The 114460-nt window shown below is 71.7% G+C and carries 102 protein-coding genes and 2 pseudogenes (2 of these 104 only partly in view); 54 read left to right on the top strand and 50 right to left on the bottom strand.

The window, feature by feature from the left end; all coding sequences use genetic code 11:
* Positions 1-91 carry the 5' portion of a carbohydrate ABC transporter permease gene (locus EJC51_RS05375; protein ID WP_126269957.1) on the bottom strand. The gene continues 863 nt to the left of window position 1, outside the view, so 91 of the gene's 954 nt are visible here — the first part of the coding sequence; its start codon is at positions 89-91; its stop codon lies beyond the left edge, outside the window.
* Complete coding sequence (locus EJC51_RS05370) at positions 88-1497, bottom strand: extracellular solute-binding protein (RefSeq protein ID WP_126269956.1); 1410 nt, start codon at positions 1495-1497, stop codon at positions 88-90. The genes EJC51_RS05375 and EJC51_RS05370 overlap by 4 nt, the downstream gene beginning before the upstream one ends.
* A gap of 147 nt (positions 1498-1644) precedes the next feature.
* Here EJC51_RS05370 and EJC51_RS05365 point away from each other — a divergent pair, with 147 nt between their 5' ends.
* The 3 genes from EJC51_RS05365 to EJC51_RS05355 are packed head-to-tail and all read left to right on the top strand — an operon-like array spanning position 1645 to position 4816.
* Positions 1645-3201 (top strand): glycoside hydrolase family 32 protein, encoded by a 1557-nt coding sequence (locus tag EJC51_RS05365; RefSeq protein ID WP_126269955.1) that lies wholly within the window; start codon positions 1645-1647, stop codon positions 3199-3201.
* A 20-nt stretch (positions 3202-3221) separates the two neighbouring features.
* Positions 3222-3818 (top strand): AAA family ATPase, encoded by a 597-nt coding sequence (locus EJC51_RS05360; protein ID WP_126269954.1) that lies wholly within the window; start codon positions 3222-3224, stop codon positions 3816-3818.
* Between the two features lie 20 nt (positions 3819-3838).
* Complete coding sequence (locus EJC51_RS05355) at positions 3839-4816, top strand: TauD/TfdA dioxygenase family protein (RefSeq protein WP_126269953.1); 978 nt, start codon at positions 3839-3841, stop codon at positions 4814-4816.
* A 1-nt stretch (position 4817) separates the two neighbouring features.
* On the opposite strand, the gene EJC51_RS05350 is transcribed toward EJC51_RS05355, so the two are convergent.
* The 4 genes from EJC51_RS05350 to EJC51_RS05335 all read right to left on the bottom strand — a co-directional run bounded on the left by EJC51_RS05350 (position 4818) and on the right by EJC51_RS05335 (position 9043).
* Entirely contained in the window at positions 4818-5846 is a 1029-nt protein-coding gene (locus tag EJC51_RS05350; RefSeq protein WP_126269952.1) for an LLM class flavin-dependent oxidoreductase, read from the bottom strand.
* Positions 5847-5917: 71 nt separating this feature from the next.
* Positions 5918-7420: a metallophosphoesterase family protein gene (locus EJC51_RS05345; protein ID WP_126269951.1), complete on the bottom strand. Its 1503-nt coding sequence runs from the start codon at positions 7418-7420 to the stop codon at positions 5918-5920.
* Positions 7421-7514: 94 nt separating this feature from the next.
* A complete protein-coding gene (locus EJC51_RS05340) occupies positions 7515-8408 on the bottom strand; it encodes an MHYT domain-containing protein (protein ID WP_126269950.1) in 894 nt (297 codons plus the stop codon).
* A 182-nt stretch (positions 8409-8590) separates the two neighbouring features.
* Positions 8591-9043, bottom strand: a complete 453-nt coding sequence (locus EJC51_RS05335; protein WP_126269949.1) for a hypothetical protein — start codon at positions 9041-9043, stop codon at positions 8591-8593.
* 92 nt (positions 9044-9135) lie between these two features.
* On the opposite strand from EJC51_RS05335, the gene EJC51_RS05330 reads away from it, so the two are divergent.
* On the top strand, positions 9136-9963 hold the full coding sequence (locus tag EJC51_RS05330) for an SDR family oxidoreductase (protein ID WP_126269948.1): 828 nt from the start codon (positions 9136-9138) through the stop codon (positions 9961-9963).
* 8 nt (positions 9964-9971) lie between these two features.
* Here the strand turns inward: EJC51_RS05330 and EJC51_RS05325 are convergent, their stop codons facing one another.
* The 5 genes from EJC51_RS05325 to EJC51_RS05305 all read right to left on the bottom strand — a co-directional run bounded on the left by EJC51_RS05325 (position 9972) and on the right by EJC51_RS05305 (position 13746).
* Positions 9972-10397, bottom strand: coding sequence for a VOC family protein (locus EJC51_RS05325; RefSeq protein ID WP_126269947.1), 426 nt, complete (start codon positions 10395-10397; stop codon positions 9972-9974).
* Between the two features lie 37 nt (positions 10398-10434).
* The gene (locus EJC51_RS05320; protein ID WP_126269946.1) at positions 10435-10839 is read right to left on the bottom strand and encodes a RidA family protein; all 405 of its coding nucleotides are present in this window, start codon (positions 10837-10839) and stop codon (positions 10435-10437) included.
* A 43-nt stretch (positions 10840-10882) separates the two neighbouring features.
* Complete coding sequence (locus tag EJC51_RS05315) at positions 10883-12082, bottom strand: glycoside hydrolase family 64 protein (protein ID WP_126269945.1); 1200 nt, start codon at positions 12080-12082, stop codon at positions 10883-10885.
* Between the two features lie 165 nt (positions 12083-12247).
* Complete coding sequence (locus EJC51_RS05310; RefSeq protein ID WP_126269944.1) at positions 12248-13003, bottom strand: dienelactone hydrolase family protein; 756 nt, start codon at positions 13001-13003, stop codon at positions 12248-12250.
* Positions 13004-13125: 122 nt separating this feature from the next.
* Entirely contained in the window at positions 13126-13746 is a 621-nt protein-coding gene (locus EJC51_RS05305) for an L-threonylcarbamoyladenylate synthase (protein WP_166682829.1), read from the bottom strand.
* A gap of 198 nt (positions 13747-13944) precedes the next feature.
* Here EJC51_RS05305 and EJC51_RS05300 point away from each other — a divergent pair, with 198 nt between their 5' ends.
* From EJC51_RS05300 to EJC51_RS05260, 9 genes and pseudogenes are all read left to right on the top strand, one after another.
* Positions 13945-15429, top strand: a complete 1485-nt coding sequence (locus EJC51_RS05300) for a helix-turn-helix domain-containing protein (RefSeq protein ID WP_126269943.1) — start codon at positions 13945-13947, stop codon at positions 15427-15429.
* Between the two features lie 309 nt (positions 15430-15738).
* Entirely contained in the window at positions 15739-17088 is a 1350-nt protein-coding gene (locus tag EJC51_RS05295) for a transaminase (RefSeq protein WP_126269942.1), read from the top strand.
* Between the two features lie 4 nt (positions 17089-17092).
* On the top strand, positions 17093-17533 hold the full coding sequence (locus EJC51_RS05290; RefSeq protein WP_126269941.1) for an Lrp/AsnC family transcriptional regulator: 441 nt from the start codon (positions 17093-17095) through the stop codon (positions 17531-17533).
* A gap of 82 nt (positions 17534-17615) precedes the next feature.
* Positions 17616-17852, top strand: coding sequence for a hypothetical protein (locus EJC51_RS05285; RefSeq protein WP_126269940.1), 237 nt, complete (start codon positions 17616-17618; stop codon positions 17850-17852).
* Between the two features lie 155 nt (positions 17853-18007).
* On the top strand, positions 18008-18787 hold the full coding sequence (locus tag EJC51_RS05280) for an alpha/beta fold hydrolase (protein ID WP_126269939.1): 780 nt from the start codon (positions 18008-18010) through the stop codon (positions 18785-18787).
* Positions 18788-18841: 54 nt separating this feature from the next.
* Positions 18842-19357: a hypothetical protein gene (locus EJC51_RS05275; protein WP_126269938.1), complete on the top strand. Its 516-nt coding sequence runs from the start codon at positions 18842-18844 to the stop codon at positions 19355-19357.
* Between the two features lie 218 nt (positions 19358-19575).
* Positions 19576-20277 (top strand): annotated as a pseudogene (locus tag EJC51_RS05270) (alkaline phosphatase family protein); the annotation flags it as partial.
* Between the two features lie 85 nt (positions 20278-20362).
* Positions 20363-20716 carry an ArsR/SmtB family transcription factor gene (locus EJC51_RS05265; protein ID WP_126269937.1) on the top strand — a complete coding sequence of 118 codons (354 nt, stop codon included), beginning with the start codon at positions 20363-20365 and terminating at the stop codon, positions 20714-20716.
* Positions 20709-21341, top strand: a complete 633-nt coding sequence (locus EJC51_RS05260) for an SRPBCC family protein (protein WP_126269936.1) — start codon at positions 20709-20711, stop codon at positions 21339-21341. Before EJC51_RS05265 ends, EJC51_RS05260 begins: the two co-directional genes overlap by 8 nt.
* Before the next feature lie 11 nt (positions 21342-21352).
* Here EJC51_RS05260 and EJC51_RS05255 read toward each other — a convergent pair whose 3' ends face one another.
* Both EJC51_RS05255 and EJC51_RS05250 read right to left on the bottom strand, forming a co-directional pair.
* Complete coding sequence (locus EJC51_RS05255; RefSeq protein ID WP_425276780.1) at positions 21353-21904, bottom strand: AMIN-like domain-containing (lipo)protein; 552 nt, start codon at positions 21902-21904, stop codon at positions 21353-21355.
* 121 nt (positions 21905-22025) lie between these two features.
* Positions 22026-22694 (bottom strand): lipoprotein, encoded by a 669-nt coding sequence (locus EJC51_RS05250; RefSeq protein ID WP_126269934.1) that lies wholly within the window; start codon positions 22692-22694, stop codon positions 22026-22028.
* A 108-nt stretch (positions 22695-22802) separates the two neighbouring features.
* Here EJC51_RS05250 and EJC51_RS05245 point away from each other — a divergent pair, with 108 nt between their 5' ends.
* Positions 22803-23477: a nucleotidyltransferase domain-containing protein gene (locus tag EJC51_RS05245; protein WP_126269933.1), complete on the top strand. Its 675-nt coding sequence runs from the start codon at positions 22803-22805 to the stop codon at positions 23475-23477.
* An 83-nt stretch (positions 23478-23560) separates the two neighbouring features.
* On the opposite strand, the gene EJC51_RS05240 is transcribed toward EJC51_RS05245, so the two are convergent.
* Complete coding sequence (locus EJC51_RS05240; protein ID WP_126269932.1) at positions 23561-27235, bottom strand: LamG-like jellyroll fold domain-containing protein; 3675 nt, start codon at positions 27233-27235, stop codon at positions 23561-23563.
* A 263-nt stretch (positions 27236-27498) separates the two neighbouring features.
* Between EJC51_RS05240 and EJC51_RS05235 the strand changes: the two genes are divergently transcribed.
* The 7 genes from EJC51_RS05235 to EJC51_RS05205 all read left to right on the top strand — a co-directional run bounded on the left by EJC51_RS05235 (position 27499) and on the right by EJC51_RS05205 (position 37174).
* On the top strand, positions 27499-28518 hold the full coding sequence (locus EJC51_RS05235) for a LacI family DNA-binding transcriptional regulator (RefSeq protein WP_126269931.1): 1020 nt from the start codon (positions 27499-27501) through the stop codon (positions 28516-28518).
* 152 nt (positions 28519-28670) lie between these two features.
* Positions 28671-29915: a sugar ABC transporter substrate-binding protein gene (locus EJC51_RS05230; protein ID WP_126269930.1), complete on the top strand. Its 1245-nt coding sequence runs from the start codon at positions 28671-28673 to the stop codon at positions 29913-29915.
* A 20-nt stretch (positions 29916-29935) separates the two neighbouring features.
* The gene (locus EJC51_RS05225) at positions 29936-30892 is read left to right on the top strand and encodes a carbohydrate ABC transporter permease (protein ID WP_126269929.1); all 957 of its coding nucleotides are present in this window, start codon (positions 29936-29938) and stop codon (positions 30890-30892) included.
* Positions 30889-31698, top strand: coding sequence for a carbohydrate ABC transporter permease (locus EJC51_RS05220; protein WP_126269928.1), 810 nt, complete (start codon positions 30889-30891; stop codon positions 31696-31698). Before EJC51_RS05225 ends, EJC51_RS05220 begins: the two co-directional genes overlap by 4 nt.
* Positions 31699-31760: 62 nt before the next feature.
* The gene (locus tag EJC51_RS05215; RefSeq protein WP_126269927.1) at positions 31761-33491 is read left to right on the top strand and encodes an amylo-alpha-1,6-glucosidase; all 1731 of its coding nucleotides are present in this window, start codon (positions 31761-31763) and stop codon (positions 33489-33491) included.
* Positions 33492-33563: 72 nt separating this feature from the next.
* Positions 33564-35405, top strand: coding sequence for an RICIN domain-containing protein (locus EJC51_RS05210; protein ID WP_244362503.1), 1842 nt, complete (start codon positions 33564-33566; stop codon positions 35403-35405).
* Positions 35406-35650: 245 nt separating this feature from the next.
* Positions 35651-37174 carry a methionine--tRNA ligase gene (locus EJC51_RS05205; protein WP_126269926.1) on the top strand — a complete coding sequence of 508 codons (1524 nt, stop codon included), beginning with the start codon at positions 35651-35653 and terminating at the stop codon, positions 37172-37174.
* Between the two features lie 18 nt (positions 37175-37192).
* On the opposite strand, the gene EJC51_RS05200 is transcribed toward EJC51_RS05205, so the two are convergent.
* The 4 genes from EJC51_RS05200 to EJC51_RS05185 form a co-directional block, all read right to left on the bottom strand.
* Positions 37193-37756, bottom strand: coding sequence for a hemerythrin domain-containing protein (locus EJC51_RS05200; protein WP_126269925.1), 564 nt, complete (start codon positions 37754-37756; stop codon positions 37193-37195).
* 119 nt (positions 37757-37875) lie between these two features.
* Positions 37876-39048 (bottom strand): alanine--tRNA ligase-related protein, encoded by a 1173-nt coding sequence (locus EJC51_RS05195; RefSeq protein WP_126269924.1) that lies wholly within the window; start codon positions 39046-39048, stop codon positions 37876-37878.
* Positions 39049-39233: 185 nt separating this feature from the next.
* Complete coding sequence (locus EJC51_RS05190) at positions 39234-39956, bottom strand: response regulator (RefSeq protein ID WP_126269923.1); 723 nt, start codon at positions 39954-39956, stop codon at positions 39234-39236.
* Complete coding sequence (locus EJC51_RS05185) at positions 39941-41251, bottom strand: sensor histidine kinase (RefSeq protein WP_126269922.1); 1311 nt, start codon at positions 41249-41251, stop codon at positions 39941-39943. Before EJC51_RS05185 ends, EJC51_RS05190 begins: the two co-directional genes overlap by 16 nt.
* A 222-nt stretch (positions 41252-41473) precedes the next feature.
* Between EJC51_RS05185 and EJC51_RS05180 the strand changes: the two genes are divergently transcribed.
* From EJC51_RS05180 to EJC51_RS05140, 9 genes are all read left to right on the top strand, one after another.
* Complete coding sequence (locus EJC51_RS05180; protein ID WP_126269921.1) at positions 41474-42166, top strand: ABC transporter ATP-binding protein; 693 nt, start codon at positions 41474-41476, stop codon at positions 42164-42166.
* Complete coding sequence (locus EJC51_RS05175; RefSeq protein WP_126269920.1) at positions 42163-44499, top strand: ABC transporter permease; 2337 nt, start codon at positions 42163-42165, stop codon at positions 44497-44499. Before EJC51_RS05180 ends, EJC51_RS05175 begins: the two co-directional genes overlap by 4 nt.
* 102 nt (positions 44500-44601) lie before the next feature.
* On the top strand, positions 44602-45306 hold the full coding sequence (locus tag EJC51_RS05170) for a hypothetical protein (protein WP_126269919.1): 705 nt from the start codon (positions 44602-44604) through the stop codon (positions 45304-45306).
* A 58-nt stretch (positions 45307-45364) separates the two neighbouring features.
* Entirely contained in the window at positions 45365-45817 is a 453-nt protein-coding gene (locus EJC51_RS05165; RefSeq protein WP_126269918.1) for a flavodoxin family protein, read from the top strand.
* Positions 45818-46180: 363 nt separating this feature from the next.
* On the top strand, positions 46181-47125 hold the full coding sequence (locus EJC51_RS05160) for an SGNH/GDSL hydrolase family protein (protein ID WP_126269917.1): 945 nt from the start codon (positions 46181-46183) through the stop codon (positions 47123-47125).
* Between the two features lie 173 nt (positions 47126-47298).
* A complete protein-coding gene (locus tag EJC51_RS05155; protein WP_166682828.1) occupies positions 47299-49494 on the top strand; it encodes an MMPL family transporter in 2196 nt (731 codons plus the stop codon).
* 232 nt (positions 49495-49726) lie between these two features.
* Positions 49727-50881, top strand: a complete 1155-nt coding sequence (locus tag EJC51_RS05150) for a sensor histidine kinase (protein WP_399585262.1) — start codon at positions 49727-49729, stop codon at positions 50879-50881.
* On the top strand, positions 50878-51558 hold the full coding sequence (locus EJC51_RS05145) for a response regulator transcription factor (protein WP_126269915.1): 681 nt from the start codon (positions 50878-50880) through the stop codon (positions 51556-51558). Before EJC51_RS05150 ends, EJC51_RS05145 begins: the two co-directional genes overlap by 4 nt.
* Before the next feature lie 32 nt (positions 51559-51590).
* Positions 51591-52232, top strand: coding sequence for a class I SAM-dependent methyltransferase (locus tag EJC51_RS05140; RefSeq protein WP_126269914.1), 642 nt, complete (start codon positions 51591-51593; stop codon positions 52230-52232).
* Positions 52233-52386: 154 nt separating this feature from the next.
* On the opposite strand, the gene EJC51_RS05135 is transcribed toward EJC51_RS05140, so the two are convergent.
* Complete coding sequence (locus EJC51_RS05135; protein WP_126269913.1) at positions 52387-53313, bottom strand: GNAT family N-acetyltransferase; 927 nt, start codon at positions 53311-53313, stop codon at positions 52387-52389.
* Positions 53314-53608: 295 nt separating this feature from the next.
* On the opposite strand from EJC51_RS05135, the gene EJC51_RS05130 reads away from it, so the two are divergent.
* Positions 53609-54730, top strand: a complete 1122-nt coding sequence (locus EJC51_RS05130) for a methyltransferase (protein WP_126269912.1) — start codon at positions 53609-53611, stop codon at positions 54728-54730.
* 3 nt (positions 54731-54733) lie between these two features.
* On the opposite strand, the gene EJC51_RS05125 is transcribed toward EJC51_RS05130, so the two are convergent.
* Positions 54734-55117 carry a tautomerase family protein gene (locus EJC51_RS05125; protein WP_126269911.1) on the bottom strand — a complete coding sequence of 128 codons (384 nt, stop codon included), beginning with the start codon at positions 55115-55117 and terminating at the stop codon, positions 54734-54736.
* A gap of 123 nt (positions 55118-55240) precedes the next feature.
* Between EJC51_RS05125 and EJC51_RS05120 the strand changes: the two genes are divergently transcribed.
* Positions 55241-55720 carry a MarR family winged helix-turn-helix transcriptional regulator gene (locus EJC51_RS05120; RefSeq protein ID WP_097259801.1) on the top strand — a complete coding sequence of 160 codons (480 nt, stop codon included), beginning with the start codon at positions 55241-55243 and terminating at the stop codon, positions 55718-55720.
* Between the two features lie 94 nt (positions 55721-55814).
* Positions 55815-57485 (top strand): tetratricopeptide repeat protein, encoded by a 1671-nt coding sequence (locus EJC51_RS05115; protein ID WP_126269910.1) that lies wholly within the window; start codon positions 55815-55817, stop codon positions 57483-57485.
* Positions 57486-57780: 295 nt separating this feature from the next.
* Here EJC51_RS05115 and EJC51_RS05110 read toward each other — a convergent pair whose 3' ends face one another.
* From EJC51_RS05110 to EJC51_RS05100, 3 genes are read right to left on the bottom strand one after another with little or no spacing between them, the layout of a single operon-like run.
* Positions 57781-58275, bottom strand: coding sequence for a hypothetical protein (locus EJC51_RS05110; protein ID WP_126269909.1), 495 nt, complete (start codon positions 58273-58275; stop codon positions 57781-57783).
* 3 nt (positions 58276-58278) lie between these two features.
* Complete coding sequence (locus EJC51_RS05105) at positions 58279-61245, bottom strand: CHAT domain-containing protein (RefSeq protein ID WP_126269908.1); 2967 nt, start codon at positions 61243-61245, stop codon at positions 58279-58281.
* A complete protein-coding gene (locus EJC51_RS05100) occupies positions 61242-62207 on the bottom strand; it encodes a tetratricopeptide repeat protein (RefSeq protein ID WP_126269907.1) in 966 nt (321 codons plus the stop codon). Before EJC51_RS05100 ends, EJC51_RS05105 begins: the two co-directional genes overlap by 4 nt.
* A gap of 553 nt (positions 62208-62760) precedes the next feature.
* Here EJC51_RS05100 and EJC51_RS05095 point away from each other — a divergent pair.
* From EJC51_RS05095 to EJC51_RS49530, 3 genes and pseudogenes are all read left to right on the top strand, one after another.
* Positions 62761-64383, top strand: a complete 1623-nt coding sequence (locus EJC51_RS05095; protein ID WP_126269906.1) for a cellulase family glycosylhydrolase — start codon at positions 62761-62763, stop codon at positions 64381-64383.
* A gap of 134 nt (positions 64384-64517) precedes the next feature.
* Complete coding sequence (locus tag EJC51_RS05090; protein WP_126269905.1) at positions 64518-65102, top strand: AAA family ATPase; 585 nt, start codon at positions 64518-64520, stop codon at positions 65100-65102.
* A 16-nt stretch (positions 65103-65118) separates the two neighbouring features.
* Positions 65119-65219: pseudogene (locus tag EJC51_RS49530) on the top strand (BlaI/MecI/CopY family transcriptional regulator); the annotation flags it as partial.
* A 65-nt stretch (positions 65220-65284) separates the two neighbouring features.
* On the opposite strand, the gene EJC51_RS05080 reads toward EJC51_RS49530, so the two are convergent.
* Positions 65285-66142, bottom strand: a complete 858-nt coding sequence (locus tag EJC51_RS05080; protein ID WP_126269904.1) for a fructosamine kinase family protein — start codon at positions 66140-66142, stop codon at positions 65285-65287.
* Positions 66143-66198: 56 nt separating this feature from the next.
* Positions 66199-67455 (bottom strand): MFS transporter, encoded by a 1257-nt coding sequence (locus EJC51_RS05075; protein WP_126269903.1) that lies wholly within the window; start codon positions 67453-67455, stop codon positions 66199-66201.
* An 80-nt stretch (positions 67456-67535) separates the two neighbouring features.
* Between EJC51_RS05075 and EJC51_RS05070 the strand changes: the two genes are divergently transcribed.
* A complete protein-coding gene (locus EJC51_RS05070; protein WP_126269902.1) occupies positions 67536-68141 on the top strand; it encodes a YciI family protein in 606 nt (201 codons plus the stop codon).
* A gap of 22 nt (positions 68142-68163) precedes the next feature.
* Here EJC51_RS05070 and EJC51_RS05065 read toward each other — a convergent pair whose 3' ends face one another.
* The 3 genes from EJC51_RS05065 to EJC51_RS05055 all read right to left on the bottom strand — a co-directional run bounded on the left by EJC51_RS05065 (position 68164) and on the right by EJC51_RS05055 (position 71415).
* The gene (locus EJC51_RS05065; RefSeq protein ID WP_126269901.1) at positions 68164-69963 is read right to left on the bottom strand and encodes a SpoIIE family protein phosphatase; all 1800 of its coding nucleotides are present in this window, start codon (positions 69961-69963) and stop codon (positions 68164-68166) included.
* Positions 69964-70015: 52 nt separating this feature from the next.
* On the bottom strand, positions 70016-70699 hold the full coding sequence (locus tag EJC51_RS05060) for a class I SAM-dependent DNA methyltransferase (protein WP_126269900.1): 684 nt from the start codon (positions 70697-70699) through the stop codon (positions 70016-70018).
* A 131-nt stretch (positions 70700-70830) separates the two neighbouring features.
* Entirely contained in the window at positions 70831-71415 is a 585-nt protein-coding gene (locus tag EJC51_RS05055; RefSeq protein WP_126269899.1) for an Rv1733c family protein, read from the bottom strand.
* A gap of 331 nt (positions 71416-71746) precedes the next feature.
* Between EJC51_RS05055 and EJC51_RS05050 the strand changes: the two genes are divergently transcribed.
* Positions 71747-72748: an Acg family FMN-binding oxidoreductase gene (locus EJC51_RS05050; RefSeq protein WP_126269898.1), complete on the top strand. Its 1002-nt coding sequence runs from the start codon at positions 71747-71749 to the stop codon at positions 72746-72748.
* Here EJC51_RS05050 and EJC51_RS05045 read toward each other — a convergent pair.
* Positions 72745-73137, bottom strand: coding sequence for an STAS domain-containing protein (locus EJC51_RS05045; protein ID WP_126269897.1), 393 nt, complete (start codon positions 73135-73137; stop codon positions 72745-72747). The genes EJC51_RS05050 and EJC51_RS05045 overlap by 4 nt on opposite strands.
* A 253-nt stretch (positions 73138-73390) precedes the next feature.
* Between EJC51_RS05045 and EJC51_RS05040 the strand changes: the two genes are divergently transcribed.
* A complete protein-coding gene (locus tag EJC51_RS05040; RefSeq protein WP_244362501.1) occupies positions 73391-74110 on the top strand; it encodes a helix-turn-helix domain-containing protein in 720 nt (239 codons plus the stop codon).
* Between the two features lie 142 nt (positions 74111-74252).
* Positions 74253-74879, top strand: coding sequence for a DoxX family membrane protein (locus EJC51_RS05035; protein ID WP_126269896.1), 627 nt, complete (start codon positions 74253-74255; stop codon positions 74877-74879).
* Between the two features lie 66 nt (positions 74880-74945).
* On the opposite strand, the gene EJC51_RS05030 is transcribed toward EJC51_RS05035, so the two are convergent.
* The gene (locus tag EJC51_RS05030; RefSeq protein WP_126269895.1) at positions 74946-75362 is read right to left on the bottom strand and encodes a pyridoxamine 5'-phosphate oxidase family protein; all 417 of its coding nucleotides are present in this window, start codon (positions 75360-75362) and stop codon (positions 74946-74948) included.
* 263 nt (positions 75363-75625) lie between these two features.
* On the opposite strand from EJC51_RS05030, the gene EJC51_RS05025 reads away from it, so the two are divergent.
* Positions 75626-76321, top strand: coding sequence for a response regulator (locus tag EJC51_RS05025; protein WP_126276822.1), 696 nt, complete (start codon positions 75626-75628; stop codon positions 76319-76321).
* A 121-nt stretch (positions 76322-76442) separates the two neighbouring features.
* Positions 76443-78167, top strand: a complete 1725-nt coding sequence (locus tag EJC51_RS05020) for a sensor histidine kinase (protein WP_126269894.1) — start codon at positions 76443-76445, stop codon at positions 78165-78167.
* A gap of 15 nt (positions 78168-78182) precedes the next feature.
* Here the strand turns inward: EJC51_RS05020 and EJC51_RS05015 are convergent, their stop codons facing one another.
* Complete coding sequence (locus EJC51_RS05015; protein ID WP_126269893.1) at positions 78183-80129, bottom strand: PAS domain S-box protein; 1947 nt, start codon at positions 80127-80129, stop codon at positions 78183-78185.
* A gap of 246 nt (positions 80130-80375) precedes the next feature.
* Entirely contained in the window at positions 80376-81560 is a 1185-nt protein-coding gene (locus tag EJC51_RS05010; protein WP_126269892.1) for a globin domain-containing protein, read from the bottom strand.
* 367 nt (positions 81561-81927) lie between these two features.
* On the opposite strand from EJC51_RS05010, the gene EJC51_RS05005 reads away from it, so the two are divergent.
* Both EJC51_RS05005 and EJC51_RS05000 read left to right on the top strand, forming a co-directional pair.
* Positions 81928-82302, top strand: a complete 375-nt coding sequence (locus EJC51_RS05005; protein WP_126269891.1) for a roadblock/LC7 domain-containing protein — start codon at positions 81928-81930, stop codon at positions 82300-82302.
* 200 nt (positions 82303-82502) lie between these two features.
* Complete coding sequence (locus tag EJC51_RS05000) at positions 82503-82865, top strand: ArsR/SmtB family transcription factor (protein WP_126269890.1); 363 nt, start codon at positions 82503-82505, stop codon at positions 82863-82865.
* A 10-nt stretch (positions 82866-82875) separates the two neighbouring features.
* On the opposite strand, the gene ppk2 is transcribed toward EJC51_RS05000, so the two are convergent.
* Together ppk2 and EJC51_RS04990 are read right to left on the bottom strand one after the other, a co-directional pair.
* Complete coding sequence (gene ppk2 / locus EJC51_RS04995) at positions 82876-83679, bottom strand: polyphosphate kinase 2 (protein ID WP_126269889.1); 804 nt, start codon at positions 83677-83679, stop codon at positions 82876-82878.
* A 107-nt stretch (positions 83680-83786) separates the two neighbouring features.
* Entirely contained in the window at positions 83787-84515 is a 729-nt protein-coding gene (locus EJC51_RS04990) for a carbonic anhydrase (RefSeq protein ID WP_244362499.1), read from the bottom strand.
* Positions 84516-84797: 282 nt separating this feature from the next.
* On the opposite strand from EJC51_RS04990, the gene EJC51_RS04985 reads away from it, so the two are divergent.
* Together EJC51_RS04985 and EJC51_RS04980 are read left to right on the top strand one after the other, a co-directional pair.
* Positions 84798-85457 carry a YceI family protein gene (locus EJC51_RS04985; protein ID WP_126269887.1) on the top strand — a complete coding sequence of 220 codons (660 nt, stop codon included), beginning with the start codon at positions 84798-84800 and terminating at the stop codon, positions 85455-85457.
* Between the two features lie 34 nt (positions 85458-85491).
* Positions 85492-86004, top strand: coding sequence for a GNAT family N-acetyltransferase (locus EJC51_RS04980; RefSeq protein WP_126269886.1), 513 nt, complete (start codon positions 85492-85494; stop codon positions 86002-86004).
* A gap of 6 nt (positions 86005-86010) precedes the next feature.
* On the opposite strand, the gene EJC51_RS04975 is transcribed toward EJC51_RS04980, so the two are convergent.
* The 3 genes from EJC51_RS04975 to EJC51_RS04965 form a co-directional block, all read right to left on the bottom strand.
* A complete protein-coding gene (locus EJC51_RS04975; RefSeq protein ID WP_126269885.1) occupies positions 86011-87147 on the bottom strand; it encodes an ARPP-2 domain-containing protein in 1137 nt (378 codons plus the stop codon).
* On the bottom strand, positions 87144-88595 hold the full coding sequence (locus EJC51_RS04970; RefSeq protein WP_126269884.1) for a hypothetical protein: 1452 nt from the start codon (positions 88593-88595) through the stop codon (positions 87144-87146). The genes EJC51_RS04975 and EJC51_RS04970 overlap by 4 nt, the downstream gene beginning before the upstream one ends.
* Positions 88596-88769: 174 nt before the next feature.
* A complete protein-coding gene (locus EJC51_RS04965) occupies positions 88770-89489 on the bottom strand; it encodes a DinB family protein (RefSeq protein WP_126269883.1) in 720 nt (239 codons plus the stop codon).
* A 164-nt stretch (positions 89490-89653) separates the two neighbouring features.
* Between EJC51_RS04965 and EJC51_RS04960 the strand changes: the two genes are divergently transcribed.
* From EJC51_RS04960 to EJC51_RS04940, 5 genes are all read left to right on the top strand, one after another.
* Positions 89654-90205 (top strand): heme-binding beta-barrel domain-containing protein, encoded by a 552-nt coding sequence (locus EJC51_RS04960; protein ID WP_126269882.1) that lies wholly within the window; start codon positions 89654-89656, stop codon positions 90203-90205.
* Between the two features lie 73 nt (positions 90206-90278).
* Entirely contained in the window at positions 90279-90731 is a 453-nt protein-coding gene (locus EJC51_RS04955; RefSeq protein ID WP_126269881.1) for an iron chaperone, read from the top strand.
* Between the two features lie 266 nt (positions 90732-90997).
* Entirely contained in the window at positions 90998-96190 is a 5193-nt protein-coding gene (locus tag EJC51_RS04950; RefSeq protein WP_126269880.1) for a family 43 glycosylhydrolase, read from the top strand.
* Positions 96191-96267: 77 nt separating this feature from the next.
* Positions 96268-96954, top strand: a complete 687-nt coding sequence (locus EJC51_RS04945) for a haloacid dehalogenase type II (protein ID WP_126269879.1) — start codon at positions 96268-96270, stop codon at positions 96952-96954.
* 41 nt (positions 96955-96995) lie between these two features.
* Positions 96996-98054, top strand: a complete 1059-nt coding sequence (locus EJC51_RS04940; protein ID WP_126269878.1) for a DmpA family aminopeptidase — start codon at positions 96996-96998, stop codon at positions 98052-98054.
* 6 nt (positions 98055-98060) lie between these two features.
* Here EJC51_RS04940 and EJC51_RS04935 read toward each other — a convergent pair whose 3' ends face one another.
* A complete protein-coding gene (locus tag EJC51_RS04935; RefSeq protein ID WP_126269877.1) occupies positions 98061-98630 on the bottom strand; it encodes a phosphoribosylanthranilate isomerase in 570 nt (189 codons plus the stop codon).
* 89 nt (positions 98631-98719) lie between these two features.
* Positions 98720-99403, bottom strand: coding sequence for a hypothetical protein (locus EJC51_RS04930; protein ID WP_166682826.1), 684 nt, complete (start codon positions 99401-99403; stop codon positions 98720-98722).
* Between the two features lie 37 nt (positions 99404-99440).
* Between EJC51_RS04930 and EJC51_RS48585 the strand changes: the two genes are divergently transcribed.
* Together EJC51_RS48585 and EJC51_RS04920 are read left to right on the top strand one after the other, a co-directional pair.
* A complete protein-coding gene (locus EJC51_RS48585; RefSeq protein WP_126269876.1) occupies positions 99441-99959 on the top strand; it encodes a CGNR zinc finger domain-containing protein in 519 nt (172 codons plus the stop codon).
* Positions 99960-100045: 86 nt separating this feature from the next.
* On the top strand, positions 100046-101341 hold the full coding sequence (locus EJC51_RS04920) for a hypothetical protein (RefSeq protein WP_126269875.1): 1296 nt from the start codon (positions 100046-100048) through the stop codon (positions 101339-101341).
* Positions 101342-101374: 33 nt separating this feature from the next.
* Here EJC51_RS04920 and EJC51_RS04915 read toward each other — a convergent pair whose 3' ends face one another.
* From EJC51_RS04915 to EJC51_RS04865, 11 genes are all read right to left on the bottom strand, one after another.
* Positions 101375-101908, bottom strand: coding sequence for a VOC family protein (locus EJC51_RS04915; protein ID WP_126269874.1), 534 nt, complete (start codon positions 101906-101908; stop codon positions 101375-101377).
* A 66-nt stretch (positions 101909-101974) separates the two neighbouring features.
* Positions 101975-103552: an ABC transporter ATP-binding protein gene (locus EJC51_RS04910; protein WP_126276820.1), complete on the bottom strand. Its 1578-nt coding sequence runs from the start codon at positions 103550-103552 to the stop codon at positions 101975-101977.
* Positions 103553-103620: 68 nt separating this feature from the next.
* Positions 103621-104442 (bottom strand): ABC transporter permease, encoded by an 822-nt coding sequence (locus tag EJC51_RS04905; RefSeq protein ID WP_126269873.1) that lies wholly within the window; start codon positions 104440-104442, stop codon positions 103621-103623.
* Entirely contained in the window at positions 104439-105392 is a 954-nt protein-coding gene (locus EJC51_RS04900) for an ABC transporter permease (RefSeq protein WP_126269872.1), read from the bottom strand. The genes EJC51_RS04905 and EJC51_RS04900 overlap by 4 nt, the downstream gene beginning before the upstream one ends.
* The gene (locus EJC51_RS04895) at positions 105389-106954 is read right to left on the bottom strand and encodes an ABC transporter substrate-binding protein (protein WP_126269871.1); all 1566 of its coding nucleotides are present in this window, start codon (positions 106952-106954) and stop codon (positions 105389-105391) included. The genes EJC51_RS04900 and EJC51_RS04895 overlap by 4 nt, the downstream gene beginning before the upstream one ends.
* 22 nt (positions 106955-106976) lie before the next feature.
* Positions 106977-107765: a class I SAM-dependent DNA methyltransferase gene (locus EJC51_RS04890; protein WP_126269870.1), complete on the bottom strand. Its 789-nt coding sequence runs from the start codon at positions 107763-107765 to the stop codon at positions 106977-106979.
* Positions 107766-107777: 12 nt separating this feature from the next.
* A complete protein-coding gene (locus tag EJC51_RS04885) occupies positions 107778-109019 on the bottom strand; it encodes an MFS transporter (RefSeq protein WP_126269869.1) in 1242 nt (413 codons plus the stop codon).
* Positions 109003-110052 carry a dipeptide epimerase gene (locus EJC51_RS04880; protein WP_126269868.1) on the bottom strand — a complete coding sequence of 350 codons (1050 nt, stop codon included), beginning with the start codon at positions 110050-110052 and terminating at the stop codon, positions 109003-109005. Before EJC51_RS04880 ends, EJC51_RS04885 begins: the two co-directional genes overlap by 17 nt.
* Complete coding sequence (locus EJC51_RS04875) at positions 110049-111125, bottom strand: PLP-dependent cysteine synthase family protein (RefSeq protein ID WP_126269867.1); 1077 nt, start codon at positions 111123-111125, stop codon at positions 110049-110051. Before EJC51_RS04875 ends, EJC51_RS04880 begins: the two co-directional genes overlap by 4 nt.
* Positions 111122-111955, bottom strand: a complete 834-nt coding sequence (locus EJC51_RS04870; RefSeq protein ID WP_126269866.1) for a Rossmann-like domain-containing protein — start codon at positions 111953-111955, stop codon at positions 111122-111124. Before EJC51_RS04870 ends, EJC51_RS04875 begins: the two co-directional genes overlap by 4 nt.
* Positions 111952-113208 (bottom strand): ATP-grasp domain-containing protein, encoded by a 1257-nt coding sequence (locus EJC51_RS04865; RefSeq protein ID WP_208870688.1) that lies wholly within the window; start codon positions 113206-113208, stop codon positions 111952-111954. The genes EJC51_RS04870 and EJC51_RS04865 overlap by 4 nt, the downstream gene beginning before the upstream one ends.
* Before the next feature lie 204 nt (positions 113209-113412).
* Here EJC51_RS04865 and EJC51_RS04860 point away from each other — a divergent pair, with 204 nt between their 5' ends.
* Positions 113413-114460 carry the 5' portion of an alpha/beta hydrolase gene (locus tag EJC51_RS04860; protein WP_244362497.1) on the top strand. Its footprint extends 440 nt past the window's final position, so the window shows 1048 of its 1488 coding nt (coding positions 1-1048); it begins with the start codon at positions 113413-113415; its stop codon lies off the right edge, out of view.

The raw sequence follows: 114460 nt of genomic DNA, 5'->3' as shown, positions 1-114460 counted from the left end.
TCCCGCGCTCGCGGGCGGACGGCCGGGTCGCGGGGGCGGCCTCGGGCACCTGCTGCTGCGGCCGTACGGCGGGTATCTGGGTGTTCGTCATACGTCACGCTCCATGGCCTTCTCCAGATCGGACTGCATCCGGCGCAGCGCGGGGGCCACCGAGCGCCGCGAGGCCAGGGCGGTCCCGGTGTGCTTGAGCAGCACCTGCTCGACCTCGGCGACCTGCGGCGGGGCGGGGATCGGCCCGGTGTCGGGGAACTTGTCGAGGGTGTCGTAGAAGACCTGCCAGTGGCTGGGGCCCATCTCGCGGTAGCGGTCGGCGGTGAGCATCGAGCGGCGGGCCGGGGTGGTCTGGTTGGTCTCGAAGAGCCGCATCAGGGTGTCCCTGCGGGATGCGAACTTGATGAACTCCCAGGCCTCGTCCTGGAGTTTCGAGGTGCGCAGCAGGGCGTAGCCGGCGGCGCCGAACTGCATGCGCTGGGTGCGCCAGCGCGGGAAGTACTGCACGTCGAAGCTGCCGTTCTTCATGCCCGCCAGGTTCAGGCCGCCCGCCCAGAAGCCGCCGGCCGGGGTCACGCCGACCCGGCCGGTGGAGAACACGCCGATGAGGTTCTGGCCGTTGCCGCCCTCGGGGCGGGTGCACAGGTCCTCCTGGATGAGGGAGGCCAGATAGTCGTACGCCTCCTCGACGCGTTCGTGGGTGGCCTGCGGGGTCGTCCACCGGTAACCGCCGCCGCGGCCCTGCCGGTCGGCGGCCGGGTAGAAGGAGTCCCACAGCCAGGAGCCGCCGGGCGCCTTGGACTCGCTCAGCAGGTTGGTGCCGTTGGCGAACAGCCACGGCACGACCCCGCCCCACAGCCGGTTGGTCCAGAAGTACGGCGTGAACTGCGAACCGCTGGACTTCTTCATGTCCCGCAGCAGCGTGGTGAAGTCGTCACGGGTCCAGTCGGCCGCCGGGAAGGACGCGCCCGCCCGCTTCAGGACCTGGTGGTTGAGGTAGATGTCGGCCGCGTTGAACTCGACGGGGAGCTGGTAGAGGCTGCCCTCGTACATCATCGACTCGACCAGCGAGGGGTGGACGTCGGCGAAGTACTCGCGCAGCTCGTCGGCGTCGCGCTTCACCCACTTGTCGAGGGCGACGCCGAGGCGCTGGGCGAACAGCTGGACGCCCTCGGTGGCGACGTACACGAGGTCGGGGGCGGTGCCCGCCGCGATCTGGGTGAGGATCTTGGCGAAGAAGTCGGACCAGTCGGTGGCCTGCACCGCGTTGATCCGCAGCTTGATGTCGGGGTGGACCTTCTTGAAACCCTCGGTGAGCGTGCGGATGGCCGCCGGGCCGTAGGCCGGGCCGAGGGTGGCGACGACTAGGGAACCGTCGTCGCGGCCGGGTATGTCGGCTCCGGTGAGCCGGTCCCAGCTCGCGGCGGTGCCGGCCAGCGCGGCGGCACCCGCGCCGTAGGCGCCGTACCGCAACAGCGAGCGGCGAGAGAAGTGCGAGTCGGTCATCCAACGGGCCTAACTCGTGTTAGTTCAGGGTTGATGCCCCAGATGATGGGAACCGCGCCACGCCCCTGTCAAGAGTCGTGACGGCTCCACCTTTAACGAGTTAGAAACCTTGACCTTTAACGTGTTAGGCCGCACAGTCCTGTGGCCATGAGACTTTCCAGCCTTTCCAGAAGAGCGCTCTTCGCGGGATCGGCGGCCGGCGCGGCCGGTGCGCTGCTGCCGGCGGCACCGGCCGCGGCGAAGCCCAAGGCGGCCGGGACCTGCGCCAGTTATCGCGCCGCCTACCACTTCACGGTCCCCGACCAGTGGAAGAACGACCCCCAGCGGCCGGTGTGGATCAACGGCGAGTACCACTACTACTACCTCTACAACCCGGACTACCTCACCGCCGGCACCGAGGCGGGCACCGCCTGGCGGCTGGCCACCAGCAGGGACCTGGTCTCCTTCACCGACCGGGGGATCGCCGTCCCGAAGGACACCACCGTCAACGGTGACGTCTGGTCCGGCTCGGCGGTCGTCGACACCGACAACACCGCGGGCTTCGGCGCCGGCGCGGTGGTCGTCCTGGTCACGATGTCGCCCGGCGGCGGCACCGACCACCAGGAGCAGTTCCTGTACTACTCCACCGACGGCGGCCGCACCTTCCGCGACCACGGCACCGCCCCGGTGCTCCCCAACCCCGGGGTACGCGACTTCCGCGACCCCAAGGTGATCCGCGACGAGGAACGCGGCCGCTGGGTGATGGCCCTCGCCGAGAACACCAAGGTCGGCTTCTACCACTCGGCGGACCTCAAGTCCTGGACGTACGCGGGCGGGTTCGTCAAGGACGGCATCGGCGTCCTGGAGTGCCCCGACCTGTTCCGCATCACGGCCTCGGACGGCACCGTGAAGTGGGTGCTGGGCGTCAGCGCCAACGGCAAGGGGGCCGGGCTGCCCAACACCTACGCCTACTGGACCGGGTCCTTCGACGGCACGACCTTCACCCCCGACGCGAACGACCCGCAGTGGCTCGACCACGGCTGGGACTGGTACGGGGCCGTCACCTTCGAGAAGCGGGGCGCGAACGGCACCCTCGACGCACGCGCCCGCTACGCGATCGGCTGGCTCAACAACTGGGACTACGCCAACACGACCCCCACCATCGACTGCGACGGCTTCAACGGAACGGACTCGATCGTCCGCGAGATCACCCTGAAGCGCGCCGCCTCCGGCACCTACCACCTGGCCTCGCGCCCGATCGCCGCCCTGGACGACCACGTCTCGCGCACGATCGACCTCGGCGACCTCCCGGTGTCCGGCACCCGCCTCCTCGACTACCGGGGCATCTCCTACGAGGTGACCACCGAGGTGACCTGGGAGTCGCTGACCGGCGCGGGCCTCCAGCTGCGCCGCTCCGCCGACGGGGGCCGGCACATCGACGCCGGTGTCTACGGTGACTACGCGTTCCTCAACCGCCGCAACACCGTCAACCCCGACACCTCCGGCAGGTGGCAGGAGAGCCACAGCCCCTTCGACCGCTCCGCCCGCACGGTCAAGCTGCGCATCCTGGTCGACCGGACGTCCGTCGAGATGTTCGTGGACGACGGGCGGTACGTGCACTCGTCGGAGGCCTTCCCGTATCTGGTCGACACCGGGCTCGCGCTGTTCACGATCGACGGGACGGCGGTGTTCCGGAACACGGTGATACGGGAGTTCACCGTGTGAGGTCCTCTAGGGTCGATGAGATGCGCGTACTGCTCATCGGAGGGACCTCCCACACCGGCAAGTCGACCGTGGCCCGGGCCGCCGCCGAGCGGCTCGGCTTCACGTACCGCCCGACGGATCTGCTGGCCCGCCATCCCGGCCGGCCCTGGCGGACACCGGACCGGGAGGTGCCGCCGCACGTCGCCGAGCACTACGGCACCCTCGGCGTCGACGAGCTGATCGACTCGGTGCTCGACCACTACGCCCGGCTGTGGCCGCGCATCGAGGAGATCGTCACCGAGCATGCCGAGGGTGAGGGACCGGGCCTGGTGCTCGAAGGCTCCGCGCTGTGGCCCAGCCGGGTCGCCGCGCTCGGCGCCCCGCACACCGAGGCCGTCTGGCTCACCGCGGACGAGGAGGCGCTGGCCGAGCGGATGCACGCGTCGGCGCGGTACGCGGAGGCGACGGAGGAGGAGCGCCGGCTCGTGGACCGGTTCCTCGCGCGTGCGAGGCGCTTCCAGGAGCTGGTGCGGGAGTCCGTCGACGCGGCCGGGCTGTGCCGGCTCGACACGACCGGGCGGTCCGTGACCGACCTGGTCGAGGAGATCCTCGGCAGGCGCTGTCGCCAGGGCCGGTGATCGCTGACACGATCTTCGCCATGACGACGAATGCGGACAGGGACCCGACGGCGGCGGAGGCGGCGCCCGGGATCGAGGTGAAACCGGTCGCCGGGCACATCGGCGCGGAGATCACGGGCGTCGACCTGGCCGGAGAGCTCGACGACACCGTGGTCGCCGCCATCCGTGCGGCCGTACTGCGGTGGAAGGTGGTGTTCTTCCGGGACCAGAAGCTGGATCACGCGGGGCATGTGGCGTTCGCCCGGCGGTTCGGCGCGCCGGTCGTGCTGCGCAAGCGGGGCAGCGCCTCGCCGCCCGACTTCCCCGAGGTCGAGACGACCGCCGACCGGCTGGAGCTGGGCGGGAAGTTCGGCATGGAGCACGACGAGTGGCTGCAACGCCGCCGGCACACGCTGCTGCGCGGCTGGCACTGCGACCACGGCGCCCGCATCGACCCGCCGGCCGCGACGATCCTGCGCGCCGAGACCGTCCCGCCCTACGGCGGCGACACCACCTGGTCCAACCTGGCCGCCGCCTACGCCGGACTCTCCGCGCCCGTGCGGGAGTTCGTGGACGGCCTGCGCGCCGAGCACCGGCTCGGCGTCGGCTACCAGCCCCGCCCCGGCGACGACGCCTACGTCCGCCACCTCCTGGACCACCAGGTCGCCACGCTGCATCCGCTGGTCCGCGTCCACCCGGAGACGGGGGAGCGGATCCTGTACGTCAACGGCTACTACGTCGAACAGCTCGCCGACGTCTCCCGGGCGGAGAGCCGGGCCCTGCTGGACATGCTGCTGGAGCAGGCGGTACGGCCCGAGTACACGGTCCGCTTCCGCTGGGAGCCCGGCAGTGTGGCGTTCTGGGACAACCGGGCCACCATCCACCTGGCGCCGAGCGACAACGCCCACCTCGGCCTTCCCCGGACCATGCACCGGGTGATGCTGGCCGGGGATGTGCCGGTGGGCGTGGACGGAAGGCCGTCGGAGCCGATCGTCGGGACCGAGGTGGGGCGGTGGTGAGTCAGCCGGCCGGCTGCCAGCCGAGCGCCGGGCCCAGGTGCGTCGCCATGTCGGTGAGGATCTGGACGTAGTCCTCGTGCTCGAAGGTGAACGGCAGCGCGAACGCGACCTCGTCGATCTCCCGGAACGCGGCGTGCGCGTGCAGCCGCTCGGCGATCTCCGCCGAGGTGCCGACGATGTCCGGCGCGAACATCAGCCGGGCCGGGCCCTGCGGTGACGCGGTGCGAGGCGTGCGCTTGGCGGCGAACTCCTCGTACTTCGCGCGCTGCGCGGGTGAGGCCGAGTCGGTGGGGATGACGACGAGCCCCTGGGAGACCCGGGCGGCGTCGCCGTCGGGGTGGGCGGCCCGGAAGGCGCGGATGTGGGACAGCTGGATCTCGGCGAAGTCCGTGGTCTCCTCGGGGTGTTCGGCCTTGACGACGCTGCTGGTGAGGAAGTTCATACCGTGCTCACCGGCCCAGCGCGCCGAGCCGAGGCTGCCGCCGCCGTACCAGAGACGGCTGCCGAGGCCGGGGGACTGCGGCTGCACCCGGTCCGAGAACACCTCGAAGCCCTCCACGCCGCTGAAGTCGGTCGCGGACTTGCCGCGCACGAAGTCCAGCAGCCGCCGGACGCGCTCGTAGGAGAAGTCCTCGGCGTCCGCCGTGTCCGGGTAGAGGGCGTCCTTGACCTGGTCGTAGTGCATCGGCGGCCCCACGCTCACCCCGGGGTTGACCCGGCCCCCGGACAGCAGGTCCACCGTCGCCAGGTCCTCGGCCAGCCGCAGCGGGTTCTCCCAGCCGAGCGGGATGACCGCGGTGCCCAGCTCGATGCGGCGGGTGCGCTGCGAGGCGGCGGCGAGGACGGCGACCGGGGACGAGATGCCGTACTGGAGGTGCCGGTGGCGCAGCCAGGCGCTGTCGAACCCGAGCCGTTCGCCCAGCTCGATGATCTCCAGGGTGGACTCGTGACCGCGGCGAGGGTCGGCCTCGTCGAACAGTCCGATGGTGAGGAAGCCCAGCTTGCGCAGGGGACGAGAGGTGGGCGGCACGGGCCCCTCCACGGGTCATGGATCAACGTCGTACGACTGTGCCAACTCGGGCTCGTCCCGTGATGTTCCCGTCAGGTCAGGGCGATGGTGACCTCGTCCTCGACCGGCGGGTCCAGCTCCTGGGCGAGGTTCCCGGTCGCGGCGTGGCAGCGCAGCGTGACGGAGTCCGGGGTGACGTCCAGGCGCAGGAAGCACTTGAAGAACGGCGGGCTGTAGGTGGCCGAGCTCGGCGAGAAGAGCTGGGTGTAGATCTTGCGCACGGGGAGCCGGAAGCGCTTGGCCTTGTCGGGGCGGCGGCCGGTGCCCAGCAACCCGGCGACCAGCCGGGTGCGCCGGGTGATGCGGACCTCGGGTCCCGGGGCGCGGCCCGGCCGGATCCGCAGTCGCTCGGCGACGACGGCCGCCGCCTCCGCGTCGGTGAGGGTGAAGAAGCGGCGCAGCCGCAGCCGGCGGCCGTAGAGCCTGCTGTAGAAGGCCAGGGAGTCGCCGCGCAGGGGATAGCAGCGGAAGGTGTCCTCGGTGACGCCCGCGATGTCGACCCGGGGGATGGTGTGGGTGGCGTGCATGAAGGCACCGCCGCCGCCCGAGACGACGTACTGGATGGTGCGGCCGTCCACGTCGACCGGGTAGCGCTGGTAGTTGTGGATGTCGCCGCCTATCGCCGCGACGTAGTGGTGCGCCGGGTCGCGGACGAGGTCGTCGACCGTGCCGCCGCCGTCGATGGGGCAGGGGTGGTGCTCGCCGTCCACGTACAGGGGCGAGCCGGTGACCAGGATCTTCGGGCGCGGTCCCTGGGACACCTCGCGCAGCCAGGCGCCCTGTTCGGCGTCGAGGGTGCCGAGCAGCCCGGTGTCGATGCCTATGATCCGCAGCGGGCCGGCGTCGATCGCCCAGTACGGGCCCGGCTGGACGGCCTGTTGGTCCGGGGCGGACCGCAACCTCCGTACCTCGTCGAGGCGTTGACCGTCGCTGTGGCTTGGGCGGTGCCAGAGCAGGGAGCGCAGCCAGGCGCGGGTCAGGGGGCGCGGGGCGGGTTCGGGGGTGAGCGGCGTGGCGTCGTCGCAGAAGACGCGCATGAACCCACCGAGGTCCTCGTACCAGTCGTGGTTGCCGGGTATCGCGTAGATGGGCGCGCGGTAGTCCTGGTACGGGCGGAAGAACTTGGTGCCGTAGTCGTCGGCGCTGCCGACGGGATAGATGACGTCACTCGCGAGGACCGTGAAACTGGTGTCCTGACCGACCCTCAAGAAGCCCGGTACGACGGCGTACTGGGGAGCGTCTCCCTCGCCGGTGTCGCCGATGACCATGAAGGAGAAGCGGTCCGGGTCGTCACGCCGGATCACCTTGTCCGCGGGGGCGCCGGCGGCGGCGCGCCGGGCGACCCAGCGGCTGCGGGTGCGGCCCGTGGGGTCGCCGAACCAGGAGGCCAGTACGCCGTTGCGGGCCGCCCACAGCATCCTGGGGTCGAGCCACGAGATCTTCTCGACCTGGGTCGGCATCAGGCGCTCGTAGGCGCCGCGTTCCGCGGCACCCCAGCCGGCGCCCTCGGCGGTATCGCGTGAGGAGTCAGACACCGGTGAACCGTAACAACGATCTAGGGGAGGCCGGTCGGCGGGGAGTCCTCGTGCCGGTGAACGGGCGCGGTGGCGGCTGCTGTTGGGGCCGGCGTCACCACTCGCCGGCGCGCTGCGGGGTGTCGTACGGGTGCTGGCGTGCCCGTGAGGGGCCGGCGGGGGTCTCGAAGAGCGAGCTGTGCGTCGGCGCGGGTGCCTCTTCGGCGGGCGGTGCGGCGGGCTCCCGGCGGGCGGTGGCGCGGTTCCAGTCGCCGTCGCCCAGCACCAGCAGCGGGTCGAACATCACGACCACACCGGCCAGCACGAGGAAGATGACCGGCCCCACCAGCATCGGCAGCAGCAGCGAGGACGCGGAGGCGCCGGCCCAGGAACCGCCCGTCGTGCCGTGCACATGGACGCTGACGGCGGCCATCGCCGTGTAGTGCATGCCCGAGACGGCCACGCCCATGACGAGACTGGCTCCGAGGCTCGTCAGGAAACCCCGGATGGTGACGGCGGCCCAGAGGGCCGCGGTGGCGGCGACGATCGCGATCAGGATGGAGAGGGCGACGGTGAACGCGGCATAGTTGATGGCGCCGTTGAGGCGCATGGCGTACATGCCCAGGTAGTGCATGGCCGCGACGCCGAGCCCGGTGACGATGCCCGCGAAGGCCAGGTTGGCGGTGCCGGCGCCGCGATAGCCGACGATGAACACGCCGACGCCGACCACGACGATCGCCACGGCGAGGCTGAGCAGGGTGAGGCCCGTGTCGTAGCGGATCCGGGTCTCCTCGACCTGGAAGCCGATCATCGCGATGAAGTGCATCGTCCAGATGCCACACCCGATCGAGGCGGCACCGAGCGCCAGCCAACCGGGCTTCCACGAGTCGGTGTTGAGCAGCGACCGCACGATGCAGCGCAGCCCCAGAGCCCCACCCAGACACGCCATCACATACGCCGCGACCGGCGTCACCGCGCCGTAGCGAAATCCGTCGACGGTGCCTTCCATACGCCAACTCCCCCCAGAGCCACCGCTAGTGGTGGGGCAAGGTCTACGCCGTAAGACCCACATAAAGCAAGCATTACCGGTAGTAACCATTTAACTCTGGACTATCACGTATTCACTTCGGTCACGCGGGGGGCGGTATTGAGCCATGAGCAACTCTCGCCGCAGCAAGCCAGGTCGAGAACTCAGTCGAACCAGACCACGAGCCGCACATGCTCCGCCCCGTGCACCCGGCCGAGGGCCCGCATCACGTCCCACACCGGCCCCCAGTGGGTGGTGGCGCCGGCGACGGCACGGCGGCTTTTCCCGCCCGATCTATCGGTCTCGTCCCAGTCGGCGGCCCGCAACTCGGCCCAGGTGATCCAGGTCGTTCCCCAGGCGGAAGCCGGCCCGCCCCAGCCGGCGAGCCTCTTCCGCAGTCCCTCGGAGGCGTCCTCGGGCAGGCCGCGTCCCTCGGCGAGCGGCCGGAACCCGAAGGAGTTGCGGACGCCGAAGAGGCAGGCGAGGGCGTCGTAGGCATTGCCGGTGTTGAGGAGATCGAGGTCGATCGCGGCCTGCCACACCGCGTCCTCGTCCTCCACGCCCCAGATGCGGGCCAGGGGCCTGCACTCGATCACGCCGGTGAATTCCGTGGTCATGGCGGCATTCTGTCGAGCGGCCGATGGGCGGGCGTCGTCATTTTCCGGGTCGGTGGGGTGTGAGGTGCGGTGCGGCCCTAACGTGGGCGATCATGAGGATCCTGATCGTCGGCGGCAGTGGCTTCCTGGGGTGCGAGGTGGCTCGGCAGGCGACGGCCGACGGACATGCCGTGACGGCGACCTTCGCGAGCCGTGCGGGGAGCCTGCCCGGGGTGCACTGGCTGCCGCTGGATCTGCGGCGGGCCGGTGAGATCGAGGCGGTGGTCGGGGCGGTGCGGCCGGATGTCGTCGTCAACGCGGCTTATCGCAAGGGTGACTGGGGCGTGACGGCGGACGGTGCGATCCGGCTGGCGATGGCGGTGGGAGCGTGCGGCTCCCGGTTGGTGCACGTGTCGAGTGACGCTGTGTTCTCCGGCTCCGACGTCCGCTACCACGAGTCCGCCACGCCGGATCCGGTCACACCGTACGGCGCCGCGAAGGCCGCCGCCGAGACGGCGATCCGGCTCCTCGCCCCCGACACGGTCATCGCCCGCACCTCACTCATCGTCGGCGACGGAGGCTCGCCGCACGAGGACTTCGTCCACGAGCTGGCCGAGGGGCGGCGCGAGGGCGTGCTGTTCACCGATGTCATCCGTTGCCCCGTCCATGTCGCCGACCTCGCGGCCGCGCTGTTGGAGCTGGCGGCCACCGACCACACGGGCGTGTGCCACCTGGGCGGCCCTGACGCCGTCAGCCGCCACGAGCTCGGCGTCCTGATCGCCGCGCGCGACGGACTGGACGCGGCGCGGCTGCCCGCCGGACGACGCGCCGACGTCAACATCCCCGGCGCGCTGGACGTCCGCCTGGACAGCGGACGCACGCAGCGCACCCTCCGGACGAGGCTGCGCGGGGCCTGTGAATTCCTGCGGCGCCCCGACTGAGGCCGCGCTCACACCACCGGTTCCCCGATGCCCAGCAGATTGCCCTCGCTGTCCCGGAACCACGCGGCGCGTTCCCCTCGGGCGCCCTTGCTCGGGTAGTTACCGTCGACGTCGGCGATCCCGTCCTTCGTCCGCAGACCCGGCACGTCGACCTCCTCGAACGTCACTCCCCGTGCCCGGAGTTGTGCGACGACCGTGTCGAGGTCGTCGACCTCCCAGCCCATCTGGGTGAACGTGCCGGGGGCGGCCCCCGTCGAGCTGAACACGGCGAACTCCGTCCCACCGCACCGGTACAGCAGCCCGCCGGGCCGCTCGTCGACCGGCTCCAGACCGAGCACCTCGGAGTAGAACCGCCGCGCCCGGTCCAGATCCCGCGCCGGCAACCGGGTGGCCACGCGGCCCCGGTCCAGAATGTTCCTGTCGTTCGCGTTCACCCCTCCACTGTGCGCCTTCACCCGCTCGGCGGCAGCTCTACGGCCGCACCGCCACCGCATCCACCTCGAACAGCATCCCCGGCAAGGCCAGCGAGGCCACGCCGCTCAGTGTCTGGGCCGGCAGCCGGTCACCGAACCGCGCGTGCAGCGCCTTGCCGAGGGTCTGGAGCTTGTCGAGGTCGTGGTCGACGATGAAGGTCCCGAGCCGGACCACATGCTCGTATCCCAGCCCCACCCCCTCCAGCGCAGCCCGCAGCCGGTCGAACGCCAGCTCCACCTGAGCCGCGAAGTCGCCCGCCACCGGAGCGCCGGTGGCGTCGGAGGCGTACTGCCCGCCGATGAAGACGACTTCGCCGGACGCCGACACCGCGTGGCTGTAGCCGAACGGTGTCGGGTCGTGGAGGGCGGGCGGGTTGGTGATGGTGCGGTGATCGTTCGTCATGTGCGTCTCAACGGCACGCACCGGCCCGGTCATTCCACCGGGCTCAGCTCAACGGGTCCAGGGTCAGATAGGCCTGGAGCGGGTTGCCGTCGTGCACCAGGGACTCGTGCTGCCCGACGTCGTCGAAGGCGAACGCGTACGCCTTGCCGTCCGCCATTTGGCTGTGGATGACCCGGGCGTAGTGGTTGGTCACCGGGTCCTGGTAGAAGCCCGCGGACGAGGTGTCCGGCTGGTTGGGGTTGGTGAGCAGGGTCGAGCGGTTGAAGCCCGCGCACAGGGTGCGGGAGATCGGGCCGCGGACGGCGTCGTTCGGGGCGTCGAGGAGCTTGTGGCAGCCGAAGACGCTGCTCGCGTCCGGCTTCTGGAAGCTGGTGACGACCGCGCCGGACGCGTTGGTGAAGTTCATGACGCCGCCGGAGACCCGGCCGTAGTACTTCGTGTTCGGCTGGTCGGAGAAGGGGGTCACCGTGAGGGTCGAGGTGGCGTACTTCTGCCAGACCCGGTTGATGTAGTCGTCGAGGACGGAGGCGGGCAGCGCTCCGGTCTCCAGACCGTAGGCGGGGGACAGGGCACGCAGCACCGTGCCGTCGGCGCGGGTCTGGACCAGGCCGCCCCAACCGCCCGACTGGGCGCGCAGGGCGCTGACGACGGCGTTGTAGCCACCGGACTTGAGACGTCCGGTGCTGACCGTGCTGCCGTCGGCGCGCTGGACGCCGACCGCGTACGGGGCGGAGAACATGTCGACCTGGGTGCTGTTGAGCCACAGCCCCGAGTCGTTGAGCGTGTACTCCGACCAGTTGAACAGGATGTTGCGGTTCGGGTCGCTCGGGTTCTGCACCGCCGGCTGCACGAGGCCGCCGGTGGTGAGGCGGAAGTCCAGCTTCTGGCCGTACGAGAAGTAGATGCGGCCGGAGAACTTGGGGATGCGGATCGTCTTCGACTGGCCCGCCGCCGGGCCGGCTATCGACGCGTCCGGTGCGGGGGTCGGCGGGTTGCCGCCCGCGGGCCAGGCGTGGAACGTGCCGGCCGCGTCCGCCCAACCCTGCTGGCCCGTGGCCAGGTTGGTGCCGAGGTTGTAGACGTAGACCGCGTCTCCGCGGCCGGAGTTGTTCGTCACCTTGAGCGGGATCGTGGCGGGTACCGCACCACTTGCCGTGGACGGCGAGCCGAGCGTGAGCAGCGTGCCGAGCAGAGCGGCCGATCCTGCTGCGGCGAGGAGTCGATGCCTGAGTCGTCCGAGCACTCTCCACCTCCGTGGGGGGAATAGGGGAGGGACGGGATTGGTCCGTACCTGTTCTGAGAGCGCTCTCAGGGTTGCGCTGCGACGCGGGCATGTCAATGAAGTCGACGGAATCGCCCGTTGGGGACGGTTGAGGGGTGGGGCGCCTGTGGGGCGCCCCGGAGTGCCTCAGAACGTCCGCTTCAGCAGGTCCAGCAGCGCCGCCCAGTGCCGCTCGGCACCCTCGCGGTGGTACGCCGAGGTGTCGGCCTGCGTGTACCCGTGGTGCGCGCCCGGGTAGACCTCGCTGCGGTGCCGTACGCCCGCCGCGGTCAGGGTGTCCTCCAGGAGCCGGATCTGCTCCGGCGGCATCGAGGCGTCCTCGTCGGCGTGCCCGAAGTACAACTCGGCGGTGACGTGCTTCGCGACCAGGTGCGGGCTGTCCGGGGCGTCGGTGGCGAGACGGCCGCCGTGGAACCCTGCCGCGGCCGCCACCCGGTCCGGGTAGGTGCCCGCGGTCAGCAGCACGAGCCGGGCGCCCATGCAGTAGCCGGTCAGCGCCACCGGGCCGTCCGCCACGAACGGGCTCCCGGCCAGCCAGTCCAGATACGCGCCGGCGTCCCGCATCGCGAGCTCGGGAGTGAGGGACTGCATGACCGGGCCGATCGCGTTCCACAGGTCGGGACGCGCGTCGGTGTCGATGAACTCCGGCAGGTCGAAGACGGGTGAACGGCCGTGCCGGTAGAAGACGTTGGGCACCAGGACCGTGTACCCCTCGCCGGCGAGCCGGTCGGCCATCGACCTCAGGTGCGGGCGCAGTCCGAAGGCGTCCTGGTAGAGCAGGACGCCGGGACGGGGAAGCCCGTCCTCGGGGTGGGCCAGATAGGCGTCGGCGACGCCGTCCGCGGTGGGGACGTCCACGGCGGTTCCCTGTACGGAGGTCATGGGGGGTGCCTCTCTGTGCATGTGACGGCGAGCAGCTCGCCGGTCCGGCGGGGTCGGACCGTGAATATCGTTTCACGCACCATGCAAGTGGCGTGCGAGGCCCCCCTCGCCCCGCGCTCTCCTCACTCGAACCGTGAGGTGTCGCCCGCTCCCCGCCGTACGATCTCCGCCTCGCCGCCGGAGAAGTCGATGACGGTCGTCGGCTCGGTGCCGCACTCGCCCGAGTCGACCACCGCGTCCAGCACATGGTCGAGGCGGTCCTTGATCTCCCAGCCCTGGGTCATCGGCTCGTCCTCGTCCGGCAGCAGCAGGGTGCTGGACAGCAGCGGCTCGCCGAGCTCGGCGAGCAGGGCCTGGGTGACCACATGGTCGGGGATGCGGACGCCGACCGTCTTCTTCTTCGGGTGCTGGAGCATGCGCGGCACCTCCCGGGTCGCCGGCAGGATGAAGGTGTAACTGCCCGGCGTCGAGGCCTTGATGGCCCGGAACACGTCGTTGTCCACCCGTACGAACTGGCCCAGCTGGGCGAAGTCCTGGCACACGAGGGTGAAGTGGTGCCGGTCGTCCAGCCGGCGGATCGTGCGGATCCGCTCGATGCCGTCCCGGCTGCCCAGCTTGCAGCCGAGCGCGTAACAGGAGTCCGTCGGATACGCGATGAGTGCCCCGGCCCGGATGCTGTCCGCGACCTGGGAGACGGTGCGCGGCTGCGGGTTGTCGGGGTGCACGTCGAAGTACTTCGCCATCTGCCGAGCTTATGCCGTACGAGGGCGTCGACCGCGCACGAGGACGGTGGCGGCGCAGCGTCGCCGGGTTCGGTCCCTCGCACCGGCGTTCGGCCCCTCGTACCGTCAAGCCGGACGGGGAGACCCTGGCCCGGGTCTGAGGTACGGTCCCGTGACCGGCAGGGCGAGGTCGACGCGAGGGACGAGGAGAAGGGCGACGTGGCGGGCAGTGAGAACGGCGTGCGGAGGGCGCACGCCGAGGTGTCGTGGGCTCAGGAACTGCTGGAGCAGCTGCGGCCCGCCGGGCGGGACGTCCGGCGGGTGGTGGACTGGCTCGCGGACGGCGTGCGGGGAACGGTCGTGCTCCAGGACGACACCGGGAACCTCCTCGCCGGCACCCCGATGCCGCTCGACGAGACCCTGGTCGCCGACCTCGTCACGGGCCGGATCGCCTCCGCCGCCTGGGAGGACGACGGACGTCACCAGCGCCTGGTCAGGGTGGGCCGGCCGCGCTCGGCGGCGGCGGGTGTGCTGGCGGTCTCCCGTGACGTCCCCTTCGACCGGCGGGCCGCCGACATGGTGACGCACACCGCCCAGGTCCTCGAACTCCTGCTCAGGGCCCGCGAGTCCACCGCCGCGGGACACCGGCTGCGACGCGCCACGGCCGACCTGCGGCTGGCGATCCTTCAGCTGCTCATGGTGGAGGACATCGTCTCGGCCCGCCGGGTGGCCGCCGGGCTGTGGCCGGGGCTGCTCGACACCGACTCGGCCTGCGTCTACGTCGTCGAGAGCACCGTCGAGGAACGCGACCGGCTGCTGGAGGAGTGCCTCCACGTGACCGCCGAGCAGGCCCTCGTCGTGGGCTGCCCGGCGATGGACCAGCACGTCATCGTCGTCACCCCCGGCGAGGTCGCCGCCCGTGAGCTGCGGACCGTGATCGACCGGCGCCCCGACGCCTTCCTCGGCGGCAGCGCACGGCAGAGCCTCGCCCGCACCGCCACCGCCTACGGACAGGCCGTCAGCGCCCTGGCGGTGGCCCGCTTCCGGCCGGACCACGCGGCGGTCTACGCCGAACGCACCCACCCCGAGCGCCTGATGGACCCCGAGCTCCTGCACGGGTGGGCGGCCCACCTGCTGCGCCCCCTCGACGCGCTGGCGCACCACACCCGGGCCGAACTCCTCGCCACCACCCGGCTCGGCCTGGAGTTCACCGCGGTGAACGCGGCCAAGGTCCTCGGCGTCAGCCGCAACACCGTGCGCGCCCGGATGGAGCGGGTCGAGGGTCTGCTCGGCGTGTCCTTCTCCGACCTCGCCGCCCGGGCCGTCGTCCATCTGGCGCTGAACACCCAGGTGGGCCTGGAGCTGGCGCCCGCCGTCCCCGCGGCGCAGCGAGCGGCGGCCGCCGGGCTGGGGGAGGTGCTGTCCGGACCCGCGCTGCGCACCTGGGCGCACGATCTGGTCGGACGCCTCGCCCCCGACGCCCGCGACCTGCGCCGCACCCTGCGCACCTGGATCGCCGCCGGCGGGAACTCCGAACGGACCGCGCAGGCGCTCGGCGTGCACGCGCAGACCGTGCGCGAACACGTGCGCAGCGCGGAACCCGTGTTGCAGCGTCAGCTTCTCGCGGGCGGCAGCGACCTGTACGAGGTGGTCCTCGCCCATCTCGCGACCGGCGACGTCCCGTCCCCCCGGCTCCCCGGATAGCCGAGCGCCGACGTTCGTAAGAAAGTGCGCTATTCGGACTCACCTGTGCACAGGTGAGTGCCTGGGGTGGCCCATCTGGCATGAACGCGATTCACAACCGCGCCGTCATTCACGTAAGTTCATCGAGCCGCAGGGGCACGACCGGAACGGGGGACCGGTCGCGCCCCTGTAGTCGTTTCCGGGTGCGCGCACGCGACGACGCTCGAATCGATCGTGCCGACGATCGAATCGGTTCTCAACTCTTGAGGTCGGTGCGTTTTCCGCCGTATGCTGCCGTCGATCAGCCGACACTCACCGCCCGGGGTAGCCATGGACCGCAGCCGCCTTCAGCACCTCCTGGCCCGCGAGAGGGCGGAGTCCGAGCGGCGCTGCCCGCGCTCCCGGGAGGCCTACGCGCGCGCCGGCCATCTCTTCGGGCGGGTCCCGATGACCTGGATGAACAAGACGGCCGGGCCCTTCCCCCGCTATCTGGACAGCGCCCGGGGCGCCCGGGTCACCGACATCGACGGCCATGAGTACGTCGACTTCTGCCTCGGCGACACCGGTGCCATGGCCGGACACTCGCCCGCCCCGGTGGCCGAAGCCGTCCAGCGCCGGTTCGCCGAACTCGGCGGGGCGACGGCGATGCTGCCCACCGAGGACGCCGAATGGGTCGGCGCCGAGCTGACCCGCCGCTTCGGGCTGGCCCGCTGGAGCTTCTCGCTCACCGCGACGGACGCCAACCGGTGGGCGATCCGGCTGGCCCGGGCCGTCACCGGCCGCCCGAAGATCCTCGTGAACAGCTACAGCTACCACGGCAGCGTCGACGAGTCCCTCATCGTCGTCGGACCCGACGGCGAAGGCACGGCCCGCCCCGGCAACGTGGGCGCACCGTGCGACGTCACGCTCACCAGCCGGGTCGCCGAGTTCAACGACCTGGAGCAGCTGGAGCGCGAACTCGCCCACGGCGACGTGGCCGCCGTCCTCATGGAGCCAGCCCTCACCAACATCGGCATCGTCCTGCCGGAGCCCGGATACCTGGCGGGCGTGCGGGAGCTGACCCGCCGTCACGGCACGCTGCTCATCAACGACGAGACGCACACCCTGTCCGCCGGACCCGGCGGCTGCACGGCCGCCTGGGACCTGGAGCCCGACCTCCTCACGGTCGGCAAGGCGATCGGCGGCGGCATCCCCGCCGGCGCCTACGGCCTGTCCGCCGAACTCGCCGACCGGCTGCTGGGCCGCGCCGACCTCGACCTCGTCGACATGGGCGGCGTCGGCGGCACCCTGGCCGGGAACGCCCTCTCGGTCGCCGCGATGCGCGCCACCCTCGAACACGTCCTCACCGACGACGCGTTCGCCCACATGACGAAGCTGTCCGAACGCTTCGAGGCGGGCGTCCGCGCGGGCATCGAAGCCCACGCCCTGCCCTGGTCGGTGAGCAGACTCGGCGCCCGCACCGAGTACCGGTTCGCCGCCCCCGCGCCCCGCACCGGCACCGAGTCCGCGGCGGCCGGCGACGAGGAGCTCGAGGACTTCCTCCACCTCCACCTCGCCAACCGCGGCATCCTCCTGACGCCCTTCCACAACATGGCGTTGATGTGCCCCGACACCACCGAGCGCGACGTCGACACCCACACCGAGGTGTTCGCCGCCGCCCTCGCCGAGCTGGCGGGCTGACGGCATGGACGAGATCGACCGGGCCATCCTGCGCGAACTGCAGAGCGACGGCCGTATCGCCTACGCCGACCTCGGCCCCAAGGTCGGGCTCTCGGCGTCCGCCGCCCGCCAGCGGCTGCAACGTCTGCTGGACTCCAAGGCCGTCCAGGTCGTCGGGGTCACGGATCCGATGGCCATGGGCGGACAGGCCATGGCCCTGCTCGGCATCGGCGTGGACGGCGACCCCCGTGCCGTCGCCGACGAACTCGCCGGCCGTGCCGAGGTCGTCTACTCGGTGCTCACCTCCGGTGGCTTCGACCTGTTCGTCGAGGTCGTCGCCCCGGGGCCGCGGGACCTGCTGGACTTCGTCAACGACGTCGTACGCGCCGTCGAGGGGGTCCGCGAGGTCCGCTCGTTCCCCTACTTCGGCATCCACACGCACCGGTTCCTGTGGGACGTCGGCTGACAGACCCGCTCGGAAGCCGATTGAGGCGCGCGGAACGGGTACCCGGCCGGTCCCGGAACGACAACCGCTGGAGGAGGCACTCATGACCAGCAGCACGGAGACCGGCGGCGTGACCGGAACGCCGGACAAGGACTACAACCTCATCTGGTACGTCGAGGCGTGCCTCAGCAACGCGCTGCGCCTGGAGTCGTACATCCAGGACGCCGAACGCGACAAGGACACCGAGGTCGCCGACCTCTTCCGCAAGGCCCAGGCGGACAGCCGCAAGGGCGCGGAGATCGGCAAGGGACTCCTGCGTGCGCGGCTGAACGGCGGCTGACCCGGTTCACCCCGGCGCCCGGCACGGCACTCCCGGCCGGGCGCCGAGCCATGGGCGGACCCGGGGGAGACGCAGTGGCCCACGGCACGGTGACGACGGCCCGGCGGGCGGCTACCGTACCGGTCAGTAACCCACGGGATCGCAGGGAGGCCGCCATGCCGCAGCTCGAAGTCGACGGCGCAGCGTTGACGTACGACGACGAGGGCCCCCGCGACGCCCAGGGCGTGCCCCTGGTGTTCGTGCACGGCTGGACGGCCGACCGGCACCGCTGGGACCACCAGCTCGCGCACTTCGCGCAGAAGCGCCGGGTGATACGGCTGGATCTGCGCGGCCACGGCGAGAGCAGCGGGGCCGGAGTGCGCACGATCGCGGAGCTGGCCGACGACGTCCTCGCCCTCCTCGACCACCTCGCCGTCGAGCGCTGCGTCCTCGTCGGCCACTCCATGGGCGGCATGATCGCGCAGACCATCACGCTGGCCCACCCCGAGCGGGTCGAGCGCCTGGTGCTGGTCAACTCGATCGGCCGCATGACCTACAGCCGGGGCAGGGGCCTGCTGATGGGCGTCTCGACGCTGGTCCCCTTCAAGCTGTTCGTCGCCGCCAACATCCAGCGCGCCTTCGCCCCCGGCTATCCGCGTGACGAGATCCGCGCGTACGTCAAGGCCTCGGCGAACACCCCGCGCGAGGTCGTCATGACGCTGTACGGCGCCATGCGCGCCTTCGACGTCCTGGACCGGGTCGGCGAGATCCGCGTCCCCACTCTGATGGTCCACGGCTACCACGACATCCAGCTGCCGGTACGGCAGATGCTGCGGATGGCGAAGGCGTATCCGGACGCCGAGGTCCGCATCATCGACGCGGGTCACGAACTCCCGGTCGAGAAACCGGAGGAACTGACCCGCACGCTGGACCGCTTCGTGAGCGTCCCGGCCTGAATCAGCGGCCGGCCGAAGGGCTCCTCCCTAGAGGACGACGGGGGGAGTCTGCTGATGCCCGGACCATGGGGCGACACGGCCGAGCGGCGCCGGCGGCGTGAGATCCGCAGGCGCAGGGCGCGCGTTCGAGAAGCGCGGCGCTCCCGGGAGCGCGCCGAGCGCCGCCGGTCCGAGGGGCTGACGGACCAGGAGATCCGTCGCCGCCGACGGGCCCTGTGGCGCCGGGTGTGGGGGACGGGCGCGGTGCTGGTGGGCGCCTTCACGGTGCTGACCGCGCACGAGGTCTGGGGGCCAGGGGACGACCCGGCGTTCGACACCGCGCTCGCCCTCGCCCTGCTCGCCGCCGGGCTCTACGGCATCGGCGCGGGCGTCGTCGTCGTGTTCCGGGCCCGCCGCGAACTGCCGCGCTCGCTCGCCGGATGGGGCCTGGTCACCTGGTTCGCCGTGGTCCTGGCGCTCCCGTCCTACAAGTACGGCGACCTGATCGGCGGACCGGTCGCGGTGGCGGGGGTGTGGCTGGCGGCGGTCGCCGCCACGATCTGGTACCTGCGCCGCGAGGCCGACGACTGAGCCCACCCGTCATGACCGTCCCAAGGCGTGGTCGGGCGACCTCAAAGCGCGGGCAACGCCCGGCTGTTGCGGGTCACGGCTTGGCCAACCCCTTCCCGCACGTTGTCCGCATGTTCATCACCCGCCCCTGACGCCCTGCCCCGCCCCGGACGGAGAGTGATCGGCGGACCGGTTCCGACATCGGGACCGGCCGCTGGTTCTCTCCCTCAAGAAGGGGCCACTACTTCGGCACCCTCGCCGGCGTTCGCGGCTTCGCCGACCCGCACGCGCTCCGGCTCGACTCCGGGCGCTCCGTCTTCTACCAGCCGGACACCGAGAACCCCAAGGGCTACCTCCTGCTCTGGGCTATTACACCCGCGAGGACATTCCCTTCCAGTTCGCCCTCGCCGAGACCTTCACCGTCTGCGACCACTACTTCTGCTCGGTCTTCGGCCCCACCTGGCCCAACCGCCTGATGTGGATGACCGGCACCATCGACCCCGCCGGTACCCGGGGCGGGCCGATCCTCAGCAATGTCGCGCCGACGCCGTACCGCTGGACGACCTACGCCCGCAGCCCGAGGGCACCTTCGAGAACGACGGCCTGTTCGACCATGTGCCGCCGCCCACCCCGCCGGAGGGACCGCGGGTGGCTGGGTGGCCTCGGAGGCCTTCGACCACACCTCCGCACTGCGCTTCCTGGAGCGCTTCACGGGCGTCGAGGAGCCGAACATCAGCGACTGGCGGCGTAGCACCTTCGGTGACCTCACCTCCGCCTTCCGCTTCCCGGCCGCCCGGCCGCGCCCGCCCCGGCTGCCCGAGGACACGGCGGAGCAGCTGGCCAAGGCGAAGGAGGAGGTAGCGACCCTGCCGAAGCCGACCCTCCCCGGGGCGGACCAGACGTTCCCGCACCAGGAACGGGGGCGGCGTCCGCACGTCTGAGCAGGTGAGCGGGCCGGGGCGGGCGACCCCGGCCCGCTTGTTTAAGTCTTGCCTTATATAAGTAGCTCGTGGCATAGTCGGGATCGTGCACGCCTTCGACGTACTGGGAGATCCGGTCAGGCGCCGGATATTGGAGCTGCTCGCCGCGGGTGAGCAGACGTCGGGCGAGGTCAGCGCGGTGATCCGGAGCGAGTTCGGGATCTCCCAGCCGGCCGTCTCACAGCATCTGCGAGTGCTGCGGGAGAGCGGATTCGCGTCCGTGCGGGCCGAGGGAACGCGACGGCTGTACGCCGTCCAGGCCGAGCCCCTCCGGGAGGTGGACGCCTGGCTGGACCGGTTCCGGGGGTTCTGGGAGCAGCGCCTCGACGCGCTGGGAACGGAGCTCGCGCGCGGCAGGCGTGAGCGCAGAGCGAGAGAGGAAACGAGCGGAGATGACTGACTTCGTCGAGGAGATCAAGCGGCTGCACCGGGAGGTCGGCACCCGCAAGGTCGACGCGGGCGACGCCCGCACCGTCCTGCTGCGGCGCACCTACGACGCCGACATCGCCGACGTCTGGGACGCGGTCACGTCCCCCGAGCGGATCAGCCGCTGGTTCCTGCCGGTCAGCGGGGACTTCAAGGTCGGCGGCCATTACCAGCTGGAGGGCCAGGCGGGCGGCGAGATCCTGGAGTGCGTGGAGCCGGAGCGGCTGCGGGTGAGCTGGCTGTTCGGGCCCGACCCGGGTTTCAGCGAGGTCGAGGTGAGGCTGACCTCCGAGGGTGACGGTCGGACGGTGTTCGTGCTGGAGCACGTGGCCGTCGTACCGGACGAGTTCTGGGGTCGGTACGGCCCGGGCGCCACCGGCGTCGGCTGGGATCTGATGTCCCTCGGGCTCGGCCTGCACCTCGCCGGGGGCGCCATGACCCAGGAGGAGTCGGTGGCCTGGCAGCTCTCCGACGAGGGCAAGGAATGCGCGACCGTCTCCGGCAACGCCTGGGGCGCGGCGTACACCGCGTCGGGCGCGGACGCCGAGACGGTCGAGTCCACGACCGCGGCGACGATCGCCTTCTACACGGGAGCGTAGGAGTCGGCGGTTCACCTCCAGGTATGGGCGACGTCCACCACGATCCGGTCGTCGACGCGCTGGACCCGGAACGGCAGTCGGGCGCGAACGCCGAGGCCGAACTGCGTGTCCCCTTCGAAACTGCCGACGAAGCGGGCGTCCCGGAAGGTGCGGTACCCGGCGAGGTCCACGCCGGGGAGCGGGCGGCCCGTGCGGGCGGGATAGGTGGGGGAGCCGGTGTCGATGTCGTACGCGGGTGCCGTCACCCGCACTTCCAGGACCGCTCCGCCCGTCACCGGGACGACGCGGCCGGAACCGTCCTGGTGGACCTGGCTGACGTACCGGACGGAATAGCCGAGGTCGGCCTTGTCGGCGCCGGGTATGTCGACGACGAGCCGGTCGTAGCAGGTGTGGCGGCCGGTCCTGGCGTTCGTCACCGAGTCGGTGGTGCCGACCGAGCGGCTCTTGTCGAGGCTGCCCCAGCCGGTGGGGCAGGTGGTGGTGGCCTGTGCGGGCACCGTGGCCACGGCGAGTGCCGCACCCATGAGTGCGACGGTGGCCCATGTCGTTCTGCTGTGTCGCATGATGTCCCCCGGGATTCATGTGTCTGATATCTGATGAGACAACCGGGTTGGGGAAAAGGTTGCACCTTGTCCCGATATGAATTTCGAGGGACGCGTGCGTTCAGCGCGCCGGGCCCGCGGTTCAGACGGTGTGCAGCGTCTTCCTCGCCAGCTCGAACGCCGGGAGCATGTCCTGGTGCTCCCCGGTGTCCGCGCCGCCGAGGTGGACGACGACCGGGCCGTCCGGGGTGACGACGGCGAAGGCGCTCTCCTGCTTCGTCTCGTCCAGCAGCTCGCTGGTGGCGAGGTACTCGACCGCCGCACCGGCGAGGCCGCCCGTCTCGAAGGTGCTGTACTTCGCCTTGTCCGCCCCGTCCTGGGCGGTGACGAAGGCCTCCAGTACGGCCCGGGCGTCGCCGTCCTGCGGGCCGGCCTCCCCGGTGAAGACCCGGAGGAAGCCGAGGTGCCCGGCGGGCTTGGCGTCGATCTCGCACACCAGCGTGACCGGCCCCTGGCGCAACACGGACGCCATGTCCTCGTCGACGGGAGCCGTACCGGCGGGGTCCGCCGTCGAGCCGTCGATGGCCTCCGCCTTCCACTCGGCGGCGAGGTCGAAGCCGACCGGCAGCAGACAGGCGGAGCCGGTCCCGCCGATCGTGCCGGCGCTCTCGACCTTCTCGGAGGCGCTCGCCGAAGGGCTCGCGGACGGCTCGGCGTCCTTCTCCGCGGCCCCGGAGCAGCCTGCCAGCACGCTCACCAGCACGGCCGCACAAGCGGTCCGCCGCCAAGCCTTCCCCACCCCGACCAGCACCGTGCCGACTCCCCTCGGATCCCCTGCCCCAAAAAATCTGATGACCGCATCCTCGCAGGTCACCACAATGAGGCCACACGACCCTGCCCCGAGGAGAGGTGACCGACCATGCCCGTCCCGAACGTACTGCTGTCCGGCATCGTCGGTTCCACCGCCTACGGCCTCGCCCACGCGGGCTCCGACGTGGACCGCCTCGGCATGTTCGCCGCGCCGACCGAGGCCCTGCACGGCCTGCACCGGCCCAAGGAGTCGCACGTCAGCACCGCCCCGGACAGGACTCTGCACGAGGCCGCCAAGTGGTGCAGACTCGCCCTCGGCGGCAACCCGACCGCGATGGAACTCGCCTGGCTGCCCCCGGAGTTGTACGAGGTGCGCACTCCGCTCGGTGACGAACTCATCGGCCTGCGCACCGCGTTCCTGAGCGCCAAGCGGGTCCGGGACGCCTATCTCGGGTACGCCACCCAGCAGTTCCGCCGGCTGGAGGGCCGCGAGGCCGACGCCCGTACCGCCAAGCACGCCCGGCACCTCAAGCGGCTGTGCCACCAGGGCCTGGAGCTGTACACCACCGGCCACCTCACCATCCGCCTCGACAACCCACAGGAGTACGTCGAGTTCGGCGACCGGGTCGCCGCCGACCCGACGGCCGCGCGCCCGCTGCTCGCGCACTACGAGTCGGCGTTCGCCGAGAGCCGCCCGGCCCTGCCCGAGCAGCCCGACGAGGCGGCCGTGGAGGCGTGGCTGCGGCACGTGCGCGCGCAGTTCTACGCGACGGCCGGGGTGTAGCCGGAAGCGCGGGCGCACCGCACCGGGGACTGTCGCGGCCGCTGCGGCCGTACGCCCGGTGCGGTGCGCCCGCGCCGATCAGCTCACCGGACCTCCCTCGCGTACGGCGCGACCGTGATCCGGTCGATCAGGGGCGCGTACCGGGAGCGGAGCAGCACGCCCGGGAAGGTGTCCGAGGCGTAGGTCGTGCCGTCGAAGTTCGGCAGTTCCTCGGAGCGGAAGGTGACGGTGTTGGCGCCCTTCTTCAGGTGGACCGGGACGGTCAGCTCCCAGAAGTTGTTCTGGTGGAAGCTGTGCGGGAAGCCGACCCGCCGGGGCTCGGCGCCGTTGACGCTGATGTCGGCATGGCGGGCGAGCGGGTCCGGGTTGTAGTGGGTGGCCTCCGACTGCTCGGGGTTGGAGTAGCGGACCCGCAGGGCGTAGAGGCCGGCCCGGTCCGCGGAGACGGTGAACCGCGCGGTGTTGGCGTTGCCCGGGGTGCCGCCGATCCCGGTGATCGCCGTGCCGTCGGTGGCCAGGGACAGCGGGGTCAGCGTGGCCGAGCCCGCGAGGACGGCGTCCTTGGCCTCGTACGTCGTCACCGGCAGGGTGCCCTCGGTGGGCGTGACCGAGAGGCGGTCGACCAGCACGGTGCTCGAACTTCCGGTCAGCGTCACCTTGTTGATGCCGCCTGAGAGGGAGACGGCGACGCTGCCGCGGTCCTTGGCCAGGCGCAGGACGTCGTGGCCGTTGACGGAGAGCCGGGCGCCGGTGCCGTCGAGGGTGTCGACCTTGAGGGTGGCCTCGCGGTCGGCGGGGGAGTAGACCCAGAACGTGGCGGTCTGGCCCTTCGCCAGCCGGGCGGCGCCCGATCCCGTGGCCGCGCGCTTCGGCAGGTCGTACACGGGGCGCGCCCCGCCGCCAAGCCAGGCCAGCTCACCCTCGTACACGCGCGTGCCGGCGGAAGGCTGCGGCAGCGTCAGGGTGAGCCGGTCGACGATGGCGTCGCCCTTCGTGACGCGCTTGCCGTCGAGGCTCTTGGCGGCGAGCGTCAGGGTGTGCCTGCCCTTGGTGAGGTGGACCTGGGTGTCGGTGTGGTCCCAGACCACCCACTTGTAGCCGAGCGGCAGGTTGAGTTCCTGTTCGCCGTCCGCCTTGCCGTCCACGCGCAGGAACACGTTGGTGGGGCCCTGCTCCTTCACCTTGTCGTAGGTGTTGAGGGAGTTGGCGAAGACGCTCAGGTCGTAGGTGCCGTCCTCGGGGACGTCCACGGTGAAGTCGAGCGTGACGTCCGAGCCGGTGCGCAGACCGCCGACGTCGTAGCCGCCGGAGGTGTAGAACTTCGACACGTCACGCGGGGACCCCTCCGGGCCGTTCTTCGAGTAACCGGACCCGGTGTGGGCGGCGTCCTCCGCCTCGTAGGACCCCTGCCAGCGCACCGGCGCGGTCTGCGTGCTCTTCGCCGTGCCCGCCGGGCTGAGGACGATCTCGTACGCCGAGGACTCCTTCAGCGCCGGCAGCGCGCCGTCACCGAAGTCCACGACCACCTTGCCGGCGTCACCGGCCTTGAGGCTGGTCTCGGTGAGCAGCTTCGGGCCGGAGTTGTCGCCGACCTGGCCGCTCCACTCGATCTCCCGTACCCACGCGTGGACTTGGGAGCCGAAGACGTTCCTCGGCACGTTGTCGAAGGTGATGTGGCCCTTGCCGGTGGACCCGCCGAAGAGCAGCCGGGCCTGCTTCTTCTTCGCGTCCAGGGTGGCGACGCCCTGCATCGTGTAGTTCTCGCCGGGGAACGGCGGGGTCACCGCCACCGTGTGCCCGGTCATCGACGCGTACGAATTCAGCAGCCACCACTGGCCGTTGCCGCGGTTGGACTGCACGGCGGAGTCGGAGAGGTTGCCGTCGATGTTCCAGTACGCGATGTCGGCGTCGACCTTGGACTCCTCGATCGCGGACACCCACTGGATCATCTGGCCCGGGACCGAGGTGTGGTAGTTGAAGGCGTACTCGTTGATGTTGACGGGGAGTCGGGTGCCCTCCCGGGCCGTGCCCTTGAACAGGTCCTTCTCCCACGCCCGGTACTTGGCGACGCTCTCGCGGACCGCCTCCGGGTGGCTCAGCTCGTGCCAGGTGATGACGTCGGGGAGGGTGCCGGCGGCCAGGGTGTGGGTGAGGAAGCCCTTCACCTGGTCGTACAGGACACTGGTGTTGGGGCCGGCGATCCGGGCGTCCGGCATCCTGTCCTTGATGAGCTTGTACGCGGAGTCCCATGCGGCGAAGTAGGCGTCAGGCTTGCTGAGCCAGCTGACCTGGTCGTAACTCCACTGTCCGGTACCGAACATGTTGCCCTCGGGCTCGTTGAACGGCACGAAGACGATGTTGTCCTGGTACTCCTCGGGCAGTCGGAGCACCTGGTCGACCTGCTTGGCGAGCTTCTCCTCGTAGAGCTTGAGCTTCTCGGCCGGGGTGTCGCCGGGCCACTCGTACGGGAAGCCGCGGTGGATGTCCGTCATGTAGATGTAGACGTCGCCGTCGGTGGAGTCGGCCAGCGGCTTCACCACCTCCAGCGCGTCGGCCCCCGGGTGCTGCGGGCCGTCCTGCGCCTTGGTGGAGACGGTGCGCAGGCCCATGCCCGCCATCAGGTTGTTCGTCGGGACGTCCGGTCCGTACACGCCGTACAGGGTGCCGGAGGCGCCGCCGTGGAAGGCGCCCGTGTCCGAGCCGAGGTCGACGGTGAGGGCTCCCTCGCGGACCACGGTGACCTTCGCCTCGACGCTCCGCCCGACCGCCTTGCCCGCCACGGTGAAGGTGCCGGGCCGCGCGTACTTCTCGGACGGTACGGCGTCCCACACGATCGGCGTGTCGCGGTCGTAGCCGTCGGAGAACGTGGCGCGGACGGCGGCGGGGAGCGACGGGGCGGTCCCGGTCGTCGTACGGACGTCGAAGGAGGTCTGCGCGAGCGCGCCGACGGTCGGGCCGGCATCGACGAGGGCGGCCACCTGGTCGGCGTTCAGCGCCGAGTGCCACACCGTGAAGTCGTCGATGGCGCCCTTGAGGAGCGGGTCCGGGTAGAAGGACTTGCCGATGTAGCCGGCCGCCGTGGCCGAACCGTCCAGCAGGTCCTTGGCCTTGATGCCGGTCGCGGAGGAGGAGACCGCGACGCCGTCGAGGTAGGTGGTCAGCCGGCCCGCGGTCGTGTCGAGGGTGACGGTGACCGTCCGCCACTCGTCCGCCGGGAGCATCGCGTAGCCGCGGACCTGGGTCTCCGCACCGCCTCCGCCGGTCGTCACGGAGGTCTGGAACAGTCCGTTGCCGTTGTACGGGGTGCTGAACAGGTACTTGGTGGTGTTGGTGCCCAGGTCGAAGAGGCGCTGCCAGGACGATGTCTCGCCGCTCCACCTCACCCGGGTGGAGACCGTCAGGTCGTTCGCGTCGCCGACCACTTCACGGGGCAGTCGGACGTAGGCGCCGTCGGAGGTGGGCGCTCCGCCGGGCAGGGAGAGGGCCTTGCCGCCGCCGGTGCCGTCCACCGACCGGGCGGTGGAGCCGTTCACCAGCGTCGCGGTGAGGCCGTTGCCGGAGCTGTCGGTGATGCGGCCGGAGGCGAGGTCGTCCTGGTCGAAGGTGTAGCGGGCGGTGGGCTGGGGGCTCTCGGCCGCCTGGGCGGGCACGGCGGGCGCGGCCAGCAGGCCCGCGCCGAGGGTCAGCGCGACGGCGGCGGAGGCGCGGCGCGGGCCGGGCGGGGTGTGGCGCCGGGCGGGTCTGTCGGGGGATGCCATGGATTGCGTCCTCAATCCTTGCGTTCGGCGACTCGAACCGGTTCGACTGCGTGGGATGCGGCGGTCAACTGGTGCTGAGGATCTTCATGTCGAACCGGTTCGGCAAGCTAGCACCGGGGCAGGGGCCGGGCAATCCCCCGGGACAAGGAACTCTCGATGCTGTCAGAGGTGTTGACAGCCGCCGGGGCCCTTCCTACCGTCACTTCACGCGAACCGGTTCGACAGCGGTTCGGACGTGAATCGGCTTCGACGAAGGAGTCCCCGTGAACATCGGTGAGATCGCCCGGCGGGCCGGTGTCTCGCGGAGCACCGTCTCCTACGCGCTGAGCGGCAAGCGTCCGGTCTCGGAGGACACCCGCCGCAAGATCCAGCAGGTCGTCGACGAACTGGGCTACCGGCCCAGCGCCAGCGCCCGCGCCCTGGCGAACGGGCGGACCAGCACGATCGGGCTGGTCTTCCCGCCGGCCGGGAACCACTACACGGGCATGCAGCTCGATTTCATCGGCAGCGTGGTCGAGGCCGCCGCGGCCTACGACTACGACGTGCTGCTGTCACCCAGCGGCGTCGACAGCGACCGTTCCTTCCAGCGGCTGCTGGGGGAGCGGCGGGTCGACGGCGCGATCCTGATGGAGATCAGGCTGGCCGACGACCGGGTCGATCACCTGGCCGAGCTGGACTTCCCCTCCGTCGCCATCGGCCGCACCGCCCACCCCGAGGGCACCTGGTGGGTGGCCCTGGACCACACCGCCCTCGCGGCGGCCTGCGTCCACCACCTCGCGGACCTCGGCCACCGCCGGGTCGCCTTCGTCAACCGGCCCGAGCAGCTGCTGCGGGCCGGGTACGAGTCCGCGCACCGCGGCCTCGACGGCTTCACCAAGGCCGCGGCCGAGCGCGGGCTGACGGTCCGGACGTACTGCTGCGGGGACGACGCCGCCTCGGGCCAGGGCTGCGTGGAGCGCATCCTGCACGACGACCCGGACACCACCGCCCTGGTCACCCTGAACGAGGCCGCCCTCGGCGGCATCTACCGGGGGCTCGCCCAAGCGGGCCGCCATGTGCCGCGCGACTTCTCCGTCACCGGAGTGGTGGCCGGCCGCTGGGCGGAGACGGTGACCCCGCGGCTCACCGCGGCGGACGTACCGGCGGCCGAGCTGGGCCGCCTCGCCGTCGAACTGCTCGTCGAGCGGCTGGACCAGCCCGACGCACCGCCCCGCCACCATCTGCTCACACCGCCGATCTCGCTGCGGGCCAGCACCGGGCCCGCGGGAGCCGGCACCGCCTGACCCCGGCTCCCCCACGTTCCTTCTCGACGCCATCGCACCACGGCGCCCTCCGCCGTGCCCGTTTCCGCCCGGCACCCCACTGCCTCGGCACCGCCCCGCCCGAAAAGTCCGTGCCTCGGCACCCGCATACCGAAAACCGTAAGGAACCCGCGATGAACAGCACCTTCAGGCACCGTCGCCTGACCGCCGCCGCCCTCGCCGCCCTGGCCCTCGCCGGCACCGCCACCGCCTGCGGCTCCGGCTCGGACGGCGGATCGAACACGGCGGACAGTGGGACGTACACGATCTGGGACCCCTACCCGCAGTTCGACAAGAGCTCGGCCTGGGCGAAGCTGCTGGACTCCTGTGGCACCGAGGCCGGGGTGAAGGTCAAGCGGACCGCCTTCGACACCAGCGACCTGTCCAACAAGGCGCTCCTGGCGGCCCAGCAGGACAACTCCGCGGACGTCCTCATCGTCGACAACCCGGTGGTCTCGACGCTGGCCGAGGCGGGCGTGCTCACCACGACCGACGACAACAAGCTGGACACCTCCAAGGTCGACCCCAACCTGCTGGCGGCCGGACAGTCGGGCGGCAAGACGTACGGCACCCCGATCGGCGCCAACACCCTCGCCCTCTACTACAACAAGGACGTCCTGAAGAAGGCCGGCGTCGACGTCGCCTCGATCAAGGACTGGGCCTCGCTGACGGCGGCCCTCGCCAAGGTCGACAAGGCCGGCAAGAAGGGCATCACCTTCTCCGCGATCGGCACCGAGGAGGGCAGCTTCCAGTTCCTGCCGTGGTTCTGGGGATCGGGCGCCCAGCTGACCCAACTCGACTCCGCCGAAGGTGCGTCGGCGCTCGCGCTGTGGAGCGACTGGCTGAAGAAGGGGTACGCGCCCAACTCGGTCATCAACAACACCCAGACCACCAGCTGGCAGGAGTTCGCCAGCGGCGACTACGCCTTCGCCGAGAACGGCACCTGGCAGCTCGCCAACGCCAAGAAGGCCGGCTTCGACTACGGCGTCCTGCCGATACCCGGCGCCAAGGGCGGCAACGCGGCGGCCCCCACCGGCGGCGAGTTCGTCACCCTCCCCGTCCAGAGCGACACCGACCGCTACGCCACCTCGCAGAAGCTCGTCGCCTGCCTGACCAACACCGACCACCTCTACGACACCGACACCACGCTGTCCTACGTGGCCCCCATCAGTGAGGTGCAGGCCAAGCAGATCGCGGCGAACGCCGAGTTGAAGCCGTGGGTCGACGCCGTCAAGGCGGCCCGGGGGCGGACCAGTGACGACCTCGGCACCAAGTACCCGAAGATCTCCGAGCAGATGTGGAAGGCCGTCCAGTCCGCCCTCAGCGGTTCGAAGTCCCCGAAGGACGCGCTGGCCGCCGCCCAGTCCGCGGTCAAGTGACGCCACGTCAGGGCGATCTGATGAGTGCCACACTCCAGAAGTCGGGCCACCGGGCCACGCTCGGTGGCCCGGCCCCCGCCGCACCGCGCCGCCGGCCCACCTCCCAGCAGTGGGCCGCCTGGGCCTTCCTCACGCCGGTGACCCTCTACCTCGTCCTCTTCTACGCCTATCCGCTCTACCGCAACCTCGACCTGAGCCTGCGCCACTACACCGTCCGCTCCTTCGTCCAGGGCGACGCACCCTTCACCGGCCTCGCCAACTACCGCACCGTCCTGGACGATCCGACCTTCGCACCCGCTCTGCTGCACACCGTGGTCTTCACCGCCGTGTGCCTGGTCTTCCAGTACGCCCTGGGCCTGGCCCTCGCGGTCTTCTTCAACCAGCACTTCCGGCTCTCGGCCACCCTGCGCGCCCTGTTCCTCGTGCCGTGGCTGCTGCCGCTGATCGTGTCGGCCTCCACCTGGTCCTGGATGCTCAACAGCGAATCGGGCGTCGTCAACGCCCTGTTGAGCGCCGTGGGCATCGACCCGGTCAACTGGCTGACCTCACCGGACTGGTCGCTGGCCTCCGTGATCATCGCCAACGTCTGGATCGGCGTCCCCTTCAACCTGGTCGTCCTCTACAGCGGCCTCCAGTCCATCCCGACCTCGCTCCACGAGGCCGCCGCCATCGACGGCGCGAACGCCTGGCAGCGGTTCTGGCGGATCACCTTCCCGCTGCTGCGCCCGGTCTCCGCGATCACCCTGCTGCTGGGCCTCGTCTACACGCTCAAGGTCTTCGACATCATCTGGATCATGACCAAGGGCGGTCCGGCCGACTCGTCCACCACCTTCGCCACCTGGTCCTACCAGCTCGGCTTCGGCAACCTGGTGCCCGCCTTCGGCCCGGGCGCGGCCGTCGGCAACCTGCTCGTGGTCGCCGCGCTGGTCTTCGGCCTGATCTACGTCCGGGTGCAGAGAAAGCAGGCGCTGTCATGAAGCGACGAGGGAAGACGGCCCTCGGGGTGCTGCTGACCGGGATCATGCTCTTCCCGGTCTACTGGATGGTCAACGTGTCCTTCACCCGCGACCAGGACATGCGCAAGAGCCCACCCGACCTGTTCCCCGTCCACGGCACCCTGGCCGGCTACCGCACCGTCCTCGACGAGCAGTTGCCTTATCTCGGCACCAGCCTCGTCGTCGGGCTCGGCACCGTCCTGCTGACCGTGGCCCTGGCCGCACCCGCCGGCTACGCCCTGGCCAAGCTGCGCCCCCGCGGCGGCGGCGTCCTGAGCTTCCTCCTGCTGGCCGCCCAGATGATCCCCGGCATCATCATGGCGATGGGCTTCTACGCCATCTACCTCCAGCTCGACATGCTCCAGTCCGTCCCCGGCCTGATCGTCGCCGACTCCACCCTGGCCGTGCCCTTCGCGGTGCTCATCTTCACCGCGTTCATGTCCGGCATCCCCGGCGAACTGCTCCAGGCCGCGCAGATGGACGGGGCCAGGGCCTGGCGCATCTTCCGGTCGATCGTGCTGCCGATGAGCCGCAACGCCGTCGTCACGGTGTCGTTGTTCGCGTTCCTGTGGTCCTGGTCCGACTTCGTCCTGGCCAGCACCCTCGTCAACGGCGGTGCCCACGAGCCGATCACGCTCGGCATCTACCACTACATCGGCAACAACAACCAGGAGTGGAACGCCATCATGGCCACCGCCGTCGTGGCCTCGCTGCCCGCCGCGGTCATCCTCGTCCTCGCCCAGCGCTATGTCGCCGCCGGCGTCACCGCCGGTGCCGTCAAGGACTGAAGCGACCTCCGCACGCCCTTGCTGAAGAGCACCCCCTTGCTGAAGAAACGAGTAGCCCCTTCATGACCGACGCCCGAACCGGCCCGGCCTTCTCCCTCTCCGACATCCCGTTCAGCACCTACGGATCGTGGTTCGACGTCTCACCCGTGGTGGCGGAGAAGACGTACGCCGACGACCTCCATCTGGTCTCGCACCAGAACGGCATGCACGCCGTCCTGCGCCTGGTCCCCCTGTCCGCGGGCGAGCGGGTGGAGACCGACCGGCAGGGGACACCGGGACTGCTCACCTGGACCGGGGAGGCAGGTCGCATCGATCTCGCCTACGAGTCGCCGGACACCGTACGGCTGCGGGGAAGCGGCCTGGACATCGGGGTGTTCGCCGCGGCGCAGGCCCTGACCCCGTTCAGCGGCACGTACTTCTTCCACGACCCGGCGGCGGACGCGCACGTGTTCACGTCGTACGAGACCGGACGCCGCTACCGCGTCACCCTGCTGTCCGGCACGATCGCCGCCACACCCGGCGACCAGACCCTGGGCAGCACCGACCGAGGTCTCGCCGTCACGGCGGAGGCGGGCGGCGGCTGGGAGATCGCCGTCGAGGAACTCGACACCGCCCGCCCGCCGTACGCGTCCTCGGCGACCTTCGACGACGTCGTGGAGGCCGCGCGGAGTGCCTTCGCGGAGTTCGTGGACGCCGTGGCTCCCTGGCGCTCGGCCGACACCCCCGCCGCCGAACTCGCCGCCTACGTCGTCTGGTCGGCGACCGTCCGGCCGGCGGGGCTCGTCACCCGGCCCGGCGTGCTGATGTCCAAGCACTGGATGGACAAGGTCTGGAGCTGGGACCATTGCTTCAACGCCCTCGCCCTGGCGCCGGGTTGTCCCGAGCTCGGCCTCGACCAGTTCCAGCTGCCCTTCGACCACCAGGACGCCGGCGGCGCCCTGCCCGACTCGGTCACCCACTCCGAGGTGCTGCACAACTTCGTCAAACCGCCCATCCACGGCTGGGCCTTCGGCCATCTGCGCCGCCGGTTGCCGACGCCGCCGAGCCAGGCCGAGCTGGCCCAGGTGTACGAGCGGTTGGAGCGCTGGACCCAGTTCTGGCTCACCGCCCGCCGCGCCCCCGGCGCCGAACTGCCCTACTACCAGCACGGCAACGACAGCGGCTGGGACAACGCCACCACCTTCGACCCCGAGCGGGTGGTCGTCACCGCCGACCTGGCCGCATTCCTGGTCCTCCAGATGCATGAACTCGCCTCCCTCGCCGGAGAGTTGGGCAAGCAGGACGACGCACGCCGGTGGACGCGGACGGCAGAGGAGACGCAGGCCACGCTCCTCGACCAGCTCTGGACCGGCGACCGCTTCGTCGCCCGGGGAGTCGCCACCGGGGACACCTGGAGCACCGCCAGCCTTCTCGACCTGATGCCCGTCGTGCTGGGCGAGCATCTGCCCGCCGAGGTCGGCAGCACGCTGGCCGACCACATCAAGGCCCACCTCACGCCGTACGGCCTGGCCACCGAACTGACCACCTCCCCGCACTACCTCGCCGACGGCTACTGGCGCGGCCCCATCTGGGCGCCGGCCACCGTCCTCATCGAGGACGGCCTGCGCCGGGCCGGCCACCACCGGCTCGCCGACGACATCAGCGCCCGCTTCCGGACCCTCTGCGAGACGCACGGGTTCGCCGAGAACTTCGACGCCGTCACCGGAACGGGTCTGCGAGACCGCGCCTACACCTGGACCGCGGCCGGCTATCTCCTGCTGGCCGAGGCGCACGCACACAGAGACGGCCGCTGACCGGCCGCCTCCTGCACCACCCCGGGCCCGACCGGGCCCGGGGCCCGTCCCCGCCCCGGCAGGAGCCGCACCGTGACATCACCCCGCACGCCCCGCAGATCCCGACGCCGGTCCACCGCCTCCCTCGCCGCCCTCCTGGCCGCCCTGGCCGCGACCCTGCTCCCCGCCGCCCCCTCCCAGGCCGCGGACACCGCCGTCAGCGTCGACTTCGCCACCGCCGGAGGTGCCCCCACCTACCGCGCCTCCGGCATGATCTACGGACTGACCGTCGACGGGTCGCAGCCGCCGGACCACTTCTTCAAGGACATCAAGTGGCACTTCGAGCGGGCCGGCGGCGCGCAGCTCAACGGCGGCGGCTACGCCACCAGCCTCGCCGAGTACCGGACCCGCTGGAACGCCACCCTCGCCCAGTACAAGCGCACCAAGGCGCTCGGCGGAACCTTCGTCATCCTGCCGCACGACCTGTGGGGCGCCGACGGCACCACCAGCACGGGCTTCCCGGGCGACAACGGGAACTGGACGCAGTTCGACAACTTCGTCAACCAGCTCATCTCCGACGTCAAGGCCAACAACATGACGGTGGAGTGGGACCTGTGGAACGAGCCGGACCTCAGCGGCTTCTGGGGCCGCTCCCAGAGCCAGTACCTGCAGATGTGGTCCCGCTTCCACGCCGCCGTGCGGGCCAACCTGCCCGGGCAGCTCATCGTCGGCCCCAGCATCGCCAACCCGCCCAGCTCCTCCAACTCCTGGTGGACCACCTTCCTGAACCACGTCAAGGCCAACAACGTCGCCCCCGACATCTACAGCTGGCACGCCATCCCGCACGACCCCGTCACGGCCGTCAACAACGCCAACTCGACCCTCGCCGCCGCGGGCCTGACCAACACCCGGCCGTACCAGATCAACGAGTACGCCGGGCGCGAGCAGCAGAACCCCGGTGGCGGCGGCTGGTTCATCAGCCGCCTGGAGCGGGCCGGCGCCGACGGCCTGCGCTCCAACTGGGGAGGGGGCCCCAGCCTCCACGACTACGCGGCCGACCTGCTCACCAAGGACAGCTCCGGTCGGTACCTGCCGAAGGGGGAGTGGTTCCTCTACCGGTACTACGGCTCCCAGACCGGGAACATCGTGAACCTCACCCCCGGTACGAACACCGACGGGCTGGCGACCAAGGACAACACGGCCCGCAACGCCAAGATCCTGCTGGGCACCAACGCCAACACCGGCAACGTCACCGTCAACCTCAACCGCCTCGACACCACCTCGGTGGTGGAGAACGGCCGGGTGCGCGCGGTCGTCCAGCGCATACCGAACAACGGCGGCGGCGCGGTCACGGGTCCGGTGACGGTCTCCGACCAGACCCTGACCGTCAGCGGCAACTCGGCCTCGGTGAGCGTGCCGTGGACGGACGCCGCCGACGGCTACACCGTCACGCTGCTGCCGCCGTCCGACACGACCGTCTCCACGGTCGCGGTGGCACAGCACAGCGGTCAGTGCCTGGACGACACCAACCTCTCCGCCGCCGACGGCACGCAGTACCAGCAGTACCCCTGCGAGGGCGGCTACCAGCAGATGCTCGACCTCAAGCCGGTGGCCGGCCGGGCGAACACCTACACCATCGTGAACGAGCACAGCGGCAAGTGCCTGGACGTCTCGGGCGCCTCCACGGCCGACGGCGCCGCCGTCATCCAGTGGACCTGCAGTGGCACCACGAACCAGATGTTCACCCTCAACCCCGTCACCGCACTCGGCAACGGCAAGGACTACCAGCTCGTCGCCGTGCACAGCGGCAAGTGCGTCGACGTCAGCGGTGTCTCGACCGCGGCCGGCGCCCTGGTCCACCAGTGGACCTGCGACCCGGCGAGCGCGCTGAGCACCAAGAAGAACCAGATCTGGCGACTCCTCGGCAAGAGCTGACGGGGAGGGAGCGGGCGGCGCCCGGCCGGGCCCCGAGGGTGATCGACCCTCGGGGACGCCGGAAAAGAAGGTGTCCACGCCGGGCGCCGTTGCTACCCTCGTCGCCATGATCACGCCTTCGACTCAGCACCGGATGATGCCCCCGCACTGGGGCTGCTGAGCACGGACGCGTACCGAATCCGAGGCCCCGGGACGGGGCCTCGACGCGTGGTGCGGACCAGGTCCCGGTACCGGCGGGAGGACCGATGACCACACCACGCCACTACATCACCACGACCATCCCGTACGTCAACGCCCGCCCGCACCTGGGCTTCGCCCTGGAGCTGGTCCAGGCGGACACCCTGGCCAGGCACCGCCGCCAACGGGGCGACGACGTCCGTCTGTTGAGCGGCACCGACGACAACTCGCTGAAGAACGTGCTGGCCGCGGAGGCGGCGGGCGTGGACGTGCGGACCCTGGTGGACCGCAACGCCGACGCGTTCGCCGCCCTGCGCGACCCGCTCGCCCTGTCCCTCGACGACTTCATCCGCACCAGCAGCGACCCTCGACACCGTGCGGGCGTGGAACGCCTGTGGCGCCGCTGCGCGGCGGCCGGGGACCTCTACCGGAAGACGTACGAGGGGCTGTACTGCGTAGGCTGCGAGCAGTTCTACACCCCGGAGGAACTGGACGACGGCCGGTGCGCGGAACACGGCACCGCACCGCAACGGGTCGCCGAGGAGAACTGGTTCTTCAGACTCTCGCGCCACGCCGACCGGCTCCGCGAACTGATCACCGGCGGCGCGCTGCGCATCGAACCCGCCGCCCGCCGCAACGAGGTCCTCGCCCTCATCGACGGCGGCCTCCACGACTTCTCCGTCTCCCGCTCCCACACCCGCGCCCGCGGCTGGGGCATCCCCGTGCCCGACGACCCCGACCAGGTCGTCTACGTGTGGTGGGACGCCCTCGGCAACTACGTCACCAGCCTCGGCTACGGCACCGACGACCCCGCCTACGAGCGGTGGTGGGCCGCCGGGGACCGCCGTGTCCATCTCGTCGGCAAGGGCGTCGTACGCTTCCACGCCGTGTACTGGCCGGCCATGCTGCTGTCGGCGGGCCTGCCGCTGCCGACCGACATCCTCGTCCACGACTATCTGACGGTCGGCGGACGCAAGATCAGCAAGTCCGGGAGCGGGACCACCGTCGACCCCGTCGCCCTGACCGCCGCGTACGGCACGGACGCGGTGCGCTGGTGGCTGCTGCGGGACGTCCCCCGGGTCGGGGACGCCGACTTCACCGAGGAGCGGCTGATCGCCCGTGCCGACGCCGACTTCGCCGGGGGCCTCGGGAACCTGGTCCACCGGATCGTGACCATGGTCCACCGGTACCGCGCCGGGGCCGTCCCGGTGCTCGGCGCCGACCGGTTCGCGGTGACGCCGCTGCTCGACGTGTGCCGGGCAGTGCCCGGGCGGATCGACGCGGCCCTTGGCGACTTCGACTTCCGGCGGGCCGTCGACGCCGCCTGGGACATCGTGGAGGAGGCCAACCGCTGCATCGACGCCACCCGCCCCTGGGAACTGGCCCGGGCGGAGCGCCAGGGCAACACCGACGCGGCCGAACGCCTCGACGCGGTCCTCGCCGCGCTGGTCACGGCGTGCCGGGTGCTCGGCGACGAACTACGGCCCTTCGTACCGGGCGCGGCGGAGCGGATCGCCCGTCAGGTGAGCCCGGTCGGCGGCGCCCTCCCGGAGGCGGCACCGCTCTTCGGCCGCCTCCGGGAACAGCGCTGACACCCGCGACGGATGCAGTCAGTCCTCCTTGCCGCGGCCCGTCAGCGCGTCGCGTATCCGGTCGACCAGGCCCAGGCCCGGCGCGAGCAGCTTGTTCGCCGGTGGCTCGCTCGGCGTGGACGGGTGCGGGCGGGTCGGCGCCACCTTCTTGGCCCTGCGGATCTGCTCGCCCAGCTCGTCCAGGCGCTCCGGCGGACAGACCGCGCGGAGCTGGGGGAACAGGTTCTCCTCCTCGTCGGCGATGTGCGCGCGCACCTCGGCCATCAGCTCGCCGACGATCCGGTCGAACTCCGGGTCGTCGGCCTCGCAGGACTCCAGGTCCTTCATGAGCTGCTCGGCCTTCGCGTGGTCCTCGATCTCCCGGTCGGCGAGGGTGTTGCCGTTCGCCAGGTGCTCCCGCACGGCGGGATACAGGTAGGCCTCCTCGGCGACCGAGTGCCGGACCAGCTCGATGGTGGCCTGGTCGGCATGGACCTTGCGGTCCTTGTCGCCGGAGGGCAGCGCCTCGATACGACCGAAGAACTCCTCGACCTCGCGGTGATCGGCGACCAGCTCGTCGATCACGTTTCCGCCGTGCCCCATGCTCTCCACCTCCGACAGGATCGGGCGACTCCGGGAGGAAGCCGCCGCGGCCCCCGAGTGCCCCGGCCGCCCGAGGGGTAACGCGGTCGGGCGGCCCGGGCACGATCATGCGCGCCGGCTCATCCGTGCAGGCTGCGCAGGCCGACGACGAGATCGCGGGGCAGACCGTGGGTGTCGTGGAGGTAGTGGTAGTCCTCCTCGGACAGCTGCCCTCGGTACTGCGGGCGGGAGAGGACGCGGTGGCCCCGGTCGAGGAGCTTGCCGAAGCGGCCCTCTTCCTCCAGCAGGACGTCGAGCACGGGGCCGGTGCCGCCGGGCAGCCGGAAGTGGTCCAGGGTGTGCTCGACGAGCTCCCGCGGCAGGTCGGACAGGGTGCGGCCGCGGTCCTGCTGCCAGAGGGTGGTCAGGAGGCGGCGGACGAGGCGGCGCAGGACGTAGCCGCGCCCGGTGGGGGAGGGCCGTACGCCGTCACCGATGACGACGACACCGGAGCGCAGATGGTCGCAGACCAGGCGGAACGACGGCTCGTCGAGGTCCCACAGCCGCGGGAGCAGCCGCGTCCAGGGTTCGAACAGATCCGTCTCGTAGACCGAGCCACGGCCCTGGAGGACGGTCAGCAGGCGCTCCAGCCCCATGCCCGTGTCGATGTTCTGCTGCGACAGCGGGGAGAGGCTGCCGTCCTCCTGGCGGCGGTAGCGCATGCCGACGTGGTTCCAGACCTCCACCCAGCGCGGGTCGGTGGTGGGGCTGCCCTCCGGCGGGGTGTCGCCGGTCCAGACGAAGATCTCCGAGTCGGGGCCGCACGGGCCGACGGGACCGTTGGACCACCAGTTGTCCTCCACGGTCGGCTCGACGGGGACGCCCAACTCCTCCCAGGTGCGCAGCGATTCGGTGTCCGGGCCGACCTGGTCGTCGCCGCCGAAGACGGTGACGTACAGATGCCGTTGCGGGATGCCGAAGCCGTCTCGGAGCAGTTCGTGGCCCCAGCGCAGGCTCCGTGAGTGGTCGTAGTCGCCGAGCGACCACGAGCCGAGCATCTCGAACACCGTCAGATGGGTCGGGTCGCCGACCTCCTCCAGGTCGGTGGTGCGCAGACAGCGCTGCACGTTCACCAGCCGCCGCCCCTGGGGATGCGGGCGGCCCTCCAGGTACGGGGTGAGCGGATGCATGCCGGACGTGGTGAACAGCACCGGGTCCGAGGGCGGCGGGAGAAGAGTGCTGCCGGTGATCAGGTGGTGGCCGCGCTCGACGTAGAAGTCGGTGAAGGTGCGCAGGGTGCGGTCGGTGTTCATGACGGTCTTCCTTGAGGTGCGGGGCACCGGAAAGGACCGTGGGAACAGCGAGGGATGTACACGCACTGCACCGGCGGTCCGTTTCCGGCCGCCGGGGGAGAGGTGACGTGAGGTCAGGCGGTGGCAGCCGGGGAGCTGGTCGCTCGCGCGGCTGCGCTGTGGGTGTGCTGGGTGACCTCCATGCCTCAACGGTAACGATCGGCGCCCGGGACGTCTTCCGGATTTCCCGGCGTGATCAGCCCCGACTCGTAGGCGAGGACGACCGCCTGGACGCGGTCGCGCAGCTCCAGCTTCGACAGGATGCGGCCGATGTGGGTCTTCACCGTGGTGGGGCTGAGGAACAGGCGCTCCGCGAGCTCGGCGTTGCTCAGCCCCGTCGCGAGCAGCCGCAGCACCTCCACTTCGCGCGGGGTCAGCGCGGAGAGGTCGCGGTGCGGGGAGGCGGTCGGGCGGGGCTCCTCGCGCTGGGCGAAGCGCTCGATCAGCCGGCGGGTGATCGCCGGCGCGAGCAGGGCGTCGCCGGACTGGACGAGGCGGACGGCGGCGACCAGGTGCTCGGGGGTGACGTCCTTGAGCAGGAAGCCGGAGGCGCCCGCGGTCAGCGCCGCGTACACGTAGTGGTCGAGGTCGTACGTGGTCAGGATGATGACGCGGGTGCCCTCGGACGTGTCGTCGGCGAGGATGCGCCGGGTGGCCTCGATGCCGTCCATGCCGGGCATCCGGATGTCCATCAGCACCACGTCGGGGCGGGTGCGCCGGACCGCCGCGACCGCCTCGGCGCCGTCGGCGGCCTCCGCGGTCACCTCGATGCCGTCCGCGGCGAGGATCATCCCGAAGCCGGTGCGTACGAGGGCCTGGTCGTCGGCGATGACGGCGCGCAGCGCGGACCCGGTCACGCGGTCCGCCACGGGACGAGGGCTCTGACGCGGTAGCCGCCGGCGACTGTCGGACCGGCGGTCAACTCCCCGCCGTAGACGGCGAGTCGCTCGCGCAGCCCGATCAGGCCGCGGCCGTTGCCGTCCGCCGGTGCGGCATCGCGGACGCCGCCGGTGTCGGCGACCTCGATCTCCAGCCGGTCGCCGCCGTAGCCGATCGTGACGGACGCCTCGGCGCCCGGCGCGTGCTTGATCGTGTTGGTCAGCGCCTCCTGCACCACGCGGTACGCCGTCAAGTCGACGCCGGGCGGCAGGGGTTCGGGAGGCAGTGACACCGCGATGCCGACCGGCGTACCGGCGGCCCGTACGCGGACGATGAGCGCGTCGAGCTGCGCGAGGCCGGGCTGCGGCTCCAGTGCCTCGGGCTGGTCCGGGTCCGGGGCCGCCAACAGCCCCATGACGTGCCGTAGTTCGGCCATCGCCGCCCTGCCGCCCGCCTCCACCGCCAGCAACGCCTCCTTCGACCGCTCCGGTGCCGCGTCCATCACCTTGCGCGCCGCGCCCGCCTGGATGACCATCACGCTCACATTGTGGGTCACGACGTCGTGCAACTCGGCGGCTATCCGGGCGCGTTCCTCCTCGACCGCCCGGCGCATCGTTTCCTCCTGCTCGCGCTCCAGACGGGCGAACCTCTCCCGGCCCGCCGCCAGCTGCCGTTGCCACACCCGGGCGAGCCCGGCCAGCACCCCGGCGATCAGCAGGACCACCGCGGGGCTCGACCACCCCGGCAGGACCGGCTCGGTGTCCCGGAACGCCAGCCCGGCGAGCACGGCCGCGACGAACAGCCCGGCCAGCGCCCCCACCCGGTGCCTGCTGTACATGACGGCGCTGTACGCCCCGACCACACAGGTCAGCACGTTGATCCAGGAGGCGTCGTCCCCGATGGCCAGGACCGCTCCCATCACCACGGCGAACACGACGAACGGATACCGCCGTCGGCCGGCCAGCGGCAGCGCGGAGAGGACGACCAGGACGAAGGGCGGGGCTGCGGGCTCCTCGTCCGCCATCCACCGGCCCGGCGCGGGCGGCCGGGGCGGGGTCGGTCCGCCGAGATCGACCGGGGTCACGTTCATCGGCCCGTCGCCCGGATAGCGTGCCGCGACGAACAGCGCGACGGCGGTCAGCAGCACCGCCAGCACCGCGTCCGCCCACACGGCCCGCCGGGACAACGGCTCACGCCGAGGTTCCGGACGCAGTGTGTCCCGCAGCTGCCGCCGCCACCCGCGCCGGTCCTCCGTACGCCGTGGGCGCAGGTCCTCCGTCTCCATCCGCACATTGTGCGGCTCGCCCTCCCGGGCCCGCGTCCGTCTCGGAGGCCGACGAACCGTCTTTGAGGCGTACGCCGCAGGGATGACCCGCGGCCCGGATCGTCCGCGCGAAGGGCCGCAAGTCGGTGCCCCGGCCGACGCGCCGCGCCCGCGTCCGCCCCTACTTTCGCTGGGCCGGTGCACAGCAAGAGCCCACTCCACTCACAAGGACGGACGACTCCCATGACTCAAGTGATCGAACTGTCGGGCGTGGCCAAGCGCTACGACAGTTCCGGCGCGCCCGCGCTCGGACCGATCGACCTCGGTGTCGCCCAGGGCGAGGCCCTCGCCGTCACCGGCCCGTCCGGCAGCGGCAAGTCCACGCTGCTGAACCTCGTCGCGGGCCTGGACAAGCCGACCAGCGGCACGGTGACCGTCGCCGGTGAGCGCGTCGACCAGCTCAGCGAGCACGCGTCGGCACGGTTCCGCCGCGAACGGATCGGCATGGTCTTCCAGTTCTTCAACCTGCTCGACGATCTCACCGTCGCCGACAACATCCAGCTCCCCGCCCAACTGACCGGCACCGCACGCCGCAAGGCCGCCGCCCGGGCCGGCGAGCTCATGGAGCTGCTGGGCATCCAGAAGCACGCCCGCGCCTACCCGGGCCGGTTGTCCGGCGGGGAGCGCCAACGGGTCGCGGTGGCAAGGGCGTTGGTGAACCGGCCCGCGCTGCTCCTCGCCGACGAACCGACCGGCGCCCTCGACAGCGCCTCGGGCCACGACGTACGGGAACTGCTGGTGGACCTGCACCGGGGCGGCCAGACCATCGTGCTGGTCACCCACGACCCGTCCCTCGCCGAGGCGGTCGCGAGCCGCACGATCCACCTGGTCGACGGCCACCTCGCCCTCGACACCCAGGCGGAGGCGGTCCGATGAGCGCGCTCAGTCGCGTCGTGCGGGCCGGGGTGGGGCGGCGGCGGGTGCAGACCGTCGTCATCGCCCTCGCCACCCTGATGGCCGTGGCCTCGGCCGTGGTCGCCGGATCGCTGATGGTCGCCTCCAACGCGCCCTTCGACCACGCCTTCGCCGCGCAGAACGGGGCGCACCTCGTCGCGCAGTTCGACCCGGCCAAGGCGAGCCAGGCCCAACTCAAGGCCACCGGACGGCTCGACGGGGTCACGGGCAGCGCGGGGCCCTACCCCGTCACGACCATCCGGCCGGTGGACGAAGGGGGCGGCCACCTGCCGCCGGTGACGCTGGTGGGACGGTCCGCACCGAACACCGACGTCGACCGGCTCGACCTGAAGTCCGGACGGTGGCCGACGAAGGCCGGCGAGGTCGTCCTCTCCAGCGAGTTCGAGGGCCCCGCCCTCCGGCTCGGCGCCACGCTCGACACCTCGGACGCCGCGGACGGCACGGCCCTCACGGTCGTCGGCTTCGCCCACTCGGTCGGCGAGACCGCCGACGCCTGGGCCACCCCCGCACAGGTCACCGCGCTCGCCTCCGACGACACCCGCGTCACCCGCCAGATGCTCTACCGGTTCGACTCCGCGGACACCAAGGCGCAGCTCGCCGCCGACCGCCGCAAGCTGACCGCCGCCCTGCCCTCCGGCGCGCTGATGGGCACCGAGTCCTGGCTGGACACCAAGCGCGCCGCCGACCAGAGCGCGGCGCCAACTATCCCCTTCCTCATGGCGTTCGGCGTCCTCGGCCTCGTCATGTCGGTCATCATCGTCGGCAGCGTCATCAGCGGCGCCGTCGGCACCAGCCTGCGCAGGATCGGCATCCTCAAGGCGCTCGGCTTCACCCCGCGCGAGGTGGTCCGCGCCTACGTCGCCCAGGCGCTGGTCCCCGCCGGCGTCGGGATCGCGCTGGGCGTCGTCCTGGGAAACCTGATGGCGATGCCGCTCCTGGAGGACACCGAGACGGTCTACGGCAGCGCGTCGCTGTCGGTGGCCTGGTGGGTGGACGTCCTGGTGGCCGGAGCCGCGTTGTCCGTCGTCACGGTCGCCGCGCTGGTGCCCGCGCTGCGGGCCGGACGGCTGCCGACCGTGGAGGCCATCGCGGTCGGCCGGGCACCGCGCACCGGGCGGGGGCAGTGGGCCCACCGGGCGGCGGGGCGGCTGCCGTTGCCGCGCGCGGTGACGTACGGCCTCGCCGGTCCCTTCGCGCACCCGGTGCGCACCCTCGCCATGCTGCTCGCGGTCACCTTCGGCACTGTCGCGGCGACCTTCGCGCTCGGGCTGACCGCGTCCCTCAACGCGGTCGGGTCGGCCCAGGACCCGGAGGACAGCGCCCCGGTCACCGTGTTCACCGGCGAACCCCGCTCGGGGCCCGGCGGGGGCGAGACCGCCACGGCCGATCCCACGCAGGTGGCCGCGGCCATCGAGCGGCAGTCCGGCACCGACACCTACTACGAGAGGACCCAGACGGACGGCACCGCGGTCGGCGTCCCGGGCGCCGTGCAGGCCGTGCTCTACGACGGTGATCTGCACGCCGCCGCCTACGAGATGATCTCCGGGCACTGGATCACCGGACCCGGCCAGGTCGTGGTCTCCACCCACTTCCTGAACACCACCGAGACCGAGGTCGGCGACACGCTGCGGGTGACGGTCGGCAAGCAGACGCGGACCCTGACGATCGTCGGCGAGGCCTTCGACACCTCCGACGACGGACTCCGCTTCCACGCGAGCCTCGCCGACTTCCCCACCGTCGAGCCGCAGATGTTCCTCGTCGACCTCAAGTCGGGCGTCCAGGCCACCCAGTACGCCACGAAGCTCAACGAGACGGTGAGCACGCTCGGCGGTCAGGCCGTCGCCAACTCCTCTTCGCGGCAGGACAACCTGATCCTAGTCCTCGACGCGATGGCGGCGCTGCTCACCCTGATGCTGGTCTCCGTCGCCGGCCTCGGTGTGCTCAACTCCGTCGTCCTCGACACCCGGGAGCGCGTCCACGACCTGGGCGTGTGCAAGGCGCTCGGCATGTCGCCGCGGCAGACGGTGAGCCTCGTGCTCGCCTCGGTGGCCGGGATCGGTGTGGTCGGCGGGCTGATCGGGGTGCCCGTCGGGTTCGCGCTGCACGGCTACGTCCTGCCGAAGATGGCGGAGACCGCCGACACCGGACTGCCGAAGGTCGTCCTCGACGTGTACGACACCCCGGAACTGCTCCTGCTCGGCTGCGCCGGCATCGTCATCGCCGCGCTCGGCGCGCTGCTCCCGGCGAGCTGGGCGGCGCGGGCCCGCACCGCGACGGCCCTGCGCACGGAGTAGCCGAACACCGCCCTCATCAGCACATTTTCATTACGACACCTCCACAATCACGGTCTCCCGGGCGATGATTGATCGCGCAACAGAACCATCCCTGGGGGGACCATGAGTTACGACAACACGCAGCCGCCCATGCCCGGCTACAACCCGCCGCCCGGGCCCGGCTACTACCCGCCGCAGCCGCCGCAAGCGCCGCAGCCGCCGAAGAAGACCACCACGGTCCTCATCGCCGCCGGCGCGGCGGTGGTCGCGGCCGTCCTCGCCGCCGTCGTCACCGCGAGCGTGACCGGCGACGGCAAGGCCGAGGCGGCGCCGACCGTCACCGTCACCAAGACGGCACCGGCCGAGGGCGATGACACCGGCGCCGACGACTCCGCCACCGACGCGGCGGACTCCGACGCCCCGGCCGAGGACTCCGGCGACGACTCCTACGGCCTCGACGACACGATCGCGTACGACAACGACGTCGAGATCAGCCTGACCAAGATCACTCGGGCAGTCTCCAGCGAGTACGCGTCCCCGGAGAAGACCCCGTACGCCAAGTTCACCATCAAGATCGTGAACAAGTCGGACAAGAAGATCGACGCCTCGATGATGACGGTCAACTGCGCCTACGGCGACGAGGGCAAGGAAGGGGAGTCCATCTACGACGACGGACTCGACGGTCTGCCCGACACCAGCATCCTGGCCGGCCGGTCCCTCTCCGTGCCGTGGGGCTGCGAACTGCCCAAGGGCGAGTCCTTCCTCCAGATCGAGGTGGCGCCCGACTACGAGTCGGAGACCGCGATCTTCACCGGCAAGGTGAAGTAGCCCTCGCGGCAGCCGTCGCGTTTGCGCCGGGTGCCCGGCCGACGGCAGGGTGCGGGGTGTGCCTACCTTGCTGATCGTGCATCACACGCCCTCGCCCAACTGCCAGGCGCTGCTGGAAGCCGTCGTCTCCGGGGCCACGGACCCGGAGATCGAGAACGTCCAGGTCGTGCGGCGGGCCGCGCTCGCGGCCACCGCCTCCGACGTGCTCGCCGCCGACGGCTTCCTGCTGGGCACACCGGCGAACCTCGGCTACATGTCCGGGGCCCTCAAGCACTTCTTCGACCAGGTCTACTACCCGTGCCTGGACGAGACGCGAGGGCGGCCCTTCGGCTACTGGGTGCACGGCGGCAGTGACGTCACCGGCGCGGTGCGCGGCATCGAGTCCATCACCACGGGCCTCGGTTGGCGCCGCGCGGCGGACGCCGTGACGGTGACCGGAACACCGGAGAAGCCCGACGTGCAGGCCTGCTGGGAGCTGGGCGCGACGCTCGCGGCCGGGCTCATGGAGTGACGGTGAGTGCTGATGGGGTAACGGCGACTGCTGCCGGGCGGGCTCATGGAGTGACGGCGGGCCGCTGTCGGGCGGGCTGATGGGGTGATGGCGACTGCTGTCGGGCGGGCTGAGGGAGTGACGGCGACTGCTCTCGGGCCGGCTGAGGGAGTGACGGCGACCGCTGTCGGGTGTGGCGTCGGCGCGCCCGCCCTGACCTCTCGTCCTTCCGGAGGACGTGTCGGGCGGTGGCTACTGCGGTCCGAGTAGGCCGTACAGCCCGCAGCGGGATGACGACGCGGCACGCCCTGCCGGGCGAGCCTGGAGGCGGTGTGCAGCACCGCCCGCGCCGCGTCGGCGCCGTACCGGAAGGCGTGACCTCCGATGAGAACTCGTACCGGCATCGGGCTGGCGACGGCCCTCTCGTGTGCCGTCCTCGTCAGCGTGGTCGCGGTCGCCCGGGACGGCAACGGAAGCCCGGCCGCCGCCCTGAACGGCCCGCCGCGCGGCCCGTACGTCGCCCTGGGCGACTCCTACACGGCCGGACCGCGGATCCCCGGCCAGCACGCGAAGCCCGCCGGCTGTGACCGCTCCGACCGCAACTACCCGGCGCTCGTCGCCGCCGAACTCGGCCTGGCGGGCGCCGAGTTCCGTGACATGAGTTGCAGCGGGGCCACCACCGGCGACCTGTTCACGGCTCAGGACACGGACAGCGGGACCAATCCGGCCCAGCTCTCGGCCGTGTCCGCCAGGACCCGGCTGGTCACCGTCGGTATCGGAGGCGACGACATCGGCTTCGGCGAGCTGATCACCACCTGCGTCAAGGCCGGCGTCCGCTACCAACTGGAGAGCCGCATCGGGGACCTGGCCCCCGACCGGGCGCCGTGCCGCGCACGGCACACCTCCGGCGACACCGACGAGATCGGGACGAACATCGCGGCGACGGGCGGACGCGTGGCCGACGTGCTGGCCGACATCCGGCGCCGGGCGCCCGAGGCCCGTGTCTACGTGGTCGGCTATCCGACGATCCTGCCCGCCCAAGGCGCCGACTGCGCACGGGCGATGGGACTCGCCCCCGGTGACGTCACCTTCCTGCGGCAGAAGGAACAGCAGCTCAACACCATGCTGCGCAGGACCGCGGCCGACGCGGGAGCCGGGTACGTCGACACCTACGCGCCCTCCGACGGACGCGACGCCTGCGCGAAGGCCGACGCGCGCTGGGTCGAGCCGCTGATCCCGGCCGCCCCCGCGGCCCCGGTGCACCCCAACGAGCGCGGTGAGCGCGGGATGGCGCAGGCCGTGCTGAGGGCGTTCCGCGCGGGTGGCTGACCCGCCGGGCGTGATACCGGGGCAGGAGATCCCGGCCGGGCACGTACTGCGGATTCAGTAGCCGGTCCTGCGACAGCAGCAGACGGCATTGCCAGCAGCGGGACGACGACTCGGGGACCCCTGCCGGGACACGCTGGGGCACCTGATCGAGAACGGATGTGGAGTTCCCTGACGTGGCTGCTTTTCTCTATCGACTGGGCCGACTGGCCTTCCGGCGGCGCGGGTACGTCGCCCTGATGTGGGTGGCCGTCCTGGCCGCCGTCGGGCTGGGCGCCCTCCAGGCCCCGGGAACCTCCGACGAGGAGTTCTCGATGCCGGGCATCGAGTCCCAGAAGGCGTACGACCTGATGCAGGAGCGCTTCCCCGGCGCCGCCGCCGACGGCGCCACCGCCCGCGTGGTCTTCGTCGCCCCCGACGGACAGAAGGTCACCGCCACCGAGAACAAGAAGGCCGTCGAGGAAACGGTGGCCGCCCTCGGCGCCGGCTCCCAGGTGGCCGGGGTCGCCGACCCGTACAGGACCGGGGCGGTCAGCAAGGACGGGGCCACGGCCTACGCCACCGTCACCTACAAGGTGAAGTCCGCCGACGTCACCGACGCCAGCCGTACGGCGGTGCGGAAGGCGGCGGAGCAGGCGCGCGACGCCGGGCTGACCGTCGAGACCGGCGGTTCGGCCCTGGACGGTGGAGCGGGCGCCGGCGGCATGGCCGAGGTCATCGGCATCGCCGTCGCGGCCGTCGTCCTGCTGATCACCTTCGGCTCACTGGCCGCCGCCGGACTGCCGCTGCTCACCGCGCTCATCGGCGTCGCCTTGACCATGTTCGCCATCACGCTGCTGGGCAGCACCCTCGGCCTGTCCACCAGCACCGGGACGCTGGCGATGATGCTGGGCCTGGCCGTGGGCATCGACTACGCCCTGTTCGTCGTCTCCCGCTACCGCGAGGAGCGCGCCCAGGGCCGCCCGCCGGAGGAGGCGACCGGACTGGCCGTCGGCACCGCCGGTTCGGCCGTCGTCTTCGCCGGTCTCACGGTGGTCATCGCCCTCGCCGGACTGACCGTCGTCGGCATCCCGATGCTCACCAAGATGGGACTGACCGCGGCCGGCGCGGTCGTCGTCGCTGTCCTCGTGGCCCTGACCGCGGTCCCCGCGCTGCTGGGCTTCTGGCCCAACGCGGTGCTCGCCCGGCGGCTCCGTAAACGGGGCGTCGACAACAGCACCGGCGACAACGGCGGCACCCGCTGGGCCACGTTCGTCCTGCGCCGGCCCTTGCCGGTGCTCCTCCTCGGCGTGCTCGGGCTCGGCGCGCTGGCCCTGCCCATGACCGGCCTTCAGCTGGGCATGCCCGGCGACGAGGCCAAGTCCACCTCCACCACCGAACGCCGCGCCTACGACGACCTCGCCGAGGGCTTCGGCCCCGGGTTCAACGGCCCGCTCACCGTCGTCGTGGACGCCCAGGGCGCAGCGGACCCGAAGGCGGACGTGGCGGCGGTCAACCAGAAGATCGCCCGCACCGACGGCATCGTCTCCGTCACCCAGCCCCGCTTCAACAAGGCGGGCGACACGGCGGTGTTCACCGCCACGCCGTCCACCAGCCCCACCGACGAACGCACCAAGGACCTCGTCAAGGCCATCCGAGCCGAGCGCACCGAGAGCTTCGAGGTCACCGGCACCACGGCCCTGAACATCGACATCGCGGACAAGGTACAGGCCGCGCTCGTCCCGTACCTCGTCACCGTCGTGGGGCTGGCCGTCGTCCTGCTGCTGGTCGTCTTCCGGTCCGTGCTCGTCCCCCTCAAGGCCGCCCTCGGCTTCCTGCTCTCGGTGCTCGCCGCGCTCGGCGCCGTCGTCGTGGTCTTCCAGGAAGGACACGGTGCGAGCGTCTTCGGGGTGGAGCAGACCGGGCCGATCATGAGCCTGATGCCGATCTTCCTGGTGGGCATCGTCTTCGGCCTGGCCATGGACTACGAGGTGTTCCTCGTCTCCCGGATGCGGGAGGCGTACGTCCAGGGCGAGTCCGCGCGGCAGGCGGTCGTCTCCGGGTTCCGGCACAGCGCCCGGGTGGTCGTGGCCGCCGCGCTCATCATGATCGCGGTGTTCGCCGGGTTCATCGGGGAGAGCGACTCCATGATCAAGATGATCGGGTTCGGCCTCGCCACGGCCGTCCTCCTCGACGCCTTCGTGGTGCGGATGGCGATCGTCCCCGCGGTCCTCGCCCTGCTGGGCGACCGCGCCTGGTGGCTGCCGCAGTGGCTGGACCGGCTGCTGCCCCGCGTCGACATCGAGGGCGAGGCCCTCACCCGCCGGCCGGCCGGGGCCGCGGAACCCGACCCCGATCTGACGCCGGACGAGCACCCGCAGGTACGTGTCTGAACGGCGTCGCCGCAGTCGCCCGGCCGCCTTCGGTGAGGAACCGCGGGCGGCCCGTGGCGCACGGGTGCGCGCAGGTCGTTCACCATGGACCCAGGCCCTTGATCCGGAGACACCGATGACCACCCGCCCGGAGCGACACACCGCGCGCCATCCCCGCGCCCGTCCGGAACACCCCACCACGCGCCATCCCCGCGCTCGTCCGGAGCGCCCCACCGCGCGCCATCCCCGCGTCATGGACGTCATGATCGCTCTGGCGCTGCTCGGCTGCGCGACCCTCGGCGCCTCGCTGAGCATCCCCGGCACGAGCCGCCCGAGCGGCGACGCGCCCGCGGTCGCCCTGGCGGCCGTCTCCTGTCTCGCGCTGCTCGTCGCGCGTGACGCCCCGCGCGCGGTCGCCGTCGCCGTCACGGCCTGTACGGTCGCCACGCTGGCCCAGAGCTATCTGCCCACACCGCTGACCCTGGCCCCGCTCATGATGGCCCTGTACTGGGTGGCCGCCCGGACCGACCTGACGACCATGCGCGTGCTCGGTGGGGGCGCCATGGCCATGATCGTGATCACCACCGTACTGGACCGGCCCACGACCGACCTGCTGCTGCTCCGCACCGTGGGCCCCGTGCTGTGGCTGCTGCTGCCTCTGGTCGGCGGCCACAACGCACGGCTGCGCGGCGCCTATCTGGAATCGGTGCACGCGCGTGCCCTGCACGCCGAGCGCACCCGGGAGGAGGAGGCGCGACTGCGGGTCGCCGAGGAGCGGCTGCGGATCGCCCGCGAGCTCCACGACGTCGTCGCCCACCACATGGCCGTCGCCAACGCCCAGGCCGGCACCGCCCGCCACCTCGCCCCCACCCAGCCCGAACAGGCGCAGAAGATCCTCGACGAGCTGACGTCCACCACCTCCTCCGCACTCCTCGAACTCCGTGCGACGGTGGGCGTGCTGCGCCAGGCCGACGACGCCGACTCCCTCGAACCCGCCCCCGGCCTGCACCGGCTCCCCGAGCTGATCGCCGCCTGCGAGTCCGCCGGCCTCACCGTTACGGTCACCACCGACGGTGAGCCCCGGCCACTGTCACCGGGCGTCGACCTGACGGCGTACCGGATCATCCAGGAAGCCCTGACCAACGCCACCAAGCACGCCTCCGACCACGAGGCCCGCATCCGGCTCGCCTACTCCGACTCGCGCCTGCTGATCACCGTCGCCAACGAGGGCGCCGCCACCGGCTCCGCGGTCCCGGGTGGCGGCTTCGGACTGATGGGCATGCGCGAGCGCGCCCACTCGGTCGGCGGCGACCTGCGGGCGGGACCGCGCCCGGAGGGCGGCTTCGAGGTCGCCACCGCCCTGCCCCTGCACTCCCAAGTGACCGACGACCACGAGGCGACCCCGTGAGCATCCGCGTCCTGCTCGCCGACGACCAGGCCCTGCTGCGGGGCACGTTCCGGCTGCTGATCGACTCCTGCGCGGACATGGAGGTGGTCGGCGAGGCCGCCGACGGCAAGGAGGCGCTGGAGCTCGCCCGCGCCCACCGCCCCGACCTGGTCCTCATGGACATCCGCATGCCCGGCACGGACGGCCTCGCGGCCACCGCCGCCATCTGCGAGGACCCCGACCTGGCCGGCACCCGCGTCCTCGTCCTGACCATGTTCGAGACCGAGGAGTACGTCGCCCAGGCCCTGCGCGTCGGGGCCAGCGGGTTCCTCGGCAAGTACGTCACCACCGACGTCCTCCTCGCCGGCATCCGTACCGTCTCCTCCGGAGAGGCCCTGCTCTCACCCGGCGCCACCCGCGCCCTCATCACCCGCTTCCTCAGCGCACCCGCCGCGGGCACCCTGCTGACCCCGCCGGAGCGTCTGAGCGACCTCACCCCGCGGGAACGGGAGGTCACCGTCCTCGCCGCCGAGGGCCGCTCCAACGAGGACATCGCGGCCCACCTCGTCCTCAGCGTGCTCACCGTCCGCACCCACGTCCAGCGCGCCATGACCAAGCTCGGCGCCCGCGACCGCGCCCAACTGGTCGTCATCGCCTACCAGACCGGGCTGGTACGCCCCACCTCCGGACCCCGCTGACGACGGGGTCCTTCCGCTGGCATGCTGGCCGCATGGCTGATCACCGACGGCACGACTCCGTACGCCACAGCTACGACACCGTGGCCGAGGAGTACACGACCCGGCTCCATGCCGAGCTCGAAGGCAAGCCCCTGGACAGGGCGTTGCTGACCGCGCTCCTCGAACAGACCGAACCGGGGGCGGTGATCGGTGACTTGGGCTGCGGTCCCGGGCATGTGGCGGCCTGGCTGGCGGAGAAGGGCGCGCGAACGGTCGGGATCGATCTGTCCGCGGGCATGGTCGAGGCGGGCCGCAGCCGCTTCCCGGAGGTCGAGTTCCGCCAGGGCGACCTGCTGGAACTCCCGGCGAAGGACGGCGAGTTCGGCTCCCTGATCGCCCTCTACACCGTCATCCACCTCGAACCCGGCGAACTGCGGCGCGCCTTCGAGGAGATGGAGCGGGTCCTGCGCCCCGAGGGGCTGCTCCTGCTCTCCTTCCACGTCGGCGAGGAGGTCCGGCACCTGGACGAATGGTGGGGTCACTCCGTAGACGTCGACTTCCGTTTCCTCGACCCCGCACACCTCACGGACCTGCTCGCATCGGTCGGCTTCACGGTGGAGATGCAGCTGGAGCGCACGCACTACGCCCACGAGGCGGAGACCCGCCGCGCCTACGTGCTGGCCCGCCGCACCTGACCCGCCACGACCGGCTGACAGAACCCCGTCGCCTCCGGCACGTGCCCCATGACCCAGATGCCCCGGGCCGTCGCCTCGGCCGTGGCGCGCGCCGCCGCTCGGGGCTGAGGTCGCTGCCGACGACGTCGTACGCGCTCACCCATCGCCGCCGCGCTCAGGTCAGGACCGCCTCCCACGTGTCGACGGCGTAGTGGAGCTTCATCCCGTTGCGTCCGTACAGCTCGGGCGCGCCGGTCGCGTTGGCCGTGTCCACTCCCAGCCCCACGGTGTCCCGCCCCCGTGCGGCGAACGCGGCGAAAGCCTGCCGCAGCAGCAGCCCGCCCAGCCCCTGCCCCCGGGCCTCGCCGAGCACCCCCACGCTGCGGATCCACCCCATGGCCGCGCGGTCGTCCCGTGCGATCAGGAACCCGGCGTCGCCCAGCTCCTTGGTGTCGAGGAGCCACACCAGCGACCAGTCCAGGTGCTCGGCGTCGATGTCGTGCAGCCACTGCTCGTAGGTGCGCGGCTGGAAGTCGAAATGGTCGGCGAAGGCGGATTGGTAGAGCTGATGGGCGCGTTGCCGGTCCGCCCCGGTGGCGCAGGGACGGATGCGTACGCCTTCGGGTAGCTCCGGGGCGCGGTCGAGTTCCTGGTCGAGCGGGCGTTCCAGCACGTGGTAGCGGCGTACGACGTACCAGCCCCGTGCCTCGATCAGTGAAGTGTCCAGGGTCGGGCGGGTGTTGAGGTGCAGATGGACGACGGCCTTGGCGGCGCCGTTCGCCCGGGCCCGCTGGACGGCCCTGATCTGGAGGGCGTCCAGGATCTGTTCCCCGGCTGCCTGATCGTCGGGCAGGACGTAGTGGTCGACGTCGATCCGCTCGTTCCCGGAGTCGTCCCACAGCAGCCCGTACGCCACCAGCCGCTCCCCGTCGAAGGCCAGCCAGGAGTCGCGCTCCAGGTCGACCTCGGGATGCCTGAGACCGGCCTCGACCTCGGGGAGGTCCGTCTCGCGCCGGCCGATCTCGATCTCGTCGACGGCGTTGAGCAGCTCGGTGATCGCGGGCGCGTCGGCGAGCCGCGCGGGGCGCAGGAGGTAAGGCATGAGGGCCAGGGTCCAGGGGGAGGCGGGCGGCCGCAACGGGTTTTCGGCGTCGCCGGGCCGGCGCGGTTTGCCCGTACGCGGGACCTCGTGCGAGCCTCGTACGTCATCTCTCCGGAAGGACCCCTCGTGACCCTCGGCATGGTTCTGGGCGACGTCTCCTCGCGCGCTTCGACGCGGGAGCCGTAACCCTTCCTGCCCCGCATCCCGAGCCCGTGCCGCAGCACGGGCCGTCGGTGCTGCTCCTCGTCGAAGTGCTCTTCGTGCCCTTGCACGTCCGATCACGAGGAGTACCTCCGTGTCCACGATCCACTGGACCGAAGACCGCACCGCCCGCTCCGCCCGCTGGCACTCCGAGAGCGCCGCGCCCCCGCCGCGCCGGGTCGTCGTCGCCGACGACCGGACGACAGCGGCCACCGCCCACCGACTCGCCCGCGAGGGAACGGCGTTGCTGTGGCGGGGCGACTTCCACAACGCCCGCCACCTGCTCAACGCGATGCGCCGCCGCGCCGACCGGCGACCGCCCCGCCAGGGGAACACGCCGGCGGAGTCCTTCCACCTCCACCGCCAGGCCCGCCGCCACCGGGCCCGACTGCTGGGCAGGTTGATCGTGCTGCTGGAGGACGACCACACCCTGGCCCTGCGCCGGGCTCCCGATGTGCGCCGGGCGTGCGCCGAGGCGTACGGGGCGCCGACCGGCAGAACGGCGGTGGCCCTGACGGAACTGCTGGGCGTCCTCGGCGCGTGGCAGTGGCGGGAGAGGGGCGTCGAGGTACCGGCCCTCGGCGCCCGCATCCACCCGCACTACGGCGTGTTCTCCCCGGTCAGGGGCGAGTACGTCGACCTCGTCGCGCGAGCACCCCTGACCGCGTCGCCCCCCGGCCGTACCGCCTTCGACCTCGGCACGGGGACCGGCGTGCTCGCCGCCGTCCTGGCCCGGCGTGGTGTCGGCCACGTCGTGGCCACCGACATCGCTCCGCGCGCCCTGGCCTGCGCCCGCGACACCGTGCGGCGGTTGGGACTCGGCGGACGGGTGGAGGTCGTGGGCCCGGCCCTGTTCCCCGAAGGCCGTGCCGATCTTGTCGTGTGCAACCCGCCCTGGCTCCCGGCCCGGCCGACGTCCGCCGTCGAGCAGGGGGTGTACGACCCGGACGGCGAGATGCTCCGCGGCTTTCTGAACGGCCTGGCGGACCATCTCGTCCCGGGCGGCGAGGGGTGGTTGATCCTCTCCGACCTCGCCGAACATCTCGGCCTGCGCAGCCGCCGTGACTTGCTGACCGGCATCGAGGCGGCGGGGCTGCGCGTGGTGGACAGGCTCGACACCCGGCCACGGCATCCACGGGCGAGGGACACCACGGACCCGCTCCACGCCGCCCGAGCCGCCGAGGTCACCTCGCTGTGGCGCCTGGCCCCGCGATGAACGTCAGCCCACCCGGCCGCCCACGCCCGAGCGCCCTTCGGGCACGGCCGTCAGGCTCACCGCCACCTCCTCGCGCACCGGCTCGCCGAGCGCGTCGACCACCGCGTCCGTGATCGCGGCGATCAGCCGGGCCGGCGCGTCCGGCACGTCCGGGTGCCGGTAGGCCGCCTCGCGCAGGCTCAGCCTGACGTCCGGGGCGGCCCGCTCGCTCGGCACACCGCCCACGCCCCGCCGATGGCGCGGGATGCCGATGAGGTCCACGGCGACCATGCGGCGGAACGGCTCGCCGTAGACCGCTCCGACCGCGTCCGCGAGCCCGCGGATCAGGCCCTCCTCGGTCTTGCCGTCGAGCGCGCTCTCGCTGATGTGCACGGTGAAGTGAGGCATGGTGGAATCTCCGTTCCCGTTCGGTTCTCGGGTGTGGGTGTTCTCTGGGGTGGTGTTCTTGGATGTGATGCCTTTGAGAGCAAAGCATCTTTGACATCAAAGGTAAATGGCGAGGGGTGCGTGATGGCCGGATCCGTGCGGCGCGAGGCCGAGACGGATGGCGTGGACACCGCGGTGCGCGAGCTGCTGCTGCTCATGCCGCGCATGGTCGGCCGGGTGAAGCGCATCCCCGTGCCCGAGGCGCTGGAGTCGCTGTCGCTGGCGCCCCGTCATCTCTCCTTGCTGGCCTGTCTGTTGTTCGATGGTCCGCTGACGGTGAACGACCTCGCCGCTCGCCTGGAGGTGGCGCCCACCACGGTCAGCCTGATGGTCGGCGACCTGAGCGGCAAGGGCGTCCTCGACCGCCGCGAGGACCCCGCCGACCGGCGGCGCCGCATCGTGGCCATCGCCCCCGACCAGCACGAGGCCATCGCCGCCTGGCTCGCCCCCGGCGCCGAGGCCTGGCGTCGCGTGCTCACCCCGCTGGAGCCGGAACAGCGCCGCCTGTTCGTCGACACCCTGCTCGCCTACGAGGCCGCGGTCGCCGAGGAGCGTGAGCGCTGAGGCGCCCGCACGGCGGCGACGGTTGTCGGCGTGTCGGGCGCAAATCACCCTGTAACGTCGCGAATCCAGGCCCGCTCGTGCTCGGGGGAATCCCATGGACTACTACGACCTCGGCTCCCACAGCCGCACGGTGACCACCTCGTCGCCCGAGGCCCAACGGTGGTTCGACCGCGGGCTGGTGTGGACTTACGCCTTCCACCACGAGGAAGCGGTCGCGTGCTTCCGGGCCGCCGCCGAGGCCGACCCCGACTGCGCCATGGCCCACTGGGGCATCGCGTACGCACTCGGCCCCAACTACAACAAGCCTTGGGAGTTCTTCGACGGCGACGACCTCACCCGCACCGTCGAGCGCACCCACGCCGCGGTCGAACGGGCCCACGAGAAGGCTCAGGCCGCCGCCACTCCCGTCGAACGGGCCCTGATCGAGGCCCTGCGTGCCCGCTACCCGCAGTCGAAGCCCGCTCCGGACTGCTCGGTGTGGAACGAGCCGTACGCCGACAGCATGCGCGCCGTCCATCAACTCGCCCCCGACGACGCCGACATCGCCACGCTCTACGCCGACGCCCTGATGAACCTCACCCCTTGGCAGCTGTGGAACCTCAGGACCGGGGAACCCGCGGAAGGCGCCCGCACCTTGGAGGCCAAGGCGGTCCTCGACCGGGTGCTCGCCTCGGACACCGGAGCGCGACACCCCGGCGTGCTGCACCTGTACATCCACCTCATGGAGATGTCCCCGACCCCCGAGCGGGCCCTGCCCGTCGCCGACCGGCTGCGCGGCCTGGTTCCCGACGCCGGACATCTCCAGCACATGCCGTCCCACCTGGACGTACTGTGCGGCGACTACCGCCGGGTCGTGTCGGACAACACCGCCGCCATCACCGCCGACGAGAAGTACCACGCCCGGGCCGGCGCGATGAACTTCTACACCCTCTACCGGTCGCACAACTACCACTTCAAGATCTACGGCGCGATGTTCCTTGGCCAGTCCCGCATCGCCCTGGAGACCGCCGCCGAACTGGAGGCGTCGATCCCGGAAGACCTGCTGCGCGTGCAGAGCCCGCCCATGGCCGACTGGCTGGAGGCCTTCCTCGCCATGCGCGTCCACGCGCTGATCCGCTTCGGCCGCTGGGGCGACATCCTCCAACTCCCGCTGCCCGCCGACCCGGAGCTGTACAGCGTGACGACCGCGATGCTCCACTACGCCCGCGGGGTCGCCCTGTCCGCCCTCGGCCGCGTCCCGGAGGCCGAGGCCGAACGCGCCCTGTTCCAGGAGGCGGTGGCCCGGGTCCAGGAGACCCGCATGCTGTTCAACAACACCTGCGCCGACATCCTCGCCGTGGCCGCCGCGCTGCTCGATGGTGAACTCGCCTACCGCAAGGGCGACTTCGACGCCGCCTTCGCCGCCCTGGAGTGGTCGATCGCGCTCGACGACACCCTGCCCTACGACGAGCCGTGGGGCTGGATGCAGCCCACCCGGCACGCCTACGGCGCGCTGCTCCTGGAGCAGGGCCGGGTCGCGGAGGCGGAGGCGGTCTACCGCGCCGACCTCGGTCTCGACGACACCTTGCCGCGCGCGCTCCAGCATCCCGGCAACGTCTGGGCACTGCACGGCTTCCACGAGTGCCTGGTCCGGCTAGGGAAGACGGGGGAGGCGCGGATCGTCGCCCAGCAGCTGAAGCTCGCGGTCGCGCTGGCGGACGTACCGATCGAGGCGTCGTGCTTCTGCCGGCTCGACGTGGTGTCGGGGGACGGGTGCTGCGGATGAGCTGGCGGAGCTCCCCCGCCAGCGCCACCAGCTCCGCGTCAGCACGCACCCGCCTCCCATGGCGATCATTTCGCCGGCGCGGGTCGGCAGTTCGTCGGCATCGGCAGGGGTGACCTCGGCTCCCGCCTGTGTCGGCTTGTCGGCAAGTGTGCAGAGCTCAGCGGATCGACCTCGGTCTCCTGGGGTGAGGGTCCTGGCTGCCGCAGCAGAAGGTGCGCGTGCGCCCGATCCCGTGGGTCCCCGGGGCAGGCCCCGTGACGCGTTGGCAAGATCTCTCCGAGAAGACCGGACGCGGTCAGGGCTGTGTCGGGCCGTTGCCGGTGAGAACCTGTGTCGCGGCGTTCGAGAGGTCTTGGATGGTCTGGGGATCGGCCGCCGCTTTACGCAGGTGGAACAGGAACTCCGTCTTGCCGTCCTTCCGATGGATTTTGATGTCCACCTTGGTCTGCAGCCAGGCGATCAGGGCCCCCAACACGACAAGACCCGCGGCTGCGGTCTCCACGGCGAGCTGATCGTCGGCGGGTGGGTCCTCGATGATCGGGACCACGACTGCGGCGGATTCGGAGTCATCGAGGGCAACGGTGAGAAGACGGCGGGCGGCAGCCAGCGCCGCTGCCTCGTCATCGAGTACGCCGTCGAGGTCGGCTCCGGCGGTCAGTTCCCGGAGGGCCTCGCGGGACTCGGACTCGGTCAGCTGCCCAGAACTGGTGGAGCCGTCCTGCAAGTCCTCTGTGTACTCCTGCAGGACGAGGATCAGGGCACGGTCGTCGAGGGCATCGATCAGTGACATCTGCTATCTCCAGTCGCCATGCAGCACCATGGGGGCGAAGTGGTAAGGGTGAGCGAGCCAGGGGGCATCCGTATCGCCGAGCAATTCCTTCTGGGCGTGCCAGTAACAGGTCCAAAGGGAGGAGCCGGGGTCGGCGTGGATGCGAGCGTAGAGAGCGGACACGAACCGACCGGAGCTCTCCTGGTCGACATTCCAGAGAGTGGACAGTACCGAGCGCGCTCCCACTTGCAAAAGCACCCGAGTGAGGCCGGCGAACTCGTCACCGCGGTTCATCTCAGCCTGCCATGCCGAAGAGCAGGCTCGCAGGGTCAGCAGGGCCGGCAGCGACTCCAGGTCGAGCAACTGGGACGGCCGTAGAAGTGTGTCGCTTCGCTGCGCGACAGACAGGCGACGGACGTGTTTTGTGGGCGGCACCCGTGTGCCGTGCGGAGAGAGGACGAGCCCCGACTCCAGCGGATTCACAGGGTCTGTGTAACCGTGGCAGGTGAAGTGCGCGACGTCGACGGTGTCCAGTGCTTGCAGAACGACCGATGGCTGGGCGTCCGTGCCGGTGAATCGCGTGACGTTCCAGCCCGCGGCTTCCAACAGCGCGCCGTCCGTCTGGAACAGCGCGGGGTTCGGGTCCTCTTGGGCGGCTACGCCGACGAACAGGGCCCGCCCGTCACGTGGCAATGGACTGATTCTGCGCAACGCCGGGGCCAATGAACTCAGGCTGGGACAATAGGTGACGCAGTTGCGTTCCACGAGCCGAGTGCCGTCCGCCATGGGTAAGGCATGGAGCGGCAGCAAATGCAGCGGACCGTGAGGCGATGCGCAGATCAAGGTCTGTGGTTGCGTGAATTCGACGAAAGCGGTCAGGCGGGGGCCGAGGGCGTCGAGGAAAGTGATACTCCGGCGCTGCGGGGATCGCGGCCTCAAGGGAGCCAGGGGAGGGAAACACTTGGGATCCCCGTTGAAGATCCGGCGGAGCTGTTCGGCGGCATCCTGGAGTTCGCCTCGGCCCACACGCACCCTTGTGGCACGTAGGTCGGCGTTTGTGCCGATGATGAAGCAGTAGGTGTACTCACTGCCGCAGAAAAAGGACACGAAGGTCATGCCGGCGGGCGGCGCCACTTCGGCGAGCAAGGCCTCCACCTCGTCGGACCGCAGCGGGGCCGACGACAGACGCGCGAGCGTGGTCGGAGCCTTCGCTTCTTCGTGGAGGTCGAATGCGAGCCGCCAGGCTTCACGCGGGTCGAGCCCCAAGCCGTCCGGATTGCCCACCAGGAGCGCGAGGAGCCCTTCGTAGACGCTGAAGTGCTCACTGATCAGTTCGGCACGGCGTTCTGGGATCTGGGCACGGGTCAGAAGTTGCTGTACATGCCGACGCGCGTGCTGGAACTCGGCGAGTGCCGACCGCGGGTCGCCGAGAGCGCCGGCGAGTTCAGCGGCGAATCTTGTCCGCAGGTGCAGGCAAGCCAAACTGTCGGGGGCGCGGGTGGAAGCCTCCTCCAAGAGGTCGAGAAGCATGCGCCGCCCGTCCTCGTGTCGGCCGTCGACGATGATTTCATGGGCGAGTTGCGAGCCGACGAAAGGCCTGGCCGGCCAGGAGGACTGCTCGTAGGCATCCACCAGTGCACCCAGATACGCCGCTCGGTCCTTGTTCTCGCCCTTCTGGCCGCGCAGCGCGTAGTCGGCGATCGCGTCTTCATAGTGCCCGGCGGTGACGCCCGTGGTCAGCGCGAGGGTGTACAGCACTTCAGCTGTCTCGTTGTCGCCGAGAGCGGCAGACGCATCGCCGAGACCGAACAGACTGATGATCTCGCTCCGGTCGCCCTGTGGCAGGGTGGGGCGCGCGTTGATGGCGTCGCGAAAACATTCGCGGGCCCCCGCAGCGTCCCCCATCTCAAGGCGGAGTTGGCCCATGTTGTTGAGTGTGGCCGACACACTGCCCACGCGTTGTTGACGCCGGGCCTGGGCGAGGAGGTGCTCAAAGGCCCGGAGCGCTTCGCGCACTCGTCCCGCCTTCCACAGCGACGCGGCTCGATTCGTCTCGGCGGTGAAGCGCCGCCGTTCATCCCCTGCGCGTTGCGCTTCCGCCGAGGCCGCACCGTAGTCGGCTGCGCCGAGGTCGTACTCCCCCTGGTCCTCGTGGATCAGGCCCCGAAGGTTCAACAACTCCGAGCGCAGGTCCGCGAGGGGCGAATGGTCGGGCAGCATGGCCAGGGCGGAGTCCACGTGGGACAGGGCCGGGCCGGTCCGGCCCAGGGAACGGAGGCATCCGGCGAGCGTGCGGTGAAACGCCTGGGCGGCCGGCGTCTGGCCGTGAGCCTCAGCGACGATCAGGCCCTCTTTCGCCCGCCGCACGGCCTCCTCCAGCTGTCCGCTTGCCTCGGCCAAGCCCATGCGGGCGCCAAGCCATTGCAGACGGACCTTGACCCCGCTCGCCAAACTGTCCGGCTCCGCCCGGTCGAGGTGCCGACGCGCCGCCCCTGTCGCCCCTCGCCTGCGGAGCACCACCGACCAGAACAGCCGCCCGAGGACCCGCGCCTCCGGGCCGCCCCATATCACTCCGATGACAGCACAGGCTGCGGCGTGCCGGTCCGTTTCCGAGTGGCGCGCCGCGCCGAACCAGGACTGCAACAGGGACGGCGCTGCCGCGGCGAGTTCCGGGTGACGACGCGCACAGAGGTACTGGTCCAAGGGGGAGTCGAAGGCGAGCAGCCGGTCCAGCAGGTCTCTGGGCGTGGTCGGCGCCTGGGCACCCGCCCGAGCCGACCGCGGCATGGCGGCCTCCACGTGAGGAATCAGTGCCCGTAGGAAGTCGGCCTCGGCGCGCCGCCCGCTCAGCTCCGCGTCCGCCGCCCGCGACCGCAATCCTGCCAGCAACTGAGCGCCGTCAAAAGGGAGTTCGGCCTCAAGGAACGCGGGCAGATGCTGGAGCTGATCCAGCAGCATCAGGCGCTCCAAGACGTGGTCAGTGGTGGTCACTTCGCACGCACCATGTCATAACTGGCCTGGAACTCGGCCCGCGTCTCCGCATTCGGCGCGAGGGACAGAGCCGTTGCGGCGTGGTGGTCCATGCGCTGAGGATCCCCGACCACGCCATGGACCAGTGCCAGGGCGCCATGTTCCGCGAAGCCGAGGTCTTCACCGCGTGCCATAACTTCCGCGATCCACAACGCCTCAGCAGCAATCCCCACGAAGGCCTCGGCCTGCATCAGACAGCGCTGGACGTCCGGATTGTTCGGACTCACCCGGTACTGGGACCGCAGCTCGCGCAGGGCGCCGTGCGCGTCATCGCTGTCCGAGCAGGCGACCTCAAGCAGCATGTCCGGGTCGGGCAAGGCGACTTCCAGCATGGAACGCGCCTGCTCCAGCATGGATGACTGGGGATCAACCTGTTCCAGCGCAAGCAGTGCGTCGTGCCAGTCGGCTTCGGCTCCCGCGTTGTGGCTGCTCGCTGCCAGGAGTTCCAGGACCTGGATATGCGTTCCGTCCAGACGACGCGCTTCGGTCAGGACGGCCACGACGTCCGGCCAGTCGACACCACTGCCGGGGACACGGGCCAACACATGGAGCGCCCTGCCCAGCATCACGTATTCATCGACGCCACTGTCTCCGCCCGCTATGCGCTCACGGAGGAACTCGGCACGTCGCCTCTGGAAGTCCCTTTCCGACTCCTGCCAACGCAACCATGCCTGGACCTCGGTGAGTTGCTGTTCCGTCTCGGCGGATCGAGGGGTGATCTCCAGGATGCGCTGAAGCTCTCGCGAGGCTCGCTCCACGTTGCCGATCTGCACATACGTCGTGGCGAGATCGCCCCGGAAGGCCAGGTTCTCGGGATCGGCGTCGGCCAGAAACTCCAACAGGGCGACCGCGTCGAAGGGCCGCCCCGCAATCAGATAAGCGGACGCCAGCGCGTGCAGATTTCCCGCCGGACCGTCACCCATGGCGACCGACTGCAGTGCTTTCAGGTGGGCTTGGTCTCTCGCGGAGACGAACTCCTCGTAGCATCGGACGACATGGGGACTTGAGTTGGCCCCTTGGTACTGCGGAGTCCACCGGATCGTTGGGCCACTGCTCACGCCTGACCACCTCCCCGGCTGTCCATTCTCCGCGCCTATAGGGTGCCGTGTCCCGGTTTTCGTGGGTTCCGGCCCGGCGGAACAGCCGTGCCGGCCCGTACTGCGCCCCGATCATGTTGCGTCCCCGTCCGCCACCGGGGACCCGCCGGTGAGGTGGTCTGCATCCTGCGCGGCAGGGACGGCGCCCCCACGACGCGGCCAACGGCGAGACCGCCCGCCAATCCGGGCGGGTCGACAGCCTGTGTGTTGCCACGAGGTCCTGTGAGTTCCCTTGACGTGTACCTGGCGCAATCGCTTTGATGGGAGCGCTCCCATATTGCTCTCCTCCCACGCCTGAGTTTCTTGGCGCTCACTCCCAGGAGTCGCAGTGAGAAGAACAAGAAGCACGACGAGAAAGAGCACGACAGGAAAGAACCCCTTGGCCCGGCTGGCGGCAGCCCTCCTCGGGCTCGTCCTCCTCGGTGCCCTCTGGCCGGCCGCCGCGTACGCCCAGGCCGAGCCGTCGGGTGCCGAGGCCACCGGGCTTCACATCAGCAACGGACGGCTGCTCGAAGGCAACGGCAACGATTTCGTGATGCGCGGCGTCAACCACGCCCACACCTGGTACCCGAACGAGACGCAGTCGCTGTCCGACATCAAGGCGCTCGGCGCCAACGCCGTCCGGGTCGTCCTGGCCGACGGGCACCGCTGGACCGCCAACAGTGCGGCGGACGTTGGCAACGTTGTCAGTCAGTGCAAGGCCAACCGGCTCATCTGTGTCCTGGAGGTGCACGACACCACCGGATACGGCGAGGAGGCCGCGGCCGGCACCCTCGACCAGGCCGCCGACTACTGGATCGGCCTCAAGGACGTCCTGGCGGGCCAGGAGAACTACATCATCATCAACATCGGCAACGAGCCCTGGGGCAACACCAATCCCGAGGGCTGGACCGCCCCGACCATCGCGGCGATCAAGAAGCTGCGCACCGCCGGCTTCGAGCACACGATCATGGTTGACGCGCCCAACTGGGGCCAGGACTGGCAGGGCGTCATGCGTGCCAACGCCCAGAGCGTCTACAACGCCGACACCACCGGCAACCTGATCTTCTCGATCCACATGTACAGCGTCTTCGACACCGCGGCCGAGATCACCGACTATCTCAACGCCTTCGTCAACGCCAAACTCCCCATCCTCATCGGCGAGTTCGGCGGACCCGCCGACCAGTGGGGCGACCCGGACGAGGACACCATGATGGCCACCGCCGAGCGGCTCGACCTCGGCTATCTCGCCTGGTCCTGGAGCGGCAACACCGACCCGGTCCTCGACCTCGCGATCGACTTCGATCCCGACAACCTCAGCTCGTGGGGCCAGCGCATCTTCAACGGCACCAACGGCATCGCCCAGACCGCCAAGGAAGCCACCGTCTACGGCGGGGGCGGGTCCGGCGACACCACGGCGCCCACCACCCCCGGCACCCCGACCGCCTCGGCGGTGACGGCCACCTCCGCGGCCCTCACCTGGACCGCGTCCACCGACAACGTCGGCGTCGCCGGCTACGACGTCGTCCGGATCAGCGGCGGCACCGAGACCAAGGTCGCCGCCTCCACCACCAACTCGGCGACTGTGACCGGGCTTTCGGCCGAGACGGCGTACACCTTCGCCGTCTACGCCCGGGACGCGGCGGGCAACCGCTCGGCCCGTTCGGCGACGGTCAACGTCACGACCGGGAAGGCCCCGGTGCTCAACTGCTCGGTCGGCTACCGGATCGTGGGCGAGTGGCCGGGCGGCTTCCAGGGCGAGATCACCATCCGCAACACCGGGACCACCGCCATCAACGGCTGGACGCTCGGCTTCTCCTTCGCGGGCGGCCAGACGATCTCCAGCATGTGGGGCGGTACCCCGACCCAGAGCGGTGCGAACGTCAGCGTCACCCCCGCGTCCTACACCTCCACCATCGCCGCCGCCGGTTCGGTCACCGTCGGCTTCATCGGCGTCAAGAGCACGACCAACGCGGCGCCGACCGCCTTCACGCTGAACGGCAGTACGTGCGTGACCAGTTGATGCCTGACCCCGGCTGAAACGAGTCCTCCGGGCCGACCGGCGGCATGCGTCCGCCGGTCGGCCGCGGCCGTACTCTTGAGTGCTCACCCGCACCGACACCGGTCGGGCTGCCGGCGAAAGGGTTCCCGACAACGATGCGCCGATACGTGCTCACCGGCACCCCGGGTGCCGGCAAGACCTCCATCCTGCGCGGCCTGTCCGAACTCGGCCATCGGGTAGTGGAGGAGGCGGCCACCGCCGTCATCGCCCAGGCCCAGGCCCGGGGCGAGGACGAGCCGTGGACGCGGGCGTCCTTCCTCGACGACATCGTCGAGATGCAGCGCCGGCGGCAGCTGGCGGCCCCCGTCAGCGGCCCGGTCCAGGTGTACGACCGTTCACCGATCTGCACCCACGCCCTCGCCCGCCATCTGGGCCGGCCGATCCCTCCGTCGCTCACCGCTGAGATCGAACGGATCACGAGCGAGCGCATCTACGAACCGCAGGTGCTCTTCGTCCGCAACCTGGGCTTCTGCGAACCCACCAGCGCGCGCCGCATCAGCTTCGAGGAGTCGCTCGAGTTCGAGAAGGTCCACGAGGAGAGCTACCGCGCCTTCGGCTACCGGCTCGTCGACATCCCCGCCGGCGACCTGGCGGAGCGTGTCGCCGCGGTCGGTGCGGTGATCTCCGCGCTCGGAGCTGCGGACGGTGCGCCCGGTGTCCCTACGAGGGACCGCCCGTGACGTGCGTGGCAGCGGCACGACGGTGATCACGACCTCGGCCAGGCCGCTGGCCAGGGGGCGGTGACCCGAGAGCGCGTGGGCCGCTCCTTCGCCTGGACACCGGAGGCGAAGCCGGCGGTCAGCTCGTTGAGGTCCGCCTGGTACCTGAGCGCTCGTTGCCTGCAACCGCGCCCGGCGTGAGGTCAGGCACTCGCGTAGCGGCGGGCGGCGGCGAGTGCCTGTTCGGCGTAGGAGCGGCCGAACAGGACGGTGTGGACCAGGAGCGGGAACAGCTGGTGCAGTCCGACGCGTTGCCGCCGGCCCGGGGCGAGGGGCGCCGCCTCCTCGTAGCCCTCCAGCACCCGGGCGAGGTGCGGGCAGCCGAACAGCTGGAGCATGGCCAGGTCGGTCTCGCGGTGGCCGCCGTGCGCCGCGGGGTCGATGAGCCAGACGTGGCCGTCGGCGCCCCACAGCACATTGCCGCTCCACAGGTCGCCGTGCAGCCGCGCGGGCGGCTCGGCGGGTCCGGCCCACTGGTCGACGCGCTCACAGACCCGCTCGATCACGGCGGCCTCGGCGGACCGCAGTGTGCCCGCGTCGACCGCACGGCGCAGATAGGGCAGGACACGGTGACGGGCATACCAGTCGGGCCAGTTGTCCCCGGGCACGTTGCTCATCGGGGCGGCGCCGATGTACGCGTCCGCAGGGCCGCCCGGCGGCGGAGCACCGAAGGCGTCGGCGCCGGCGGCATGCAGGGCGGCCAGCTCACGGCCGAAGCGCAGTGCCGCCGCCGCGTCCGGCCGGCCCTCCGGGACCGACCCGGTGACCAGCCACTGCCCCTCACGGCCGTGCACCACCGGCACCCGTACCGCACCGGCCTCGGCCAGCCAGCCAAGACCCGCGGCCTCGGCACGCGCCGCCGCCGCGCTGCCGGCGTCCTTGACGACCACCGGCCCACCGTCGAGGTCGACTTCGGTGACCGCCCCGGTGAGCCGCCGCCGCGCCACCACGGCCCGCCCGGTGAGCCGGGCCGCCACGGCGTCGGGGCCTTCGCCGCTCATCCCTCGGCCTCCGCGTCCAGCAGCATGCCGACCTCCCTCGCATCCGACCCACGAGTCTAGGAACCGGCGTTCTCCAGGGAGGCGGCCGACACTCTGCCCGCCGGGGTGCGCAGGTTGCGGACCTGCGGTGACAGCAGGGCGGCCGCCGTGGCCAGCACCACCAGGGCCGAGCAGCCGGCCAGCGCCGGGCCGACACCCACGGCGGCGGCGATCGGGCCGGCGACCAGGAGGCCGAGCGGGGCGAGACTCAGGGAGCCGAACCAGTCGTAGGAACTGACCCGGGACAGCACGTGTTCGGGGATCTCGCGCTGGACGGTCGTGGACCACAGCACACCGAAGACGTCGCCGGCGACACCGGCGGCGAACATGGCCGCGGCGATCGACCACACCGGCGCCCGCGCGCTGAGCAGTGCGACGGGTACGGCGGCCGGGAACATGCACACCACGGCGACCAGGAGCGGGCGGTGCACCCGTACCCGGGCTGCCAGCCCCGCCCCGGCGATCGTCCCCACGGCCTGTGCGGCCACCACGACCGACCAGGCGCGCGCCCCGCCCAGGTGCCGGTCGGCCATCAGCGGCCCCAGGACACCGAGGTTGGCGTTGAGCGCGGCGACCACGACCGCGCTCTGCGCCACCACCACCCACAGCCACTGCCGCGAGGCGAACTCCCGCCACCCTTCGCGCAGTTCGTGCCAGCCGGACGCCTTGGCGCGCGGCCGTGCGGCCACCGCGAGACGGGTGGTGAGGACGGCACTCAGGGCGAAGGAGCCCGCGTTGACCGCGAGGGCCCAACCGGCACCGACCAGGGCCACGGTCACACCGGACAACGAAAGGCCCAGCAGCAGGGCGGAGTTGGTGCCCATCCGCAGCAGCCCGTTGGCCCGTTGCAGACGGTCGGCCGACACCAGCAGCGGCACCAGGCCGTCCATGGCGGGCGCGAAGAGGGCGGTGGCCGTCCCGGCGGCGACGGCCAGCAGGCACATGCCCGCCAGCGGGGCGTGACCGCTCAACACCATCCCCGCCAGACCGGCGTACGCCGCCGTGCCCAGTACGTCGGCAAGGACCATCAGCCTCGACCGCGACATCCGGTCCGCGATGACCCCGCCCGCCAGGACGAACACCAACTGCGGCAACGCCTGGCAGGCCAGCACCAGAGACAGGCGGCCCGCGCCCGCGCCCGGCAGGGTGAGCACCGCGAACGCCAGCGCCACGCGTGCGAAACCGTTGCCCAGGACGGAGACGACCCGTGCGCACAGCAGCAGCACGAACCGCTGGTCACGCCACAACGGCGAAGGGTCCGGAGAGCGTGTCATGACCACGGACCCTAGAAGATCGAAACCGGGAGAGGATGTGAACCGGCCATCCCGTACGGACGACCTTCTGGGGGAGCGACATGGAGTACTTCATCTACTGCCGGGACCGGGCGGACTCCCTCGACCTGCGCATGCGACTGAACGAGGACCACTGGACGTTCATGGACGGCTACGCCGAGGAGATGATCGCGCGCGGGCCCACGTTCCCGGCCGAGGGCGACGGCGTGAGCGGCAGCCTGCACATCGTCGACCTGCCCGACGCGGCCGCCGCGCAGCGGTTCGCGTTCGAGGAACCGAACTACAAGGCCGGTGTCTACCGTGACGTCCTCATCCGTCGCTGGCGGAACACGCTGGGGCGCACCATGTGGGAGTACACGGGGACGACGGCCGGATTCGGTCGCTTCCTGATCATCGCCCAGGGCGGGCCGGAAGCGGTCGCGGAGCTGGAACTCCTCGACGCGGAACAGCGGCGCTACCTCGAGGACGGCTTCGGCGACCGGCTGATCGCGTACGGGCCGTTGCTCGCCGAGGACGGCGTCACCTGGCGGGGCACCGCGGTGCTGGCCGAGCTGGCGGACCGAGAGGCCGCCGAGGCGATGATGGCGGGCGATCCGTACGCGCGGGCGGGGCGGTACGAGAGCGTCGAGATCCACGACTGGCGGTTCGGCGGACGTCCGGCGGACTGAGCAGGGGGCCGGCCGCCGCCGCTCAGCGGGGGGCGTCCTCGGGGAGGAACTGCTCGAACCAGACGACCTTGCCCGAGCTCAGCCGCGTCGCTCCCCAGCGCTGCGCCACCTGGTCGACCAGGAACAGCCCCCGGCCGCCCTCGTCGCTCAGCCGGGCGTGCCGCATTCTCGGCACCACCGGGGAGTCGTCCCCGACCTCGCAGCGCAGCACGTCCGTGCGCAGCAGACGCAGGGTGATCGGGCGCGTGGCGAACCGCACGGCGTTGGCCACCACCTCGCTGACCATGAGCTCGGTGGACTCGATCAGGGAGTCGAGCCCCCAGCGGCCCAGCGTCCTGCGGGTCAGCCGGCGGGCCTGGCCGGCGGTCTGGGGGCGCGGGGCCAGGTACCAGTAGGCGACCGTCTCCGGCAGCAGGCCCTCGAAGCGGGCGGCGAGCAGCGCCACGTCGTCGTCCCGCTCGCCGCCTCCCAGGGTGCCGAGCGCCGCGTCGCACAGGGTCTCCAGCGCCGGGGGCGCGGCCCCCGCGGTGGCCGACTGCAACCGGGCCCGCAGGATCTCGATGCCGGTCAGTACGTCGAAGTCGCGGGACTCGACCAGGCCGTCGGTGTAGAGCAGCAGGGTCGCCCCGGCCGGCGCGTGGATCTCGGTGGCCTCGAAACCGCCGCCGCCCACACCGATCGGCGCCCCGGGCGGGACCGACAGGATCTCCCCGTGCCCGTCGGGATGCAGCAGTACCGGCGGCAGGTGGCCGGCGTTGGAGACCAGCAGTCGCTGGAGGACCGGGTCGTAGAGGGCGTACAGACAGGTCGCGGTGTGCTCGGTGCCCAGCCGTTCCGCCTGCTCGTCGAGGTGGTGCAGCACCTCGTCGGGAGGCAGGTCGAGCAGGGCCAGGGTCTGCACGGTGGTCCGCAGCTGCCCCATGATCGCCGCCGACGTCATGGAGTGGCCCATCACGTCGCCGATGACCAGGGCGACCCGGTTGCCGGGCAGCGGGATCGTGTCGTACCAGTCGCCGCCCACCTGTGCGGTCCGCGAGGCCGGCAGATAGCGGCTGGCCAGCCGGACGCCGGGCGGCTCGGGCAGCGACGGCGGGAGCATGGTGCGCTGGAGCGCGTCGGCGACGGACGCCTCGCGCGCGTACAGCATCGCCTTGTCGATGCCGAGCGCGGTGTGGGTGGCGAGCTGGGAGGCGACCAGCAGATCGTCGTCGGTGAAGCCGGGGCGTCCGGCACCGCGCAGGAGGGTGACGCTGCCGAGGACGTGGCTGCGGCCGTGCAGGGGGGCGAGGATCAGGCGGCGGCCGGGCGGCAGCGCCCCGGGCGCGTGTGCCGCGCCCAGCAGTTCGGTCACCGTGGCGGCCGCGTGCGGGGCGTCGCCGAAGATCGGTCGGCCGTCCCGCAGCCGTGTCGCCAGCGGGCCGCCCACGGCGGGATGGACGGCCTCGGCCACGGCGGCCGGGGCGTCGGAGGACGTCTGCTCGGTGGTGAGCAGCCGCAGGACGCCGGGGACGGGGCCGGTCTCGTCGCCCACCGGCAGTGGATCGTACAGATGAACGAGAGCCGTGTCGGCGAAGGCCGGGACGGCCGCCCGGCACAGCTCCGACAGTGTCTCGTCGAGGTCCATGCCGCGGGCGATGCTGCGGGTCGCCGCGTCCAGGTACCGCAGCCGGTCGGTCTGCGCCTCGGTCCGGCCCTCGTCCGGACGGTCACCGGAGGCGGGCGGCGGGGCGGAGCGCGTCGGCCGACGGGAGGCGGCGGCACGCCCGCGCGCCCCGGCTGCCTTGCCGCCGGTGCGTTTGCCGCTGCCGAGGCGCTTCGTCATGCGTGTCCTTCCCGCCGGGCGGCCCGCGTCGGGGCGGCCGGAACAGGAGTCGTCAGGCGTGCCGCCGTCGGCAGCGCAGGAAGATCTGCACCTCGGGCGGGACGTCCGCGGAGGCCGGGGCGTAGGTGAACGAGGACTCGTCGACGATCTCGAAGCCCGCCGCCTCGACCACCTCGCGCAGCTCCTCCCTGAGGTAGCCGGAGACCCGGATGCTCTCCCCGACGAACGGGATGGAGAAGTCGTCGACGTCCGCCTCCACCATCGACAGCGCGAACAGGCCGCCCGGCACCAGCAGGTGGTGCACGGTCCGCAGCGCCAGCGGGATCTCCGCGCGCGGCAGCATGAGCAGCGAGAAGAAGGCCGCCACCGCCTCGAAGCGGCCGAGGTCCAGCGGGCCGCCCGGCCGCAGATCGGCGATGTCCGCCTGATGGAACCGCCCGCCGGGCACGTTCTTGCGCGCCAGCGCCACCATCCCGTCCGACAGATCGACACCGACGACCTCGAAGCCCGCCTCGGCCAGCTGGAGCGCGGTCGGAATGCCGGTGCCGGACCCCAGGTCAAGGGCGCGGGACCCGGTGGGCAGCGACCGGACGAGCCACTCGGCGGCCGCGACCTGCCCCTCCTTGTGCGGGAAGGCCTCGTCGTAACGGTCGCCGAGGGCGTCGAAGGCCGCGGCCTGACCGGTGCGGTCGAGCTGGATGTTCCCGTAGCCGGACTCGTCGGCGGGGCTGCTCACAGGAGTTCTCCTTCGGTGCCGCTATAGGGCGATTTTTTCATAGTTGCACCGATGGTGGCGTGGCTGTACCGAGGAGGACGCGGGGCGGACGGCCGTCACGGGTGGGAAGCGGGGTGGGTCTCCCGGAGGGGTCAGCCCGTCTTGTGGCCCCACTGCGGCCCGACCATGGCCCATTCCGTGCCCCAACCTGCGATCCGACGTCGGTCGAGCCGCCACCGCACCGTCGCTCCGGCGCCGATCACAAGGCCGCTCAGGGCGAGGGCGGCCCCCGCGCCGAGGAGGCCCGCCTCGACGGCTGCGTCGCTCGGCCCTGGCGGCCGGGTGGTGACGTCGCCCTGCCGGTTCGTCCAGACGGTGACCGCCGACCCGGCCTCGCGGCCGGCTTCCACCAGGGTGCTGCCGGTACGGAGGGAGCCGTCGGCGGCCGTCCAGCGGACCTTCGCCAGGGCGCGGTCGGCGTACACGCTGCCCCTCGCCCCGGTCGCCCGGGGCACGTCGGCCAGGACCACCGCCCGTACGGGTTCCCGGTCGGCGCGCTGCCGGGCGAAGGTCTCGTCGGCGGCACGGGCGGCCACCACTCCCGCGAGCGTCCCGCCCACCGAGACGAGGGCCCAGACGGCCAGCACGAGCCATGCCTCGAGAACGTCCTCACGTCGACGCAGCGGGTTGCTCCGCCACCGCCACCACCACTGCTTCGTACGCCTGCCGCCGCGCATCGGTCGCACCTCCTTCTGTCTGCCACTGCCAGGAAGGTGACATCGCGACGCGCATCGCGGCAGGGGCCGACCAGGCGGCGTCGCCGGGCTGTTCGGGTCCAAGTTCGTTCGGTGGAGGGGCCGTTCAGCCCATGCGCGGGATGCCGTGACGCCGGGGCGGCCCGGCGGGGCGCCCGCCCGGCCGCCCGGCCTCCGACGAGGGACCAACGGCCCCGTCCCCGCACCCGGCGGCAGGCCCACGCTCGAAGGACCGCGTACGTACGGAAGTTCGTTCCGCTTCGTGCGAGCGTAAGTGCCGGTTCGTGCGGGCGTTCGTGCGAAGGAGGACATCATGCGATCGACGCCTCTCGACGCCAGGACCCTGGAAGCCTGCCTCGCCGCGGCCGTGGCCGCGCCCTCGATCCACAACACCCAGCCGTGGCGGTTCCGGCTGGATGCCGAGACCCCGGCGTTCGAGGTGTGGGCCTCGGCGGAACGGGGCCTGCGCCACACCGACCCCGTCGGCCGTGCCCTGCATGTGTCGGTGGGGGCGTCCGTCTTCAACCTCCGTGTCGCGGCCGCCCACTTCGGCTGGTCACCGTTCGTCCGACTGCTGCCCCGCCCGGACGACCCCGGCCTGCTCGCCACCGTCCGTCTGGACGGCTGCCGCAGCGGGCACCCCACCGGCCATCGCGACGACCTCTATCCGGCCGTCTGGCGTCGGCGCAGCAGCCGCTTCCCCTTCTCCGGCCGCCCCCTGCCGCGTCACGCCCTCGCCGAACTCGCCGATGCCGCCCGGGCGGAAGGCGCCTCGCTCGGCTTCCCGGGCGTCGACGAGACCGCCCGTCTGCTCCGGGTGGTAAGGGAGGCCGAACTCCGCAACCGAGCGGACGGGGCGCGCGGAGCCGAGAGCCGCCGTTGGGTGCACCAGGACCCGGACTCGCCGGCGCGGACCGGTCTGCCGTGGTCCGTGCTCGGCCCGCAGGACTCCCGGGAACGCATCCCCATGCGCGACTTCACCGCGCAACGGCACGCCGAGCGGCTCCCCGCCCAGCCCTTCGAGACGGAACCGGTCGTCGGGCTCCTCACGACGGTCCACGACCGCCGCACCGACTGGCTGCGCGCCGGGCAGGCACTCGAACACGCCCTGCTCGTCGCCACCGTCCACGGCCTGCGCGCGTCTTTGCTGCACCAGCCGATGGAGTGGCCCGACCTGCGGTGCACCCTGAGCCCGCACCCCGAGCGCAGCGGACATGCCCAGATGCTGATCCGTATCGGCTACGGCCCCGAAGGCCCCCTCACACCCCGACACGACCCGCACGCCGTGCTCGACGCACAGCTGCCGCCCAGTTAGCCGACATCGACGGGGACGAGGTCCGGCCGGGGCGTGGGGACGACCCCTTCGGGCGGCCGGGACAGCACCTCGAAAGCGTCGCCCAGATCCACACACCGCAGAATCCCCAGCAGCCGGGCGCTCTCGGTGACCAGGCGGAACCGTCCGCCGCGGGCGAGGACCCGGTTGCGCGCCCGGCACAGGGCGCGCAGTCCGCTGCAGTCGACGAAGGACACCGGGCGCAGGTCCAGCACCAGGTCGGGGAACGGTCCGGCGGTCAGGGCGTCGAGGCGGGCCGAGAGCGGCGGCCCCGTGCACAGGTCGATCTCACCCTGCACTTCCACCACGATCGTGCCGCCGACGAGACGTTCCGTGTGGCAGGGCGTGGACTCCTCGTGGTCCTTGAACATGGTCCGAGCCAACTCGGTGCGCCCTGATGGGTGGAAGGGCCGGTCGGCCCTGTTCAGGAGGCTGACCGGGACCCTGGCGGGTGGCTCGCCCCGGCAGGTGACGGAACCGGGCAAAGGGGGCCCGACCGGCCCAAGCGCGTACCGGCCGGCAGGGCAGATGCTGAACCACGGGGACGCGAGGGGGACCGAGGGCAAAGGCCCGGTCCGCCCCGGGCCGTTCCGGCGGCCCGGCACCAGCAGGAGGTGAGGGGTCGTGGCCGACACGACAACATCCGGCACGACGGCACGCACCGAAAGCCCCGGAGGAGATCTGGGACGACGCCTCGTACAGCGGCGCAGGGAACTCGGGCTGACCCGGGCCGACACCGCGGACCGGGCGGGCATGTCCTGCTCCTACCTCCGGTATCTGGAGGAGTCCTCCGCCGCGATCCCAGGCAGGAGCGCCCTGCTGCGGCTCGCCGCCGCGCTGGAGACCGGGGTCACCTCGCTCACCGGCGGCGAGACCGAGGCCCCGCCGGGCCGGGAACAGGCGGCCCGGCACGCCGGACTCGTCGCGCTGAGCGACGCTGAGTGCCGGCGCCGGCTGGGCACGCACGGGGTGGGCCGCCTCGCGGTGACCACGGCCGACGGGCCCACGGTCCTGCCCGTCAACTACACCGTCGTCGACGGCACGATCGCCTTCCGGACGGCGCCCGGCACCGCTCCCGCCGAGGCCCTGGGCCGGCGCATCGCCTTCGAGGTCGACCACCTCGACGAGGCCATGAGCCGGGGCTGGAGCGTGCTCGTCCGCGGACGGGCCAGGCAGGCGCAGGAGCCCGCCACGATCCGCCGCCTGACGGAACGGGCGTACAGCGCACCCTGGGCGGGTGGTCGGCGCGAGCTGTGGGTGTGCGTCGACGCCGACGAGATCACCGGCCGGGAGATCCGCCAGATCCCCGCCGGCCTTGACGACGACCCTGCCGGACAGGCCTGAACGGGCCCTGCGGGCAAGGACGTTCGGCCCCCCAGCACGGCCCGCGCAGCCCCTCCGCCGCCGGGCGGCGCAGCGGGACATTGAGGGTGCTCGACGACAGTCGTCGAGTACCCGAGCGTCACCCCTGGAAGGGATGAGCACCATGGCCGTTCACGATCACCCGCACCGTCACCCGGGATTCCGCTTCCCGTCCCTGCGCAGGAGCGGGACGGCGAGTTCCCCGACCGAGACGAGCGCTGTCACGACGGCGACGGCGAACAGCCCGTACGTCCTGGCGGTGCTCCGCGTCCTGACCGGGTTCGTCTTCCTGTGGGCGTTCCTCGACAAGACCTTCGGCTTCGGCTACGCCACCCCGTCCGGCAAGGGCTGGATCGACGGCGGCTCGCCCACCAAGGGCTTCCTCGGCGGGGTCGCCGCGGGCCCCATGGAGTCCACCTTCCACGACTGGGCGGGGGCCGGCTGGGCGGACTGGCTGTTCATGCTCGGCCTCCTCGGCATCGGCCTCGCCCTGATCGCGGGCATCGGGCTGCGCCTCGCCGCCGTCGCCGGCACGGCGATGATGGCGCTGATGTGGATCGCGGAGTGGCCGCCGGCCAAGCACCTGTCCGACGGGTCGCTGAGCATGTCGACCAACCCGTTCACCGACTACCACGTCGTCTACGCCATCGTCCTGATCGCCCTCGCCGCCGCGGGCGCCGGCGCCACCTGGGGACTGGGCAGGGTCTGGGCGCGGCTGCCCTTCGTCAGCCGGAACCGCTGGCTGATGTGAACCGGCCCGCCCGCACACGCCGGGGCCACGCCGCACGGACGCGGCGTGGCCCCGGCGCGTGCGATCTCAGGCGTCCGCCGCGGTGAGCAGGATCCCGGTCACCAGATCGGGGCGGATACGGACCGCGTAGTCCATCGTCTGCTCCACCCAGGGCCGCAGCATGGCCCGGTAGCGGGCCAGCTCCCGCGGGTCCGTCACCAGATGGGCGTAGCCGGTGACGACGACGCTCCAGCCGAGGTGGGTGTCGGGGTCGATGAGGTCGGCCTCGTACGCGACCACCACGCCCGGGCCGTCCGCCCGGCCGGTGTGCGAGGTCAGGGCCGCGCCCTCGTGGGTGCGGATGACGATGTCGCCGCCGTCCACCACGTGATTGACCGGGCGGATCTGCGGCAGCGCGTGACGGGTGAAGACGACCCGGCCCAGGGACACCCCGCCGAGCAGTCTCAGGGCTTCGGAACTGTCCAGTTCCCTCTTGATCGTCATGAAGGTCTTCCGTGAGCTGCGGCGCCCGCTGGGCGTTCTGCCGAAGGGTGGGGGACAGATCGATGGAACGCCCGGTGGCGGGGGAGGGCTAGGGCCGTTCGGCCCTGCCCGTCGTCCGTCCGGCCCCTCGGAGCGCGGCCGGGGCGAAAGAGGGCCGACCGGCCCTGGTCTTTCGGCCCGGCGAAGAGAAGGATCTCCACAAGAGGCCGATGCCACCCACGAACAGCGGGCACCGGCACGGCACACGGGACGAGGAGCGTTCGATGGCGGACGGCGCGGGACAGCCCGGCCCCGACAACCCGATCAGGGTCTTCCTGCTGGACGACCACGAGGTGGTACGACGCGGGGTGCGCGACCTGCTCGACGACGAACCGGACATCACCGTCGTCGGCGAGGCAGGCACCGTCGAGCAGGCGCTGGTCCGGGTTCCCGCCCTGCGTCCGCAGGTCGCCGTCCTCGACGTACGGCTGCCGGACGGCGACGGGGTGACCGTCTGCCGGGAACTGCGCTCCCGCATGCCCGAGCTGACCTGTCTGATGCTGACCTCCTTCGACGACGAGGAGGCCCTGCTGGACTCGATCATGGCGGGGGCGTCCGGCTACGTCCTCAAGCAGATCCAGGGCTCCGACCTGGTGTCGGCCGTGCGCACGGTGGCCGCGGGCCAGTCGCTGCTCGACCCGAGCGCCACCGCCAAGGTGATGGCCCGGCTCCGTCAGGGACAGCGGCAGGAGGAGGAGCCGGAGGCGCTGCCGGGATTGACCGGGCGGGAACGCGAGATCCTGGCCCTGATCGGTGAGGGGCTCACCAACCGGCAGATCGGGCAGCGGCTGTACCTCGCCGAGAAGACCGTGAAGAACCACATTTCCCGGCTGCTGGCCAAGCTCGGCGTGGAGCGGCGCATCCAGGCCGCCGTCATCGCCACCCAGGCCCAGGACCGGCTCCGGCAGGAAGGTCGCTGAACACCCAGACGCGGCACGGGCGTTCCCGGACTCCGTACCGTTCGCTCCGGCGGGCCGATACCGTGGCAGGAAACCGGCACGGTCGGCCGCCGCAGGGCGTACGGGACCGGGAGGATCGCAGGTGGGAAGCTCCGATGAGTTCGAGCGGGCCCGGGTGCGGCTGCCGCAGCTGAGGCTGGACGAGCTGCTGGAGGAGCTGCAGGCCCGGCTGGACGCGGCCCGAGGCACCCGGGACCGGGTGCACAGCCTCCTGGAGGCGGTGCTCTCGGTGGGGCGCGAGCTCGACCTGGAGCAGGCGCTGCGCAGCATCGTGGAGGCCGCGGCGGTCCTGGTGGACGCGCGGTACGCCGCCCTGGGCGTGATCGGCTCGGACGGCAAGCGGCTGTCGGCGTTCCACACCGTCGGCGTCTCCGAGGAGCAGATCGCCCGGATCGGCCCCTACCCCGAGGGCCACGGCATTCTCGGCGAACTGATCACCAACCCGGAGCCGCTGCGGCTGGCGAAGCTCTCCGAGCACCCCTCCTCCTACGGGTTCCCGGCCCATCACCCGCCGATGAACACCTTCCTCGGCGTCCCGATCCGGGTGCGCGACCAGGTGTTCGGCAATCTGTACCTGACGGAGAAGCGCGGCGGGGTGCAGTTCGACGAGGAGGACGAGTCGGTCCTGTCGACGCTCGCCGTCGCCGCGGGCGTAGCCATCGACAACGCCCGGCTCTACGAGGAGTCCCGGCTCAGGGAGCGCTGGCTGCGGGCGAGCGCGGAGATCACGCACAGTGTGATGTCCGGCAGCGAGCGCGGCGAGGTCCTGCGCGTGATCGCCGAACGGGCCCGGGAGATCACCACCGCCGTGCTCGCGCTCGTCGCCGTCCCGGTCGAGGGCACTGGCTCGCTGACGATGGAACTGGCCATCGGCGAGGGCGCCGAGGCCTACCGCGGGCTATTGGCCCCCGTGGACGACGGGCTGATCGGCCGGGCCTTCACCAGCGGCGTCCCCACCACCATCGCCGACATCTCACGGGACGCCTGGACCGCGGCCGTCCCGGCGGCCGTCGGCGGACTCGGCCCCGCGGTCGCCGTGCCCATCGGCACGGGGGAGGGCGTACGGGGTGTCGTCCTGCTGGGACGGGAGGCCGGACACCCGGTGTACTCGGGGCAGGAGATCGAACCGCTCCAGGCGTTCGCCGCGCAGGCCGCGGTCGCCATGGAGCTCGCGGACCGCCGGCGTGACGCCGCCCAGATCGCCGTCCTCCAGGACCGCGACCGGATCGCCCGCGACCTGCACGACCTCGCGATCCAGCGGCTGTTCGCCACCGGTATGACGTTGCAGAGCGCGGGCCGTTTCATCGACCACCCCGAGGCGTCCAAGCGGGTGCTGCGGGCGGTCGACGACCTCGACGAGACCATCAAGATCATCAGGTCGACCATCTTCGGCCTGCGGGCCCGCGAGGACATCCCCGGCTCCGGGCTGCGGGCCCGCGTGGTGCGCGTGGTCGGGGAGGCGGCACCGGTGCTGGGGTTCGCGCCGAGCGTGCGGATGGAAGGCCTGCTGGACACCCATGTGCCCAAGGACGTCGCCGAGCAGGCGGTGGCCGTTCTCTCGGAGGCCCTGACCAACGTCGCCCGGCACGCCCACGCCAGCCGTGCCGACGTGGTCCTCGCGACGGACGGCCGTGACCTCCGGCTGACCGTCTCCGACGACGGGGTGGGCATCCCGGCCGAGGGCCGCCGCAGCGGGCTGTGCAACATGGCCGAACGCGCCGAACAACTGGGCGGGGAACTGGAGTCGACCTCACCGCCCGGCGGCGGGACGAGGCTCGTGTGGCGGGTGCCCGTCCAGGAGACATAGCGGCCGCGCCGCGCCTCACAGCTTCAGCGTGAACCACGTGGTCTTGCCCTCGTCGGTGGGCCGTACCCCCCAGCCGTCGGCCAGGGCGCGCACGAGCAGCAGACCGCGGCCGGACTCCTCGTCCTCGCCCGCGATCCGCGGCTGGGGCAGGTGCGGACTGCGGTCGCTCACCTCGACCGTGAGGTCCGTGGCCGTCCGGCACAGATGCAGTGTGATCGGGCCCTCGGCGTGCTGGACCGCGTTGGTGAGGATCTCGGAGAGCAGCAGCCGGGCCTCCTCCGCCGACTCGGCGCACTCCCAGGCGATGAGGGCCTTGTTGAGGAACGTGCGCCCGTCCGGGACCGAGGACGGCAGCGCCGGCAGATCGGTGGTGAGCGCCGCCAGCGGCGCCGCCGGCAGCTGGGCCAGCAGCAGGGTCACGTCGTCGTCATGGCTGTCGGCGTCGGGCAGCAGGCTCGTCAGGACATGGTCCGCGGCGATCTCCAGAGCGGGGGCGTCGACGAAGAACCCGTCCAGGACGGAGGTGAGTTCACCGAGACGCTCCTCGATGTCGCTGCCGGGCGTCTCGATCAGCCCGTCGGTGTACAGGACGAGCGTGGCGCCGGGCGGAATGTCGGCGCACGACTGCTCGTAGAGGATGTCGCCGACGCCCAGCGGGGCGTTCACCGGGGTCGTCAGCCCGCGGACCCCGCAGCCCGGGGGAGCGACCAGCACCGGCAGATGACCGGCCGAGCAGACGGTGACGGTTCCGCTGTCCGGGGCGACGACCAGATAGCAGCAGGTGACCAGCTGGTCGGGGACGTCCAGGTCGGCGACACAGGTGTCCAGGGCCTGCATCAGCTGCCGGGGCTGCATGCCGGTCTTGGCCAGGGCGTGCGCGGCGGAGCGCAACTGGCCCATCACCGCGGCGGCTTCGAGGCCGCGGCCCATCACGTCACCGATGAGGACCCCCACCCGGCCGGCTCCCAGCGGGATCAGGTCGAACCAGTCGCCGCCCACGCCCGCGCCCTGGGTGGCGGGCCGGTACCGGCTGGCCGTGGCCAGGCCGGGGACCGCGGACGGGGTGCCCATCAGGCTGCGTTGCAGGGTGAGCGCGATGTGCCGCTGCTGCTCGTAGAGGACGGTGAGTTCGGCCTCGGCGCGCTTGCGGTCGCTGATGTCGCGGACGATGGCGCAGGCGCCGACGACCGTGCCCGCCGTGTCCCGGGTGGGCCACAAGGTGACGTCGACGTCCAGCAGTTCGCCGGAGCGGGTCAGGCGCAGGGTCTCGAAGTGCTCGACCTTCTCGCCGTGGCACAGCCGCTTCAGCAGGGAGGTGACCTCGCCGCGCTTCTCCCTCGGCGCCAGCACGGACACGTGCCGGCCGATGGCCTCCTGGGCGGTGTAGCCGTACAGGCTCTGCGCGGCGGCGTTCCAGTAAGTGATGTAGCCGTCGAGGGTCTTGGCGAGGATCGCGTCCTGGGACGACTCCACGAGCGCGGCGAGCTCGTTGATCCGGGCCTCGGCGGCCCTGCGGTCGCTGACGTCGCGGACCGCCGCGGAGACCAGGAGCCCGTCCGCGGTCTCCAGCGGCGAGAGACTGATCTCGACGGGGAACTCGGTGCCGTCCTTGCGCAGTCCGTGCAGATCGAGTCCCGCGCCCATGGGCCGGACCTGGCGGTTGGCGGCGTAGCCCCCGCGGTGCCGGGTGTGGTGCGGGCGGAAGCGGTGCGGGATCAGCAACTCCACCGGATGGTCGAGGAGTTCCTCGCGGCCGTAGCCGAACAGGGCCTCGGTCTGGGCGTTGACGAGTTTGATGATGCCGCCGTCGTCGACGATGACCATGGCGTCCGGGGCGGCTTCCAGCAGACCACGGAACCGGTCCTCGTCGGCCCCCGGCTCGTTCGGACGGGCCGCTGCGCCGCAGGTGCACGACGTCCGCTCGGGGCCGTCCGCCACGTCCGGTACTGGAATCAGACCCATCTCTCTCCCCACCCGCTGCCGGTGACGGTTCGGGTCATCTCACCGCACCCGGACGGGAATCGAGACGCTATGTCACTTACTGTCCGCACCCCGGCGGAACCTGTCCGCCGCATATGCGTCTCGTGGCCGACTCGCGGCGGTACAACGGTCAACGGTCGCGGACCCGGACCCGACGACGGTCACGGCCCCTCGGCGGGACGAGGCTGGTCCAAGGGTGACCGCTGAAGCGTCAGTGGGGCCTTCGCGTCAGGACGCGTCCGGCAGCCACAGGTCGGGGCCGAACACCTCGTAGCGGATGTGCCGCGGCGGGACACCGTGGTCGAGCAGCTGGGTGCGGACGGTGCGCATGAACGGCAGCGGGCCGCACAGGTAGACGGTGGCGTCCGCCGGCACGTCGATCCCGTCGAGGTTCATCAGGCCGGAGCGAGCGCCGGGTTCGGCGATGCCGAACCGTTCGTACCAGAACACGGCCTCGGCCGCGGGCAGTTGTGCGGTGAGCGCGCGGGTCTCGGTGCGCAGGGCGTGGGTGCCGGGGGAGACGTCGGCGTGCAGCGTCAGGACCTTGCGGGTGGAGCCGGTGGCGGCGAGGTGGGCGAGCATGCCGACCATGGGGGTGCAGCCGATGCCGGCGGAGACCAGGACGAGCGGTGTGTCCGTCTCGTCGAGGACGACGTCACCGAAGGGCGCGGACAGGGTGAGCTCGTCCCCGGCCCGCACCGAGCCGTGCAGGAGGGTGGACACCTCCCCGCCGCCGACCCGCTTGACGGTGATACGGCGCAGCTCGCCGCCCGGGTCGCCGGACAGGCTGTACTGGCGCAGCTGGTGCACGCCGTCCGGCATCAGGGCCCGGACGCTGACGTACTGCCCGGCCTTCGCCGCGGGGGCGGGACCGCCGTCGGCCGGACGCAGGACGAAGGAGACCACGTCGGCGGTCTCCTCGCGCCGGTCGACGACCGTCCACGGCCGCCACACCTCACCCGGCGCGACCCCCGCCTCCAGGTAGATACGGGCCTCCTGGGCGATGAGCGCGCCGGCCATCAGCCAGTACACCTCGTCCCAGGCGGCGGCCACCTCCGGGGTGACCGCGTCGCCGAGCACCTCGGCGATGGCGCCGAACAGGTACTTGTGGACGACCGTGTACTGGTCCTCGGTGACCCCGACCGCGGTGTGCTTGTGGGCGATCCGCGCCAGCAGCGCGTCAGGACGGGAGTCGGGGTCGGCGAGGAGCGCGCTCGCGAAGCCCGCTATCGACCCGGCCAGCGCCCGGCGCTGGGCGCCGCTGGCCTGGTTGCCCCGGTTGAACAGCCCGTCCAGCAGTTCGGGTCGGTCGCGGAACATCGCGCCGTAGAAGCGCGTGGTGATCTCGTCGAGGGCTCCGGCCACGGCGGGCAGCGTGGCCCGGACGACGGCGGCGGACTCTGCGGACAGCATGAAGCCTCCGGGAAGCGAGGTGGAACAGATGAGTGCGGGGCTCGGGCCACGCGACACTCCACCCTCGCCGGTGGCCCCTCGCGTGCTCCAGGGGCCCTTGGGGACGGCGCACAGGGCCGATCGGCCCCACGGCGACAGGGCCGCCCGGTACGCGGGGCGGCCCACGGGCGTCAACTTCGGGGCCCGTCACGGCAGTTCCGGTCACCCGAACGATCCCGTCGCGCCGTTGTTCGGTCGTTGTCCGCCGCGCACAGGTCAGTCCCAGAGAGTCGGTCCTCGCGGGGCGGCGGCATGCGTACGGTCCGGGGGCATCGAGGCGGGCCGGCGGCGCCGGTCCGCCGCAGTCAACGAGCGCAAGGGAGGCACTGTGGCGAGTGTGGAAGTGTCGCTGAAGGAGATGATGGCCGGGGTCGAGGGGGCCTTGGGAGCCGCGGTCGTCGACTACACCAGCGGAATGGCGCTGGGCACCCTGGGCGGGAACAAGGACCTGGACCTGACGGTCGCCGCGGCCGGCAACACGGACGTCGTCCGGGCCAAGGTGCGCACCATGGAGCAGGTCGGCCTCAAGGGCCGTATCGAGGACATGCTGATCACGCTGGACAGCCAGTACCACCTGATCCGGCCGGTCACCGGCCGCAGCGGCAACGGCCTGTTCCTCTACCTCGTCCTCGACAAGGCCCGCTCGAACCTGGCCATGGCCCGGCACCAGCTCAAACGCGTCGAGGAGGCGATCGAGATCTGACCCGGGCCACGCAGCCGGGGCCACCGCTGCCCATCATGTGAAGACTTCTTCAAGTCACCACATCAGCATGGTCCCAATGTGTGTTCGCGCACGGCCCGGGGCGTGAAGGATCGGCATCCGAGGGCGGCCTGTGATGCGGCGGTGCCCCCTCAGGTGCCGTCGCACCGCGGTCCCACCCAGCCGACAAGGAGCGAGCAGCCATGCAGGCCCCCCTCTACCAGGTCAAGGCGGAGTTCTTCCGCATGCTCGGCCACCCCGTGCGCATCAGGGTGCTGGAGCTCCTCCAGCACGGGCCCGTGTCCGTGCGGGACCTGCTCGCCGACATCGAGATCGAGCCGTCCAGCCTGTCCCAGCAATTGGCCGTGCTGCGCCGCTCGGGGATCGTGGTGTCGATGCGCGAGGGCTCGACCGTCCGTTACGCGCTCGCCGGCGGCGACGTCGCCGAACTCCTGCGCGCCGCCCGCCGGATCCTCACCGAGCTGCTCACCGGCCAGAACGAACTGCTCACCGCACTCCGGCAGGCGGACGACGCCCCCGCCGAGCCCCTGCGCACCGGCCGGTGACGGCGGGGCGTCACAGACCTGCCGCGTGGTCCGGGACGTAGGTCTGGAGATCGCGCGGGGTCCGCACATAGCCGGTGGACTCCGGACGCTCCGGGAGCTCCAACACCGGCGGCGGCACGTCCTGGTAGGGCACCGAGTCCAGCAGATGGGCGATCATGTTCAGCCGGGCCCGCCTCTTGTCGTCGCTCTCGACGACGTACCAGGGAGCCTCGGTGATGTCGGTGTGCACCATCATCTCGTCCTTGGCCCGGGAGTACGCCTCCCAGCGGGTGAGTGACTCCAGGTCCATCGGGGACAGCTTCCAGCGGCGCAGCGGGTCCTCCAGCCGGCGCCGGAAACGGTCCTGCTGCTCGGTGTCGCTCACCGAGAACCAGTACTTGCGCAGCAGGATGCCGTCCTCCACCAGCATCCGCTCGAAGATCGGGCACTGGCGCAGGAACAGCTGGTGCTCCTCCTTGGTGCAGAAGCCCATCACATGCTCCACGCCGGCCCGGTTGTACCAGGACCGGTCGAACAGCACGATCTCCCCGGCGGCCGGCAGATGCTCGACGTACCGCTGGAAGTACCACTGCGTCCGCTCCCGCTCGGTCGGCTTCGGCAGGGCCGCGATCCGGGCGACACGGGGGTTGAGATGCTCGGCGACCCGCTTGATGGTGCCGCCCTTGCCGGCCGCGTCCCGCCCCTCGAACACGACGACCAGCCGCGCGCCCTCGGCCCGCACCCACTCCTGAAGCTTCACCAACTCGGTCTGCAGACGCAGCAGTTCACCCTCGTAGACCTTGCGCGACAACGTCTCCTTCGCCTTGCCTGCCATGCGTCCACCTCTTCGCATACGTGGTCGGGTCCCCGTGTCGGCACAGTACTGTCCGATCAGCGAGGGGTCCGGCAGGCGTGGCGCTGATCCGGGGCCGCCCCCGTGCGTCAGCCGGTGAGCCGGTGCACGCGCCAGCTGCTCAACTCGTAGCGTGCGCCCACGATGGCCAGGTCTCCGCCCGCGACCTTCGCCGCGAGGTCGGGCTCCGCCGCCAGGCGCGCGCGGACCGCCCGTACGTTGGCGTCGATGGTCGCGTCGATCCGGGCGTCGCCCTCCTTGGTGTGATCGATGTTCGGTCGTATCTGGTCGGCCAAGTACTGGATGTGCGCGGGCAGCGGTGCACCGGACGCCTCGGCCTCGACCGCCGCCCGCACCGCGCCGCACGACTGGTGGCCGAGGACGAGGACGAGCGGTATCCCGAGCTCCAGCACCCCGTACGCGATGCTGCCGAGCACCGCCTCGTCCAGCACCTCTCCGGCGCTGCGCACGGTCATCAGGTCCCCGAGTCCCTGGTCGAAGACCAGCTCCGGGGGCACCCGGGAGTCGATGCAGCCGAGAACGACCGCGAAGGGATGCTGCCCCGAGACCAGTGTTTGACGGGTGGCCGGTGTCTCGTCCGGGTGCTGCTCACGGAAGGTGCGCCAGCGGCGATTGCCCGCCGCCAGTTCCCGGAGCGCCTCGTCGGGGGTGTCGGGGCGAGGGCGGGTGAGGGGAGAGGCCGCGGCGGCGGGAGGCGCGCCGACCGCGAGGCCGGTGCCGAGGGCCGCGGCGCCGGTCAGCCCGGCCCGCAGGAACGTGCGGCGGACGGGGCTGTGGAGGGTGGCTTCAGAGTTCACGGAGAGGAACGTATGTCCGAGTCCGGCGCTGATCCGCCGCGTTACCAACAGCAGGGCAAAACGGGGGAGAAGCATGACCTTCGGCGTCACTCCGAATTCGACAATTCGCCGCCCCAAATGCCGGAAAATCATGCCTAATTCGAGGTGTGAACGCTGGCGGGAATCGACGAGAACTGGTCAATTGACCTGGCCGTGGGGGAGTTGGTGGGGGACCTGTGGATATTTCGTCGACCACCCACGCGGGCTTGCCTCGCCAACTCCCGTGCAGTAATTAGGTGAATCATGAATTTGTTCAGTCGTGGTACTCCGTTCCGCCGCACGGAGCCCACCTTCACCCCCACACCCCCCACCGGCCGGCCGGGCGCCCCCACCACGCTCCTGCCGGACCCCACCCTGGCCGCCCTGACCGGCGAATGGGTCATCGACCCGGCACACAGCAGGATCGGCTTCTCCGTACGGCACGCCATGGTGACCACGGTCCGCGGAGCCTTCGCCGAATACCAGAGCCGCCTCTACTTCGACGGCCGGGACCCGTCCCGTTCGCAGGCCGAGATCACGGTGTCCACGGCGAGTGTCGACACCGGAGTGGAACAACGTGACGCCCATCTCGTGGGCCGCGACTTCTTCGACTCGGCGAACCACCCGCGCATGCGCTTCACCAGCACCGGGGTGGAGCCCCTTGGCAACGATGTCTACCGCATGACCGGCGACCTCACCATCAAGGCCACCACCCGCCCCGTGGTCCTCGAACTCACCTACATCGGCCATGTCACCGACCCCTTCGGCTACCAGCGGGCTGGCTTCGACGGCACCACGACGATCGACCGCACGGAGTGGGGACTGAACTACAGCTCCAGGCTGGCCGAGGGCGGCGCCATGGTGAGCGAGAAGGTGCGCCTGCAGTTCGACATCGCGGCCATCCGCACGGCTCCCGTCGGCTGAGGCGGTGCCCGGTCCGGGCGATAACATCATGATCATGGCGGACTGGGAACTGCGGGCAGCGTCGATGGCGGATCTCGAGGAGATCGTCGAGATCCGTGCCGTCGTGATGAGGGCGGATCTGGAGCGGCTCGGCCGGTACGACGAGCACCGGGTGCGGCAGCGGCTGCGCGACGCCTACCAGCCGGAGCACACCTCGGCCATCGAGGTGGCCGGTGCCCTGGTCGGCTGCGTGGCGCTGCGGCCGGCCGACGACGCCTACTGGCTGGAGCACTTCCTCCTCGTCCCGGAGCTCCAGGGCAAGGGCATCGGCTCGGCCGTCCTGGGCAGGCTGCTGGAACGCCCCGACCGGGAGGGTGCCCTGACCCGGCTGAACGTCCTCCGGGGCAGCGCGGCCCGCAGACTGTACGAGCGACACGGTTTCGTCCTGGAGTCCGAGGACGCGGTGGACGTGTACATGGTCCGCAACCCGACGAGCCGCACGCCGGCGCCCCTTGCGTCGACGAACCGCGTCCCGACGAACCGCACCCCGGCGCCCCGCACGCCCTGACCCGCCTCAGCCACGCTGCCGCAGCAGGCAGCCGAAGCCCGCCGTCTCCACCCGCTTGGCGAGCGCGGCGCCGTCGATGCCGAACTCGGCGGCCGTGTCCGCGAGATGCCAGTCGTGCGCGGCGAGCCGGCTGAGCAGGAAGCCGCGGCGGACCTGGTTCTCGGAGAGCCGGAAGGTCTTGAGGTAGACGGCCCGGCCGTGCTCGTCGAGGATCGCCTCCCCGATGTGGTTGTCCTGCTTCGGACGGAACTCCGGCAGGAAGCGGGAGAGCGTGAAGCGCCCCATCCGCCGGACCTGCTGCCAGCTGCTCTCCTGCTCCACCAGCCCGGCGGCCATGGTGGTGTCGTGGAACTCCTCCCACCGGTCCGTCTGTTCGGCCGCGGCCGCCCGCAGGTCACTGAGCGAGCGGATGCCGGGATCGGTGATGCGCGCCCGGAAGTCCGCCACCGGCGGCATCAGCGTCGCGTAGTGGTGCACCAGATCGCCGTACAGGTCCTGGACCAGCGTCGGATGCAGCGTCCGGTAGTCCTCCGGATGCGGCACCACGAACGCGGCGGCCAGCGCGTCGGCCAGGTAGACGAGGACACCGCACTGGCCGGGGTGGATCTCGAAGACGCTCAGCGCGTCGGCCAGCCCCGGCACCTGGAGTCCCAGGTAGGCGGCCTCGACGCGCGGCGACAGCCCCTGCCGCAGCGCCTGCCGCGACCACTCCTCCCACGCGATGGTCGGACCGCCGAAGTGCAGCGCGAGATAGCCCTCCAGCGCGAGATGCAGCGGCAGGAACCGCAGCCGCCGCCGGCCCTCCTGACGCGCCATCCGGCGATGGAAGTGCAGCCGTACCGCCGCCACCGGCTCCTGCTCCGCCGGGCCCTCGGCCAGCTGCGTGCCGTAGGCGGCGGCCGGGGAGCCGTCCCCCGTCCACTCGGCGACGAAGCTGTGCGGGATGTAGGAGCAGTAACTGCCCTTCCGGCCCAGGTCGACGACCCCGGGCCCGGTGTGGATGCGCGGATGCAGCCGCAGATCCGCCACGGGCTCGGCCCGCACCAGCGGCACCAGCCGCACGGCACCCCACACCTGCGAGGGCTGCGTCCGCAGCCCGTCGAACAGGGCGGACGGGGCAGGGGCTTCGCCGTACGTCGTCATCGCGCACCCCCGGCCGCGGTCCGCTCCGGCACGGCGACGAGCCGCTCCGCGCGGGCGTCCAGATAGGCCGTCAACTCGGCAAGGCCGGTCCGCCCCTCGGCGAACTGCGCGATCTCGACGAGCGCCGGCACATCCTCCGCGTCCCGCACGCCCGCCGTCGGCACACTGGGGGCGAGCCGTCGTACGTCGAAGTCGTCGGCGTCGTAGACCGGGTTGAGGTGGACCACGCTGGTGCGGCGCTCCGGGTCGAGGCGGGTGCGCCAGACGCGGAGCACCTCGGCGGCGAGCCCGGGCGGGGCGTTGTCCCAGCCGTCGGAGACGATCACCAGCCGGTCCGGGGCCGTCTCCAGCGCGTCGAGGATCCGCTCGCCCAGCGGGGTCGGACCCACGGGATGCGCGAGCAGCGCCTCACGGCGGCCGGACGTCCACAGCCCGGCGTACCGGTCGGCGAGCGCCTCCAGCAGGTAGTGGCAGGCGAGGGCGACCGCCAGCGGCCGACGCCGCTTCACGCCCGAGCCGTAGGACGAGAAGCTGTCGTCCAGTACGGCGGTGACCCGGCCCCACGTCCCACGGTGCACCCCGGCCACGCGCGCGGCGGCCGCGCGCAGGGCGCCGGTGAGTTCGTCGCGCCGCTCGACCCGCTCCGCGGCCGGCAGGGAGAGCACATAGCCGGCGAGCCGGGTGAGCGGCATCCGGGCGAGGTCGACCGCGACCGCCTCCGCGACGCCTCGGCGCTGCGCCGTCTCCTGGAGCCGCAGCGCCTCCAGGCGGGTCATCCGGGGCGCGATCCGCTCCAGGAAGACGGCCCGCGGAATGCCGTGCTTGGCCGCGAAGCCCTCGGCCACGGTGTACGGCAGCTCGTACACGGCCGCCTGCTCGTAGTGCGCCCGGCGCCAGGTCTCCAGGATCGGGGTGTCGTAGTGGGCGCGGCTCAGCGGCGCGAACAGGAACGTACCCAACTCGCCGTCGTCCGGGGCGAGATGCGCGTGCCGCAGGGCCTGCTTGAGGCCGCTGCGGTACTTGACCGCGTCGAAGGCCAGATCGGGGCGGGCGGCCAGCCAGTCGCGCAGCAGCGCGCGGGTACGGCGGTTGTTCACCCCGGCGCGGCGCAGCGCACGGAAGAGTCCGTAGACGCGCTGCGGCGGCAGCAGCGCCAGCCGCCCCGCGATCAGCCGCCCCTCGCTGCGGCGCTGCTCCACGGACGCCTCGGCGGAGGTCTCCAGCAGCCGGCGGACGATCAGCGCCGCGTTGTGGTCGTTGATGTCCAGTGCCAGCACACCCGCGTACAGATCGCGGTAGTTGCCGAGCATGTACGCGTGCAGGAAGTCGAGGGACAGCCGCTGTGCGCCCGCGTCGGCGTGGAACTCGCGCTGCCCGGTCGCCGTGATCGCCGCGTTGACGAAGAGCAGCACGTCGTCGGCCGCGACGAGATCCCCGTACGACTCCATCCCTTTTCCCGCCCCCTTGTAGCTGGATGCCGGCCGGGGAATGGGGGCACGAGCTGCGAATCATTGCTGTACAGGCAGGTTCCGGAAGTCGCACCGAAGTCCCGCGGCCGGCGTGGGGACGCTAACACGCCCCCGAGCTGCGGCTCCACGGCATTTCCGCTGCCCGGGCTCGGGTCACCCGGCGGTGCCGAACCGCGCCCGCCACAGGTCGCGCAGGAGGGCGATCTCGGCCATGTGGTGGATGAACTCCAGGTTCGCGCCCCACAGCACGCTGATGTACGGCTCGTCGGCGTCCCCGCCGTACGGGTACTGGGAGAACCCGACCGTGTCGAGCTGCTCCTCCGTCATCCGGCCCACGCTCTCGCGCCAGCGGTCGATCACCGGCCAGAACCGCTCCAGCGTCACGGCCGCCGAGGGCGAGAAGTCGACCATCAGCTTCGGATCCCGGCGCCGCTCGCCGAAGGCCCACTCCCAGGCGCCCGCGAACTCGAAATGCAGATGTCCGAGGCGCCACGCGATGGTGGTGACCGGCGTCCTGTCGGGTTCCAGCGGGCCGGTGTGGTCGAGGATCTCCTGGACCCGTTCGACGCTGACGCTCCAGTCCTCGGCGATCTTCTCGACGGACATGCCGGAGGCGGCCTGCCGGGCGACTTCCGCGTACTCGTTCTTGGGGATGTCCGGCGCGCCCAGGTCGAGCACCCAGTCACCGGGCCCGAACGCCCGAGGGGTCACCGCCTCCTCGCGGCGCCGCAGCGACCAGCAGTCGGCCACCGGCTCCCACAGGTACTCCTCGTCGCTGAGGCCGATGAGCCGGACCTCGGCCATCTCCCGGGCCCGGTCGAACTGGTCGAGCAGCAGGCCGAAGCGGTCGGTGCGTGAGCCGGGCGTTTCCATGGGGGTCCCCTCGCGGTCGTGTGTCGCGTCCCAGGTGCGCGGGCGGAGCCTATGTGCTCGGCTTCCGGCCGGGCGAGTGAATTACCGGCTGGGGAAGTGAAGTCGCGCCGGTGGGCGCGGCCTAGGCTTTCCCACGAACCGGCCCGACCCCGAGGAGCACCGACGTGTCCCAACCCGCACCGCAGTACCCGTACGGCGAAGCCCACGGGCCGGACGCGGCACCCGCACCCCACGCACTGCTCAAGCCGGTGCTCGGCTTCCTGGGCACCTGGCACGGCCGCGGCCGCGGGGGATACCCGACCCTCGACGGGGACTTCGCCTACGCGCAGGAGGTCACCTTCAGCCACGACGGCCGCCCCTTCCTCCGCTACGAGGCCCGGGCCTGGCTGATCGACGCGGACGACAACCCGCTGCGTCCGGCGGCCCGCGAGAGCGGCTGGTGGCGACTCCAGCCCGACGGCCGGGTGGAGGCCCTGATCACCCAGCCCACCGGCATCGCGGAGATCGCCGTGGGCCATGCCGAGGAGGGCACGGTCGACCTGTCCACCCAGGAGGTGGCCCTGACCCCGACGGCCAAGGAGGTCGAGGCCACCCGCCGCCGCTACACACTGACCGGCGCCGACACCCTCACCTTCGTCCACGATCTCGCGGCGGTGGGACAGCCGTTGCAGCACCATCTGTCGGCGGAACTCCGCCGTCGGCACGATCGGGACTAAAGTCCCCTCCCGAAGTCGTGCACAGCGAGATCCGAAGGTCTGCACACCGAGGTCCACGAGGGGGAGTTGCGCGATGGCCAGTACCGAAGACGGCGCCTACGAGGGGTTCACGGCCGAGGAGCGGGCCGCGATGAAGGAGCACGCGCGGGAGATGAAGACCGCCGCGCGGCGCCGCTCGAACGCGGACAAGGCGGCGGAGGCCGAGCGGGACGTGCTCGCGAAGATCGCCGAGATGCGGGACTCGGACCGGGTGATGGCCGAGCGGGTGCACGCCGTCGTCACCGCCGCCGCCCCCACGCTCGCGCCCAAGCTCTGGTACGGCATGCCGGCCTACGCCCTGGACGGCAAGGTCGTCTGTTTCTTCCAGAGCGCGGAGAAGTTCAAGGCGCGGTACGCGACCCTCGGGTTCAGTGACCTGGCGAAGCTGGACGACGGTCCGATGTGGGCGGCCGCGTTCGCCCTGACCGAGGTGACGGCCGACGTGGAGGAACGGATCGGTGCGCTCGTGAAGCGCGCGGTGGGCTGAGACGGCACCAAGGGCGCGGGCTTCGCGGAGCCCGCGCCAACGCGCCTTGGCGCTCGCGCCGTTGAGCACCCCCGAAACCGTCTGTTCGACCTGTCGGACATTGTTCGAAACCTCTTGACGCTGCACCACAACCCGTTTGACACTCTCGCAACACGACGTCACCCAGCCGAAACGTCAGGGCGCCCTTGGCCGAGGCGCCCGTTCCCGGCTGACTCCTGCTTGCCCTCCCCTCCTCCGTCAGCCATGCCTCAGCAGGGAAACCCCACATGACGCACCTCGCACGTCCGCGCCCCCGCGCGAGACGCTGGGCGGGCCGCCTCGCGGGCCTGACCGCCGTGTCGCTGTTCCTCGGCCTGACCGCTCCGGTGACCTCCGCGACCGCCGCCGACACCGCGGACATCACCGACGGACTCGCCCTCTGGTACAAGCTCGACAACGCCTCCGGCAGCACCGTCACCGACGCCTCCGGCCACGGCCGGGACGGCACGGTCAGCGGCACCGCCGACTGGTCGGCCTCCGGCCAGGGGCTCGCCTTCAACGGCTCCGACACCTACGTCAAGGTGCCCGACGACGTCATGAAGGGCATGAGCGCGATCACCGTCTCGACGGACGTGCTGATCGATGCGGCCCAGTCCACGCCGTACTTCATCTACGGCTTCGGCAACTCCAGCGGCAGCAGCGGCAACGGCTACCTGTTCACCACCGGCAACGCGTTGCGCACCTCGATCGCGACCGGCAACTGGTCGACGGAACAGACCACCAAGCCGTCGGACGCGCACAACCTGACCCGCGCGGTGTGGAAGCACCTCACCTACACCCAGACCGGATCCACGGGCGTGCTGTACGAGGACGGCGTCGAGGTCGGCCGCAACACCGCGGTCACCACCACCCCGGGCGCCATCGGCTCCGGCACCACCACCGCCAACTACATAGGCAAGTCCGTCTACTCGGGCGACAAGCTCTTCAAGGGCCGCATCCGCGACTTCCGGGTCTACGACCGTGCCCTGGACGCCTCCGAGGTCGAGCGGCTCTCGCTCCCCGTGGCCACCCAGGGCGTCGCCGACGACAAGGCGGCCCTCGACCTCGGCGACACCAGCGCCGTCACCGCCGACCTGGACCTGCCGAAGACCGGCACGGCGGGCGGCTCCACGATCAGCTGGGCCAGCGACAACACCGCCGCCGTCTCGGACACCGGCAAGGTGACCCGCCCCGCCGCGGGCGAGCCGAACGCCCACGCCACGCTCACCGCGACCCTGAAGAAGGGCACGGTGACGGACACCAGGTCCTTCGACGTCACGGTCCTGCCCGCCTTCGACGACAAGACCGCCACCGAGCAGGCCGCCGAGGCCCTCACCGTCCACAACCTCGACGACGTACGCGGCAACCTCACCCTCCCCGCGGACGGCGACTACGGCACCCACGTCGCCTGGTCCTCGGCGCGTTCGGACGTCATCACCGACGACGGAGTCGTCCACCGCCCCGCGCACGGCGACGGCGCCACCACCGTCGAACTGACCGCCACCGTCACCAAGGGCGAGGCGTCCACGACCCGCACCTTCACCGCGAAGGTCCCCGAACTCCCCAAGCAGGAAGCCCTCAAGGGCTACATGTTCAGCTACTTCACCGGCGAGGGCACCTCGGACGGCGAACAGCTCTACGCCGCCCTCAGCAAGGGCGACGACCCGCTGAAGTGGCGGGAGTTGAACGACGGCAAGCCGGTGCTGACCTCCACGCTCGGCGAGAAGGGCCTGCGCGACCCGTTCATCATCCGCTCCCCGGAGGGCGACAAGTTCTACCAGATCGCCACCGACCTGCGGATCTACGGCAACGGCGACTGGGACGCCGCCCAGCGCAGCGGCAGCAAGTCCATCATGGTCTGGGAGTCCACCGACCTCGTGCACTGGACGAACCAGCGCCTGGTCAAGGTCTCCCCGGACAGCGCCGGCAACACCTGGGCCCCGGAGGCCTTCTACGACGCCGAGCGCGGCGAGTACGTCGTCTTCTGGGCGTCGAAGCTGTACGACAACGACGCGCACTCGGGCGACACGTACAACCGCATGATGTACGCGACCACCCGCGACTTCTACACCTTCAGCCAGCCCAAGGTCTGGGTCGACCGCGGCTACTCGGTCATCGACTCCACGATGATCCGGCACGACGGCACCTACTACCGCCTGTCGAAGGACGAGCGGAACAACTCCTCCTCCACGCCCAACAGCAAGTTCATCTTCGAGGAGAAGAGCGACTCGATCCTGGGTTCGTGGACCCCGGTCGCCGAGGGCATCGGCAAGGGCGCGATGAGCGCCGCCGAGGGCCCGCTGGTGTTCAAGTCGAACACCGAGGAGAAGTGGTACGCGTTCCTCGACGAGTTCGGCGGCCGTGGCTACCTCCCCTTCGAGACGACCGACCTCGACTCCGGTGTCTGGACCCCGGTCGCCGACTACGACCTGCCGTCCAGGCCGCGCCACGGCACGGTCCTGCCGGTCACGCAGGCCGAGTACGACCGGCTGCTGCGCGCCTACCAGCCCGACCAGCTGGTGGAGAGCGTCGAGGACATCCAGGTCAAGACCCGGACCGGTGAGGCCCCGGTCCTGCCGGCCACGGTGATCGCCACCTACGCCGACGGTGTCAAGCGCCCCGTCGCCGTCGACTGGGAGGACGTCCCGGCGTCCGAGTACGCACAGCCCGGCACCTTCACGGTCACCGGCAGCCTGCCCGACGGCGCCGCACTGCCGGTGCGGGCCGAGGTCACCGTCTCGGCGGAGGGCCCGGACGTCCCGGCGGACCTGCTCCTGGAGTACGACTTCGACGAGACCGGCGGCAACATCGCCCGCGACGCCAGCGGCCACGGCTACCACGGCACCTACGCCCGAACTCCCGCGTTCGGCACCGGAGTCCACGGCGGCTCGTTCAAGATGTCCGGCGACTCGGCGACCTCCCCGTACGTGAAGATCCCGAACGGCGTGCTGAAGAACGCCGGCAGCGTGACCGTGTCGACGTACGCCAAGTGGCAGGGCGGCGCGAGCTTCCAGTGGCTGTTCGGGCTCGGCCCCGACAGCGACAAGTACCTGTTCGCCACCCCCTCCAACGGCGGCTCCAGCCTCTACTCGGCCATCACCAAGGCGAGTTGGTCCGCCGAGTCGAAGCTGACGGCCGGCTCCCAGCTCACCCCCGGTGAGTGGCGGCACGTCACCGTCACCCTCGACGGCACGACCGGCACGATGATCCTCTACGTCGACGGCGTCGAGGCGGCCCGCACCACGACCGGCATCAAGCCGTCCGAACTCTACGACGCGAACAAGGACTACAGCGGCTACATCGGCCGCTCCCTGTACGCGGCCGACCCCTACTTCGGCGGCGAGGTCGACGACTTCCGCATCTACGACCGTGCCCTGACGGCCGCGGAGGTCATGGAGCTCAGCGGCAACACCGCGGGCATCGCCAAGGCCACGCAGTCCGGTCTGAAGGTCGACGCGATCATCGACAACGCGGACAGCAAGATCACGCTGCCGCTGAAGGAAGGCGCCGATCTCACCTCGCTGGCACCGGAGTTCACCCTCGCCCACGGCGCGGCGATCAGCCCCGCCTCCGGCAGCGTCCAGGACTTCAGCAAGCCGGTGACGTACGAAGTGACCGGCTCCGACGGCAAGAAGCGCACCTGGACGGTCTCGGCGCTCGTCATGAAGAGCCCGGTCCTGCCCGGCCTCAACGCCGACCCGAACATCGTCCGCTTCGGCGACACCTTCTACATCTACCCGACCACCGACGGCTTCGAGGGCTGGAGCGGCACGCAGTTCAAGGCCTACTCCTCCACCGACCTGGTCCACTGGAAGGACCACGGCGTCATCCTCGACCTCGGCCCCGACGTCTCCTGGGCGGACAGCCGCGCCTGGGCGCCGACCATCGCCGAGAAGGACGGCAAGTACTACTTCTACTTCTGCGCCGACGCCAACATCGGTGTCGCGGTGTCCGACTCGCCGACCGGCCCGTTCAAGGACGCCCTCGGCCGACCGCTGCTGAAGGCGGGCCAGCTCAGCGGCCAGATGATCGACCCGGCCGTGTTCACGGACGACGACGGGACGTCGTACCTCTACTGGGGCAACGGCCACGCTTATGTCGCCCCGCTGAACGCCGACATGGTCTCGATCGACACCGCGAAGACGAAGGACATCACCCCCAGCGGCTACAACGAGGGCTCCTTCGTCATCAAGCGCCAGGGCACCTACTACTTCATGTGGTCGGAGAACGACACCCGGGACGAGAACTACCGGGTCGCCTACGCCACCGGCCCCTCGCCCACCGGCCCGTGGACCAAGCGCGGGGTGATCCTGGAGAAGGACCTCTCGCTCGGCATCAAGGGCCCCGGCCACCACTCCGTCGTCCATGTGCCGAACACCGACGACTGGTACATCGCCTACCACCGGTTCGCCCTCCCCGGCGGAGACGGCACACACCGTGAAACCACCGTCGACAAGCTGGAGTTCGACGCGGACGGCCTGATCAAGAAGGTCGTGCCGACGCTCACCAGCATCGATCCGGTCACCGTCGTGCACGCAGGCCCGAACGCCGAGGGCACCGAGGGCGACGCGCTCGCGCTGAACGGCACCCTGTCGGGGGCGGGCAGCCCGCAGTGGACGGTCGAGGACGGGGCACGCTGCGCCTTCGCCGACCCCACCGCGGCACGCACCACCCTCACCTGCACCGACGACGGCACCTACACCGTCACCCTGACCGGCGGCCGCAGCCGCGACACGGCCACCGTGAAGGTGGCCAACGCGGCACCGGCCCTCACCGCCGCCACCGGACCCCGGTCCGCGGTGTCGGTGGGCGGGACCGCCGTCGTCACGGCCGCCTTCACCGACCCCGGCTCCTCCGACACCCACACCTGCGAGGTCGACTGGAAGGACGGCACCGCACCGCAGGCCGGCAAGGTCACCGCGACCGGCTGCCGGGCCGAGCACACCTACACCAAGGCCGGCATCCGCCGCCCGGTCGTCACGGTCACCGACGACGACGGCGCCTCGGACAGCAGGACCCTCCCCGAGCTGATCGTCTACGACCGCTCCGCCGGACCGGCCTTCGGCACCGGGGTCTACACCTCCCCGGCCGGCGCCTACCCCGCCCGCCCGGCCCTGACCGGCAAGGCCGCCTTCTCCCTCGTGGCCCTGTACGAGAAGGGAGCCACCGTCCCCACGGGATGGGCGTCGCTCGACTTCGGCCCGGCCAAGCTGAAGTTCCGCTCGACCGGCTCCGACTGGCTCGTGGTCACCGGTGGCCAGGCCGTCTACCAGGGGTCCGGCACGGTCAACGGCGGCAGCGGCTACGGATTCCGGGTCACGGCCACCGCGGACACGTTCCGGATCAAGATCTGGAAGAAGGCGGGCGGCGAGGTCGTTTACGACAACGCCACCAGCCCGAAGCTGGCCGGCATCATCACCATCGGCGCCGCCCGACGGTGAGCCGGACACCGGGCGGCGTGGGCACTCACCGGTGCCCGCGCCGCCCGCCACCGTGATCCCTCCGGGAGGCCCCGCCCATGACAGAGCCGGCGATCGACGCCCTCGTGTTCGACGTGCTCGGCACCCTCGTCGACGAACCGGCCGGACTCCGCGCCGGCATCCGCGCACTCGACGCCTCGCTCGACGACACCAGGGTCGAGGAACTCCTCTCCCTGTGGCAGCGGCACGTCGAGCACGAGCAGGCCCGCGTCGTGGCGGGGGCGAGGCCTTTCACCACCAGCGAGGTCATCGACCGGGAGGCGGCGCGGCTGGTGGCCGACGCCACCGGAGCCGACGACTCGGCGGCCGCCGCGCTGGCGCTGTCCGCTCGGCGGCTCCCGGCGTGGCCCGACACCCTGGCGGGTCTGGCGCGGCTCGCCCGGCGGTTCCCGCTGATCGGGCTGTCCAATGCAAGCCGTACGGCTTTGCTGGAACTCAGCGCCCACGCCGGACTCCGCTGGCACCAGGCGTTGTCCGCCGCGGAGGCCGCGACCTTCAAGCCGGACCCCGCGGTCTACCAACTGGCCGTCAGCGTCTCCGGACGACCGCCGGAGCGGCTGCTGATGGTCGCCGCCCACGCCTGGGACCTGCGCGGAGCCCAGCGCCTCGGCCTGCGCACCGCGTACGTCGCCCGCCCGGTCGGCGATCCGCCCGCCCCCGAGGACCGCTTCGACCTGTACGCCGACGGCCTGGCCGATCTGGCGGACCAGCTCGACAAGGCATAACCGCGCGAGGCGCGGAACCGTGTCCGCGTAGGGTGCCGATCATGAGCGCACCCGCCCCTCGCCCGTCCTCCTCCGGCGCCGCTCCTCGGGCCCGGGACATCGGCCTCGGCGTCGGTGACCTGCCCACGGGGCCGCACAACGCGCTCACCGACGTGCCGGGCGTCCGGGTCGGCCACACCACGCTGATCGACCCGCCACGGGTGCACAGTGGCGTCACCGCGATCGTGCCGGACGGGATCGGCCCGCAACGCCCGCTGCCCGCCGGGGTGTTCGTGGGCAACGGGTACGGCAAGCTGCTGGGCGGCACGCAGCTGGCCGAACTCGGCGCGCTGGAGACGCCGGTGCTGCTCACCTCGACCCTCTCCGCCTTCCGGGTCGCCGACGCCCTGGTCGGCTGGATGCTGGAGCGGCCGGGCAACGAGGACGTGCGCAGCCTGAACCCGGTGGTGGGGGAGTGCAACGACGGGCTGCTGTCCGACATCCGCTCCCGCCCGGTGCGCGAGGAGCATATCCGGTCCGCGCTGGAGAACGCGTCCGACGGGCCGGTGGCCGAAGGGTGCGTGGGGGCGGGCACGGGGACCTCCGCGCTCGGGTTCAAGGCCGGTGTCGGCACCTCGTCGCGACGGCTCGCGCTGAGCGGCCGGGAGGTGACGGTGGGGGTGCTGGTGCAGGCCAACTTCGGTGGCAGGCTCAGGATTTCGGGCCGTACGGTCACACCCGTCGACGTCGGTCTGCCCGACCCGGACGCCGGACCCGACCGCGGCTCCTGCATGGTCGTGGCCGCCACCGACGCGCCGCTGGACGCCCGCCAGCTGACCCGGGTGGCCCGCCGCGCGGTCTATGCGCTGGCCCGCGTCGGTGCCGCGTACGGCCACGGCAGCGGCGACTACGGCCTCGCCTTCGGCACCCGCCCGCTGGGCGAGCCCGCCGGTCCGGCCGTGCTGCCCGACGACCGGCTCGACCCGCTCTTCGGCGCCGCGCTCGACGCCGTGGAGGAGGCCGTCCTCAACTCCCTGCTGACGGCCACCACGACCACGGGTCCGCGCGGCCACACCCGCCATGCACTGCCGGTGGGACCGCTGCGCACGCTGCTGGAGTGAGCCCGCTCAGTGGGAGCGGGCCGCGGCGATGAAGGCGGCCATCTTCTCCCGGCTCTTGATCCCCGGCGCGGTCTCGACGCTGCTGGAGACGTCCACCCCGTAGGGGGCGAAGGTCTTGATCACACCCGCCACGTTGTACTCGTCGAGGCCCCCGGCGATCACGACCCGCCCGGGCACGTCCTTGACCCACTCGGGGATGTCGGCGAAGACACCGCTGCCCGTGCTGGCGTCGTAGAAGAAGTAATCCAGGGCCTCCGGGTGCTCGGGCGGCGTGCCGGAGGCCAGGGCGAGGTTGGGGATGTCGACCATCTCGTAGACCTGGATCGTGTCGAAGTGCTCGGCGACGGCCCGCGTCTCCTCATGGGCCAGCGCCACGGCGAACGTGGGAATCCGTCCGCGGGCGTGGTCGGCGAGCGCCACGGCCCGCTCGGGCGGGCAGTACCGCTTGCTCCTGGGGGTCACCACGACGCCGATGGCGTCGTAGCCCAGCTCGATGGCCCAGTCGATCTGCTGCTCCTGGGTGAGCCCGCACACCTTCACGAACCCGCCGGACCCCGTCGGCCGCCGCCCGCTCATCCTGTCTCCTTCTCGCGCACGTCACGAAGCTGTGCTCACCGATTCGTGAGGCGGTTCATCGTACGAGCCGCCGGCGCGCACTCGCGCCCTCAGACGTGAGCGGACAGGAGCCAGCCGATGTGCAGTTCCTCCGCGGCCGGGCGGAACGTACGGATGAGTTCGGCGCGCTCGGGGTCGTCCTCGGGGAGGGCGCGGGCGAGGAGGGCCTGTGCGGCGACGGTCTGCGGCCGGGCACCGAGCGCGCCCCGCAGATGAAGCGAGCGGCGCAGCATCGCGATCCGCTCGGCGGGCTCCCTGCGCGGAGCGACGTGCCGGATGATGTACGACTCGAGGAACTCGTCGCCCGTCGCCGTGGCGAGGTCGAGTGCCGTCTCGTAGTGCGGGTCGGCGGCCGCCGGGTCCTCGTCGATGTTGTCCAGCAGGACCGCCCAGTGGAACTCGGCCCAGCCGCGCAGCTTCTCGTCACCGCCCTCGACCGCCGCCCGGTAGCCGGCCTCGGCCACGGCGCGGTCGTCGGGACGCGGGTCGCGACGGAACAGGAGCCGGCTGTAAGCCAGTCGCGCCGTGAGCAGCTGTGCGGTCGGCGACGCGGGGTCGAGCGCCGCGACCGCCTTCTCGGCCTCCTCATGACCCTCGATCCGGAAGAACCAGCGCTCTACGGCGATCTCCGCACGCAGCTCGGGTTCGGCGTCCGGGCCCAGGACGGCGAGCGCGGCGTCCCATTCCCCGAGCAGGTGCAGCCGACGAGCGATGTAGGTGGCATCAGATATCATGGCGCCTACATTAGGAAGCGGCGATGTAGGTGGTCAAGTGCAATACGGTGACTACGTCGGGAACGTGACGCGGCTGGCCGTCGAGCTGGCCAACACGAGGTCTCTCGACCAACACGGCCAGTTCGTCGGCCAGTTCTTCGAGGAACACGAGATCACTCCGCCGCCGGACGGCGACTACGGCGAGCTGCCGGACCTCGTGCGAGAGGCCTTGGCGCAGGCGGTCGACGGCACCGCACCCGAGGCCGTGCACCGGCTGCTGCGTGACTACCCGCCGGAGATGCATCTGTCCGACCATGACGGACTCGGCGGCTGGCACGTCCACTTCAGCCGCAACGGCACTCCGGCCCAGCGCTGGGCCGGCCAGCTGATCGCCGCCCAGCTCGCGCTGGTCGTGGCCGGGGAGCCGGCCGTGACGCTGGGGCGGTGCGCGGCGGAAGGCTGCGGCAACTACTTCGTGGACCAGTCACGGAACCGGACACGTCGCTTCTGCTCCAACGCCTGCGCGAGCCGGACGACGGTCGCGGCGTACCGGGCCCGGACGGCGAAGAAGTCCTGACGGCGCGCGTCTTGAGGGGGTTCGCGGCCCGACGGCGCTGTCAGTGGTCGTCCGTAGGGTGGTGGCACATCCAGCGGGAGGTAGCGATGCGCAGGCCGGTCGAGGGCGAAGTGTTCGTGCACTACGGGCAGATCTATGTCGAGAGTGACCCGGAGAGCTTCGGCCCGGACCTCGCCGAGGCGTTCGCCGGACAGCGCGCGGGTCTGTGCGGTGCCGCGATCCCGGGCGCCCTGTGGCTGACGACCGGGCTGCACACGGGGGACGTCGGTTTCACCGTCGAGGTCCATGAGGAGCCGCCCGCCTTGGACCCGCGGTGGGAGGACGTGGTGGAGGTGTCCTTCCGTCCCGTCTCGGCGGACAGCCGACTGGTGCAGTGGGCGGGCGAAGACGTCTGGGAGCTGGACCTGGAGGAGACCGACTACCGCGTGCGCTACTGCGCCAAGGGCATGGACGAGGCGAACAGGAAAGACACCCGGATGGACGACGAGCCGCAACTGGACTGCTATCTCCTGCAGTTCTGGCCCGCCCCACCGGACACCGACCGCGTGCTCCGGCACACGTCGAAGATCGCCGCCTACTGGCACACCTACGCCGCCGAGCAACCGCCGCCGCCCACCCCGGAAGAGCGGGCCGAGGCCGAGCGCCGCGAGCGACTCGAACAGGAGGGGGCCGAGCGGGAGAACCAACTCGCCCTGGAACGCTGGGAGTGGGGCGGGCAGCTGCCCAGCCAGGCCCTGCGTGAGGTCCTGGGCAACGTCCGCGGTCTGGTGCGCTTCGACCCGCCCCTGGTCCATGCGATCGACGCCGCCGGTCCCGAAGTCCAGCGGGCAGTGGCCCTGTTGGCGGCTCGGCGGGCCTGCGAACAGTCCGGCCTCACCGCTCTCGACTGGGTCACCGACGGGCTCACCGCGCTCGCGGAGGGGCGCCCTCTGCCGCCGCCCTTCGACGACTGGGGGCGCATGTGGCAGACCTTGGCCGACGACCCGCACGCCCCGGACCGGACCGTGGGCGACGCCGTCCCGCCCGAGCGGCCCCCGTTCCAGCCGCCCGCGCCGCGGCCGGGGGTGACGGCCTGGGAGGCACCGCAGGTGGTGGGTCCCGCGGCCGCCGCCGTCGAATGGTCCCAGACGCAGCGGGTGCCCGGGCGCCGGTCCGCAACCGCCGTGTTCACCACGGGAGTCACCAGCGGTGCCCCGGACCCGTCCCGGCGGATGTCCCAGCCCCACATGGCGCTGCCCGCGGTGACCGGAGCCGCGGAGGCGGACCCCCTGCGGGCCGCCCTCGACGCGGTGTACGCGGGCGTGGTCACTTACGGGGAGCACTACGAGGCGCTGCTGCAAGAGGTCTGGGCGGCGCTGCCGCCGGTCAGCGACACGCCGTAGGACTCGCCGCACCGGGCCCGGGGGCGGGCCCAGTCAGTCGCCGCTCCTGACGGGCGCGCTGCTGCGCCCGCTGCGCCGACCGCTGAGCTCCGCGTCCAGCGTCTCCTGGGCCACGCGCATCGCCTCGGCGTACACCGGCTCGCGCAACCGCTGCCACATCTCCGCCTCGGGCACGTCCTCCACATGGCTGACCACCCACCAGATGTTGCCGAACGGGTCCTTGATACGGCCGCCCCGCTGCCCGAAGGCGTCGTTCGTCACGGCGGTGACCACCTGGCCACCCGCCGCCAGGGCCCGGGAGAACGCCTTGTCGGCGTCGGCGACGAAGACGCGCAGCAGGCTCGGCATGACCGGCCACTCCGCGCGGCGGTCGAAGGCGAGCACGACCGTGTCGCCGACCCGGATCTCACCATGTCCGATCAGCCCGTCCTCGGTCACCACCCGCCCGAGCTCCTCACCTTCGAAGGCCTGGGCGACGAAGTCGAGAAACGCCCCCGTGTCATCGGTGACGACCCAGGGGGTCACGCTGGTGTAGCCCTGGGGAGCGGCAGTCCTGTCCTCGGTCATGGTGTTCCCCTTCGTCGGTGGTGCTGGATGCTTCGACGGTAGGCCGCTATTAGGTCGGTTTCCGTCCTAGACGGCCGATGTCGCTTGGCCGGTCCTACGACGGGCCGTGCTCTCCAGGAGTGACCGGGTGAACGGATGGCGGGGCGCGGTGAGGACCCGGTCGGCCGGACCCTGCTCGACGAGTTCGCCGGCGTCCAGGACGGCGATGCGGTGGGCGAGTGCGGCGGTGTCCAGGTCGTGGGTGATCAGGACGAGGGACAGGTCGTCGCCGCGGTCGTGGAGCAGGGTGGTGAGGAGGTCGAGGATGCCGCGCCGGGTGACGGTGTCCAGGCCGGAGGTGATCTCGTCGCAGACGAGGACGCGGGGGCGGGCCAGCAGGGCGCGGGCGAGGGCGGCTCGCTGGAGTTCACCTCCGGAGAGCCGCCCCGGGCGTCGGCGGGCGAGATCCTCGTCCAGGCCGAGGCCGGCCAGCGTGGCCAGGGCTTCCCGCGTCGCCGCGGCGGGGTCGGTGCCGCGCAGCCGTACGGCGGTGCGGGCCACCTGGTGCAGCACCGGCCGGTGTTCGTCGAAGGCGGCGCGCGCGTCCTGGAAGACGTACTGCACGGCCGCCAGCTGCGCGCGGCTGCGACCGCGCAGGCTGCGCGGCAGCGGGGCGCCGTCGAGGAGGACTCGGCCGTCGTGGTCGCGGTGGAGTCCGGCCAGGCAGCGGGCGAGGGTGGTCTTGCCGCTGCCGGAACGGCCGACCACGGCGAGGCACTCGCCGTGGTGCAGGTCGAGTCGGGGCGTCCGCAGCACCTCGGTCGTGCCGCGCACGGTGGTGTCGCGGTGGCGGGCGACCAGGTCCCGGATCTGGAGGACGGGCCGCCCCGTTGAACTTGCCTGTGTCGGGAACTGCGGGTGTCCGGCGAGGAGTTCGCGTGTCCACGGATGCCGTGGCGCCGACCAGAGGCGCTGCGCAGGACCCGATTCCACGACCCGGCCCGCCCGCATGACGATCACCTCGTCGGCGAGCGCCCGTACGACGTCCAGGTCGTGGCTGAGCAGGACGACGGCGATGCCGCGGGCCGCGACGGCCGCCAACTGCTCGACGACGCGGCTCTTGGTGAGGGCGTCCTGGCCGGTGGTGGGCTCGTCCGCGACGATGATCCGGGCACCCAGCAGCAGGGCCTGCGCGAGGACGACGCGCTGCTGCTGTCCGCCCGAGAGCTGGTGCGGGTGACGGCGCAAGAGGGCGTCGGCGTCCTGGAGTTGGGCCTCGGCGAGCGCGTGCAGGACTCGTTCGCGGGCCGCCGTCCGGCGCCGCGCTCGCGGCAGATGGCCCACCTGGGCGCGGGCGATGTCGGTGAGGAGCGCGGAGATCCGGCGGGCGGGGTTGAGCACGGCCGCGGGATGCTGCGGGACGTAGCCCACGGGGTCGTCAGTGGCCCGGCGCACCTCGCCGGTCACGCGGGCCCCCGGCGGGAACTCCCCGAGCAGGGCCAGCCCGGTGGTGGTCTTGCCGCTGCCGGAGGCGCCGACCAGGGCGGTGACCTTGCCGGGCACCACCCTGAGCGTCACGCCGTCGACGATCGCCCTGCTGCCGATCTCGACCCGCAGCTCACGCAGCTCGGCCAAGGGTTCTTCGGCGACGGGCTTCGGAGGCAGCGGTTCCTCGGCGAGGGGCTGCGTGTCCGAGCGCTCCCCGCCCCGCCCCGCACTGTCGTCCCTGTGGTTCACGAGCGTGCTTCCCTTCCCGCGTTTCGACCCCGGTCGCCCCCGAGCGCCGCGTCGAAGAGGAGATTGGTGCCCATCGTCAGCGCGACGATCAGCAGGGCGGGGACGACGACGGCCCACGGCTGGACGAACAGGCCCGTACGGTTGCGGTCGACCATGACCGCCCAGTCGGCGGCGTCCGGAGCCACCCCGACCCCGAGGAACGCCGCCGTCGCGACCAGGTACAGCACACCGGTCAGCCGCGTCCCGGCGTCCGCGGCCAGGGTGCGCAGGATGGACCGGCCGACGTAGCCGACGGCCATCCGCCACCACGTCTCGCCCTGCATGCGCAGCGCCTCGACGGCCGGGCGGGCGGCGGCCTCCGCCGCGGCGGCCCGGACGATGCGGGCGGCGTCGGGCACGTTGACCAGCGCGACCAGCAGCGCGAGCCCCACGGCCCCCGGCGAGAACACGGTCGCGGCCAGCAGGATCAGCAGCAGGGACGGCACCGCCAGCAGGACGTCCAGGGGCCGCATCAGCAGCTCCTCCAGCCAGCGGCGGTGCGTGAGCGCCCCGGCCAGACCGACCGGGAGCGCGACGAGGTACGACAGCGCGGTGGCGGCCAGCGCGGTCAGCACGACCGGCCGGCCCCCGTGCAGCACCTGGCGCCACACGTCCCGGCCCACGAAGTCGGTACCGAGCCAGTGACCGTCGCCCAGCGTGAACGACAGTGCCCGCGGCCCCGGTTGACCCGCGAACGTCGGCCCCAGCAGGGCGATGAGCAGCGGTACGGCGATGACCGCGACGCCGAGCGCGAAGCGCCCCGTACGCACCGTGCTCACGCGGCCACCCCCGCCCGGGGCGCCAGCCGGTGGGCCACGAGGTCCGCGCCGAGGTTGATGACGACGGTCAGCACGCCGAACACCACCGCGAGCCCCTGGACCACCGGCACGTCGCGTTCGGCGACGGCGTCGAGGAGCACGGTGCCGAGGCCGGGGATCACGAACAGCGCCTCCACGACGATGACGCCGCACAGCAACCAGTCGACGGTGCGGGCGAGTTGCTGGACGGCGGGGGCGAGGGCGCCCGGCAGCGCGTGGGTGTAGTGGACGCGGAGGGCCGGGATCCCGTAGCGGCGGGCCTGCGCCACGTACGGCGAGGCCAGCGCGTCGATCATGCCCGCCCGTACCAGCCGGGACAGCGAGCACACCGGCCGCGCCAGCAGGACGAGCACCGGCAGGACGAGTGCGGCGGGGTGGCCGAGCAGGTCCGTGCCGTAGCCGACGGCGGTCGGTGGCAGCCACGCCAGTTGCAGCGCCAGGACGGTCACCAGCAGCACCCCGAGGGCGAACTCGGGCACCGCGTACACCGCGAGGGTCACCGAGCTGATCAACCGGTCGGCCGGCCGCCCCTCGTGGCGGGCGGCGAACACGCCGAGGCCGAAGCCGAGGGGTACGAGCAGCGCCAGGGTGAGCGCGGCCAGCAGGAGGGTGGGGCCGAAGCCGTCGGCGATGTACTGGCCGACCGGGCGGCCGGAGACCAGCGAGGTGCCGAGATCGCCGTGGAGCAGTCCCGCCGCCCAGTCGGCGAGCCGGTCATGGGCGGGCTCGTCGAGGTGCATGGTCGCGCGGATCGCCGCGATCCTGGCCGGGTCGGGCTGGTCCCCGGCCAGGGCCACGGCGGCGTCGCCCGGCAGCGCCTCGGTGAGCGCGAAGACCAGCAGCACCACGGCCACGGTCTGCGCGGCACCGAGGAGCAGCCGCCGGGCGACGAAGGAACGCAGTCCGCTCACGCCAGCCAGACCTTGTCGAAGCGCGCCCAGTCGAGCGTGTTGGCGGGCGCCTTCGCCTCAACACCGCGCACCGTGCGGGCCGTTCCGAGGATCCAGTCGGCGAACCCCCAGATCAGGAAACCGCCCTCGGTGTACAGGCGGCGCTGCATCCGGTCGTAGACGGCGGCCCGCGCGGACTCGTCGCGGGTGGACTGGGCCTGCTCGTAGAGCGCGTCGAAGTCCTTGTGCCGCCACTTGGTGGCATTGGTGGTGGAGCCGGTGAGTAGCCGCTGGGAGATGTGGGCCTCGATGGGCATGGCGCCGGAGCGGTAGCAGCACAGGGTGCCGTTGTCGAGGATGTCGGCCCAGTAGGAGTCCTTGCTGCCCGTCTTCACGTCGATCGTGACACCGGCCTTTGCGGCCTGGTCGCGGAAGATGCTCGCGGCCTCGGTGAACCCGGCAGCGACGGCCGAGGTGTCCAGGGTGACCTTGAGGTTCTCGGCGCCGGCCTGCCTGAGCAGGGCGCGGGCCTTGTCGAGATCCTGCTCGCGCTGCGGCAGGGAGTCGTCGTAGTACTCGTACCCCTTGCCGAACAGGTCGTTGCCGACCACCCCCGCCCCGGACAGGGCCCCGTCGACGAGTTCCCTGCGGTCGGCGATGAGGAAGAACGCCTGGCGTACGCGCGGGTCGTCGAAGGGCGGCCGGTCCGTCTTCATGCAGAACGCCTGCATGGCGCTGTTGCGCAGCCGCACGATCTCGATCTGGCCCTTGCCCTCGTGCGCGCGGGCCGTGGTCGGGTTGAGTTCGTGCGCGTACTCGACCTGTCCGCCGAGGAGCGCGTTGACGCGGGCCGACTCCTCGTTGGCCACCACGAATTCGAGCTCGGCCAGGTGCGGGGCGCCCTCCCAGTAGGCGTCGTGGCGGCGGAAGACGGCGGAGCGGCCGGGGGCGAAGGAGACGAACCGGAACGGCCCGGAACCGATCGGCTTCTTGTCGAAGTCGGTGGCCTCGGCGGGGACGATGTACGCCCCGAACGCGGCCAGCACGTTGGGGAATTCGGCCGTGGGCCGCTTGAGCACGAACTCGATCGACCGCTGCCCCGTGGCGCGGCTGGCGTCCAGGTCGATGGGCTCCAGGGACGCCTTGGCGCGGAACGCCTGGTCCGGGTCGGCGATACGGCGGTAGCTGTAGAGGACGTCCTCGGCGGTGACGGGCTTGCCGTCGTGGAAGGTGGCCTCGCGCAGGGTGACCTGCCAGCGGTCGAGGGTCTTGTTGGGCTCCCACTGGGTGGCCAGCCGGGGCTGCGCGGAGAGGTCGGCGCCGTAGTCCGCGAGCTTGTCGTACAGCGCCTTGGCGCGGGCCACGTCGGCGAAGAGGTTGGCCAGATGCGGGTCGAGGGTCTCGCTGGCGCCGCCGCCCGCGAACGCGGCACGCAGCCGCCCACCGGGCTTGGGCGCGCCGTCGCTCTTGGCGTCGCTGTCGCCGTCGGCGGTGCCGCAGCCGGTGGTGAGGGCGAGCGCGCCCAGTGAGGTGGCGGCGAGGAAACCGCGTCGGCGCAGGCCGGGATGACGTTCGTCGTACATGGAGGTTCCTTGAAGTGTGAGATCAGGCGGGGGAATGGAGGCGTGCGACGAAATGCAGCCGGTCCGCGTCCGCCGTGTCGCCGGGCAACTGGCCGGCCTGCCACGGGGGTTCGGTGCGTGGGCCGGGTCCGTCGTGGAGTTCGAGCACCTCGAAGCCGTGCGCGGCCAGCAGGTGCCGTAGCTCCTGGGGGAACAGCAGCCGCCACGCCGAGTGCTGTGCGACCGGCTCGGAGCCGTCGTCCGCGGTCCAGACGCGGACACGGCGCAGGAGTTGGGCCGTGCGGTCCACGGTGAGCGTGGTCGTGGAACGGTGGACGGTGCCCTGCCAGGTGACGGAGTTGGCGGTGGGCGTGTCCAGCAGGTCGGTGCGGCCGAGGAAGTAGGCGCCGTTGCGCAGCTCCGCGACCAGCAGCCCACCGGGCGACAGGGCCCGGCGGCAGGAGGTGAGGAACGCGTCGAGCTGGGCGTTGGTGTGGCAGTACAGCAGCGCGCTGTCCAGGCACACCACGGCGTCGAACCGGCCCACGTCGAACCCGTGCAGGTCGGCGTGGACGTACGCGGGCCCGGGATGGTGGGTGCGGGCGTGGGCGAGCATCGCCTCCGACAGGTCGGCGCCGGTGACCGTGCGGCCCACGCCGTGCAGGTACGCGGCGTCGCGGCCGGTGCCGCAGCCCATGTCGAGGACGCGCGGTCCGGCGCCGTGCCGGCGCAGGCAGTCCTCCGTCCAGCGTCCGGCCAGCCGGTCGGGGTCGGGGAAGCGGGCCTCGTACAGCTCGGGGTGGTCGGTGAGGAGGTTGCGCGGACCAGTCATGCGGTTCCCCCCTCAGACCGTCGCCGGTACGGCGGGTCGCGACGGCGTCGGCAGCGAGCCCGCCCGGTGCAGCCAGGCCACCGCCAGCGCCGACGCCAGCCCGAACACCGCGCAGCACGCCCACGGCAGCCAGGCGGCGCCGCGCTGCCCGGTGTCCATGGCCCAGCCGACGACGGTGTTGCCGACGGCGGCGGCGATGCCGGACACCACGTAGAAGATGCCGAAGTAGGTGCCGGTCAGCTCGCTGCGGCCGAAGCCGGGGATCAGCTCCATCACGAACGGCTGGGCGACCATCACCCCGAGGTAGAGCAGCAGCGCGCCGGCCAGGACGGGCAGCGTGCGCAGCACGGGATGGCCGGAGGAGCCCACGACCAGGGCGGGCGGCAGGAACGCCACCGCCATCAGCCCCAGCCCCGTGGCGATCCAGCGCGCCCTGTTCCCGCGCTCCTTGAGGGCCCGGGTGACGCGCAGTTGCAGCGCCAGGTTGGCGAGGGTGCCGACCAGGAAGACGAGTCCGGCGGCACCGTCCCAGCCGGTGGCCCGCCGGGCGCCGTCGGGCAGCAGCAGGTACAGCTGGTTCTCCAGGGTGAACATGCCGACCATGGCGAGCGCGAAGGCGAGGAACGCCCGGTTGCCGAGCACCTCGCGCCAGTCGGCGAGCACGGTGCCCTTGCTGGGCTCGACCTCCCGGGCGGGCAGCACCAGGGCCTGCGCGACGGTGAGCACCGCGAAGATGCCGGCCGCGGTGAGCGCGGACGTACGGAAGTCGACGAGCAGCAGCGCGCTGCCCAGCAGCGGGCCGACCAGCGCGCCGGTCGTGGCGAACACGTTGAACAGGGCGAACGCCTCCGCCTTGCGCTGGTCCGCCTCCTGCGCGAGGTACGTCCGCACGGCGGGGTTGAACAGCGCCCCCGCCAGCCCGCTCAGCACGGACGCGGCGAGCAGCACGGTCAGATCGTCACCGAGCGCGAACAGCGCGAACCCGACGGTCCGCAGCGCGCATCCGGCGATGATGACCCCACGCGCGCCGAGCCGGTCGGAGGCGGAGCCGCCGATGATGAACAGGCCCTGCTGGCTGAGGTTGCGCACCCCGAGGACGATCCCGACGACGGCCGCCGACATGCCCAGGTTGTCGGTGAGGTGCGTGGCGAGGTAGGGGATGAGCAGGTAGAAGCCGGTGTTGACGCCGAGCTGGTTGACCAGCAGGAGCTGGACGGCGAGCGGGAAACCGCGCATCTCACGCCACGTCCTCATATGCCCCCACCTCCTCAACTCCCAGTCCAGGGCGACTGCTTGCGCGGACGACGCCGTCCTCACCGCCGATGCCGGTCCACGGGTCGTGGGCGAGCAGCAGATGACCGTCGAGGTCGGTCCAGCGGGCCCGGTCGGCCAGGTGGACGGCGGGCGCGAGACCGAGGGAGCTGGCGGTGAGGCAGCCGAGCATGAGGTCGGTGCCGCTGGCGTCGATCGCCGAGGCGATCCGCAGGGCGGCGCGCACTCCACCGCACTTGGCGAGCTTGACGTTGACGCCCTGCACACGTCCGGCCAGACGGCGTACGTCCGTCAGGTCCACGGCGTCCTCGTCGGCGATGACCGGCAGCGGTGAGCGCTCGGCCAGCGCGCCCAGCGCCTCCGGGGTGCCGGGCGGAAGCGGCTGCTCGACGGCCTCGACACCGATCTCGGCGAACCGGGGGAGCAGCGCCTCGGCCTGGGCCGGTGTCCAGGCGCCGTTGGGGTCGAGGAGCAGCCGGGCCCGGGGAGCGGCGTCGCGGATGACGCGGACGCGCTCCACGTCGTCCTCCGGGTCGGCGGTGCCCGCCTTGACCTTGATGACCTCGAAGCCGCTCGCCGCGAGGCGGCGTGCCTGCGCGGCCGCGTCGGCCGGTGCGGTGATCCCGATGGTGCGGGCGGTGGCGGCGACCGGGGGCTCGGCGGTGCCGAGGAGCCGGTGGAGGGGGAGGCCGGCCCGCTTGCCGACGAGGTCGAACAGGGCGGCCTCGACGGCGGCGGTCACGGCCGGGGGAGTGTCCGGGTTCGTCAACTCGCCCTCGTACAGGGCGCTTTCGGGATCGGGGAAGCGGGTCAGGGCCGTGCCGGCCGCTGCGAGGAGTCGTTGCAGTGTGGCGGTGTCGAGTCCGTAGTAGACGCTGGTGACGGCCTCGCCGTGACCGGTGACGCCGTCGTGTTCGACGGTGAGCCACACGGCGTCGCGGGCGGACAGGGTGGAGCGGGAGATGCGCAGCGGCTCGGCGAGTGCGAGGCGTACGGTGCGCAGACTGGCCTTCACGGGGTCCTTTCCAGGAGCAGGGGATCGGTGACTCGGGTGCAGCGGACCCAGCCGGTGGCCTCCGCCGCCCGGGGGTGCGGGATCTCGACGGGGCGGGTGGCGGCCGTGGTGAGGTCGAGGCCGTGGGCGGTGGCGAAGTCGTCGTCGTAGACGGTGCCGAGGTAGCGGTGCGGGCCGTCGGGGAACACGGTGGCGACGACCGCGCCGGGATGGACGCGGGCGGCCCAGGCGGCGACGCGGGCGGCGGCTCCGGTGCTCCAGCCGCCGCTGACGAAACTGCCGCGGGCCAGGCGCCGGCAGCTGTCGACGGCCTCGGCGGGGCCGACCCAGTGGACCTCGTCGAAGGCCTCGTAGGCGACGTTGCGCGGGTGGATGCTGCTGCCCAGGCCGCGCATCAGCCGGGGCCGGGCGGGCTGGCCGAAGATGGTGGAGCCGGTGGAGTCCACGCCGATCAGCCGCAGCGCGGGCCAGCGGCGCCGCAGCGGGCCGATGATGCCGGCGCTGTGGCCGCCGGTGCCGACGCTGCACACCAGGATGTCCAGATGGTCGAGCCGGTCGACGAGTTCGGCGGCCAGCGAGGCGTAACCGGCGCTGTTGTCGGGGTTGTTGTACTGGTCCGGCCAGTACGCGCCCGGCAGCACCGCCAGCAGTTCCCGCAGCCTGGCCAGCCGTGCGGCCTGCCAGCCGCCGCTGGCCGCCGGACGGTCCACGATCTCCAGCCGTACGCCGTGGGAGCGCAGCAACTGCCGCATGGACGGCTCCAGTTCGCTGTCGCCGACCAGCACGACGGGGTGGCCGAGGGCCTGGCCCGCGAAGGCCAGCCCGATGCCGAGCGTCCCCGAGGTCGACTCGACCACCGCTGCCCCGGGCCGCAGTTGCCCCCGCTGCCGGGCGCCCAGCAGCATCGACACGGCGGCCCGCGCCTTCATGCCGCCCGCCGCGAGCCCTTCGAGCTTGGCCCAGAACCCGGGGTGCGGGCCGGGCAGTTCGGCGGTGACGCGGACCAGGGGAGTGCGGCCGAGGAGGGTGAGCAGTTCCGGGCGGGCGACGGGCAGGACGGCCGTGGTGGTCATCGCCCGCCCTCCGGGCCGCCGGTGTAGCGATGGACGACACCCGCGCCGCCGTCGAGCCAGAAGAACGGGTACGGCTCGGCGCACACCGCGCTCACCCCGTGACCGAGGAGGCGCGGCAGCACGGCACTGCCGGTCTGCGCGAACGCGACCAGCTGCTTGCCGTACGTCCGCGCGTGCTCGCGCAGCGGATCGAAGGTGCCGTTGCCGAGTGTCATCCCCGACACCAGCAGCGCGTCGCAGCGGCCGGCCGCGGCGAGCGCGTCCACGACGACAGCCTCGCCCCACTCGGTGCGCCCACCCTTGAGGTCGCACGGCACATAGCGCAGCCCGCGCGAACGCAAGGCCTCCAGGAGGGAGTTGACCACCCCGACCACCAGCACCCGCGCGCCCGTCGGCACATCGAGCAGCCCGATCACGGCCTGCGCCCGCGCGCGGGACTTCTCCAGCGACGTCCCGGCGGGCAGCGCGGCGGGCCTGGCCCCGTGCTCCGGAGTGTGCGGGGTGACGTGCATCAGATAGGCGTCCAGCGCGGCCACCCGCACCGGCAGCAGTGGGTGGGCCAGCAGTGTGGCCACGTCGGCGCCGACGCACTCCTCCACCGCCCCGTCCGGCAGGGCGCCGGGTTCGACCGCGCAGGAGCCGACGGCCGCGCCCAGCCGCAGACTGAGCACCTCGTTGCGATAGCCGGTGCCGCGCCCCTCGTGCCGTACCGCCTGCCGCGTGGTGAAGGCCACGGCGATGCGCTGCGCGGCCGGGTCCGGGCCCAGCTCCCCGGCGCGGGCGCGCGCGAGGAGGCCGTCGAACGTCAGGGTGTCGGCGACGGTGGTCATCGGATCACCAGCCCGGAGCGCAACTCGCCGAGCAGGGCCTCGACCCGGTCGCGGGCGCCGAGGCCCGCGGCGTCGGCCGCCATGACATGGCCCAGGTACTCGTTGTTGCTGCCCGCCGCCTTCACCTGCCGGCCGGGCTCGGCGACCTGGAGATCCAACACCCCGGGCGCGCCCCGGAGTTCGGCGCCGTCCAGCGCTTCGAGGGTGCCCGAGGCCTCCGGCACCAGGAAGCCGATGGCCGCGCTGCGCACTCCGGTGGCGCCGCCGCGCAGATCGGGTGCGCGGCCGAGGGAGACGTCCACGAAGGCGGCGGCCAGGTCGATGCCGGTCACATGGCGGACCAGCTCGGTGATGCGGTTCCCGGCGGGGCGCGGGTTGACTTCGACCACGCGGGGACCGGCGGAGGTCAGCTTGATCTCGGTGTGCGCCACGACCCCGTCGGTGAGGCCGAGGGCCTTGAGCGCGGCGAGCGCGGTGTGTTCGGCGGCCTCCGTGTCGGCGGCGGACAGGGCGGCCGGGAACATGTGCCCCGTCTCGATGAACGCGGGCGCCCCGCCGATGCTCTTGTCGGTCACGCCCACCACATGCGCCGTCCCGGCGTACGACACGGTCTCGACGCTCACCTCGGGGCCGTCCAGCAGCTCCTCCAGCTGCACCGCCGGATCACGCCGCTGGCCGCGTGCGTTGACCGGGAACTCCGCCAACGCACGCACGGCAGCCGCCAGTTGCTCCTCGTCGTCCACGCGCCGCACATACATGCCCGCGCACAGGTCGACGGGCTTCACCACCAGCGGATAGCCGATCTCCCGCGCGGCCCGCGCCAGATCGGCCCATTCCTCGTGCACGGCGTATCGGGGCCCGGGCACGCCCGCCTCGGCGAGGACCCGGCGGGTGGCGTCCTTGCGGCAGGCGTTCTCGACCGCCTCGGGGCCGGGACCGGGCAGGCCCAGCTGTCCGGCGATCCGTGCCACCGCCGGCAGGTAGTAGTCGCAGGAGGTGAGGACGCCGTCGAAGCGCAGCACCGCGTGCAGCCGCTCGATCTCGGGCAGCAGGGCGTCGGTGTCGTTGGTGTCGGCGGTGATGACGTTGCGCGCGCCGAGCAGCGGGTGGGCGGCGCCCTCGGGCGCCGAGCGGAGGTAGTGGTGCAGATCGCGGGTGAGGAACGTGAACTCGTGCCCACCCTCCCGGATGGACCTCGGCAGCAGTCTGCTCATCGACCCGACCCAGCTCTCGACCATCAGCAGATGAGCCACAACTCCCCTTTTCGTGCAGTGAGTTCAGGATTCAGGGCAGCCCGGAGAGGCCCTCGGGCGGGAGGGGCCGGGCCTTGCGCTCAGACAAGCTATCGATAATCATTTTCATTTACCAGTCCCTTACCGGACCGATCCATGGCCCATCGCTGCCTCTGGCCGTGCCGCTGCCCATGGCCCTGCCACCCCCCCCGCCCGGAGAACTCCTTGTCCCGTCGCACCACCCTGCTCGCCACGCTCACGGCCGCGGCCGCCCTGCTGCCCGCGGCCCCCGCCCAGCCCGCGGCCCCCCTCCGTCCGCCGGTCCCGCACTTCGGCGCCTGCCCCGACTCCGTCCCGAAACCCGCCGCCCCCGACCGCGTCGAATGCGCCCGCGTCAGCGTCCCGCTCGACTGGAGCCACCCCCGGGGACCCCGGATCGAGGTGGCGATCTCCCGTGTCCCCGCCTCCGGCACCCCGGCCGAGCGCCGCGGCGTCCTGCTGGTCAACCCCGGCGGCCCGGGCGGCTCCGGACTGCCCTACGCGGTCACCAAGCGCGCCAAACTCCCCGAGAGCGTGCGGCGTTCGTACGACGTCATCGGCTTCGACCCACGCGGCACCGGCCGGAGCGCCCCGGCCGACTGCGGCCCCATGGGCGGCCTCTTCGACAGCCCCGGCGCCGACCCCGTCCCCGTCGGACCGGCAGCGGAACGGGCCTACCTCGCCTCCCTGCGCGCCATGGCCGACGACTGCGCGGCGCGCGAACGCCACGTGCTGCCGTACTTCTCGACGGAACAGATCGCCCAGGACATGGACGCGATACGCGCCGCGCTCGGCGAACCGGCGACGAACCTTCTCGGCGTCTCCTACGGCAGCTACCTCGGCGCCGCCTACGCCGCCCGCTTCCCGCAGCGCACCGGCCGCATGGTCCTCGACAGCGTCGTCGGTCCCTGGGACTGGTACGACTTCGACGTCCTCCAGAGCCGGGCGCTGCTGCGCCAGCGCGACACGTTCTTCGCCTGGACCGCCGCCCACGCGGACCGCTTCACCCTCGGCGCCGACGCGGCGGCCGTCCGCCGGGCCTACCTGCGCGTCCGCGACGGGCTCACCGCCCACCCGGTCGCCGGCTTCGGCCCCGCGGCGTTCGACCGTGCCGTGTACCGGGCCCTCGGCCGCACGGAACGCTGGACGGGCCTCGCCGACGGCCTGGGCGCCTACCTGCGGGACGGCACCGTCGACACCCTCCGCCCCGCGTCCGCCTTCGACAGCCCCGACT

It is taken from the genome of Streptomyces aquilus (assembly GCF_003955715.1).
Lineage (GTDB): Bacteria > Actinomycetota > Actinomycetes > Streptomycetales > Streptomycetaceae > Streptomyces > Streptomyces aquilus.
This window is presented reverse-complemented; position numbering and strand designations above follow the sequence as displayed.

Excerpts from the sequence above, each read along its gene's own strand:
- EJC51_RS05370 (WP_126269956.1), bottom strand. The coding sequence starts at position 1,497 with ATGACCGACTCGCACTTCTCTCGCCGCTCGCTGTTGCGGTACGGCGCC.
- EJC51_RS05365 (WP_126269955.1), top strand. The coding sequence starts at position 1,645 with ATGAGACTTTCCAGCCTTTCCAGAAGAGCGCTCTTCGCGGGATCGGCG.
- EJC51_RS05360 (WP_126269954.1), top strand. The coding sequence starts at position 3,222 with ATGCGCGTACTGCTCATCGGAGGGACCTCCCACACCGGCAAGTCGACC.
- EJC51_RS05355 (WP_126269953.1), top strand. The coding sequence starts at position 3,839 with ATGACGACGAATGCGGACAGGGACCCGACGGCGGCGGAGGCGGCGCCC.
- EJC51_RS05340 (WP_126269950.1), bottom strand. The coding sequence starts at position 8,408 with ATGGAAGGCACCGTCGACGGATTTCGCTACGGCGCGGTGACGCCGGTC.
- EJC51_RS05335 (WP_126269949.1), bottom strand. The coding sequence starts at position 9,043 with ATGACCACGGAATTCACCGGCGTGATCGAGTGCAGGCCCCTGGCCCGC.
- EJC51_RS05330 (WP_126269948.1), top strand. The coding sequence starts at position 9,136 with ATGAGGATCCTGATCGTCGGCGGCAGTGGCTTCCTGGGGTGCGAGGTG.
- EJC51_RS05320 (WP_126269946.1), bottom strand. The coding sequence starts at position 10,839 with ATGACGAACGATCACCGCACCATCACCAACCCGCCCGCCCTCCACGAC.
- EJC51_RS05310 (WP_126269944.1), bottom strand. The coding sequence starts at position 13,003 with ATGACCTCCGTACAGGGAACCGCCGTGGACGTCCCCACCGCGGACGGC.
- EJC51_RS05305 (WP_166682829.1), bottom strand. The coding sequence starts at position 13,746 with ATGGCGAAGTACTTCGACGTGCACCCCGACAACCCGCAGCCGCGCACC.
- EJC51_RS05295 (WP_126269942.1), top strand. The coding sequence starts at position 15,739 with ATGGACCGCAGCCGCCTTCAGCACCTCCTGGCCCGCGAGAGGGCGGAG.
- EJC51_RS05290 (WP_126269941.1), top strand. The coding sequence starts at position 17,093 with ATGGACGAGATCGACCGGGCCATCCTGCGCGAACTGCAGAGCGACGGC.
- EJC51_RS05285 (WP_126269940.1), top strand. The coding sequence starts at position 17,616 with ATGACCAGCAGCACGGAGACCGGCGGCGTGACCGGAACGCCGGACAAG.
- EJC51_RS05280 (WP_126269939.1), top strand. The coding sequence starts at position 18,008 with ATGCCGCAGCTCGAAGTCGACGGCGCAGCGTTGACGTACGACGACGAG.
- EJC51_RS05275 (WP_126269938.1), top strand. The coding sequence starts at position 18,842 with ATGCCCGGACCATGGGGCGACACGGCCGAGCGGCGCCGGCGGCGTGAG.
- EJC51_RS05260 (WP_126269936.1), top strand. The coding sequence starts at position 20,709 with ATGACTGACTTCGTCGAGGAGATCAAGCGGCTGCACCGGGAGGTCGGC.
- EJC51_RS05255 (WP_425276780.1), bottom strand. The coding sequence starts at position 21,904 with ATGCGACACAGCAGAACGACATGGGCCACCGTCGCACTCATGGGTGCG.
- EJC51_RS05245 (WP_126269933.1), top strand. The coding sequence starts at position 22,803 with ATGCCCGTCCCGAACGTACTGCTGTCCGGCATCGTCGGTTCCACCGCC.
- EJC51_RS05240 (WP_126269932.1), bottom strand. The coding sequence starts at position 27,235 with ATGGCATCCCCCGACAGACCCGCCCGGCGCCACACCCCGCCCGGCCCG.
- EJC51_RS05230 (WP_126269930.1), top strand. The coding sequence starts at position 28,671 with ATGAACAGCACCTTCAGGCACCGTCGCCTGACCGCCGCCGCCCTCGCC.
- EJC51_RS05225 (WP_126269929.1), top strand. The coding sequence starts at position 29,936 with ATGAGTGCCACACTCCAGAAGTCGGGCCACCGGGCCACGCTCGGTGGC.
- EJC51_RS05220 (WP_126269928.1), top strand. The coding sequence starts at position 30,889 with ATGAAGCGACGAGGGAAGACGGCCCTCGGGGTGCTGCTGACCGGGATC.
- EJC51_RS05215 (WP_126269927.1), top strand. The coding sequence starts at position 31,761 with ATGACCGACGCCCGAACCGGCCCGGCCTTCTCCCTCTCCGACATCCCG.
- EJC51_RS05205 (WP_126269926.1), top strand. The coding sequence starts at position 35,651 with ATGACCACACCACGCCACTACATCACCACGACCATCCCGTACGTCAAC.
- EJC51_RS05200 (WP_126269925.1), bottom strand. The coding sequence starts at position 37,756 with ATGGGGCACGGCGGAAACGTGATCGACGAGCTGGTCGCCGATCACCGC.
- EJC51_RS05195 (WP_126269924.1), bottom strand. The coding sequence starts at position 39,048 with ATGAACACCGACCGCACCCTGCGCACCTTCACCGACTTCTACGTCGAG.
- EJC51_RS05185 (WP_126269922.1), bottom strand. The coding sequence starts at position 41,251 with ATGGAGACGGAGGACCTGCGCCCACGGCGTACGGAGGACCGGCGCGGG.
- EJC51_RS05180 (WP_126269921.1), top strand. The coding sequence starts at position 41,474 with ATGACTCAAGTGATCGAACTGTCGGGCGTGGCCAAGCGCTACGACAGT.
- EJC51_RS05175 (WP_126269920.1), top strand. The coding sequence starts at position 42,163 with ATGAGCGCGCTCAGTCGCGTCGTGCGGGCCGGGGTGGGGCGGCGGCGG.
- EJC51_RS05170 (WP_126269919.1), top strand. The coding sequence starts at position 44,602 with ATGAGTTACGACAACACGCAGCCGCCCATGCCCGGCTACAACCCGCCG.
- EJC51_RS05160 (WP_126269917.1), top strand. The coding sequence starts at position 46,181 with ATGAGAACTCGTACCGGCATCGGGCTGGCGACGGCCCTCTCGTGTGCC.
- EJC51_RS05150 (WP_399585262.1), top strand. The coding sequence starts at position 49,727 with ATGGACGTCATGATCGCTCTGGCGCTGCTCGGCTGCGCGACCCTCGGC.
- EJC51_RS05140 (WP_126269914.1), top strand. The coding sequence starts at position 51,591 with ATGGCTGATCACCGACGGCACGACTCCGTACGCCACAGCTACGACACC.
- EJC51_RS05135 (WP_126269913.1), bottom strand. The coding sequence starts at position 53,313 with ATGCCTTACCTCCTGCGCCCCGCGCGGCTCGCCGACGCGCCCGCGATC.
- EJC51_RS05125 (WP_126269911.1), bottom strand. The coding sequence starts at position 55,117 with ATGCCTCACTTCACCGTGCACATCAGCGAGAGCGCGCTCGACGGCAAG.
- EJC51_RS05120 (WP_097259801.1), top strand. The coding sequence starts at position 55,241 with ATGGCCGGATCCGTGCGGCGCGAGGCCGAGACGGATGGCGTGGACACC.
- EJC51_RS05115 (WP_126269910.1), top strand. The coding sequence starts at position 55,815 with ATGGACTACTACGACCTCGGCTCCCACAGCCGCACGGTGACCACCTCG.
- EJC51_RS05110 (WP_126269909.1), bottom strand. The coding sequence starts at position 58,275 with ATGTCACTGATCGATGCCCTCGACGACCGTGCCCTGATCCTCGTCCTG.
- EJC51_RS05100 (WP_126269907.1), bottom strand. The coding sequence starts at position 62,207 with ATGGGTGACGGTCCGGCGGGAAATCTGCACGCGCTGGCGTCCGCTTAT.
- EJC51_RS05090 (WP_126269905.1), top strand. The coding sequence starts at position 64,518 with ATGCGCCGATACGTGCTCACCGGCACCCCGGGTGCCGGCAAGACCTCC.
- EJC51_RS05080 (WP_126269904.1), bottom strand. The coding sequence starts at position 66,142 with ATGAGCGGCGAAGGCCCCGACGCCGTGGCGGCCCGGCTCACCGGGCGG.
- EJC51_RS05075 (WP_126269903.1), bottom strand. The coding sequence starts at position 67,455 with ATGACACGCTCTCCGGACCCTTCGCCGTTGTGGCGTGACCAGCGGTTC.
- EJC51_RS05070 (WP_126269902.1), top strand. The coding sequence starts at position 67,536 with ATGGAGTACTTCATCTACTGCCGGGACCGGGCGGACTCCCTCGACCTG.
- EJC51_RS05065 (WP_126269901.1), bottom strand. The coding sequence starts at position 69,963 with ATGACGAAGCGCCTCGGCAGCGGCAAACGCACCGGCGGCAAGGCAGCC.
- EJC51_RS05055 (WP_126269899.1), bottom strand. The coding sequence starts at position 71,415 with ATGCGCGGCGGCAGGCGTACGAAGCAGTGGTGGTGGCGGTGGCGGAGC.
- EJC51_RS05050 (WP_126269898.1), top strand. The coding sequence starts at position 71,747 with ATGCGATCGACGCCTCTCGACGCCAGGACCCTGGAAGCCTGCCTCGCC.
- EJC51_RS05045 (WP_126269897.1), bottom strand. The coding sequence starts at position 73,137 with ATGTTCAAGGACCACGAGGAGTCCACGCCCTGCCACACGGAACGTCTC.
- EJC51_RS05035 (WP_126269896.1), top strand. The coding sequence starts at position 74,253 with ATGGCCGTTCACGATCACCCGCACCGTCACCCGGGATTCCGCTTCCCG.
- EJC51_RS05030 (WP_126269895.1), bottom strand. The coding sequence starts at position 75,362 with ATGACGATCAAGAGGGAACTGGACAGTTCCGAAGCCCTGAGACTGCTC.
- EJC51_RS05025 (WP_126276822.1), top strand. The coding sequence starts at position 75,626 with ATGGCGGACGGCGCGGGACAGCCCGGCCCCGACAACCCGATCAGGGTC.
- EJC51_RS05015 (WP_126269893.1), bottom strand. The coding sequence starts at position 80,129 with ATGGGTCTGATTCCAGTACCGGACGTGGCGGACGGCCCCGAGCGGACG.
- EJC51_RS05010 (WP_126269892.1), bottom strand. The coding sequence starts at position 81,560 with ATGCTGTCCGCAGAGTCCGCCGCCGTCGTCCGGGCCACGCTGCCCGCC.
- EJC51_RS05000 (WP_126269890.1), top strand. The coding sequence starts at position 82,503 with ATGCAGGCCCCCCTCTACCAGGTCAAGGCGGAGTTCTTCCGCATGCTC.
- ppk2 (WP_126269889.1), bottom strand. The coding sequence starts at position 83,679 with ATGGCAGGCAAGGCGAAGGAGACGTTGTCGCGCAAGGTCTACGAGGGT.
- EJC51_RS04985 (WP_126269887.1), top strand. The coding sequence starts at position 84,798 with ATGAATTTGTTCAGTCGTGGTACTCCGTTCCGCCGCACGGAGCCCACC.
- EJC51_RS04980 (WP_126269886.1), top strand. The coding sequence starts at position 85,492 with ATGGCGGACTGGGAACTGCGGGCAGCGTCGATGGCGGATCTCGAGGAG.
- EJC51_RS04975 (WP_126269885.1), bottom strand. The coding sequence starts at position 87,147 with ATGACGACGTACGGCGAAGCCCCTGCCCCGTCCGCCCTGTTCGACGGG.
- EJC51_RS04970 (WP_126269884.1), bottom strand. The coding sequence starts at position 88,595 with ATGGAGTCGTACGGGGATCTCGTCGCGGCCGACGACGTGCTGCTCTTC.
- EJC51_RS04965 (WP_126269883.1), bottom strand. The coding sequence starts at position 89,489 with ATGGAAACGCCCGGCTCACGCACCGACCGCTTCGGCCTGCTGCTCGAC.
- EJC51_RS04955 (WP_126269881.1), top strand. The coding sequence starts at position 90,279 with ATGGCCAGTACCGAAGACGGCGCCTACGAGGGGTTCACGGCCGAGGAG.
- EJC51_RS04950 (WP_126269880.1), top strand. The coding sequence starts at position 90,998 with ATGACGCACCTCGCACGTCCGCGCCCCCGCGCGAGACGCTGGGCGGGC.
- EJC51_RS04945 (WP_126269879.1), top strand. The coding sequence starts at position 96,268 with ATGACAGAGCCGGCGATCGACGCCCTCGTGTTCGACGTGCTCGGCACC.
- EJC51_RS04940 (WP_126269878.1), top strand. The coding sequence starts at position 96,996 with ATGAGCGCACCCGCCCCTCGCCCGTCCTCCTCCGGCGCCGCTCCTCGG.
- EJC51_RS04935 (WP_126269877.1), bottom strand. The coding sequence starts at position 98,630 with ATGAGCGGGCGGCGGCCGACGGGGTCCGGCGGGTTCGTGAAGGTGTGC.
- EJC51_RS04930 (WP_166682826.1), bottom strand. The coding sequence starts at position 99,403 with ATGATATCTGATGCCACCTACATCGCTCGTCGGCTGCACCTGCTCGGG.
- EJC51_RS04920 (WP_126269875.1), top strand. The coding sequence starts at position 100,046 with ATGCGCAGGCCGGTCGAGGGCGAAGTGTTCGTGCACTACGGGCAGATC.
- EJC51_RS04915 (WP_126269874.1), bottom strand. The coding sequence starts at position 101,908 with ATGACCGAGGACAGGACTGCCGCTCCCCAGGGCTACACCAGCGTGACC.
- EJC51_RS04895 (WP_126269871.1), bottom strand. The coding sequence starts at position 106,954 with ATGTACGACGAACGTCATCCCGGCCTGCGCCGACGCGGTTTCCTCGCC.
- EJC51_RS04890 (WP_126269870.1), bottom strand. The coding sequence starts at position 107,765 with ATGACTGGTCCGCGCAACCTCCTCACCGACCACCCCGAGCTGTACGAG.
- EJC51_RS04885 (WP_126269869.1), bottom strand. The coding sequence starts at position 109,019 with ATGAGGACGTGGCGTGAGATGCGCGGTTTCCCGCTCGCCGTCCAGCTC.
- EJC51_RS04875 (WP_126269867.1), bottom strand. The coding sequence starts at position 111,125 with ATGACCACCACGGCCGTCCTGCCCGTCGCCCGCCCGGAACTGCTCACC.
- EJC51_RS04870 (WP_126269866.1), bottom strand. The coding sequence starts at position 111,955 with ATGACCACCGTCGCCGACACCCTGACGTTCGACGGCCTCCTCGCGCGC.